This is a genomic window from Thalassotalea loyana, from assembly GCF_030161435.1.
Classification (GTDB): Bacteria; Pseudomonadota; Gammaproteobacteria; order Enterobacterales; family Alteromonadaceae; genus Thalassotalea_G; species Thalassotalea_G loyana.
In genome coordinates, this window is sequence record NZ_BSSV01000001.1 from 865074 (window position 1) to 980416 (window position 115343).

A 115343-nucleotide genomic window follows, 5' to 3' on the forward strand; every position below is an offset into this window, starting at 1 on the left:
AAAATTTTAGTAGTTGATGATGCATTCAAGCTTGAAGGTATGATCACAGTAAAAGATTACAAAAAAGCCGAAAGCAAGCCAAATGCATGTAAGGACGAGTTTGGTCGTTTACGTGTAGGTGCTGCTGTTGGTGTTGGCGCAGGTACTGACGAGCGTATCGACGCATTAGTAGAAGCTGGCGTTGACGTGTTATTAATCGATACATCACACGGTCACTCACAAGGTGTTATTGACCGTGTTGCCGAAACACGTAACAAGTACCCTGATTTACAAATCATTGCTGGTAATGTGGCAACAGGTGGCGGTGCTAAAGCATTAGCAGACGCAGGTGTTGACGCGGTTAAGGTAGGTATTGGCCCAGGTTCAATTTGTACAACACGTATCGTAACAGGTGTTGGTGTACCACAGTTAACTGCTATTTCTGATGCAGTTGAAGCATTAAAAGGTACAGGTATTCCAGTTATTGCTGACGGTGGTATTCGATTCTCAGGTGACATCGCTAAAGCATTAGTTGCTGGTGCTCACTGTGTAATGGTGGGTTCAATGTTCGCTGGTACTGAAGAGTCACCAGGTGAAGTTGAGCTATACCAAGGTCGTTACTACAAGTCATACCGTGGTATGGGCTCATTAGGTGCGATGGCACAAAAAGAAGGTTCTTCTGACCGTTACTTCCAAAAAACAGATGGTGAAGCTGACAAGTTAGTACCAGAAGGTATTGAAGGTCGTGTTGCTTATAAAGGTCCTGTGGCTGCAATTATCCATCAACAAATGGGCGGTTTACGTTCATCAATGGGCTTAACGGGTAGTGCAACAATTGAAGATATGCGCACTAAACCTCAGTTTATGAAGATCACGGCTGCAGGTATGGGTGAGTCTCACGTACATGATGTAACCATCACGAAAGAAGCACCTAACTACCGCATGGGTTAGTTCTTCGTGAGTAAGTGATTTAGCTGCGTTAGAAGTACTCATTTGGCGAGCCAAACTCCGTGCTTCTGCCTTGCTAAATCGCTTATCACTGTGAACTATCTCCATACTAGCCGATAGTTTGTATAAAAATTCTTAAAAGGTTGGTCGATAAGACCAGCCTTCACTTTAAAATTTATAGGGTTTGATATGACCAAAGATATCCATGATTCACGAGTCCTCATCTTAGACTTCGGTTCTCAATACACTCAATTAATTGCGCGTCGCGTACGTGAAATTGGTGTTTACTGTGAGCTTTGGGCGTGGGACGTTACTGAAGAGCAAATTAAAGAGTTTAACCCAACAGGTATCATCTTAGCGGGTGGCCCAGAGAGTGTAACTGAAGCCGATTCACCACGTGCACCAGAATACGTATTTAATGCAGGTGTCCCTGTATTAGGTATTTGTTACGGCATGCAAACAATGGCTGAGCAACTTGGCGGTGGCGTACAATCTTCAGAGCATAAAGAATTTGGTTATGCTGGTGTTGAAATCATCAAGCAATCTTCATTATTCAAGAACATTGAAGATTCAATTGGTGCAAACGGCAACGCTGTTTTAGACGTGTGGATGAGCCACGGTGACAAAGTATCTGCAATCCCTGCTGGTTTTGAAACAATCGCTCAAACGCCAAGCTGTGCACACGCTGCAATGGCGAATGAAGAGAAAAATTTTTACGGCGTTCAGTTCCACCCAGAAGTAACGCACACAAAACAAGGTATGCGTATTTTAGAGCACTTTGTTGTTGATATTTGTCAGTGTGAAAAGCTTTGGACAGCAAGCTCAATTATCGAGGATGCCGTTGAAAAAATGAAAGCTCAAGTTGGTGACGACGAAGTTATTCTTGGCTTATCAGGTGGTGTTGATTCATCAGTTGTTGCGATGCTATTACACCGTGCAATTGGCGACAAACTAACCTGTGTATTCGTTGACAATGGTCTACTTCGTTTGAACGAAGGTCAGCAAGTAATGGATATGTTTGGTGATCACTTTGGTTTAAACATTGTACACGTAAATGCTGAGCAACGTTTCTTAGACCGTTTGGCAGGTGTTGATGATCCAGAAGCAAAACGCAAGATCATTGGTAACGTATTCGTTGAAGTATTCGACGAAGAAGCCGGCAAACGTTCAAATGCTAAGTGGTTAGCACAAGGTACAATTTACCCTGACGTTATTGAATCTGCTGCCTCTAAAACAGGTAAAGCACACGTGATTAAGTCTCACCACAATGTTGGTGGCTTACCAGAAGATATGGAATTAGGCTTAGTTGAGCCACTACGTGAATTGTTTAAAGATGAAGTACGTAAAATTGGTTTAGAGTTAGGTTTACCTTACGACATGCTTTACCGTCACCCATTCCCTGGTCCAGGTTTAGGTGTACGTGTATTAGGTGAAGTGAAGAAAGAATACTGTGACTTACTTCGTCGCGCAGACGCTATCTTCATTGAAGAGTTACACAAGCATGACTTATACAACAAAGTAAGCCAAGCGTTCACTGTGTTCTTACCAGTACGCTCTGTAGGTGTAATGGGCGACGGTCGTAAGTACGACTGGGTTGTAAGTTTACGTGCAGTTGAAACGATTGACTTCATGACCGCTCACTGGGCACACTTACCATACGATTTCTTGGGCTTAGTATCTAACCGCATTATTAATGAAATCGACGGTATTTCACGCGTGGTTTACGACGTTTCAGGCAAGCCACCAGCAACGATTGAATGGGAATAAAAAAGCGTTAATACGTTAAGTTATTTCATTGAAAATGCGCTCAATTGAGCGCATTTTTTGTTTTTGGGCGGCGTAAAATAAACACCGAGAAAGTGAAGGGAGTAGCCGCTAAAGTTAGATAAACGATTCAATAATGCCAATCGCATGAGCAACAAAAATAATTGCACCACAAATTAACAGCCCAGTGCCCGCAGATGTTGGGTTACTTGATGCAGAATTACCGCTCGAGCTCTTGTTATCGCGAAGTTGTTTCCCTTTAATCATCATACCCACCGCAATGATCATGAGGACCCCGTTGATTAGCAATGAGGAGGTTAATTCTGGTGACACGTTTTTTCCTTGATGCTCTTTGATGTTCTAATTGTCGCTTGTATTAAAAGAAACTGCGGTTAACAACTATGACTTCTTAGTGTTAATCAACGGTTCATGCTCGTACAGTTTAATGAGCGCATCTATGCGTTTATGGATACGGTTTATAGAACCAAAATCTGATCGTACGACACTAAAAGCAATTAGCAGTAATAAAAATTTACTATCGAGTAAAAAAGAGCCTTCTTCAACGAAAAAACTGATTAATCCAATAACAGCCATCGAAAGTATGACATCCACGTATTGGGTATAACGCCATGGCTTTAATGACTCAAGTTCGGCCATTATTTTCGTGCGTCGTTCTTCATCATATTCCGCTAGTTTTCTTTCTGCTTGTGTTTCACTCATAGTTTGATATTTCCCTTTGTTTTAACTCAGCCTTTCCTTGTTTATGGGCAATTACATACCCCACAAAATATAGTAAACCAACAGCACTCAGAAACACGATCGAAGCCGTATTTAGGTTAAGGTTGCCAAAAATGATTAGGTCATTTAACAGTAAGGCAAAACAAACCATCATCCCTGCAACAAAACCAGATTTTTTGTGTTTTAGGTTCATCAGTTACTTCCTATTATTATCTTTCTCGTTATTTATCCGCTTTTTGGCTTTTCTAATGAATCGAATTGTTAGTCTGCTTTAAGGATCTTATTCGTTTTTGACATACGCAGTGGCTTAATCAAGTTATCCCAAATAACGAGTGCGCCAATCACTACGTACAAACTTTTTTTCACCAAGAAGATCCCAACCTCTCCATTGGTTGGCCAGTAAAATAAAAGATCTATTACCCCTGTAATAAACAATACTAAACCTAAAGCGGTCCAAAATTTATTAATCTTCATTGTATTTTCCTGAGTAATCCATTTTCTTTTGAGGTTATCTTCGCATTTGGTTTTCAGGTAAGTCTCTAATAACGAGAAAGTAATATACGAAATAGCCGAGCCACGAAATAAAAAAAGACATGAGGAACCACACAAGCTTATGTGTACCTGAGGCTTTTCTTGATGCTAAAGCGAGGATCCAGGGTAAAATCGACAGCGCCAAAATGACGAGCGGTGTAAGAAAGATTTCCATTTCAAATAATTCCTTAAAGTAATACGTAATACAGTGCCTCTCTAGAGGCTAATACCTTGCTCTTAATTGTTTTATTGTCAAAACAAAGTAAGTTTTATCATATGGGGCGTTTACTAAGTTGCCCCCACGATTGATAGAGTCCAAGCGCATACAATAACCCAATCGCTAAACATATACTTGAACTTACATACCAAAAGTTTTGGCTATTCTCTGGGAACATGGGCATAAGCCAAGGGAACGAGATACCTCGCAGTATAAATATCGATGAAATTAACATAAGCGCTAAACGACTAAAAGGGAGGCGCCTAATCACTTGCGCACCGGAAAGGCCATATAAGGACCAACTCGCCAGCACAACAACGATAAACGAGGTTACAATCGTTGGGTACCAAAGTCCTTGCTCCGCCATCACAGCCATTTGTTCACCTGCACCAAAAAAACGATACCAGCTAGCGCCAAAAATAATACAGCCGATATGCGCAAATGCTGCGAGTGCGACAAAAAATGAACCTAAGATGAATGGTTTGTTTAAACCAGTAAGCATGATTAATCCTTTTATGCTTCAAATTATCTGTACTTTTTTTGCGTAATGCGCACTATTAATATCAAGCTAAAAAGTGGCTAAACTCATCCTTGTTATTTGTGCATGATCCCGTATTTAAGAAAACGTTTGGCTAATAAAGTTAGCCATATTCTCTTTTTGGTATTCTTCCATCGACGCGTAAAAAGCTAATCCGCCAATTATGAGGAATGCGGCAGTATAAGAGATGATTTTTTTAGTTTTTACTTTCATAAAACTTCCATTGTTTGAGGGTTGTAATTGATGAACTTTTAATTAGTTTTATCTTGAGAGCTCAGTAACACAAAAATCAGGGCGATGAGTGCTGGTAAGCCTTGAGTGAATATTATGCTGGTTTTCGCGGTAATACCACCAAATATACCCGCAACGATAACACAGCCTAAGAAGAAAACTTTGATATCGAGTCGACCTTTGAGCAAGCCCCAGAATAATCCTGCGGCAAGAAACCCATTATAAAGCCCTTGGTTCATTGCTAACACCGCTGAGGATTCCGCCACTTCAGGTGTCATTGAGAATATTTTTTGCCCAACAGGGTGATTCCAGAAAAACATCTCTAAAATCAAAATGCCAACATGGCTTAATGCTACCCATAATGTGAAAATATTCGCTAATAACTTCATGTACTTATACTCTTTTTATTTCGTATGAGGTTTTTATAGTGGTTATTATTACTACTTAGCACGTAAAGGTACAAGGTTTAATAAAAACAATGCAACCGCCAATCCTAAAATTGGCAGCGAAGGGCTGATAGTTGAATCTGTTGATACGTTAGCAAAAAGAGCAAACAACAAACAAAATAGAGGAATGAGCGGTATCAACATCACATAATAAGGGACTGAAAGATCCACCGCGCAACTCGCACACTTTTTCGTATTAAAAGGAGAAAGTGTTAGCTTGTCTGAGTAATGCATCGCTTTTTTTTGACAAACGGGGCAATTCAATTTGCTCATAGTCATCCTTGTTATACTCCTGTAAAGCTAAAAGAGTTAGCTGTTACTACTCGGCTTAAACATGATTTGTGCATAGATATAGGTGATACCATTATCCATGCGAGAAACGTTAACTGGTTTACTCCCTTCATTAGGGAACTTGATATTCTTAAACGAATAAAAACCTCGATAAATTTGAAACCATATACCAGCCTCATTTTCGATACCCATCACATCACAGGTCAGTTGTTTGCAAGATACATTTAATAGATCAAAACTAGGCGAGAGCTCGTGTTGTGCAATGTATGCTCTAATATCTTGTTCCATTAAGTATGCCCAGTCGGCATCTACGGCATGGTCTTGTTGTAAAGGCATATCGTTTAACATTTGATTGTTACGACTAATTGATGACTTCATGCTTGATGATATCGATGATGGCATATTGCTATCGATCATTTGGTTTAGCTTTTCTTTATGTTCAATAGACCACTGTTGTAATTCTTGTACCGCATAGGAGTCCTCTGTCAATAGTTCCTCACCGCTATTTTGATTTTGAGGGCTGATGGCTAGGTCTGTTGATTGCGCCTTTGCGGATTGGCTTTCATTCGACATTTTCTCTACAGAAGAGGGGGCTTTGTTCGCGTGAGCTAATTGATTGTTAGCGCTTTCACTTACGGTTGTTTGAGCCTTCTTATGGTTCTCCGACTGCTCCGTCGTGCCATGTTGGCTACTGTCCAGCGAAGTAGCGTTTACAATAGGGTAGAGTTGATACCCTGCTGCTGCGCCGAATAATGCAATAAGTAAAAGCTTTACGAAATTGTTCATTTATCTTCCTTGATGGTGATGTGTTAATTGAATTCTATGTTATTGTTTTTAAATTAATTTGTTTCTGTATTTTTATGTCGATAGTTGTTCAGTTTTTAATGAATTGAATCTATCATTTAGTATTGTATAGGCTAATGTCAGAGCGACGCCATCGGCAAAAATACCTATTTGTAATATTGCCATTTCTACAGGTGTGTACGCGTTTAACCCGCCTGATAATGTCATTAAAAAGCCAATAGGAACTAAAAACGTATAAACGGTGCGAGCTCGACGGCTAAACCCAAGTGTAAAAAGTGGAGCGGCTAGCCAAAGAACAGAAACGATTTTACCTAGAAAATCAGGTGTTTTATCGCCATATCCGTGCCAATTCATTGCTTCACTTATATCGGGCGTGTAACTACCTGTTAGAAAAAAGAAATAAGCAGACGTTAACACGCTCGTTAATATCGCAAGTGTAAATATTTTGTCCTTATTCATCACGTTGAATCCTTTCGTTGTAAATACAGAATCCTTGTTAAGCGGCAAATCGAGCGCAAACTTGCGCAACTCGTTGACCTAAATAAGTTGCCGTAATTAAGTCTGTTTCATTGAGTTTGCCGTCAGGAGAGTGAGCTATCAGTCCAGACTGAGCACCTAATCGGTTTCTCTGTTCAGGATCACAATTTCCTGGAATATCTACACCTGTCCACAACATACCATGTTGGTTCGCGAAAATTTGTAAGTATTGGATGGTATTTAATTGATCACCGCTAAAATTTGAACCGATAGTAAATCCTGCTGCCACTTTGTTTGCCCATGATTGTTGCTCCCAAAGTTCTCCTGTTGCATCAGCGAATGCTTTAAATTGAGCCGAAACACAGCCCATATAGGTAGGTGAGCCAAATATTACAGCATTCACACTCGACAAAGATTCTAAAATAGACTCATTGCGAAAGCGGCCTTCAATAATGTCTTCGCCTTTGATTTCTATTAGCAGCGCTTCGGTATCTTTTTGGCTCTCAACACCTGATTTTATCGCTTGTGCAAGAGAGTTCGTGGTCCCTGTTACGGAGTGAAAAATAATCGCGACTTTTAACACTGAAATTCCTTAATATATAACGCCTCCTAAGGAGGCTGAACAATGCTTGGTTAAACTTTTGTATTTAGGTCAAGCGAAACTGAGCAATGAGCAAAGCAATACCAAACTTAACTTACTTGGCTAAGTTGGTTCTTGGTTCTGTTTTAATAACGAGTGCAATAGCAGTAAATACATGAAATAGCAGCCCAAGGATAAACCAGAGCAATGCATTCCTTCCGGTCGACTTAGCCCACCATGCACAGAAAAAAGCCAATAAGAATAAAGCAGAGGCATGGTTCTGTATTGTGCCTTGTAAACTCCTAACAGCTGAGCTGTTGCGATCGACTTGTTCTTCAATGATATTCAGCCTGTTTTCAACAACATTTACCTTGCGCTCTGTAATCGACTCGTTGGTTTGAGACTCATTACTAGCAAATGCATTGAGACTAAAACACGCTAATATAATTAAAATAAATTTCATTATTCTTGTCTTCCTTGAAAAACTAGCACCTTCAAAAGGTGGGGAAAAACTTCGTTAAACTTGTAAAATTAAGCGAATAATCACTAAGGATTCTGCGCTTACTCGTTTTAATGGTTAGGTTTTAAAGGGTAAAAAGGTTTAGTCAGTTTCGACTTAAACTTGTCATCTTCTTTATATCTCAATACAGTGCCTCCCCATACCGTATTAGGATTATCGTTCACTTGCTTAATCAACATATTAATGTGAGGGAAGGTGATTACTTGAATCGCTTCATCGATGGGCAACCATTTGATCTCGTCAATATTATCTGGCGTTTTGAGCGCTCCTCCATTGACTGTTACGTTAAAGAATGAGCGGTTTGATATCGAATTATTCTGTTTGTTTTGTAAAACAAATACACCACGTAAATCGGGTTGGCTGACAGTAAGCCCATATTCGGCGGCTAACTTATGTAAGTTCTCATTGGTGAGCGCTTGGTTTTCACTATAGAGCCCAGGGGTAACCCAGAAGTTGGTATTCTTGATTTTAACGACCATTAGTTGGTTGTCGCTATTGAAAATCAATAGGCGATGAAACTCAGAAACCTTATTGTTTTCCTGTGCCAATAAAGGGAAGGCTAGAAAAGCGACTATGAGTAATAATATTCGATTCATTAAAACCACCTGATGTTAATTCCCAGATAAGGAGCTCATAAATACTTGGCCATTGTTTGTTGCAAACGGAACTGAGCCAAGCATTAGCAGTTCCGTGCTATATTCGCTTTTAGGTATTTATTTCAAGAAAATCGACTTCACTGAAATTACTTTTAAAACTAAAGGCTTGAGGAGTATCGCCATTTTTTCTTAAGTATTCTAGTTTTTCTATCGCTTCGTCGATTGAGGGAATGTGTCCAACAGGAACCCACCATAAAACATAACTATCTTCAGGGATATTATGAAACCATTCCTTTTTACGGCGAAGAAAATCTCGATGATGGGTTCTAAACATGAAGTTTTTCAGTGCATCAACGGAGTCCCACACCGACATATTGACAATAATATTGGGATCATCGAACGCTTGAATATTGGTAGCATCACCACTTTCATCTTTTAACCGCCAAATAAAACCATCGCTAGACTCTGCCAACTGATTGATAGGATCTAAATTATCGATAAATTCTTTAATTTCAGGTGCGTCTAATGAGTATTTGGCTTTCGCTATATTTAACTGTGCTAAATGCATTGAATCCTCCTTGATGCTCTATGCTTTATTGGTTTGTTACCGTGCTATCCACGTATTAATGTGCGCCGCGAGTTCTTGTGGCTTTTCAAGTGGCAGCATATGGCCTGAACCCGGCGTACGAATAAGTAATAAGTTCGGGTTTGAATCTGCTAGCTCATTAAGCCACTGCGCGTTAACCATATTGTCATGCTCACTGTAATATATGTGAGTATCAAATGAAAACTGCTTTAAAGCTAAGGATAGGTCGGGTCTTTGCGAGGTATATCGATATTGACTGAAAAACTCGCTTTCACCAAGCTCACTCTCCATTGTTAAAATACAATTGATCAGGTCGTCATTTTGATTGGCATCATCCAAAAAGTTTGCGACCCGCTTGCGACTCATCCCCTTATAGCCATAAGTTTCCACGTATTTTAGGGTGTCATTTCGTTGATTAAGCTCATCATCTGGCAAACGGGTAGGGCTATTGGAAATAATGAAAAGTTTTTCAATGCGCTCAGGGTGTAACATCGCAAAGTAGGTTGCAATGTAGCCTCCCAGTGAAAAGCCAGCTAGGCTTACCTTCTCATTGCCAAACATTGTATTGTAATGCTCGACGAGCTCATCAAAGGTTTTGTTTTGCGGGATGGTTAAATAAACCAATTCAATATCGTGATGCAAATAAGGTAACAATTCCCGCCATAGCTTTTCGTTACACATGGTTCCTGGGATTAAATACAACTTTTTACGCACGACATGTCCTTGCTCTAGCACTACTGCTGTTAATGGGTTTGTTATATTTCTTTGCTGTTTAATCTAAAATAAGCGTTTAATTCTTTATGTGATTGATAAACGCCTGAAAAACGCTTTTGCTCTTTTGCTAACAGGCTAAAGTCTTGCTTAATAAACCCAATATCTCGAGCATAACCACTCTTCACTTTACCGTATTTCAATAGAATATAAACTACCCCTCGTTGAGGTTCGTCGCTAGTATTTTGAAGCTCAAAACTATAGTGACATTCACCCTGTTCACATGCAAAGTGTGAAGAGGCAATTTTCACACCCTGTTCAGGTTGAAATAATGTAAGCCCCATCGCTGCGATAATTAGAATCGCGGTTAGGGTAATAAATATTCGAATGAAAATATTAAGCTCCCGAAAAATACAACGCCCTGTTAGCGGTGTTAGTGAGCAAAACGATGTACGACAAATTAAAACATCGTGTTGTTGTTTTTAGCTGTCTTCGGAACAGGTTGATTCACTCCCCAATGCTCTACAATTCTTCCATCTTGTATTCGGAATATATGAACACCGGCTGCACCAAGTGATTCTGGAGTGCGCTTCACATGTAGATGAATCCATACCAAGTCGCCATCGGCCGCAGTTCGCTTTATCGACATTGAAAGCTTCGGATACTTTTTGTATCTGTTTTCAAAGATGCTAAACAGCGCTTCTCGACCATCCTCAATATTAGGCGCATGCTCAGTAAAGTTTTCGCTGTAGCACTCATTTCGCAAAATATTTATCCGCTCCGATATCGCTAAGTCAGGCCTATTTTCAAGAATTTCCATGCAATAAACAGCCAGTTTGCGATTAGATTCTTCTAGGTCGGTGCTTTTATTTTCTTTTGCAAAAGATTTACTCATTGAGAGAAATGCAAAAATTACCGCGATTAAGATCTTGAACGTTGTATTCATAAAATCCCTTTAATTTTGTCGTATTTGAATAAACACATTTACGTGAATAACCACGTATGTAAAAGACGCCCTGGCATCATGGCAAAGAAGCCCGCAACGAGCATACCACCAACATACAAGGCAACCATACTATTCCTGTGTCTTTTAATATTGCCTTGCTTGGCTGAAAAGTAGGCTACAGGAACGGCGTATAGGGTTAACACGCTGAGAATGTGAATGTAGCCAAAATGATCGAGCAGTTTTGAGCCCACTTGAGCTTCCATAAACAAGGAGATGACTGCCGTTATCAACATCAACACCATGTAGACTTTACCAAGCATTTTGTGTTGCGCAGTGCCTTTTCTTTTCATTAGTAGGTAAGTGCCAATAACAAATGCGGGAACAACAGTTCCAAGGTGCAAGTAGGCAAGGTCTAGGTAATTCATATTGTTCTTTTATTTATTGTTTTCTGTGAATAGGGGGACGCAAATTAACTTAAGACCTTAATTTGATCGACTGATGTCACTCTAATATGCGTTTGGAAATAGTATTTATCAGTTCTTTTGCCATTTGAAATAAAATAAATAGTCACGCGTTTCGCTTTACCGGTAACTTCTATTGTCTTATCAATAAAATACTCGTCAGGAGAAGTACCATACCTGCTGGTAAAAGCTTTGATGACGTTAGGGTGAATGGCCACTGAAATATTTCTTCTATCCCTGTAATCATGCTCGGTGTTTAAATAAATAACACCTTGCTGTCTCCCCGCGCCTTTTATTGATAACTCAAAAGTACCTTTTACACTACTCGGCGCTTGTTCTTCCGTTTGCGCAATTAAATTCATTACAGGGGTTATACCCAAGTCTGCAGCTTCTTTCGGCGTTGAGCTACAGCCACTAAGGACTAGAATTGAGATTAAAACTAAATATTTCAAGTTGTTACCTTCCTACTAGGTTTGTTGCTAGCGATATAAACGGTTGATTCTACTTGGCTAAACTATTCAGTAAAGTGGGACTGAGCCAAGCGTTAGAAGTTCCATACTTAATTGGCTTATTATAAAGAGCTTTCCACTTTGTAATCAGCTACTAAACCAACATTTTCTATAGGGCTTGGTAAAACATCATCGGCCGTATTTATTATCCCATCCCTCCCATAAGAGCGAATATGGTATGAGTTTTCGTCAATAACCTTATAGTAATAGAGCTTCATTTCATCCGCATTAACTTGAGTAGCGTCGTTCAAAAATACCATTGAATTTTCAGGAAGTGACTTCTGCAAAGCTTCCAGGGATTCTGGGTAGCTACCGTTTTGAACTTTATAAAACTCGATAGCTTGAACAGCACTTGTCAGTTGAGTTTTAGCCATTGAAGCTCGAAGTTCATCGTAAACACCGTCTTCTTGGACAAAACCAAAGTAACCAATGGAGCCGTACAAAATCACAGTAAAGAGAATACCAGCCGTTCCTACATATTTGAGCTTTGAGTGTTTAGCTTTAAAACCCCATAAGATTGCAATGATCCCAAACAAAACGCCGATCAACGGGATAAAAGACATTCCTCCAATTACATAAGCTAAACATCCAGCTGAATCTTTCGGTTGTGCAATTGTTCGGTTGTTTTCTAGTATCTGTTCAGTAATCAGCCTATTCACTTCATTAAAGCGAGCAGGGTAAGCATCTCTGTCTATGTTATCGCGAACATCAATAAGTTCATCAAGGGAGTATTTTGAGTAATCGATATTGGGATCCATGCCGGAATTTCTCCTATATTTTACAACGCCCTGTTAGCGGGCAAAACAATGTTGGCTAAACCATGAAGTTGAGCGGAACTGAGCCAAGCGTTAGCAGTTCCACCCTTAATTGGTTGATGATGTTACACCTGTGCCAAAATTAGCGAAAAAGCACTGAGCCAAAGTAGCTTTACCCAATACGATATACGCTGATAATACCCTGTTAATTTTTGTTTTCTAACGGCTTTAGCCATTTTTACTAAATAATAAATCGCTAAAACAACGGTGATGATTGACGCTATGCGAAACCAAAAAGGAATATAAACAGAGCTGGCACTAAAGGCTATTACCAGTGGTGCAATTAAAAGTGATAACAGCATAACAAAGCCAGTCCAAGAGTGTATTTTACAGTTTAGTGTAGGTGATTTTGTGTAGGGATCTTTATCCATTGGGAAATAGCCTGCAATCCAAGTACCTATTCCATGTATGATGATTAAGACACCAGCAATCGTTATTGATAACGTTGAGTTATCAAGTTGAATTAAAGCCCAGCCAAATAAGCAAAAAATAAAACCGAGTGGGTAGTTATTAATCACAGGTGAAATTTTTTCAGTGGGACTTCCCGTTGCGCCTAATTCACTGCAAAATTGATTTGCATGATCGTAATTAGGGTAAAGTTTACCTGCGACATAAACGCCTAAAGAAATCCAAATTGTTGCAATTAATCCCGATAACGTTGCAATACTCTCTAACAACACCGTATTCCTTGTGTTAACTAACGCCCCAATAAGAGGCTGATAAATGCTTGGTTAAACTGCCTAGTGAAGCGAAACTGAGCCAAGCGTCAGCAGTCCTCGAGTTAATAGCTAATTAGATAAAATTACTCAGGCTCTGCTGGCTTCAACTGCATTGTCAAAATAACCAATAGCGCTGCCCAAATACCGACTACACCTTTACCACTAAAACCAAGCGCTATCACTAAAGGTTTTAAAATAAACAAATGAGCGATAAATACGGGGACAATTAAAATAGCAATTAACTTTATGTTTGGTAAGACTTTAATGTGTTTTTCGCAATGAGGGCAAATTTTAGTTTTGCCAAATTTATTTAACGTTTTCGAGAACAATCCTATTTTATGCGCGCAATGCGGACATTTCATTGTCTTTCCTTAGTTGTTTAGTATTTGGTTAACGGGCGGAACACTTGTTATGGCACTACTAATGATTTGGGTCCGCTGCAGTCGCCTTTGTGATTATTGGTGACAACAAAAAGTAGACAAGTAAAGCAAGCCAGCTAAAAAATATGGCCGTAAAAACCCATAACAATTTTTCATTGCCCTCAGTACGACATGACTTGTTTATATGAATAGCGGGATACAGCCAGGCAGCTAAAAGTACTGGCAATACAATAAAAAATATAACGATGGGTGTGAGTAGTATGTCCATATTTAATCTCAGTTGAAACTTGTAACGCCAATAATGGGCTTTTTATGCTTGGCTAAAACTGTGTAACTGAGCCAAGCCTTAGCAGTCCCACTTTAGTTACTTGTTAGGTGTTCATATCCAATCATGTGCTAGTGCCATTAACGAAATAAAAACAGCAAGCAAATTTGCACCTATTGTAACGATATGAATTAAATGAACAATTCTTTTTACCTTGAAAGCTTTAAGTGAATAGATAACCGAAAGTAAAGATAAAACAAAAAATGCGTAAATAGGATAATACCAATAAGCTTCCGGATCGAATTTTGTATATTCACACGCTATGATGGCATAGGAAAAGCCGATAAAAGCTAATAAACCATGAGCTGATTGTGCAATAGGTTTAGAGTTAGCATAATAGATAGTCGGCACTACGAGGTAAAAAATTAATACTCAAACCTGCCTAATAACTCATGACTTCCCTGAGCACCTAACGTTTTGCTAAGAGGAAAATAATGGTTGGCTATAATCGCAAAGCGATGGTCAAATGTTATTTTTCTTTTTGATCAACTCGTTACACGACTATTGAATTAAAGCCATAGATTCAACCATTGGCCTTCCATTTGTGCAGCTGGCAGATTTTTTATCGTACCCTACCTCAACATTTGATTTAGTAGATTTTGCTGTAAGAAGCATAGAATAATATCTCTGTTTTAATTCTGGATCTAAACTGGGGTTTATCGCAAAAAAGTTATCTGTACAACCATGATCTGTGGGCATTCTAGAAAAACCAAAATAAATATTGTCAGAATTATATATTTTTACCCAAGTAACAGTCCCACTTACATTCCCTGTATACGCTGCAAGAGCATTAGTTGAGAGCAAAAATAAAGCAGATAGACTAAATGTTTTTTTCATAGTGGAACCCATATAGTGAAATAAAATAAAGGCGTATAACGTCTCAATAAGAGGTTATAAATGCTTAGCTAAACTTGTGTAGCGAAGCGGAACTGAGCTAAGCTATAGCAGTCTCGCTCTTAATTGGCTTGTTATGTTTTTAAAATCGTGTTTCCTGCAAAGCAATCAAGCTTGCTTCGCAGTCATTTGTATTAGACGTAATGCGAACTTTTTTACCCGACATATATGCTGCCATTGCAACACTTAGAAATCGATCAACAAACTCTTTATCATGAGCATTATATGTAACTTTCGCCACTCTTAAACAGCTTTGATTTTCAAAGGTCACATCATTTCCAAAATAGACACGAATAGATTTATCCGTACCCAAATCATAAACCTTAACAGCTATTAAAGTTCCTAAACCAATATCTGTCGCTGCATATGAAAAATTACAGAAAAAACTTACTAAAAAAAATATGATGACTTTTAATTTCATTACTAATCCAAAAATATAACGCCCCAATAAGAGGCTGATAATGCTTGGCTAAAATTGTGTAGCGGAGCAGAACTGCGCCAAACTTTATCAGTCCCGAACCTAAATGGCTTTGTTATATGTAATTACCACTAATTGCTCTCATGGCTTTTACATTCTTCTGGTTAAGTTTTTCATAATTTTTGTTCTTTGAAAACTTTGGGCCAATCCACCCGTCTTCGTGAGTAAAAGCCATTGTCCACGCCAAATTCTTTGGGAAAACATGGAAATCTTGAAGCTGCGTATTATTTGGTTTTTCATGGATTATGTATAAGACTTTTTCGTCTTGTCCAAAACTGTCTTCCATTAATATATATGTCGGTGCTTCATGTTTTTCATATTGTTCAATTGCCTTTTTGTTTTCCAGCTCACTATTCATTTCATCCCATACATATGATTTGTGGCGAGATATGCCTTTAAAAGAAGTTCTAGATGGGCAAAAAGTTGCGAGCCAATTGTGAGCGATACAAAGAGCACTCTCTCCACTCACAATTTCAAAGTCATCAATATTTAAGGATTCTGGCAGACTTTCTCGTTTCATATTTACGTATAACGCCTCAATAAGGGGGCTTATAATGCTTGGCTAAACTGTGTAGCGAAGCGGAACTGAGCCAAGCTTTAACAGTCCCGTAACTTTTTTAGCTTTTTAGCTTTTTAGGTATACGGTACCACTTTATAAACAATTTTATTAACTTTATGAAACTCGTTAATTTCACTGACCGCTTTTTCCGCAAAGTACAAAACGTAGTCGCCAGTTATATCTTCATTGGAACAAAAAGCATAATCTAAATCGAAATGCTCGCATAATACGTCTTCAATGTAATCTCTATGTTCATAATCAATGAGTTCAATATAAGGTCCCCATTCGGGATGACTTTTGACACTTATTGGTGACAAGATGTATCGAAACTCTTCGAGCATGATTGTATACCTAACGCCCCAATAAGGGGCTGACTATGCTTAGCTATTCTTGTGTAGCGAGGCGGAACCGAGCTAAGCTTTTACAATCCCGCGCTTTAATCGCCTGTTAAAGCGATTTTTCTCGATATTTTTCTATAGTCATTAGAAATTCATTGGGTGAATCTACGCCCAAATATATGAGCTTACCCGAATTAAGTTTGATCTCAATATTTGGATTACCAGCCAAATTGAATCTATTAACATTATCTGAACGACGTATGAATGTAGAATTAGGCTGAACGTGAGCAATTTCACTAAAAGCAATCTTTAATGGATTCCAAACGCCATACCTCACTACAATGCTGTCCTGAAGAATTGAAATAGGCCTAATGGCAATCGCTTTATACTCGGCAATAAAAAATACTAAACCAAGAAGAGTTAAAGCTGTTGTGAAATTAGCCGCAAACGGTGACCATAAAAAATGTAAAAGCAAATGCATTACGGGGAGTTCAAATAAAATAATTAAAATAAAGCCTAATTGATTGCTTTGAGCACCATCTTTTTTATGGCAGCTAAAATGATTATCTCCTGTAAAATTTTGTGACCTTATCTTTTTAGAAAATAACGCGTATGTCCAAACTCGCGCTTCAAAAGTGAGTAAAGAGCTAATAGCACCTTTACCTACAATTTTCTCAATTGGTTTTGATATAGCCAAATCTGGATCTTGCTCTTGAGTAAGAGAAGCTTTGATAGCAAAAAATACGGTCAAAATAGTGGTGATTTCTAAAACGATAAACGCAGCTATAGCAAGGTAGCGCAAAGATTCAAGGTAAGGCCATACAATCTTTGAACTTTCAGGGATTACAAAGCTACCCAGCAAAATAATTAAACAACTATAGGCAACAGCTTTGATAGCGGCTTCTTTTTTATCTTTAACAAACCAAAAACATAAAATAGGCAAGACAACTAAACCGTCGACTAGCAAAAGCCACTCTGGTTTTTCTCCGCCATATCCATTAAGAATATTTGAGCTTTGATAATAAAAAGCCCAGAAAACAGAAATGACTGCAAGAAATATAAACGGGATATTCTTTTTAGTTAACGGTTGCACCGATACTCCTTATCGTTTTAACGCCTCAATAAGAGGCTGGCAATGCTTGGTTAAAATTTGTGACCAAAGAGCACAAACCTACTGTTTTGCGTTCGCCCTTAACCGACTTGTTAAACCTTATTTTTCTACAAGCTCTTTAATGCTTTTTACCACTAAGTCACGGTCAGCAATGTGTAAGTGGTGCTTTTCTGATTCAGAATATATAACACGACTCTGGGTAGATAAACTTTTGAAATAGCTTTCCGCACCAGCATACAAAGCATCCATTGAGTATGCTATCTCATCGGGAACAAACGGTGGATCGTACCGTTTACCTGTTTGCTTTGAACGTACAATTATTAAGGGTTTTTCACCATAGTTTGAGGCGTCAGCTAATATTTTATAGCTTTTGATGTGGTCAACATTTTCCGGAACTCTTTTAAACATTGGATCATGAATACTTTGCTCAAACATATACATGCGTTTTAACTTCTCATTATCTGTTTTGAAGTTTTTAGGCCAGCGAGTGCCCATTGTATAAAAATACCCAAGTGGCGGCGGGTCAATAAGTACTGCACCTAATACTTCATGTGGATAAAGATTATTGTATGCAGTGAAAATATAAGACGCATATGAACCACCAGCAAAATAATAGGGAGGCTTTATTTCAGCGGCTTTAAGTAAATTACTGAGTCTATTTGCCATGTCATTTACAGTGAATGGAACTGGGCCTTTTTCGCTTTTTCCCAGTCCTGCACGGTCATATAAGCAAATGCTAAACTGGTTTTTTAATTGCTTTATATTTTTTAGCCAAACACCATCTGAGCCAGAACGTCCAAAACCCTGTTCTAGTATTAATTGTGGCTTATCATTCTCGTAACACTCTAGATAAAGCTTGAAGCCACCAACATCATATAACCCTGATTTTGTCGGTTTCATTTCTGGCTCTGAGGCTAAAGCACTATAGCCAATACAAATTAAAAATAACCATAAAATTGATTTCATATAGACTCCATTCTTTATGTGAGGCTTATTGCCCCAATAAGAGGCGACAAATAGTTGGCTAAAATATGAAGCGAAGCGGAACTGAGCCAAGCTTTTGCAGTCCCGCGCTTAAGTGGCTTGTTATAAAGAAGTTTCTATACCTTCGATACTCTCAACAAAACCGATCACAAACTCTAAACCGAAATAACCTGTACCAACCAATACTGCACCGAGCAGCATCAGGTTACGATTGTTTTTTTTGTATCCAATTGTTGTTAATACAATGAAAATCACAAATAAAACTAATTGAATAATATCCATATCTTAAAATTCCTCTTAATACTTCATCTTCTTTATAACGCCGCCATAAACGGCTCAGTAATAGTTGGCTAAACTGTGTAGCGAAGCGGAACCGAGCCAAGCTTTAGCAGTCCCGCCTTGAACAGCTTGTTAGCTACCTATTTATCCATTTTTTGAATCATATTAAATATTTGTAATAATTGCCCACCATGATAATGCGCATTTATACATTCAGAAATAACTTGTCCACCTTTATTCGCTTGCGCAACACTCGTTACAGGATCTGGAAGAATTACGTTATCTACTTGGGTGGTACACTTAACGAAAAGTTCTTTAACATCTTTTGCGCAGTCATTGCCTTTATACCCTTTAAGAAATGGAGATTGTTCTGCGCACAAGTGAGGTATTAGAATTGGTTCTAAATTACTTAACCATTCAGATTTAGGCATACTAATATCTTGAGCAAACAGACTAAAAGACAAAAACAGTGATATAAAACTTATAGATTTTCTCATAACTTCTCTAGGTCGCTAACGCCCCAATAAGGGGCTGATAATGCTTGGCTAAACTGTGTAGCGAAGCGGAACTGAGCCAAATTTTAGCAGTCCCGCTTGAACAGCTTGTTATATTACTGTCTCAACCAGGTAGCGTTAGGAAGAGCGAAGTCAGTTTTTGCTGACTCACAATCTTCTCTGCCATAAAAGCGTAGTCGTAACCTTTTTCCACTAGCTAAAGCTGTCATTGCCGCAGAATAACGAGCTTTGGCTCTTTCGTTATCAGCTTCTCCTAGATAGTAGCAAGTCCACGCTGATGACTGATCACAAACGAATAATTTGTTTTCATTGTTTCCTGTTTCTCCAACTTTTACTGTAGAAGGGATAAACTCACACTCTGCTGTTGCTCCAGCAGCGAAAGGTGAAATAAAAACTAGGATGGAAAGTATTAGAGATTTTTTCATGATTACTCCATGTAACGCCGCCTTAAACAGACCTATAAGCGAGAATGTAATGCAGCGCTAAAATGGCCGAAGGCCTTGTTAGCAATTTGTTTACCTAAGTCTCACAATTTTACGGTAAGCATTCTGATTTGCATCCCAAGGTTCGCAACCACCAGTATCGTTATAAGTTACAACTACGGAACGACCAGTAGACTGTGCAGCCAATAGCATTGAGTACATTCTGGCCCTTGCTTCCGATGATATATCCTTGCTAATGGCGAAGGTTACTTTGTTCGCGCACCCGGTATCTTTACCAGCATTGGATAAAGTAACTAAAACTGTTTCTGTAGAAGCGTATGTAACTAAACTTGTTACTGCCCCCGATGCATCGATCCATGCGGCATTCGAATTGAAAGAAAATAATAGCGCTGCCACACTTATTAACTTTTTCATACTATAAATTCCCTTGATTTACCTACTAATTGCTAACGCCCCAATAAGGGGCTGATAAATGCTTGGCTAAACTGTGTAGCGGAGCGGAACTGAGCCAAGCTTTAGCAGTCCCGCGCTTAATTGGCTTGTTAGGTTACGTTTTCTGCATAGACTTCGTAACACCCTGTTTCATCTAAAAATATCATATAGTGCTTTAAGGAACTATCCATTCTATTATCGAAGCTATTGGAGGCTTTGAACTCACCCAGACTCTTAGTCGAGCCGCAATCAACTATCTTGAAGTAAGCGGATATCATTTGGGCTGTACAGTTGGGAAGTGCCGTGAATTTATATGAACGAACCTTTTCGAAAGTAAATACTCGTGTACCTACTTCGTTGATACGAATATTTAGTTCCGCATTTACTCCACTATGCAAAAAGTGGCAGCCATCATATAAACCAGTATCAAACTCTGGTAATTCGAGAACAGTATCCATACTTGATTAGTAACCTAACGCCCCAATAAGGGGCTGATAAATGGTTGGCTAAACTGTGAAGCGAAGCGGAACTGAGCCAAGCTTTAGCAGTCCCGCACTTAATTGGCTTGTTATATGCCGCTACCTAGAATAGAGGTAAGCTAATGGGCTAACAAGTAAAATTGTTAAACATAACAGCCCAAAAAACAAAGAATAACCGCCAAATTTAAATAGAGTTAACGAAAATTTGTCATTGGTTCTGCTGTGCATGAAATTAGTAAAAGCAATTAAGGCGATTGACACTATATAAGTTATCAACGTCATAGTTGTACCTACAGTGATCCCATTGCCGTTGCTGCCATAAAATTTATACCACATCCATAAGGCACTACTTACACGCTCTCCTATACCGTATAGCTGAAAGAAAGCTATAGATAATATTATTAAGGCGATGCAACGATGCAGAATATTCATAGGCATATAACGCCCCGTTCAGGGGCTTTTAGGCAGTTGGCTAAAATAAACGAACGCAGTGAGGGAAAGCCAACTGTTAAAAGTCCCTGACTGCAACGGCTTGTTATACACCCGATACGCTAATTTTGCCATCTTCTTGGAAAATGACCTTTAAAAGTTATGTTGATTAACTCTTTTTTACTAAGAGCGCCCTTTGTAAATTTATATCCGTAAAAGAACAGAGACAAAAAGATCCACCCAATATAAAGACAAGCGGCGATGAGGATAAAACAAATTATTAGACATGCTAAAACGTCGAACTGATCATACTGTCTTAATGGAACATCACTCTCTATACCAAAAGCGAAAAATACATATGAGCACAGGTAGAGCGACGAGGGAACTAAAATAATAGAACCGAATATGCTCAGCCAGTACGATTCTTTATAGTGTTCTGCCTTTAAATTATATTGGCTTTTAAATGCTCGAATTAGAATAATGGTGCCTTAAGGGTGTATAACAATTTAATAGTGCGCAATTTGCGCGTTTTTCTGCCACGTCTTTGCTCACTTTCCTGATTTACGTATTTTTAACAAACTTCGTAACATTATGCTAGCTATAGAATTTTTTACTAATTATTGATTTGTCAAAATCAGGAAAATGCGCAAATTGCTCATTTTCCTGAATATGGGGGAAACGAGGTATACCTGAATATAAAACCAGTAGGTGTTGAAAAATTTTTTTTCGTTAATTGATGAGCTAATCATGCATTTAAATCTTTGCTAGGGCTTGGCTTTTTCGCTTGATTCTCTAAACTAGCAACTAATGCAATAAAGGAATGATTTAGGTTATCAACTATGTGGGTAAAAGTTTTAGGTTGGCTAGTAGGGGGTATCCTTGCTTTATTAGGTGCATTCTGGCTTTTTAGCCCGCAAATCATCACATCTATCGCGAATAACCAATTATCAGCGCAAACACTTAAGCTAAGTGACCAAAGCCATATTCGGGTAAATCCGTTTATGCTGTCGGTAACTATTGAAAACCTGGAACTGCAATCTACTGAATCTGATGAAACGCAGGCCAGCTTAGCGAGTGGTCAAATACAGCTTAAGCTTTCGGGGTTGTTCAATCAGCAACTTGTGTTTCAACAGTTTGCATTATCAGGCTTTAATACAACGGTTAAACAAGTAGAGAATGGCTGGCAAGTTGTTGGCCAAACGATTGAAACTAATCAAAAGCCAGAAAATGAAGCCGAAGATAAGCCTAGTGAGAAAACAACGAGCTTAACACCTTGGCAAGTGATCGCAAGTCAACTATCTCTCACAAAAAGTGAGATTATTATACTGGCTAACAACTCACATAAGTTAACGCTTGATAACATCACCATTGCTAATTTTATCTTTAGTGATACCCATCAAGAGCTGCTTGCAAGTGTTAAGGCAAAACTTGATGACGCATCTATCGATGCAAGTACCAAGCTTGATATCTTAGCAAAGCAATATCAGGGCAAGCTTGATATTAATGACCTGCAACTACAAACATACAGGCAGTGGATTCCTGAGGCTTATCAGAGCCTGGCGGCCATTGTTGGCATTCAAGGGGAATTTAATGCGGATTTAGCGCAAGGAAATACCGTCGAGCTCACTGATGCGGAGCTTACGCTTGCGAGTTTATCACTTAGCGGTGTATTGCCCGACGCGTCACTGGTTGTTGAGCAAACCCGCGTTACCTTGCCGAGTATTCAAGTGGAGAATGGTAACGTAACAGCGCAAATCTCAACCGCTGTTGATGGTCTGAACCTGACAAAAATATCAACAACTGATGTTATTGTTGCCGTTACAAATTTTGCTATGCCAGACGCGCAACTATCGATGCAAGATTACGTTATTACAGGTCAATTAGAGCAACTTACTGTCACGGGTTTTGAGTCGTCAAAGCTTGCCAATATCGAAAGTCCATTGTTACGTTTTGACGAGCTGGCGATTAAAGCGATAGACGCTAATTATGCGCTGGCAACGTCAACCGGTGGTGTGCAAATTGACGAGATTATGTTTGCCAAACTAGGTGGCTTTTTCAAAATGGAAGCACAACAGTTAACAAACCTAGTGTCGTTAACTACGGCAGAACCTCAGCCAGAAGTACAGCAAGCAACTGAATCGGAAACTAAATCGGTTGAAGAGCAGGGCGCAGACGTTGCGGTAACCGAGTCAGCAGAGCAAAGTACCACGCCAGCATTTGCGATAAACATTAATAAAATTAGTACTGATGCGAGCATCACGTTTGAAGATGACGCTGCTAGCCCGGCGTTTTCTGAAAGCCTGCATTTTTCAGCAATTGAGTTAACCAATATTGATAACTCCGTGGTAACGAATCCGGTTGATTATCTTGTAACAGGTAAAACCGACAAACACGGTACATTTAATCTCAATGGGTTTTATCAAGCCTTTAATCCGAAAATGAATTTAGCGCTAAAAGGTGATGTTAACGAATTAAACTTGCCTAAGCTGGTAGGGTATTTTGCCAAAGGTGCGCAGCTTAATATTTTAAGTGGGCAACTTGATACACAGCTGGTCGTTAACATTGTTGACGACCAAATTTCGGGCGACAGCCAAATTCATGTGCGCGGTTTAGAGCTGGCCAAAGAAGATAAACAGAGTAAAAACGTGCAGCAAGACAATTCGGTAATTTCATTAAATACCGCCCTTGGCATGTTGCAAGACAGCAAAGGTAATTTAGAGCTCGACGTGCCATTGTCAGGCGATGTAAGTTCGCCTGAATTTGGCTTGCAAAGCTTTGTTGGCATTATCACGCAAAAGGCCGTGATGATGGCGGCAGAAAGCTACATTATGCAAACCATGGTGCCTTATGGAACATCCTGTCATTAGCAAAAATTGCTGGCGAAGCAGTATTAAAAATTCGACTAGACGACTTAGCCTATCAACCTGCGCAAATTACGCTAGATGAAGCGCAAATGGTTTTTGTGAATAATTTAGTAAACCTCATGACAGACAAAGAAGAGCTGCAATTTAAGGTGTGTGCAATTGCCACTCCGGCTGATTTACCCGCCGATCACGGCTTTGATGAAAAACAACAAACAACGTTTTTGCACAAGTTAAGTGACGAACGTGGTCAGGCATTCAAAGACTATATGGTGAACGAAGGTAAAATATCGTCTAAGCGATTATTGTTGTGTCATGGTCAGGTTGAAAATTCAACGAAAAAGCCACCAAGAATCGTGTTTAACTCATAAATGATCGGCAAATAATAAGTAGAATAAAGGACGACTATGCGATTTATCTTACGACAAAAAATATTCTCGTTACGTGATGTGTTTCAAATTAAAGACGAGAACGACGAACCCGCTTACGAGATCGTCTCAAAAATATTAGCGTTGCGCCGCACATTCGTGATGCGTGATCGTGATGAAAATGAAGTCGCTGTGATCAAACGCAAAATTTTAGCGATACGACCAACCTTCTATTTAACCTTTGCTGACGGCTCAAAAGCCCTATTGAAAAAGAAGTTTTTTTCGTGGTTCTCAAGCAAATACTTTTTAAACTTTAATGGCCAAGATATTGTCATTTTGGGTGATTTTCTTGAGCATGAATATGACTTTCTCATCGACGATGAGCCAATTGCGTCTGTGTCTAAAAAGTGGTTTTCATGGACAGACACCTACGGGGTTGATCTTGCCGATGAAAAAATCGCACCGTTAGTGTTGGCTTGTGTAGTGATCATTGATGAAGTGCAGCATAACCAAGACAATGTGTCTTCAGATTAATAAAAACATTCAGGTTACGTAAATGAAAATATGGGTTGATGCTGACGCTTGTCCAGTGGTGATCAAAGAAATTATTTTTCGTGCAGCAGACAGAGCAAAAATTGAAACCACGCTATTGGCTAATCATCCTATGCGAGTGGCAAAGTCACCGTTTATTCGTTTTGTTCAGGTTGAAGCGGGCTTTGATGTTGCTGACAACGAAATTGTAAAACGTGCAGAGAGCAACGATTTAGTCATCACTTCAGATATTCCATTAGCAGATGAAGTGATCACAAAAGGAGCGTTTGCTTTAAGCCCGCGTGGTGAAATGCTGACTAAACATAACATTAAACAGCGCCTTAACATGCGTGACTTTATGGATACGCTTCGCGCAAGTGGCATGCAAACCAAGGGGCCAGACAAGCTTTCAGCGCAAGATAAACAAGCGTTCGCTAATCAGCTTGATAGCTTTATTGCAAAACATAAATAGGTGTTAAGCGTGTTCTAGTTGTCTCAATAAATAGCAACAAAAAAGGCCAGCAATGCTGGCCTTTTTTATTATTAGTACGGTTACGGATAGTCGGTTACCCATATCATTAACACGAAGAAACCAATAATCACGGCATTAAATCCAATAATATAGGAGAAACCTTTAATACCATCTTTGGCTTGGTAACCTTTACTTTTTAGATACCACCACCAAATAGCACACATTATTATCGGTACTAAGAAAAACAGTCTAATCATATGGTTACCTTGAAAATCATTATTTTCTAATACTAAGTCGCTTTTTCTGTCTGCGCAATGCTTTGGTTATTTTTCTCAATGATCGCTGTTAATGGCTTTCTAATTGAGTACAAGAATAACAAGCTTGGGATCACCATTAATGCCGTTAACACAAAGAACAGTGCCCAGTTACCGTCAAGCCAGTCAACAACAATACCTGAGTATGAACCCAGCATCACACGACCAAAGGTACCAAGTGATGCCATTAGTGCATATTGGCTGGCGGTAAATGTTTTATTACACAGCACTGAAAGCAGTGCAACAAAGGCCACTGACCCCCAAGCTGAGGTAAAGCCGTCAACCAATACGGTAAAGGCAAATAACGCTTTATCTGGGCCTACAACTGCCATTACAGAGAACAATAAGTTACTGGCTGACATGGCAATACCGCCAATAAATAGGCCTTTTAAAATGCCGTATCTAATCGTGAAGATACTGCCAATGAGTGAGAACACGATGGTCACCGACCAATTGATCATTTTTGAATAGTAAGCAATATCGGCATTGGAAAAGCCCACTTCACGATAGAAAACGATCGACATTCGGCCTAAGTATGCTTCACCGAGTTTGAACAGAAAGATAAACAATAAAATCGAGAGTGAGAGCTTTACACCATTGCGATTAAAGAATTCCTGAATAGGCGCGACCAGCGTGGTTAGTAGCCACGCGGTTAGGCGAGTTGTCAGATCAACATTTACTTGTGCTGGTGATGAAAGCTCTGCACTTATTGTGGTTTCAACCTGTTTGTTGAGCTTGATCATTTGACGAATAAATACAGTCAGTAAGGCCAAAATAAGTAAGCTTGCAGATAAAAACTGATTGCTGGTATCAATAATATTCTCAGGCCAATATGGATAACCAAAATTAGCGTAACCAATCGTTAAAATGATTAATGGTAGGGTGAGCAAGACAATAAGTTGGCGGCTACCCTTGCCAAGCAATGCGCTTTGATATCGCTTTTCTATATCATTTTGGACTTGTTCGCGGTTGCTCTCTGGCTCTCTTACTACAAGCACAACAACCATGAGTGCTAGCATGATTAAGGCAAGAACAACGTAAACTTGTGACCACTGCCAATCTGGCTTATCAGCAAGTAGGAAAGGGATAGCGCCAAGACCTGCATATCCTGTCCACCAACCCGACGTGGCCATCGCAGAGCCTGCCGCCATTTCATTGTTATCCTGAGCGCCCAGACTATCTATTCGGTAGGCGTCAATCGCAATATCTTGTGTTGCACCAGCCAGCGCAATGATTAATCCAAGCACAGCCATCACAGCAAGTGATTGATTAGCTTCCAATGTACTCATTTGCCAACAGGTAAAGGCAATAATTAATTGCGTGGTGAATATCCAGCTTCGGCGTTGACCAAGTTTTTTGTGGAGTAAAAACAATTTGATGCGGTCAACTAATGGCGACCACAAAAAGTTAATACTATAGGCCACAAAAATGAGACCAAACAGGCCAATACTTGAACGAGATAAGCCTTCATCTTTTAACCAGCCGCTCATTGCAGAGCCGATCATCACCCAAGGAAAACCGGAGGCAATGCCGAAAAAGAAAATAGTTAACAGAGTTTTGTTTTTGAAATATTGGAGCGCTTGCCAAAAAGAACGCGTAGACGACATGAAGAAAACTTAACAAAATTATTATGAAGTTAGACTAACAATAAGCCCGAACAGGGTAAAGTGTTTAGCGCTAGTCAGCCCATTAAATTCGGTAAGTGTTTGTGTATCCCTGCTGTTTAGGCAATAGGACGCTAGCCGATGCAGTCCACCGGGTAGCTACCTTTTCCGTCGAAAAAGTCCAAACAGGTGTTTATTTCGGCAATAAAAAACAAGTCATGCTTCAAGGCTTGACCACCGTGTAGGGTGATTTCATGAATCATATGCCAGAACACACGTTCTCTTGCATTACTTGGGGTGTCATCAACCACCTTCAGTAAGGTCCACTCTTCCATTGTGTCGTTGATGAAACGGTCTAACTCGGTGTAGTGAATCTTTTGGTTAAAAACGGCTTCTACATACCCAGTAATCTGGGTGATTTTTTCATTGATAAACTGCTCAATTATCATGGAATTTCTCCAGCGACAATGCGTTATTATTATTATTTTTTTATTAAAAAAAGATAAAAAGAAAATATGAGAAAGGCATTGTTTGCGCTCTTCTAATAACAAGTGTAGGAACAAAAATCCGATTCTGCTTATTAATTTTTTATCTAGTTTTATTGATGTCTAGTTTATTGAGCATCGAGCAATATGAATTAATCTGACCAAATGGTCTAAAAAATATATGTACAATGACATGAAATAAAGTGACGACTCGTTCACATTTTATACGAGTCGTCAAATTTGTGAAGTGTAAATTTTAATCGATTAAAGTGCGGGTAAAAGTGTTGCTTTGATAAGAATGATAGGTTCAACAGGTACGTCTTCCCAGCCAAGCTCTGCGTTGAAGTCGGTTTTTTGCTTTGCAATTTCTTCCAACACGTCTTCACCTTCGGTAACTGCACCAAATACGGCATAGCCCCAATTCATCCCTGGATCTAAATTAGTGTTATCACCCATGTTGAAGTAAAACTGACGGTTAGCAGTATGTGGGCGGTTTTCTTTGGCCATGGCAATGGTATAGGTTTCGTTCTTGAGCCCGTTGCCTGATTCATTAAAAATGTTTTCACCAATTTTACGCGGCACATAATTGGCATCGTAACCACCGCCCTGAACAACAAAGCCTTCGATTACGCGATGGAAAATCGTGTTGTTGTAATCACCAGTAACCACATAAGTAAGAAAGTTATCAACCGTAATAGGCGCTTTGATACGATCAAGCTCAACAACAATAGTGCCTTTTGACGTTTCAAGTTTTACTTGTGGAAACAGGTTGTTTGGATCTATTGCGACATTTTTTGCCAAGGCACTGGCATTAAATACGATGCAAATTAAAACAAGTAATTTGTACATATTGATCTCGTTATTATTGGTTAATGTAATTTGTTAGTTCAGCGTCATTTAACATCTGATTAAGCACTTTAGTGAGTGCTTGGTTAAAGTCTCGACCAAGTACCGCAATATCGGCTTTAAGTGGCCCTTCGCTTGACCCTTTATGATGGTAGCTTTTCGTCAGCTGACCTACGGGCGTTTGCACAGCAACACTTAATAATAAATCACTTTTTGCTTGGTACTTCAATGTGTGTTGGTCAACATTGATGAGTGCATCTTTAATGGTAATGTCTACTTTTGTCGAGGCATTAGGGTTAATAGATACACTGCGTTTTTTGAGTGCTTCAGTCAGTGATTTTTCAATGACGTCGCTAACCGGTAATTGGCTATTAAACAAATTAGCCGCTTGGCCTTCTTTAACAATTTGCACAAGGTGTTTAGACGTTCTCATGTCATTCACGTTGAGACTAATTTGCCCAACGTTTAATGGCAGGTTACTCGTTTGAATAAAGTCAGGTGCAATTACTACTTGGTTTGGTGTTGAGCCACAACCTGCTAGCACCAGTAATAGAGGTAAACATAATTTAATCGATTTCATTATTTTCTCGCAGATAAGACGACAAACTTTTTATCACTAGCGATGGTTTTACAACCACCGAAAATACGTTTTAGTTTGATGTGGTAGGCAAGGTTTCTGTTGCCAATAATTCTTAGTTCACCACCGCGTTTTAATACGCGGTGTGCATCATTAAACATTTGCCACGCAATATGGTCGGTGGTTGCTTGCTGTTGGTGAAACGGTGGATTACAGACAATCACATCAGCACTATTGGCTTCAAAGCCGGATAAACAATCATTAACAATAAAGTCACATTGCTCAACGGTATCAGGCAAGTTAGACGCAATATTTTCTTGTGCTGAAGCGACAGCCATAAAAGACTCATCAACAAAGCTGACGTTCGCTTCAGGCTGGTTAGCGAGTATCGTTAAACCGACAACACCGTTACCACAGCCCAAATCAATAACATCTTGGTTAGGTTTTATTTTGGGTAAATGTCCCAAGAAAAAGCGCGCGCCTAAATCTAGTTTTTCTCGTGCAAAAACATTGGCGTGATTACTGATCTGAAATGACGTATTTTCCAGTGGCCAAACCGTTGGAAATGGCGATTCTGCGGTTTGTTTATTATCTAGCTGACAAAACACCAATCGCGCTTTTTTCACCGCTAATGAAGTGGTTGTAGTACCCAAGTACTTTTCAAACACCTTCAGCGTTGAGCTATGAATATCTTTAGCCCTTGCCGCCGCAATAAAGACCACGTCGTCAGACAATTGCTTTTTAATTTGAATCAATTGCTCAGTTAATAAGGCCTTACTTTTTGGGATTTTATAAAGTACTAGATTCGCGTCACTTGGCAATGTCGATAAGCTATCACAGACGGTTAGCTTGTCTGATGACAAATGATTTTCAGCGATATTTTCTTCTACACCACGGTGTGCCAGACAAGAGTCTGATACTAAGGTGGTTGGGTATTCCAGTAGATTGACACATAACGCGCCGAAGCTGTCGTTAAAAACGAGTACCTTGCTGTCAGGCGTTAATAATGCTTGTTCTGTAATATGATTGATCAAGTACTCATCGGCAGCGTCCCATGCCTGTAAAGAACGGTTATTTTGAGAAATAGGGTAACGATGAAGTGATAACACCTGCTCGTCGACAATAAATGGGCTCTGCATTATGTAAGCTAATCTCGGCTTTTTAACTGATTTAATGATATTATTTTCTCAAATTAATAGACTATGTGCTAGCAGTAAGACAGATGAAAATACCCGCAGAAAACGCGATTCTTGATTATTTTCCTAATTTTATCTCACTTGACCAAGCGCGCTCGTTAGAAAAACGCTTGCACGAAGAGGTTGCGTTCTCTCAAGATCAAATCTCTATGTATGGTAAAGTCCTTGATATACCAAGACTTCAGGCATGGTTTGGTGATGGTAGCTATCAGTATTCGGGGATTATGATGAATCCTCAACCGTGGACACCCGCTTTACTCGAAATCAAACAATTGGTTGAAGAAAAAGCAAACTGTCAGTTTAACTCAGCGTTGGTCAATTTATATCGTAACCATCAAGATTCGGTTGGCTGGCATAGCGATGATGAGAAAGAACTTGGTGTCAATCCTATCATCGCTTCAATATCTTTCGGCGCGAAACGAATGTTCAAGTTAAAGCACAAGCAAACGCAGGCGAAACTTGATGTTCCGCTCATTGAAGGTAGTTTATTGATTATGTCGGGAGAAACGCAACACTACTGGCAACACGCTGTTTTAAAAGAAAAAATAAATCCGGGTTCACGTATAAATATAACGTTTAGACAACTTGTTTAGCGTGAATATTTGTTTCCAACTTTATCCTCAACAATTTCAGTAGCTAGCGAGTTTTTACTGATTAACGACGCCGAATTTATGGCATAATATCGAGAAACCACTAAAATTATTTAAGGGTGGGCAGCTTTTTAGCAAGGACTTTTATGTTAGTTGAAACAACCATAGAACAAAAATTACTATCGGCGTTTGAACCGAGCCACTTAGAAGTTATTAATGAGAGTAGTCAGCATAATGTGCCTCCAGGAAGTGAGTCACATTTTAAAGTTGTTATTGTCAGTGATAAATTCGCTGGTGAGCGATTAATCAAACGTCACAGAGCAATCAATTCAGTATTAGCAGAAGAACTTTCTGATAAAATTCATGCGCTTGCACTTCATACGTATACGCAACAAGAATGGCAAAATTATTACGCTGATAATGTGCCTGGTTCTCCACGTTGCTTGGGTGGAAGTACCGCATAGTACTTACACAACGCTAAATAACAAATGCGAACTAGAATTCTCAAATGTTATTTTTGCGTTTCATTTCTAGACGATTTCTGGTATTTCTGTACCCCTAAAAATAATAACGAGTAAGTGTTGCGACTAAATTAGCAGCACTTTTTTGGGGGAAGGATTTATGCAAGCTAGCTGGCTTAGCTGCATTTCGCATTATATCGATAAAATAACCCGTGGGTTAGGGCATGCCATTAAATGGTTAACCCTAGCTATGGTGTTATTAACATTCATCATTGTAACGCTTCGTTATGGCTTTAATATCGGCTTTATCGCGATGCAAGAATCTGTGTTATATCTGCACGGCATTGTCATTATGCTCGGCGCTGCCTATGCGTATAAAGAAGATGCGCATGTTCGTGTTGATATTTTTTATCAAAAGTTTTCTAACAAGCAAAAAGCCTTGGTTAACGCGCTAGGTGTGCTGTTATTGCTATTACCTGTTTGCGTGTTTTTCTTCTATATCAGTCTTGATTACGTGCTGGCATCATGGCGTATCTTTGAAAAGTCGTCAGAAGCAGGGGGCTTACCACTGGTTTACCTTAATAAAACATTGATTTTATTGTTGCCTATTACGCTGTTCTTGCAGGGGATAAGCGAACTATGTAAGGCAATAACTGACTATCAATCAAATGAAGTAGAAGGAGCCTAATCATGGAATATTTAGCGCTTCTCATGTTTGTTTGTGTCTGTTTGGTATTGCTATTAGGTTTTCCTGTCGCTTTTTCATTAGCGGGCGTTGCCTTAATTTTCGCGGGTATTGGTGTTGTTACGGAATTATTCGATGCTGCGTTTTTACAAGCATTGCCGAGTCGTCTTTACGGTGTGATCAATAACCAAACCTTGCTTGCTGTGCCTTTATTTGTCTTTATGGGGGCGATGCTAGAGCGTTCGAAAATCGCTGAGAACCTATTAACGGCGATGACTATTTTGTTTGGTCGTTTCCGTGGCGGCTTAGGTATTTCCGTCACACTTGTTGGCATGATGTTGGCGGCAAGCACCGGTATTGTAGGTGCCACGGTGGTAACAATGGGTCTGCTTTCGTTACCTACGATGTTAAAACGTGGCTATAGCCCGTCTTTTTCGACGGGGATTATTTGCGCTACAGGAACGTTAGGGCAGATTATCCCGCCTTCGATTGCGTTAGTGTTACTTGGCGACGTCCTTTCAAGTGCGTATCAACAAGCCCAACTGAAGATGGGGATATTCAACCCAGAAACTGTTTCAGTTGGCGATTTATTTGCTGGCGCAGTTGTGCCGGGCTTAATTCTTGTTGGTTTATACATCGCCTATTGTATTGGGATGGCTATTTTTAAGCCGCAAGATGTTCCAAGTATTGATGTTGAAGAATTAAAGCAAGAGCATGCACAAGGCTCAGTGGTCCGGTTAGTGCTGACGGCGTTAATTCCACCATTACTGTTAATGACTGCCGTATTAGGTTCCATTTTACTTGGCTTTGCAACGCCGACTGAAGCGGCTGGTGTAGGTGCGATGGGCGCGCTCATTCTTGCTATGTGGCAACGACAGCTTACCCGAGAGAACCTGAAAGCTGTGATGGATAGCACGTTAAAGATCACTGCAATGGTCTTTATGATCCTGATTGGTGCTAGCTTGTTTTCGTTAGTATTTCGCGGTTTAGGTGGTGAAGAGTTAGTCACTGGATTTTTTGAGCAAATGCCAGGTGGTGTGGTTGGCGCCATGTTTGTCGTTATGCTTGTTATTTTTTTACTTGGTTTTATTCTCGACTTTATTGAAATAACATTTGTTGTCGTACCCATTGTTGCGCCAATATTGTTAGCAATGGGGTTAGATCCTATTTGGCTGGGTATTATGATCGCGTTGAATTTACAGACGTCGTTTTTAACACCGCCATTTGGTTTTGCCTTGTTTTATTTGCGGGGTGTGGCGAGTAAAACGGTTTCTACCATGCAAATATATAAAGGCGTAGTACCGTTTATCATTATGCAATTATTACTACTTGGTGCTTTAGCAATCTGGCCTGAGTTAGTGACATGGTTACCTGAATTAATTTATGGAAAATAAAATGAACATGCAGTTTTTAAAAGTCTTTTTAACCAGTGTAGTTTTCGCCGTGTTTTTAACAGGCTGTGGTGAGAAAAAAAATGAGCAAGCCGGCCCTGCGGTTGAATCGAAAACCTATAAATGGAAGTTAGTGACTTCTTGGCCTAAGAACTTTCCTGGTTTAGGTATGGCGCCTGAAAAATTTGCCGAGTATGTCAATGAAATGAGTGGTGGTCGCCTAACCGTTCAAGTGTATGGCGCCGGTGAATTAGTGCCAGGTTTTGAAGTGTTCGATGCTGTTTCACAGGGCACAGCGCAGATGGCACATAGTGGGTCGTACTACTGGAAAGGTAAGATTCCTTCTTCGCCATTGTTTGGTGCGATTCCATTTGGTATGACGGCAACAGAATTAAATGCTTGGTTACATTACGGTGGCGGTCTGGAGTTATGGCAAGAAATGTATAAGCCATTTGGCATTATCCCGATGGCAGGTGGTAACTCAGGTGCGCAGTTTGCAGGTTGGTTTAAGAAAGAAATCACCTCAATGGAAGACCTGAAAGGTTTAAAAATGCGTATTCCAGGTTTAGCAGGTGAGGTATTACAACGCGCAGGTGCTGTGCCGGTGACGTTAACTGGTGGAGAAATCTACTCGTCATTACAAAGTGGTGCTATTGACGGAACAGAGTGGGTTGGTCCATACAATGATTTAGCCTTTGGTTTTTACCAAGCGGCAAAATATTACTACTCAAGCGTATGGCATGAGCCAGGTACAGGTTTAGAATTTTTAATTAATGAAAAAGCCTTCAATGAGTTGCCAAAGGATCTTCAGAAGATCGTCGAAGTGGCGGCGCGCGCAGTTAACGAATCAACACTGGATGAATACAACGCGCGTAACAACGCTGCGCTACAAACCTTAATTGAGAAACACGACGTGCAAATGCGTAAGTTGCCACCAGAAGTTATTGCACAGCTGAAAGAAATTACCGCTCAGGTGATGGCTGAACAAGCGGCGCAGGACGAGGGGTTTGCAAAAGTATGGGCGTCGTACAGTGCGTTCCAATCTTCAATCAAAAGTTATCACGACTTAACGCTGAAGGAATATTTCACTCACCGTTAAGGCTATTTTGATATCAAATCGACACAGGTAATCTTCTCTGGTTACCTGTGATTTGATCATTTTTTCTATCTGCTCGTACCTCTTTGACTGCAAAGATCAGTACACTATGAGCAATTTTCAATATAACAATGAAAGATAAAAGGCATTTTATATGGTTATTAAACCAAAAATCCGTGGATTTATTTGTACAAATGCACACCCAGTTGGATGTGAAGCCCACGTAAATGAGCAAATTGCTTACGTAAAATCTCAAGAGCAAGCATCTGAAAAACCAAAAAATGTGTTAGTTATTGGTTCTTCAACGGGTTACGGTTTAGCGTCTCGCATTACCGCTGCTTTTGGTTGCCAAGCAAAAACATTAGGTGTGTTTTTTGAAAAGCCACCAACGGAAAAAAGAACGGCTTCTGCAGGTTGGTACAACACGGCGGCGTTCCAAAAAGCTGCTGATGAAGCAGGACTTTGGGCTAAAAACATTAATGGCGATGCGTTTTCACACGAAGTGAAAGCACAAGCGATCGACCTAATTAAAGAAGAGCTAGGCCAAGTAGATTTAGTGATTTACTCACTCGCTTCTCCTCGCCGTACAGATCCTGATACAGGTGAAGTTTACTCTTCTACGTTGAAGCCAATAGGTGAAACCGTAACAACAAAGAATCTAAACACGTCGAAAGGTGTTATTGATGAAGTGACGGTTGAAGCAGCTAACGAAGAAGAAATTCAAGGCACTATTGATGTAATGGGCGGTGCTGACTGGGAGCTTTGGATTAAAGCACTTAGCGAAGCAGGCGTGTTAGCTGATGGTTTCAAAACAACGGCTTACACGTATATCGGTAAAAAACTGACTTGGCCAATTTACGGTCATGCAACGATTGGTCGTGCAAAAGAAGACTTAGATCGCGCAGCAAAAGCAATTACTGAAGGTTCAAGTGTTGGCGGTAAAGCGTTCGTTACATCATTAAATGCGGTTGTTACACAAGCTAGCTCTGCCATTCCAATTATGCCTTTATACATTTCTGCGATGTTTAAAGTGATGAAAGAAGACGGTACTTACGAAGGATGTATTGAGCAAATTCAATCGCTATTCAAAGAGAACCTATACAGTGCAAGCCCTCGTTTCGATGAAGCTGGTCGTTTTAGCCAGAATTACAAAGAGTTAGAGGATAGCGTTCAAGATCGTGTTCAAGTGATTTGGGACACGGTTGATACCGATACCATCGACTCAATGACAGACTATGCTGGTTACCACCATGAGTTCTTAAAACTCTTTGGTTTCGCGGTTGATGGCGTTGATTACGATGCAGATGTGAGCCCAGTTGTTGAGATTAACAACCTAGTTTAAGCATCAAAAATCGAAAAAAAGTAAGAAAACCAGCAATAAAACGTGCTGGTTTTTTTATTTTCGACTATTTTTTGTTTATTGATTAAAAATTGTTCGGCGCCTGTAATCTTTTTTTCTTTTTTGTAATTAAAAGTGTCTCGCATAGATGGAATATCAGGTCCCTTTCATGCTAAAATCCGCGCAGAAATTTTTAACTAAGTAGTGGTGGGAATTTGTTTTTTAACAATGAACCGCTGAAATACACTGAAATTGGCGAAAATTTAATCTGTTCATAAGGTTGCATTTTCAACAATTTTTATACTCCCGTCAAAGTAGTGCAAGTGGTTATGATTACAATAAAAAAAGGTCTGGATGTCCCAGTTAATGGCGCTCCCCAGCAAGTAATCCATGATGGTCAAACCATCAAAACTGTTGCCGCACTTGGTGAAGAGTTTGTGGGCATGCGCCCAACTATGCATTGCAAAGTTGGTGATCGTGTTAAAAAGGGTCAGGCACTTTTTGAAGACAAAAAGAACCCTGGCGTTAAGTTCACAGCTCCAGCCGCTGGTGTGGTTACTGAAATTAACCGTGGTGAAAAACGTGTTTTACAATCTGTAGTTATCGAAATCGATGGCGACGAGAAAGAGACGTTTGCAAGCTACACCGCAGACCAATTATCAACAGTTGCTCGCGAAGCTGTTGTTGAAAATTTGGTTAACTCTGGTTTATGGACTGCGCTTCGCACGCGTCCGTACAGCAAAATCCCAGCGATTGATGCAACACCAAAAGCGATTTTCGTTAGTGCAATGGATACTAATCCATTAGCAGGTGACCCAGCGGTTATCATTAACGAACAGAGCGAAGCGTTCAAAAACGGTTTAACTGTTTTAAGTCGCTTAACTGAAGGTGAAGTATTTGTTTCAAAAGCGCCAGGTGCAGACATTCCTGTTGAAGGCAATGTTGTAGTTAACGAGTTTGCTGGTAAACACCCAGCTGGCCTAGTAGGTACACACATTCACTTCTTAAAAGCAGTAAACGCTGAGAATGTGGTTTGGCACTTGAACTACCAAGACGTCATTGCATTCGGTAAGTTGTTCACTACCGGTGAATTAGATGCTTCTCGTGTAGTTTCTTTAGCTGGTCCTGCTGCTAAAAATCCTCGTTTAGTTCGCACAACTATGGGTGCAAACATTAGCGAGTTAACAGCTGGCGAAACTACAGAAGGTGAAGTGCGCGCTGTATCTGGTTCTTTATTACAAGGCCACACAGCTCAAAGCGTTCACGCTTACTTAGGTCGTTACCACGTTCAAGTTTCATTATTACTTGAAGGTCGTGAGAAAGAATTCATTGGCTACATGATGCCAGGCGCGAATAAGTTCTCTGTAACTCGTGCTTACTTATCGCATTTCTCGCCAAGTAAGTTATTCAACATGACGACAACGACTAACGGTAGTTCACGTGCAATGGTTCCAATTGGAAACTTCGAGCGTGTAATGCCTTTAGATATTTTACCAACCTTATTGTTACGTGATTTATGTGCCGGTGATACCGACAGCGCGCAGCAACTAGGTGCATTAGAGCTTGACGAAGAAGATTTAGCGTTATGTACGTTTGTTTGCCCAGGTAAAACAGACTACGGCGTATTACTTCGTGACTGCCTAACCACGATTGAGAAGGAAGGTTAGACATGGGCTTGAAAAAGTTTATTGAAGATATTGAGCCGCATTTTGAAAAAGGCGGTAAACACGAGAAGTGGTTTGCTTTATACGAAGCAATCGCTACTGGTCTATTTACTCCTGGTTACGTAACTAAGGGTAAAACTCACATTCGCGACAGCATAGACTTAAAACGTATCATGATTACGGTTTGGTTAGCTGTATTCCCAGCGATGTTCTTTGGTATGTACAACATCGGTTTGCAAGCTACTGAAGCGCTTGCTGCTGGTTACGCATTACCTGATACATGGCAGGTTGGTTTATTCAGCTTCTTTGGTGCTGAGTTAACAGCGCAGTCAGGCTGGTTTACGCAAATGTTATACGGTGCGTGTTTCTTCCTACCAATTTACATGACGGTATTCATCGTTGGTGGTTTTTGGGAAGTATTATTTGCCGCAGTACGTAAGCATGAAGTAAATGAAGGTTTCTTCGTAACATCAATTTTATTCGCGTTAATCTTACCAGCGACGATTCCATTATGGCAGGCTGCTATTGGTATCACGTTCGGTGTTGTGATTGCGAAAGAAATCTTTGGTGGTACAGGTAAAAACTTCTTAAACCCTGCTTTAGCTGGTCGTGCATTCTTATTCTTCGCTTACCCAAGTGAAATCTCTGGTGACGCTGTATGGGTTGCTGTTGATGGTTTCTCTGGTGCTACTGCGTTAGCTGCTGGTGCTGCTGCACAAGTAGGTGCTATCGATTACAGCTTAAACGCTGATTGGTGGAACGCGTTCTGGGGTTACATTCCTGGTTCTGTAGGTGAAGTGTCAACTGCTGCAATTTTCTTAGGTGGTGCATACATCCTTTATAAAGGCATTGCATCATGGCGCATCGTATTAAGTGTATTTGTTGGTATGGCTGTTACTGCAACGTTATTCAACATGATTGGTAGCGAGACAAACGCAATGTTTGCTATGCCTTGGTACTGGCACTTAGTTGTAGGTGGTTTTGCCTTTGGTATGATGTTCATGGCGACTGACCCAGTAACTATGTCGTTCACTAATACTGGTAAATACTGGTTTGGTGCTTTAGTTGGTGTAATGGTGGTATTAGTACGTGTTGTTAACCCAGCATTCCCAGAAGGTATGATGTTAGCTATCTTATTCGCTAACCTATTTGCTCCATTGTTTGATTACTTTGTTGTTCAATCAAACATCAAGAGGAGGGTTGCTCGCAATGTCTAGTAATAAAGAAACATTCGGTAAAACGGTTGGATTCGTTTTAGCAGTTTGTTTAGTGTGTGCATTATTAGTATCGTTCGCTGCGGTACAGTTAAAGCCTCTACAACAAGCAAACAAGTTATTAGATCAACAAACTAAGATCTTAACTGCTGCTGGTTTAATCGAAAAAGCGGATGGCGATATTGTTGGTACTTACAACAAATACGTTGAAGCGAAAATGATTGACCTAAATACTGGTGAGTTCATTGATGGTAACCCTGAGTTATTTGACGAACGTCGTAACTCTCGTGACGCTGAAAAGTCGTCTAAGCCAAAGAATGATATTGCTGGTATTAACCGTCGTTCACACGATGCGGTTATATACTTAGTATCAAACGACGCTGGTAAAGTAGAAACTGTTGTATTCCCAATGGTTGGTTCAGGTCTTTGGGATCTGATGTACGCTTTCGTTGGTGTTGAAGCAGACTTAAACACGATCAAAAACGTAATCTACACAGCGGAAATGAAAGAAACTCCGGGCCTAGGTGCTGAAGTTCTTAACCCTAAGTGGATTGCATTATGGCCAGGCAAGAAGATTTTCGACAACCAAGACATGGTTCGTGTTGAACTTGTTAAAGGCGGTGTTAAAGCGGGTAACCCTAATGAAGCATACCAAGTTGATGGTTTATCAGGCGCTACGCTTACTGCAAACGGTGTTACAAACACATTTGCATTCTGGTTCGGTGAAGAAGGTTACTTACCTTTCATCAAGAAAAACCGTGGAGGACTTAACTAATGGCTAATGAAGCAAAGAAAGTATTAACGGCCCCGATCGTTGATAACAACCCAATTGCTTTACAAGTACTAGGTATTTGTTCTGCATTAGCGGTAACAAGCTCAATGGCTAACGCATTAGTTATGACGTTAGCGGTAGTTTTTGTAACTGCATTTTCGAACTTATTCATTTCGATTATCCGTAACCACATTCCTTCTAGTGTACGTATCATCGTACAAATGGCGATTATCGCGTCATTAGTAATCGTGGTTGACCAAGTGCTTAAGGCGTTCTCATATGCGCTATCTCAAGAGCTTGCGGTATTTGTTGGTTTGATTATTACTAACTGTATCGTTATGGGTCGTGCTGAAGCTTTCGCGATGAAAGAAAAGCCTGGCGTAAGCTTCATGGATGGTATTGGTAACGGTTTAGGTTACGGTTTCATCCTTATGACGGTTGCTTTCTTCCGTGAATTATTTGGTTTCGGTACGGTTTTCGGTATCGAGATTTTACCATTAATTCAAAACGGTGGTTGGTACCAAGCGAATGGTTTATTAGTTTTACCATTCTCATCATTCTTCGTCATTGGTTTAATCATCTGGGCTATTCGCCAGTGGAAACCAGAGCAAGTTGAGAAGGACTAATCACGATGGAACATTATTTATCATTATTGGTTAAAACGATTTTCATCGAAAATATCGCGTTATCGTTTTTCCTAGGTATGTGTACGTTCTTGGCGGTTTCTAAGAAAGTACAAACAGCAATGGGCTTAGGTGTTGCGGTAATCGTAGTACTAGGTATTGCTGTACCTGTTAACCAAATTATTTACCAAGCAATCTTAGCTCCAGGTGCGTTAGACCCGGTTTTAGGTATTACTGACCCTAAAGAGTCAGTTGACTTAAGCTTCTTGTCTTTCATTACCTTTATCGGTGTTATTGCTGCGCTAGTACAAATCCTTGAGATGGTATTAGACAAGTACTTCCCACCGCTATACAACGCTTTGGGTATCTTCTTACCATTAATCACAGTTAACTGTGCGATTTTTGGTGCCGTGTCTTTCATGGTTGCGAAGAACTTAACGTTAGGTGAGTCAGTTGTTTACGGTATCGGTTCTGGTACTGGTTGGGCATTAGCTATCGTCTTATTAGCGGGTTTACGTGAAAAGATGAAGTATTCAGATGTGCCTGATGGCTTGAAAGGTTTAGGTATTACGTTTATCAGCACTGGATTGATGGCATTTGGCTTTCTTTCTTTTGGTGGTATCTCGTTATAAGGTTAATGTAGAGGGTGGTGAACGCCACCTTCTCTGATGTACAAAGGAAAAGTCGATGGAAATTATACTCGGCGTATCGATGTTCACCGCTATTGTTATCGTGCTAGTTTTAGTAATTTTATTTGCTAAGTCTAAGCTGGTTTCAACAGGTGATGTGACTATCGCTATTAACGGTGATCCAGATAAAGCGATCACTACTGCTGCTGGCGGCAAATTATTGGGCGCGTTAGCAGATCAAGGTATTTTCGTACCATCAGCTTGTGGTGGTGGCGGTACATGTGGTCAGTGTCGTGTTGACGTACACTCAGGTGGTGGTGATATTTTACCAACTGAGCAAAGCCACATTACTAAGCGTGAAGCAAAAGAAGGGTGTCGTTTAGCGTGTCAAGTTGCTGTTAAGCAAGACATGGACATTGTGTTAGAAGACGAAATCTTTGGTGTTCAACAGTGGGAATGTACAGTTATCTCTAACGATAACAAAGCGACATTCATCAAGGAGCTTAAGTTAGGCATCCCTGATGGTGAATCAGTACCATTCCGCGCTGGTGGTTACATTCAAATTGAAGCACCTGCTCACCATGTTAAATACAAAGAATTTGATATTCCTGAAGAATATCGTGGTGACTGGGAACGTTTTGGCTTCTTCGATATTGAATCGAAAGTTGATACTGACACATTGCGTGCATACTCAATGGCGAACTACCCAGAAGAAGAAGGCATTATTATGCTTAACGTGCGTATTGCTACGCCGCCGCCAAACAACTTATCACTTCCAGCAGGTAAAATGTCTTCGTACATTTGGAGCTTAAAAGAAGGTGATAAAGTGACGATTTCTGGTCCATTCGGTGAATTCTTCGCGAAAGAAACTGATGCAGAAATGGTATTTATCGGTGGTGGTGCAGGTATGGCACCTATGCGTTCTCACATCTTCGATCAGCTTAAGCGTATTAAGTCTAAGCGTAAGATCTCATTCTGGTACGGTGCACGTTCATTACGTGAGATGTTCTATGAAGATGACTTCAACGGCTTAGCTGCTGAAAATGACAACTTCAACTGGCATGTAGCGTTATCAGACCCTCAGCCAGAAGATAACTGGGATGGTATGACTGGCTTCATTCACAACGTTCTTTACGAGAACTACTTACGTGACCATGAAGCACCAGAAGATTGTGAATACTACATGTGTGGTCCACCTATGATGAACGCAGCTGTAATCGGCATGCTGAAAGATCTAGGTGTAGAAGATGAGAATATACTTCTAGATGACTTCGGTGGCTAATTTTTGATTTGAACTTGTTATTTGGCCTTATTTTGTTGTCGGCTGTGCTCACTTGGTAAACCAAGCTCCGCGCAGCCTCCTATAAATAAAACCAATTTCCAGCGTTCAAACCTAAAAATATAGTTTTATAAAAAGAGTGGCTTTGCCACTCTTTTTTTTGGACGAAATTCGTCAACGTGATAGTGATTGCATAGTTGTGCTCACTTGGTAAACCAAGCTCCGCGCTCATTCCTAGAACTAACATCATCATATATCGCAAAACCTTTAAATTTAGGTTGATATAGAAAGAGCGACATAGTCGCTCTTTTTTTATGTTTAACATTTATAACTTCGGCGTCAGTTGGAATCTGTATTTAGGTCTTGAGTTGGCTGTTTCAGTGTCTGCGATAGACTAAATTTCTGACAAGGCCTTCAACGCTAAAAATTTACTCTGATCCCTTTGTGATTTTGAGGTAAAATAGTCTTATATGAATACGGTTTAGGATAGGAAATGCGTGTAGTAAAGTTGTTAGGCTTGCTGTTGGTGGTTGTGTTAGTTCAAGGTTGTTTTCCTAACAACAACGATAGCACTAAGGAAGAGTTGCTTCTACAAGGCCCTACAATGGGGACGACATATAACATCAAGTTTGTGATTGAAAAGGGGCAGCTGGATGTTAATCAGCTACACCATGAAATTGATGCGGCACTTGTTCAAGTGAACCAAGAGATGTCGACCTACATTCCTGACTCAGAATTATCATTATTTAACAAGTCGGCTGGCGATACACCTGTAGCGATGTCAAATGGTCTAGCTAAAGTTATTAACGAGTCAATTCGCCTTGGAAAACTGACGTCAGGTAAGTTAGATGTCACCGTTGGGCCTCTTGTCAATTTATGGGGCTTTGGCCCACTCGCTCGACCTGATGTAGTGCCATCTGACGAAGCGTTAGCTAATGCAAAAGCTAATACTGGTTTAAACCACATCGTTATCGACGGTAATCAACTTAGCAAAACGTTACCATCACTTTACGTTGACCTGTCGACGATCGCTAAAGGTTATGGCGTAGACGTGATTGCCGAGTTACTAGAGTCTAAGAATATCCAGAGCTACTTAGTTGAAGTCGGCGGTGAAATGCGCCTAAAAGGCTTTAAAGCTAATGGCACACTTTGGACCATTGCGGTTGAAAAGCCTATTTCAAATGAACGTGTTATTCACCAATTTGTTGTACCTAAAGACAATGCTGTAGCAACGTCAGGCGACTACCGGAACTATTTTGAAGAAGACGGCCAACGTTTTTCGCATATTATTGATCCACAAACGGGTAAACCTATTAATCATAAACTAGTGTCTGTTACCGTTATTCACCCTTCAGCAATGACGGCAGATGGTTTATCAACGGCAATCATGGTGATGGGGCCTGAAGTAGGGCTTGCCTTTGCCGAAGAAAATAAACTTGCCGCGATGTTAATTGTGAAAACAGATAATGGCTTTGAAGAGATAAACACGGTAAAATTCATGCCGTATTTGAAATAACAATCATTTTGTTATTTGTCTAAATTTTTTGCTTGGAATTAGAGATGACTATTTTTTTACTTACTTTAGCCTTCTTCTTGATTGTTGTCGTTGGTATGGCTGTTGGCTATATTTTTCAACAGAAGTCGTTAGCGGGTAGTTGTGGTGGCTTGGGTAGCATTGGAATAGATAAAGAATGTAATTGTGATAACCCATGTGAAAGCCGTCAAGAACGTGAGCGTAAAGCGGCTGAACTAAAAGAAAATAGTATTGATATAAAGAATATCTAATCTAAATTTTTCTAAATAGAAAGCACCCAAATGGGTGCTTTTTTTGTTTTGCATGTAGCATTTCCATAAAAAGTTGTATTACTGATTATTATTAGTATACTGTTTTTATGTACAGTGTTGTTTGTTGGTTATGAGAAAAATTATTCATATCGATATGGATTGCTTTTAAACTTTAGAGTGTTAACGAACAGTCAAAAAGTGTAAGTAAAAAGAAATAATAACTTACCAAAATCAGAGATATTTTTGTTAGTACATACTATGTAAGTTTAACTTTGAATTTTGATAGTTTTAATTTAACTGAATTTGTCGCTTTAAGACGGTTGGAATATTTTCAAAAAAATAAAAGCAAAGATAAAGTTGTTACTGGTGAAAAATTGAGCTAACGTAAAAATCATGAGCGTTAATAGGGCTTACAATACGTATGCAAAGGTACAATGACAAAGATATAAACAAGCATTATGTTTATCTTGACGATAACCACTTTCCTATACTGTTGCCATGCCTTTTTGCTCGCTATACCCAGTGTTCTGGTCTAAGAATCGACACAAAAGTCGAAATGAACCCTACTTCAAAGAAAAAAGAAGAGACTTTTATTACAAAAGAACTGGGTGGAGAACAAGCATACACAATTTGTAATCATTTAGGTCGATTTCTTCAGTGGATAAACGACTATAAAGGCAGTGATTATGTCAGACTAACTACTCATACAGCCTTGCCAAATGGCATTATTAATGAGTACATCAACAAATACCTGATTGATGAGTGTGAGAGTGGCGAGGCTGTATCACAGCAGGCCGTTAATGCGTTAACTGCATATTACCACTGGCTATTTTATTTCTTCGATAATAGACGAAAGTATATCGGTGTGGAGTCTGCTTACCGTGCAGTTGCTAGAAATAACAATAAAGGTGTAAAGGCTGTTAAGTACTTATTGCCGCAAACAAGACAAATACTTTATCAGAATACGAAGTCATTACTTCAAGAAGTAGTGCTTAGAAATGGTGGAGAGTTGGGATGCAGGACCAAGGAAAATACGGGGTTTTTACTTCATGATTTTAAAGTGAATAAGGAAACTTACAGTGGTCTGCTGACATTATTTGAACAACTAGAATCACACCCCAATCAGGAGGAGTTTAAATATTATTTATCTTCACTTTATACCAAATATGGTCGAAGCCGAATGTTATACATTCCAAGAGGCTTATTGGAGAAAATGAAGAAGTACTATGAGTTGGAACGACCGAGGTCCAGCTCAAACCACCTGTTACTAGCAAACTCCGGTAATGCCAAAGGAAAGTGTATTAGTAGCGCCTTTGGTTCAAACACCTTTTTAGAGGTGAGGAGAAAAGTTCTTGAGAAAATAAACGCGGGACATCCCCGTTACGCCAATATCCAAGAAATAACAGAGTGCAATACATACCACCATCTTAGGCATTCCTTTGGTACAGATATTTTTTATAACCTCTGTGAAGGTCAAAATAAGCACTATGAAACGATTACAACAACTTCAGGAGTGTACTTAGAAACTGCAAGGCGCTTAGGCCATCAAGTAGAAGGCCTTCACGCGGGGGAAACTACAAAACGGTATATCCATTCCTGCTGTTATCGAGAATGTCTGTTGAAGGAGGTTGTAAATGGATGAAATGGACCCTTCAGATAATCACCGCATTAGTGAAACCTCGGATTCAGTGTTGCTGGAAGAAAGAATCCAACAAGAATTTCAGGCGAAGCAAGCCGTCACAGCGATAAAATATTCCCTTGATGCGACATCTATTTTTTTACCGAAGATTGAAGGTACAAGGCTAAAAAAACGCAGATTGACCTTTGAAGTCATCGAAAATTCCTTCAAGACCCTGCTATTTCGCGTGATAGTGGCTGCATATAACTATGCCTATACGAATCAATTTGCCTCGTTGTCGGCAAAGGTTGCGGTTGAGCAGTATGCCTACAGATTTGTCGAGTGGCTGAATAAAGAAGAAATATTGAACCGATACTCAGCCCTCAAAGAATACGAAAAGTATCACTATGATTTATTGGGAAATCATGGGGGGTATAGTGTTTTAAGCAAACTTAAATCCCTGTTTCATTATGCCTTCGAAGAAGAAGACTTTAGGGACTCATTAACACCAGAAGAGGCTCGTTACTTACAGGCGCTGAAAGAGACCAAAATTAGCCCCAACTTCAACAAGAAGCAATGTTCATTAGCCAGTTACTTTGGTGCGCTGGATTGGTTAAGGCGCGACGATGTAGGAATTGGAAATCAACTCTATGTGACGCTAGCATCTCCTAAATTAGCAGTGAACTCATTGAAGTGTACGGCATCTACCATAATCATCGAGCTATTCAAAATTAAGTCTACATTGAGAGGGTTCTTGGTCGAGAATGGCTTTACACCTCGTGATTTTCATTTTCCTGAATCTAAGAAACTTATATTAGGTGATAAGAAAATAATAGTTGGCCGGGTGATTTATCGCATCCTAACTCAGTTTCACTCGTTGAATGAGAAGCCTGAACGTTTGAAGCATGCAATTGAGTTGGTGTTGTTATCCAATGTGACTAACTCGAACAACTTCGAGAAAGTGCGCACCACACTTGATAGTGAACAAAAATTTCACGACTGTTTTCACTCGAAATCTCGTAGAGGCTTTGGTGAGTTCTCAACTGGTTTTGCAGATAGATATTTTACTAGTACTCATAAAGGCTGTCTGCTATCAATGGAAGTGCTCGCACAACTATCGGATACAACTCAACCACTACCTATTACAGTATTGGAAACATTGATGTTCAGTTGGCTCATGGCAAGTCTCACTGTTCAGCCCTCCGATATCACAAAGCTTTCTCGAAATTCCTTTCGCTTATTAAAAATCGGAGGTCGTGTCACCCATATAGAGTGTGAGTATTTCAAAGGACGCGCTAACAATATCCATAATACTCGAAGTTTATCTACCAGAAAACCAGAAGGCAGGGCGTTGCTGATCTATCTGAATCAGCATTCGGGTGGTGAGTTATCGGCCTATGACGGAGGCATTCTGGTAATTTTCAATGGATTACGAAGTATTGTTGGGAATGCTATCGCGGTATTTGAATTACCGTTTATAGAGACTCAGCTCGCGACTTTACACAGGCAAAATGGAAGAAACCCCGTAATTTTGCCATTAGCTCTAAAAGCATTGCAAGCGCAGTCTGAAATATCCGACCAAATCAAGTTGTTTGGTTTGCAGGCGATAAAGAACTCAGCGGTACATGCGTATAGTGACCCGTACACACTTCACTACCTTATCAACCGCAACTCTCATACTAATAAAACGGAGAAAATCCATTATCTCACGGCGGACAACGAAGAGTTTATTAATGCCTCAGGCCGCATTACCCGTAGCATCATGTTGGATTTAATCAACAACGTATTTGATCTGGATTTTTTAGAACAGAGTGAGTCAAAACTGAGTGATACAGAGCGAGGAGAGAAGGGAAAAACGTTAGAAAAGAAGAAGGCCGCGTTTAACAATGAGTTTGGTAATGTAGCGGATACTATATCTTACAAGTCAGGAGAAATGTTGTCTCGTTTAAAACTGCTCACCGAGCAGAGCAAAGGTGTCATTAATGAAGTTGGCGTTATGTTATTGTCCAAGAATCAAGAAGAAGCATTTTCGCCCATTTATGTGTTAGATAGTAAAGTTACGGCGTTTAAAATGTTTAACTATCTGCACGAATTTAAAACCCACTATAAAAAATTGCTTTGTCGCAATCCGGACTACCTCTACCAAACAGTATTTCCGCAAGTGGAGTGGGTGGAACAGATCTTAACCAAGCTTAGCAAAGACTCAATAAGAGAGGGTGAAGTACTCTTTGAAAAAATGCTGGAATCGGGTGTCAACATCAGTGTATTTCATTCAATTTAGTGAGGTTTACCATGCAACCAATATCCGAAAACTCCGCACTAAAAGCGTTCTGGGAAGATCAAAACCAGAAATTGCTTTCCGATGAAAGGTTTCTCAGTCAATACGGTAATTTATTTTCAGAAAAGCTGTACTTTAAAAATAATAAAGGTACAAAATCAGAACTCGATTTTTCCGTGTTTGAACAGCCTCATTTGAAAATTGAAAAGGTGGCTAACCTAACAGTAAGTGGAGAGTCTTATCCGTTAACAATGACAGAGTACGCAAAGCTTTCGCTAATTAACTCAATTATGGGAAAAAGATCTATCTCCCCAGCTATATCTTATCGATTTACTATGCAATTAGCCGGATTTTTGCACTACCAAGGTCAAAAATCACTCTCAATAGATAATATTGAGGCTTTTCACCACAATTTTTTATCGCAGACATTTAATGGAAAGGGCATGTTTACCTGTCTTCAGGCACCTGCTTTCAGATCAACGTACGGGATTTTTAACTTTGTCGAGAGCCGAAACAGCCTTCAAGCACTGGGTGTATCTGGATTGATTGACATTGGGTTGACACGGAAAATGCATGACAAAGCGTTGGATAATGCTTGTCAGACGGTGATGGGGATTGCAATTAACGAGTATAAAAAAGGGGGGAGTTACAACTTTCTAACACTGGAAATAGGGCAATATTACATTGACCACATGCGCCGCGTCTATGAGGACGATTACTTTTACAGCCTAGTGTGTCGGCGTGCCATTGAAGTTGTGTATAAAAAGATTGGTATGGTTGAAGGGCAATCTCACGGGAGTATAAACAGTTGGAGAAATGTCTTACTTGATACAATTCGTGGGACGTATAAGCTCAACAAAAAGCGTAATACAGTAGGCTTAAACTCGGATAGTTTAAACAGCACAATGATGTCGGCGCTTTTTAACGAATACCAACACTTTTTCGAAAAAGTACAGTCTCTTAGAGAAGAAAATATCTATGAAGTGATAAAAACACTTGGATTGGAATTACGTTTCGATGCACTCGAAGTAATACGTATCTTAATGCTCCAAAAATACTACCCATATGAAGCAAGCAAAAAGCCAGAAGCGGTATGGTGTAATTATTTAAGTTCATTGAATAATACTCACGTCAGTAGTGAAAAGTTTTGTCAAACAACTGCTGAAGACATTTATATCCTGATGAGGAATATCATTGAGAAGCAACGTCTCGATGAAAAGGCTTTTATGAAATCTCTTAACCATTGGTATATTGCGCTTATGGTCGATAAAAATGCTAGAGGTATTGTGGATTTTATATCAGAAACCAATCGTGTTTCGGATGCAATGACCTGTTTGTTGATGAGTTGGCTTGGTTATCGTAAAAGTGAATTTGGCTTTCCTCTCTCCGCCATCCATGCAGAGTCAAATTTGGACATTCTGGATAACTCGCATGTGCCATTTCGTTTTAAACTGAAATGGGTGGTGCCTAAGACCAACGGCACTACTAAGCTTGATCGGGAAATTACGTCTCAGTGTTACCAAGTCGCCGCACAGCTGGACGAGTTTCACCAGCCACCGGAGGGGGCTCCATGCTTGTACAAAGAGAAGTTTGCAACTTCCAATAAATCAGAGGTTTATACTGAAAGCAGAGTGAAAAGTAACTGGTCTAATTTTGTTTGGCAATATAAGCCATTCAAGCAAGTTATAGAGTTACAGCGATTATCTCAGATTGATAAAGAGGAATTAACCCCTGCTGAAAAGGAGGCACTAAATGAATTAAGTCAGCTGTACAACTTGTCGAGCGCTCGCGCCCAGCACTTGCTTGAAACTTGCAAAGAGCTCAGACGGGATATTGTAATACTGAACTGTACGTATGTTGCAGGTGCTAGGTCACTGGCTAGATTCAAAGTATCTCTTCTGGAGTATCAACGGGCAGGCAATATTACTGATGTTGAGCATAGAGCTGTAGTCGAAAACTATCTGTCTGATGATACAAAAGCGTGGTTACGAGAAGAGAAGAGTAATCTTGATAAAAAAGCCATGATGGATATCTTTAAGGAAATGCTTCAAGGTGTTCGTTATCCAACGCCGCACGCGTTTCGTCATATCTGGGCAGAAGCCGTCCTCATGCGTTATCAAGGGGATGTGGGGGCAGCAATACGTCATCAGTTCTGTCATTTGGATGACTCATTTTTCATGGCTTACCTGAGAAACAAGGAGGCCAGAGATTTACTCAGTGTCGCACGACCCAAAATACTGAACTCCATCGTTGATACCTTGCTGATTGATAGTAAGCAGATTGGTCGTAAGTATATTGGAGGGTTTGCACGATTCGTAGGGAAAACGGTAGGGATTACTAATGCAATAACACCGAGTGAATTGAGAGCACTCAAAGAAAAAATTGCAGGACGTGTTATATCGCTTAATTCTGCACAGTACGCTACCTGTGCGCCTCGAGAAGGTGGAGAGTCTCGTGCAAAGTGCAGTGAGTTTGGCGAGATTAATCCTCATAATGCTAAGCCCTCGTTTTGCTTAGATTGCACTAATGCACTCATTACAGAGGGTAACTTGAGAGGGATTTGGGAGGTCATTCAACCATTTATCAAAGAATCATTAAATGAAGATGTGATGGGGTTTATGGTTGAGCATCATTTACCTACGATGCGTTCCGCTGAAAAACGAATAGGTGAATTTCAATCGAACTATAATGGTGAGCAAATTACCAAAATGTTGGGTTGGATACGTAAGGCAATTGATAACATTGAGAAAAAGCTAAACGAAGAGGAGTGCTTATATGCATGCTGATTTAGATGCGCTAATGTCTGAAGAATTTCTCGACAGCTTAGATGCTGAAGCTAAAGACGAACTGTTACAAGATGTAGAGAAGCCTATTTGGGTGCAGGAAGAGAGACATACTACACATCGGGCGTGGCAGGCAATATTGGCACTAAAAGCGGAAAAGGAAACAAGCATATTTACTTTTGGAAAAGTCGCAACAAGCAAAACCCCAAAAAGCCTTTACCAGATCAAGAAGTCGGAAGTATCTAAAATGCTGGGTATTAGTGCACAAAGCATGTTTGCAGCAAGCTCATTCAGCGCGGAATTATTTAAGTTCTTATACAAAGTAAATGCGTCGCTTTTAAAGCTGCACATACAGGAGCAGAAAAAACAGAAAAAACGCTACACTACGGGGGTTCGCAGCAAGAGAAAAGAAGAAGTAGTTAACGAGTATCAACAGCTTCGTGATCGCGTGAGAGAGCTCGAATGTCGAAACGTGAAAGAGACACTCGATTTACTAATAAGCCAGCTTCCTTTCGATTTAGCACAACAACTGAAACGATAGATAGAGGACAAATCTACTATAGCTAAAGTGTAGTAGCTCATATCTAATCTGACACCTTTCAATTTTGGATTCGACCTAATCGTACAGTTGATTAGGTCAGCTATGATACGAAAGCAGACATTACAAGTTGAACTCAAGTCGAAAAGCAGACTTTACATTAATACCTATAAGCTACTTATACTTTTCATGGTATTATCTGTAAAAATTTTGAAGTGGTGCACCTGATGGAAAAATATGAAGAGCTGCTTGTGTCAATTCGCAAGGTTATTCGCGCAATTGATTTGCATTCAAAGCAATTAAATAAGTCTTCTGGCTTAACTGGTCCTCAACTCTTAATTATGCAAGAAATTGCAAGAATAAAAGGAGTAATGGCAAGCCAAATTGCAAAGCAAATTAACCTAAGTGCCGCTACGGTTACTAATATTGTGGACAGGCTTGAGAATAGAGGATTAGTTCAGCGCGTTCGCAGTACTGAGGATAAAAGACGGGTGGGGTTGTTTTTAACTGATAATGGCAGAAACTCGCTAATAGATGCACCTCAGCCACTTCAAGAGCACTTTATTCAGAAGTTCTGTAGTTTAGAAGAATGGGAGCAATCACTTTTACTTTCATCTATGCAGCGAATTGCTACCATGATGGACGCAACAGAATTAGATGCAGCTCCTGTACTTGAAATAGATCCCATGCATAAAAGTTCAGAAGGGAATGCAAGTAATAGTTAACTTGCCTTTATTTGTTCCATACTTACCTTTATTTGTTCCAAATTTGAAGAGCCATTGTTAAAAAAGCTTATCTTAAAGTTTCACCTCTAACTATTACACTGCTAATGATATTTACACTTGTTAAGTGTGTATAGGCTTTATAACCTATACACTTATATATAGTTGCTTTGTACAAAAAACATTTTTTCAATAGCGCTTTGATTATGAATGTGAGGTTTAGTATAGTTAGAGCTCTAATTAATTAGACAGTCGGTACAATGGAACAACAACAGATATTAAATCTCAATTCACTAGAGAAAGATTTTGGTATTCTAACTTTTGAAGATAAAAAGACTCACTCACTGAGAATAGAAAGCTTAGGGCAAGCAGACCTCGTTAAAGTCATTCCCGCCATTTTGGACTATGCAGCATCACATCGCCTAAAAAAAATTACAGTAAAAGCCTCTGATGCTCAGGCAGTGTATTTTTATCAGCATGGCTTTTGTATTGAAGCTTCAATTCCTGCTTATTTTGGTATGCAGGATGCCATCTTTGTTGTTCGTTACTTTGAAACCAATGAGCCTAACCTTAGCACTGACCAAGAAGAAATATTAAATATGGCGCTAGGTGATAGCGTTATCCAGGCTAATAGAGAATTGTTAACGGATATTGTTATTTCTAAGTGTGAAGGAGTGTTTAGCGAACACATATCAAATCAAAATCAAGTGTGTTTCACAGGCGTTGAAAAGTCGAATGCTTCTGACAGTATTATGTTTACGGCTTCACTAGGCAATAAAGTAATAGCTACTGCTGATAGTCAGTTAAACAAAGCAGATAAAGCGGTAGAGTTTTCAAACTTTGTTGTCAATGTGGAATATGAACCAAATATTCTTATTTCTTGCTTACTCGCTGACATGGAGTCTTATTACCTATCCATAGGGTGTCAGACTTCCTATACACTAGTTTCTGCTGATAGTTTAATTATTAATAAAACTTGTGCCGACAATAACTATGAATTTGGTGGAACATTGAAGAATGAATTAATAATAAATGAGGCTATTGCCAGCCTAAACACTTGGTTTAAGAGGCTTTAAACATTATGGTTGAGTGTGACGATAGCCCTATGTTAGATGCCAAATCATTGAAAGCATACATTGCCGATCACGAGGTAATGCTAAATGAGCAGTTTTTTGAAACGAAAATTTCTGAGTTGCAAATTCAGCGAGCCGAGTTGTTTGATAAACTACTCACTCGATTATGGCATCGTTATGACTTGCATCAATTCTCCTCAATTTCATTAAATGCAGTAGGGGGCTACGGAAGACAAACACTCCACCCTAAATCTGATATTGATATTTGTATTCTTCATGAAAAAGAGCTGACTAAAGAACAGGGAGATAAGCTTTCTACTTTTCTCACAAAACTCTGGGATTTAGGGGTCGATATTGGCTCATCAGTCAGAACACTAAGAGAAAATGTTAGCGCCGCTAAATCTGACATAACCATTGCAACTAACTTGCTAGATATAAGAACGCTTGCAGGCTCATCTTCACATGCCTGCTCTATTTTAAAGAAGCTTTATTCTGATCAAATCATCACCAGTGATCAGTTTCTTACTGATAAATCCTCTGAGCAGGAAGGCAGACATAAAAAAGCGAATAATACGCCACTGTATTTAGAGCCTAATATAAAAAACAATCCAGGTGGAATGAGAGATGTTCAAACGATTTTTTGGATTGCCCGTAAGCACTTTAACGTTAATGATACTGAGGCGTTAAAGACGCTTGGTTTTTTAAAAACTGATGAATATTTCGAATTGATGGAGTCGTATGACTTTATCTGTCGCATAAGGTGGGCGCTTCATACCGTTGCAAAAAGGCCAGTGGAAACGCTTTTATTTGATTATCAGTGTGAAGTCGCAGAGTTTATGAAGTTTGGCCACGGTGAAAACAGCCAACTGGCCGTTGAAAAAATGATGCGCCAATTATTTCGCGCGATGACCCGTATCCGAGAATTAAACCAGATGATGTTGGGTGTTATTCAAAGGAAAATTTCAACACCAAAAAAATATGACTTAACTCAAGTGGACTTAGACGAACACTTTTTCGTGTCTCAACATTTGATTCAAGCTAAGTATGATGAGGTGTTTTTTAATAAGGCCAATGTTGTAAGGTTATTTAGATTAATTGCTGAAAATGACGATATATTAGACATCGCACCAGAGACGCTTAGGCTACTTCGGCAAACAAGAAGAAGCTTATTAGGAGAGCTCCAAGATTATCAAGAATGTAGATATGAGTTCCTCCAAATCATTAAGCATAAAAATGGGCTAAAAAGAGCTTTTGGTCTGATGCATAGGTACGGCGTCATCGCTTCATACTTTCCTGAATGGAATGCCATTGAAGGGCAAATGCAGTTTGATATGCACAATGCGTATACCGTTGATGAACATGCGTTTAAGCTTATTCAATATGTTGACGAGTTCACACAGTTAAGAAAAAGTAAACAATTGGTTGGCAGCATTTATAAGGAAAGCGTATACAAACATGTACTTGTAATTGCTGGTTTGTGTCACGATTTGTCAGGGAAGCAGAGTCATGAAAACAATGAATTTAGTGCCATGTTTGCCAAAGAATTTGCACAACTTCATGATTTAAAAAAGTCCGATGTAGAATTGATAACTTGGCTTGTTGAAAAACAAAATCTATTGCTAAGTACGGTGCAAACGTTAGATATTCAAGATAGCGAGGTGATTAAGTCAGTGGCCAAGCACATTGGCACTGAGATTAAGTTAAATGCACTATATTGCTTTACCGTTGCAGACATAAAGGCAACTAACGAACAAAGCTGGAATGAATGGCAAGAAAGTTTGTTAAATGAACTGTACTTCGCATTAAGAAACGCACTAAAAAGCGGTATAGAGAATGTTTTTGAACAACGTACAATTATTCGAGAAAACAAGAATGAAGCGATTGAAACACTTGTATCTCTAGGTTTTTATCAAGCGGAAATAAATTCGCTTTGGGGTAATTTCACGTCTAGTTTTTTCAGCTCAAATCAGGTGAATGAAATAGTAAGGTTTACCGAACAAATTTTAATAAACCACAATAATGAACATACACTTGCTTTAGTGGATGATCCTAATCTTGAATGTACAAATTTGCTTGTTTATGCCAAAGATCGTAATAGCCTTTTTGTTGATCTTTTTAATACATTATCGTCATTAAAAATTTGTGTAAAAGAAGCACAGCTATACCAGACAAAAGATGGAAAAGTACTAGAAATTATAAAAGTACTAGATCATAACGATGACCCCATAACTGATGAATACCGTGGGCAACAGATTATCAAGCGCATAGACAATTTGTTAAACGAAAGCACAAGCACTTATAGACCGGCTAAGCCTTCATTCGTTAAAAATTTTGAAAATTCACCTGAAATTGAGTTTATTACGACGTCTAAAACAGGCAGAGCGCTATTAAGAGTGAATGCATTAGACAACCCACTTTTTATTGAAAAAATTTGTAATGTTTTCAAACAAAAAGAATTAACAATTCACTCTGCAAAAATTAGTTCTTTAGGTGAAAGTAGCGAGAATGTATTTTCAATTTCGGCAAAAGACAATATGGCTTTGTCGCTAAAAGACAAAGAAGAGCTTACTAAGATGCTACTGGACAAAATTGCTTGAGTCTAGAACCAGTAGCTATCAGTTTTGGCTATTTAAATCTAAGTAGCATGCTTTTATTCACGCAGTAAATGCAAGAAGTGTAAGTGCTTTTCATATTGGTTAATAATGTCATTGATAACCGCTTCTTCACACCACCCCATGATATCGTAATCTTGACCACCTTCGACTAAGTGGACTTCTGCACGGTAGTATTCATCATTGTCATCATTTGTATTGAAATCTGGTTGTGAATGTTTTCGCTTATTAACACCATATGAAAAGTCATGCTCATCACCGTGACTCACATTGAGCAATACGCCATTGGAAGTGTTTGATATTTGAGCATCAAGACCATTTTCTTCCAATTGCCTTTTAACTTTTTCAAATGCCTTTTTCACTTTGGTGTTCATAAAAATATCAACATTTTTTTTGTTTGGTGTTGATAACAAATTCACTAATCTATCTTGCCAATCAATATCGGCGCTTTGCGTATTGGAAGGTGAAGAAATCAAAGACATACTATTTTGTTTTACCGATTCAACTTGTAAGGCTTTTCCTAACCCATAACAACCGATCAATAACACAATGCTAAATGGTAATGCGCTTGCTATGGTCATCGTTTGGAGGGCCTCCAGCCCGCCGACAATGGTTAAAGCACCAGCAACAACACCAACACATATTGCCCAAAACAATCTTTGCCAAACTGGTGTGTCATTCCTGCCATTGGAACAAAGCATATCAATCACTAAAGCACCTGAATCGCATGAAGTAACAAAGAAAATAACGATCATTAATATCGACAAACCCGTTAAGGCCATTGACCAAGGCAAAGATTCGAGGAAAACAAACAACCCAACAGCCGAATTTTCACTAATCATTTCTCCTAAACGAGCAAAGCCCTGATCAACAATAAGTGAAATAGCAGAGTTACCAAAAATAGTCATCCACAGCAAAGTAAAAGCTGTAGGAACTATGAGTACACCAAGTACAAACTCTCTGATGGTTCTGCCTTTAGAAATTTTGGCAATAAACAAACCAACAAACGGAGCCCAAGCTAGCCACCATCCCCAATAAAAAATAGTCCAACCACCAATCCAGCTCTTTTTCTCATAAGCAAATAAATTGAAAGTATTTGACACTATATCTGACAGATAGTTACCGATATTCTGCACATAAGCTTGCAGCAAAAACAATGTTGGTCCTACAACAAAAATGAGCAACATGAGTAATACCGCTAGTCCCATGTTGATTTCAGATAGTATTTTGATTCCTTTATCTAAACCCGTTGCTACAGAAACTGACGCTAAACATGTTATAGCAAGCATAATAATAAGCTGATTGGACTGGCTAACCTCTATTGAAAAAAGATAATTGAGGCCAGCATTAACTTGTGATGCACCAAGACCCAGCGAAGTTGCTACGCCGAAGACAGTGCCAACTACTGCAAATATGTCAACTAAATGTCCTGGCCAACCATAAATACGATCACCTATTAAGGGGTGTAGTGCTGAACGTAATGTTAAAGGTAAGCCTTGGCGGTAACTAAAATAAGCCAAAATCAGCGCAACAATAGCGTAAATAGCCCATGCATGAAGCCCCCAGTGAAAAAACGTTATCTTCATTGCTTCTTTGATGGCTTCCAATGAGCCCTGTTCGGCTGTAGGTGGTGCCAAATAGTGCATAACTGGTTCGGCAACCCCAAAGAACATTAGGCCAATGCCCATGCCAGCGGCAAATAACATTGAAATCCATGTGGTTAACGAGAAGTCTGGGGTTGAATGATCTGGCCCTAGCTTTATTGAGCCAAATCTCGACATACTCAAATAGATAACGAAACCAAGAATGATTGCTACGGTCAGTACGTAAAACCAACCACCATTTGTGGTTATACTTGATTGCACTAGGTTAAAAACTTTTGAGGCGCTATCTGGGGACATTAGCGTAACAGCAAGAATAGAGAGGATAATCAAAATCGCGGGGAAAAATACCGACTTATTTATTGCTGGTTTATTCGAATCCATTATTTATTTAACAACTAAAAATGACATAGAAAACATTATACATCGAAAAATTAGTGTTCATAGCAATATTGTGAATTGCACATAAATACGAAATAGGTTTACCTTTTGTTTTTATAGGTTATAAAGCTATTTTATTTGCTATACAATAGTTTCTGTTCTAATTATTAAATAAAAACAATACAAATTTTTTATCTGAAACAATCTAATTTGGGAGAATTATGTTTGAACGTAAAGTTTTGACAGCCGCTATACTGTCTGCGCTTGGGGTATCTATGCCAGCATTGGCTAATGATATTAAAGAAATTGAGACTATCGAAGTTACTGCAACTAAAAGAGCTCAAAGTATTCAAGAAGTTCCCGTAGCCGTATCTGCATTAAGTGGTGATGCTATGGATAATTTGGGCATTGATAACTTTCAAGATTATGTAGAGTTTTTACCTAATGTCGTTTTCCAAGGCACAGGTCCAGGCCAAAATGAAGTATACATTCGAGGCGCTGCGACCACGCAAACCGGCATCGCGGTTTCGTCAGTTCAAGCATTGCAACCCTCTGTAGCTATATATTTAGATGAACAGCCTGTATCTATGCAAGGTCGCAACTTAGATATTTACGCGACAGATATAGAACGTGTTGAGGTATTGCCAGGTCCACAAGGTACCTTGTTTGGTGCTAGCTCTCAGGCAGGTACAGTACGTATAATTTCTAAAAAACCCAATCACGATGATGTCGAAGCAGGCTTTGATATTAACACTGGTTTTACCAATGGCGGGGATTTAAGTAATGCGGTAGAGGGTTATTTTAATTTACCAATCAGCGACGATCTGGCCTTTCGTGTTGCAGCGTACTCAGACCATCAAGGAGGTTGGATTGACAACGTCGAAAACAAGCCTGGCGAAGGTGGTTACATTGGTAGTGCAGCCCACTTAGACAGAATAGCACCTAACTGGGGGAAACTCGCTGATCCTGCTAATACTCCTACAGAGTCCCCAAGTAATTCGGATATCATTGAAGAAAACTTTAATTCCGCTACGTATGCAGGTGCTCGTTTTGGCTTGTCTTATTTAATCAATGATGAATGGAGTTTCCTTGTTCAACACACAGCACAAACATTAGAAACAGAGGGTGTTTTTGCTTATGATCCGTCTTATGATGACGAAGAAAGTACCAGTCGTTTTGTTCCAGAAAAAAATGAAGACACTTTTGGACTAACAACTTGGACATTGGAAGGCCGACTTGCACAGCTTGATATCGTTTACGCAGGTGGCTACTTAGATCGTCAAATCGACGCAACGGTTGATTATACTGGCTATACCAATGGTGGCGTTTTTGCTACTTACTATGCATGTACTTATGCGGCAGCACCAGAAGAGCAACAGTGTTACGATCCTAGTGGTTACTATAAAGAAGAGACTGATGTTACTCGATTTACACAGGAGCTTCGCTTCAATACACCGGTTGAAAATCAATGGCGTGTTACCGCAGGTATCTACTATGACGAGCAAGAGCTTGGCACAGTTGGACAGTTTCAATTAGGTTCAGCTGGAAAGTTCCCTGATGGTGTCTGGGGGGCTGATGGTGTAGTTGTGACTGGTGAAGGGACTAATAATGGTGGTGAACCATTTCCTAAAGAAACCAGCTTTGTTAATGACATTACTCATGAAATTAATCAAATCGCGCTATTTGGACAATTTGAATATGACTTAACAGATACTATTACAGCAAGTATTGGCGCTCGTTGGTATGAAATAGAAGACATATTTACAGGTGCGACCACCTCACAAAATGACGGTGGGGTAACCAAAAGAATTCGTGCCCTGGGTGGTACAGACCAAGACACACTAGACTATTTTGGCCCAGAAGAGGGACAAGCTATATTGGATGCGATAAATTCTGGTCAATTGGAAAATAGTTTGCTGAACTCAGATGGTAAACTTAAAGTAGATGATACAATATTCAGATACTCAATTAATTGGCAAGCTGATGACAACCTGATGTTTTTTGCAAACTACTCTGAAGGATTTCGTCCGCCTGTGACAGCAAGAACAGGAGGCCAATTAGCGAGCAATCAAACACCAGGCTCAGCATTTGAAGGCTATCGTATTCCCGTTTACTCTTTAACTGATGAATTAACCAACTATGAAGTCGGCATGAAAGGTGATTTTTTTGACCGAGTTCTTCGAGTTAATGCAACAGCATACAGCTCAGAAATTAATGATCTTCAAACTTCTCGTTTTGATCCAACCAACATAGCCTTCTTCTATTTTACCGATAATGTTGGTACTGCTGAAATTAAAGGTTTAGATGCCGACTTTGTATGGCAAGCTACAGATAATTTAATTATTAGCGGTGCGTTCAGTATTTTGGATACGGAAATTACCAAACTAAATCCGACAATGACAAACTTGTCTGCACCTGTTGGTAGCGAACTACCTTATTCAGCAGACTTTTCGGGTAATATAAGAGCCCGTTATTTCTACGAGTTACCAAATGGTTGGGAAGGATATGTTAATGGTTCTATCTCCTATACCGGCGACCGACTTTCTGGAATGTTCGCCAATGCATATGTGTCAGAAGATACGCATAAACTTGTTTACGGTACAGGGACTGGCCTGAAAATTGAAGAAGAAATTTCATCAGGTCAGTACCAAGGCGTTACCTATAACGATAGTAACGGTAATGCGTTTGCTGGAGGAAGGTATGTTGCTGAAGCGTACTCAATTGCAAATTTAGCATTTGGGTTTACTAACGGTGAGTGGAAAGCAGAGTTATATATGGATAACTTATTTGACGAACGCGCTCAGCTATATATTGATGAGCAGCAATTTACACCTAAAGTTGTCACTAATAGACCAAGAACCATAGGCGTGCGATTCTCTTACGATCTATAACAATTAATTGGTCACATTAAGCTAAAACAAGCTATTTATCTTTTGTTCTACAAAGTGTATAGATAGCTTGTTTTCTTTATTAAATTCTAAAATTACTAACAGCAGTTGGATATGACCTTACCCGTACATGCTTCAATTAAAGAAGCCAAATTACTCCTTCAATCGAGCCAATTCGCTAAAGCTGAGCTAGCTACCAGCCAAATACTTCAGCAAGCAGCCCCTACTACTGAAGAAAAAGCAGAGCTAATTTATATCCAAGCTGTTGCTTTGCGATACCAGGGTAAATTAATTCAAGCGCAAGAAGCTCTTAAGCACTTTCTATCAGAAAATTCCAATTACGCTAGAGGTTATCAAGAACTAGGGTACTGTGAGCTAGCTGCTGAAAAAACTGAAAAAGCTCTTGTTGCATTTCATAAAGCTGTTGAATTGAACCCTGCTTTGATTGCTTCTTGGCAGAAAATTGCGGAGCTATTTAAAATTAAACAGCACAAAGATACAGAGCAAGTTCACTTGCAGCTTAATGTACTAAAGAAGTTACCACCACAAGTGCTAGGTGCGATGGACTTAATGTATGAAGGAAAGCTGCACAAGGCTGAGCAAGTATGTAGAAAATTTTTACTTAACAATAAACACCAAGTCGATGCGATGTGTCTATTGGCAGAAATTGGCTTAAAGTTAAAAGTTTTTGATGATGCTGAGTTTTTACTTGAAAGTTGTGTCAGCCTGTATCCTGACAACGAGCAAGCAAATGCTCTATATATTAACGTATTGAATCGCTTAGGTAAGTTTAAAAAATGCGCGGAGCACGCCAAGCAGTTTCTCACGAAATCAGATATCCAAGAAGCCTTAAAGGTAACTGCACAAGCGACATTAGCAAATTGCTACATCAATTTAGGTGAGCTTAGCAAAGGAACAACTATCTATCAGCAAATTTTAGCTCGTTCACCGGAACGTTCGGGTATCGATGTACAGCTAGGGCATGCCTATAAAACTGCTGGTGACTACCAAAAAGCGATAGCTGCTTATCAGCAGGCTTATGCTAAACAAAGTAACTACGGTGATGCTTATTGGAGTTTAGCGAATACCAAAACCTATCAATTTAACGATAAAGAGCTTTCTTTAATGAAAGCACAGTTGCTAGAAAAGCATACTAGTATTAATGATAAGGTTCATATCTGCTTCTCCCTTGGTAAAGCATTTGAAGATAGAAAAAGCTATAAAGAATCTTTTGAATATTACTCACAAGGTAATGTATTGAAGAAGCAGAGCATTGGATACAATGCAAAGAAATCCACGGCACTTATTGAGCAACAAATAACGCATTGTACTAAATCCCTTTTTGAGCGAAAGGCTGGGCAAGGTAATCAATCTCAAGATCCTATTTTTATCTTAGGTCTACCAAGGGCTGGTTCTACCTTGTTGGAACAAATTCTAGCATCACATTCGCAAGTAGATGGTACTATGGAACTCCATAACATCATGGGACACGCATTAAAATTGCGAGGAAGGATTGTTAGTGGTGACCCACTATATCCTAAGAATTTGTGGCAGTTATCGAAAGAGCAGCTGAACCAGCTTGGCGATATGTATATCAATGATACTAAAGTTTACCGAAAGGAGGCACCATATTTCATTGACAAAATGCCCAATAATTTCATCCATATTGGCTTGATTAAACTCATTTTACCGAATGCAAAGATTATTGATGCTAGGCGGGAGCCAATGGCTTGTTGTTTTAGTGGTTTTAAGCAACTGTTTGGTGAAGGGCAAGACTTCAGTTATGACTTATCTGATATTGCAACGTATTATCGGGATTATGCTTGCTTAATGGCACATTGGGACGAGGTATTGCCGGGGCAAATATTACGTGTACAACATGAAGCCCTAGTGAATGATGTTGAATCAGAAGTAAAGCGTATCCTTGAATACTGTAATTTACCGTTTGAACAAAGCTGTATTGAGTTTTATAAGACAAAACGTAACATCCACACCCCTAGTGCAGAGCAGGTACGTCAGCCTATTAATAGAAAAGGTTTATCACAGTGGACAAATTTTTCACCCTATTTGATTGAGCTTGAAAGTAAGTTAAAAAAGTTTAATTTACTTTGAATACCGATTCGAGCTCAGAAGGTAAGAAAAAATTCAAACTTAATGTCTGCTTTTGGCTAAATGAAGTCATAAGTTAACGAGTATTCCTAATGACTGCTTTGTCGGATAAGCAGCCCTTTTTATAACTAAATAATTACGTGTAAATTGTCAGCCTATATAAAGCCCTAGTTTTGGATTTGTAAGATCGAATACTGACTAATCCAGCTAAAGTATAAGAGTTACCAATTCAGATAGGTTGTCCTGATGTAAGTACTACCACTCAAATGAAATTTGTTCTATTTCATTTTTATAAGGTGAAAGACCAATATGGATACCAAGAAGACGTACCTTTTTACCATTGCCTCGTGCATAGGCTTCAGTTAGTAACTCAGATAACGCTGCTTGATCAATTTTATCTGTAGAAAATTCTTTTGTTGTTTGGTGAAAATCTGAAAATTTGACTTTGACACCTACTTTACCAATGTGTCTATCTAATAGATATTTAGCCGCTCTTTTTTGAAGCTCTGGGAGTAACTTGTTTTTAAGGATGTTATCAAGGACATTTAAGTCTGAAATATCTTCAGGAAAGGTTCTTTCGACTCCTACTGATTTTCTTTCTCTACTAATAACGATAGGTCTATCGTCATTACCACTGCATCGTTCCCATAACAATTTTCCTAGCTTTCCATATTTAGAGGTTAAGACCTCCTGACTTAAAGCTTTGACATCTCGACCGTATTTTAAATTATCACCTTGCAGTTTTTCATTTGTTACCTTACCGACCCCAGGTATTTTGTTTAATGCCATATCGTCAATGAATGAACTCACATTGTTAGGTGGAATAACAAAGATACCGTTTGGTTTATTTAGATCTGAAGCCACTTTTGCCAAAAACTTTATCGGTGCTACACCAGCCGAAGCTGTCAAGTTGAGCTCTTTATATATTGAATGGCAAATATCTTGAGCTATCAAGGTAGCAGAGCCACCAAATAACTTACAATCACTTACATCCAAATAAGCCTCATCAAGACTTAAAGGTTCAATCAAATTAGTATAACGTTCAAAAATCTCTCGAATTTGAGAGCTAATTGATTTGTATACCTCCATCCTGCCTGGAACCAAAATTAATTCAGGGCATTTTCGCAATGCAACACTAGTCGGCATTGCACTTCTAACGCCATATTGCCTCGCTATATAATTGCTTGTTGAAAGAACACCTCTAGATTTCCTGCTACCGCCTACGGCAACTGGTTTATCAGCTAACTCTGGATTATCTCTAATCTCTACAGATACATAGAATGCATCCATATCAACATGAATTATTTTTCTCAAAATAAATATTTAGGTAATGACCACTGTTTAAATGTACAGCACTTAAGCAAAAGGATCAATTAATTCTGAAGTTGAGCTTGGTGTTATGTACAAATCTATTGAAAGCTCCTTGCTATCATGATGAATAGCCCCAAAACCGCTTTTATGTTCAATCGAGATAAACTCGCTGAATTCATAACCCTTATGAACATGCGCCTCAAGACCACAACCATCACAAACTAATTCAGTTACTTCTTGTTGTATAACGGTTTTATTTTTTTCATATTTACTCCTTGGCAAATTGCGGTAGAGATACATAATGAACCAAGATATTTCTATCGAGCAAAAGACTTCTCTTTTCATCTTTAATTAATTCACCAGAGTTAATCTGCCTAATTACCCATTCCTTAATTTCAAGTAAATATCTTTCAATAGGCATACTAATCGTATTTCCCATGCCGCCATTACCAACAATATAAAATTGCTTTGCATTGTTAGCATCAACCGCGATATGTAGCCAATTCGATCGGTTAGACTGCTCCAACCGCTCCTTAAATTTCTCAACAGTAAGCATAATTACCTCAATTAAATTACCTTTTATTAAGCAGCCTACTTAGTTTCAAAAACCTTCAGTGTTTAAAGAAATAAAGCCATTACTGGTAATGCATTGAATTAAAATAATTAACCCAGTCATTTGAATCACTCCAATTTCTGGCAATGAAAAAACATCGGGAACGATCCAATTCCAAAGGAAATAGGCAGGAATAACGGAAATGATCAAATTAAAAATTTTAACCGGTATTGCAACTATCATTACTTCATATAGCTTCATTTAAACCTCTCATTTTTAACATACAGCATAATTACCTCAACTCACTCAGTCCTAAAGCGATAGCTTCTTGCTGAAACCGACCAAATATATTGACGACCTTTTCATATGAACTTGTTAAAAAGTGCTCTTCAACAATGCTACTAGTTTCATCATAGACAGGATGTTCGATAACAGTATCAAATCCACTAATTTTCAACTTTTCTTTAGCGCTAACGTTTGATGCCTTCTCGAATATAACAGTGTCTGAAGTCTCACCATCTACATCGTCTTCAATACAAGCCTTCATCTTCTCAAACTTAACCACATCAGCTTCAAAAGGCACATCTTGCTTAACTCGATAAGCATATTCCAACAGCTTAGGCTCAGCAGGCATGTACATAACAGCCTCTTGATTCTTTGAAGCAGTCAGTCTAAGTATGCGGCCTAGAATCTGTCTAAAGTGCATTTCTGTTTTGATGTTTGTGAGATGGCAACAAACCTGTAATCGAGGGATATTAGTTCCCTCGCTGATCATCCCTACAGAAATAATCCATTTAGTTTTTGCATGTCTAAACTGTTGAATAATATTGATTGGCTCATTTTCTCTGTAAGTAACCACAGCAGCATCTTCGTTAAAGCAGGACTTCATTAAAGCTGAAACCTGTTTTGCGTGCTCAACTGATGAAGCAACAATTAAACCTGCCGCGTCAGCGTTGTTCGCTCTAATTGAATTCAGCTTTTTCTGAGCAGAGGAAATTACGTATTTAATGACCTTCTCATTTTCAATAATTTCCTGATACGGAATGATTGATTGTGATAATAAACACTTAAAGCTAGTAAATGCTTTAGTCTCCTCATCATCAACAACCGAAATATTATTATTATCTACAGCGATTATCTGCGGTACACGACAAACATCATCGCGAATGGCCTCAGCAAGCCCATAAACGTAATCACATGATATTTTGTTGCTAGGATGCATATAGTTTGAAAGAACGATAGGAGCAGCATCTGAGCGCCAAGGCGTCCCTGTTAACGCCAATGTATATTTAGCTTTATCTTGAATATTCAATATGATTTGCTCGCCCCATGCATTCGCATTATCAATATTGGAGCCGGCACAATGGTGAATTTCATCAAAAATCACGAATACTTTATACCGTTTAAATAACTGCCAAAAGTTTTTATCGAGATACTGCAAGCTTTGGTAGGTAAGAGAATGTCCTTTTGCCCCGAGTAAACCATCAAAGCGTTCATTAATTCTCAACTGCAAACTTTGGCTGAAATCTTGAGAAACTATGGAAGAAGGTGAAAAACAAATAACTAAATCAATCATGTTCTTCTTTAACAACCGATCGGCCAATTCAGATGCCATCAAGGTTTTACCTGCACCTGGTGTTGCTAGGGTTAAAAAGTGGCTATTGCCATTCGCGTATTGTTTTAATGCTTTATTGATACATCCATCTTGCCAATCTCTTAGTTTCATATTTTCTCTAATGGTTTTTCTTGTTTAAGCAAGCCTTCAATGGCTCTGATCTTCCCTAGTATTCTTGTATTATTGTCTCTAGCTTTATTGTATTGCGGCTGTAGTTCATCAACTAACTCAGGGAACTCTGAATAAAGCTCCTTATATGCTTCAGACTCTCCTATATTCAACAGAAGTTCAGCTTTATAGTGATTCAACTTACCAAGCAGTTGCCCTTGCTTATCATCATGTTTCTCAACTGAGATAGTAGATTCGCATTTAGCTTTTAATGTTATTGCTTCAACGTCAAATTCTTCAGTTTTACTAAAACGTGTTAACCCTTTCTTTTTCGATATAACCCTCTTCAGCCAATCCTTTTTCACCAACTTTAAAAGTTCTGCGTATATCTTTCGTCGAACAGTTGAAGGCTCTAACGTAGAATCATTTTTTAATGCGAGATAAGCTGACCGGACATCGCTCGTTGTGAAGTGATCGAAGTTATTCGCGACAATAATTTGAGCGACAAAAGGATCTATTTTCATGTTTACTATTGCTACAAAGGTTAATTATTTGATAATAAAGTAACATTATTGATATATATGTTCTTTAGTTTCATTATATGTCATGGGTTGACTCACTTCAATATGGGAGGATTTATTCTTTTCTTTGTGGAAGTTTTGAATGCAGCCCGTACAAAAGTTAATTGGCATGAATATCAAAATCGCTCGAACCAAGCGCTCCATAACGCAAGCCGAAGTTGCTAATAACTTAGGAATAGAGGCAAGTTACTTAAGCCGAATTGAAAGAGGCACAGTACCTGTTTCATGCGAAAGAATTTATGAAATCATTCATATCCTTCAATGCGATATTGGTGACATTTTTCCGGTGCCAGAAGAAGTAGAAACACAATTTAATCAATGATAAAAACAACAAGCTAACGAGTTGCCTTTAGAGTTTAAAATATCAGAGCTTCTCTTTTTTTGCTTTCGCTCAATAGCTAACTAGGAATTTTACCAACATGTTTGAACAAGTATTTAAAAACGTCGACGACATTTTCCATAAAGACGCAGGTTGCTCCTCTGAGCTAGATTACACAGAACAATCATCATGGATGCTGTTTTTAAAGTACCTCGACGACCTTGAATTCACCAAGTCGCAAGAAGCTGAAATGATGATGGAAACCTACGAGTACATCATTGACGAGCAATACCGCTGGAGTGAATGGGCTGCGCCAAAAAACGCTGACGGCAAGTTTGACCATAACAACGCCTTAACCGGTGATGACCTGATGGATTTTGTTGATGGTCAACTGTTCCCTTACCTAAAAGGCTTTAAACAACGTGCTGATAACGCCAATACTATTGAATACAAAATTGGTGAGATTTTTAGCGAGATAAAAAACAAAATTCAAAGTGGTTATTCACTGCGTGACGCACTGGAAAAAATTGACTCTTTACGCTTTCGCTCACAACAAGAAAAACACGAGCTTAGCCACTTATACGAAGCTAAAATTAAAAACATGGGTAACGCTGGCCGTAACGGTGGCGAATACTACACACCGCGCCCATTAATCCGAGCTATGGTTGATGTAATTCAACCTAAAATTGGCGAAACCATATACGACGGCGCAGCAGGCTCAGCTGGCTTTTTATGTGAAGCATACGACTATTTACGTCAAGGTGGCCGTGATAAGAAACAGCTAAGCACAGATGATTTAGCGACGCTGCAAAACGACACTTTTTACGCCAAAGAGAAAAAGTCACTGGCATACGTTATCGCCATCATGAACATGATATTACACGGCATTGAAGCGCCTAACGTATTACATACCAATACCTTATCTGAAAACCTACAAGACATTCAGCCAAGTAATCAGCACGATATCATTTTAGCCAACCCGCCATTTGGTGGTAAAGAGCGTAAAGAAGTACAAGAAAACTTCCCTATTCAAACCGGGGAAACAGCATTCTTGTTTTTACAGCACTTTATTAAAATGCTCAAACCCGGTGGTCGTGCAGCCATTGTTATCAAGAACACTTTTTTAAGTAATACCGACAATGCTGCTATTGCCTTACGTAAAGAGCTACTAGAAAACTGTAATTTACATACCGTGCTAGATTGTCCAGGCGGTACATTTTTAGGCGCGGGTGTAAAAACTGTAGTGCTGTTTTTTACCAAAGGCGAACCAACGCTTAACACATGGTTTTACGAGCTTAACGTTGGCCGTAACATGGGCAAAACTAACCCACTAAACGACAACGATTTAAAAGAGTTTGTTGATCTTCAAAAAAGCTTTGAGAATTCAGATAAATCATGGTCATTAGCTATTAGTGATATTGATGAAAGCACTTATGATTTATCGGTTAAAAACCCTAACGTTGAAGAAGTGGCGCCATTACGTGATCCTAAAGTGATTATTGACGACATTATTAAACTCGATAAAGAGTCCGAGGCGACTTTAGCCAAGATTCAGGAGTTGTTGTAATGGCTAAAGAAATGCGTCAGCTAAATGAAATAGCAATGATTTATAGTGGGAATAGTATTCCTCAGAAGAAAAAGGAAGAGCTGTTTTGTGGGTTAGATGCTGGAACTCCTTATGTTGCAACTAAGGATGTTGGTACTGATCACTCTATCAATTACGAAAACGGCGTACTTATTCCCGAAACTCATAGGGATAGTTTTAAATTAGCTCCAGCTAATTCGGTTCTAATTTGCGCTGAAGGGGGAAGTGCAGGAAAGAAAGTCGCGCATACTGACAAGGATATACACTTTGTAAATAAACTTTTTTGCGTCCACCCTAATGAAGAAATGAGCAGTAAGTATATCTTTTATTACTTTCTAAGTGCTGATTTTAAATTGGATTTTAATAATCAACTCACAGGACTTATTGGTGGCGTTTCTTTAAAGAAGTTTAAAAATTTATGCATCCCTTACATTTCATTAGATAAACAAGAACGCATTGCGGCATTGCTCGACACTGTGTTTGCCGACTTAGAACAAACCCGCGCTAAAACCGAACAAAACCTAAAAAATGCCCGCGAGTTATTCGACAGCTACCTACAACAAGTCTTTAGCCAAAAAGGTGAAAGTTGGATTGATGGTAAAATGACTGATATTTGTGAAATAAATACTAAGCTGATTGACCCTAAAGAAGATGTATATTTAGATCTATTACATATTGGTGCAGGTAATATAGTATCAAACACAGGGGAGCTCATTAAGCTTAAAACGGCTAAAGAGGAAGGGTTAATCTCGGGTAAGTTTGTGTTTGATAATTCAATGGTACTTTACAGCAAAATTCGACCTTACCTGATGAAAGTTTGTAGGCCTGAATTCACAGGGCTTTGCAGTGCAGATATATATCCTTTGTCACCAATAAAGGAGATGATGGATAAGGACTTCTTATTTTATTTATTACTGAGCAAAGATTTCACTGATTATGCTATATCTGGCTCAGGAAGAGCTGGTATGCCTAAAGTCAATCGTACTCATTTATTTAATTACTCAGTATCTATTCCTCCTATTGAAAAACAACGTGAATTTGTTATTAAAATTAATCAAGTGGCGAGTCGTTCGCAAGATCTAGAAAAAATTTACAAATCAAAATTAATTGCGATAGACGAGCTAAAAAAATCCATTTTACAAAAAGCCTTTAGTGATGAATTAACCGCAATGGCAGAGTAATAAACATTAAAGTATTTTTATAACACAGGTAAGTGTCATGAGCAGAAACGAATCTGAAACCCGCGCTGAATTAATCTCGCCTAAATTGGTGTTAGATGGCTGGGGTAAGGCAGGTCATAGCATTATTCGCCGTGAGGTAAGCATTACCGCTGGTCGTATTTTAGGTGGCGGCAAACGAGGCTCAAAGTTAAGCGCCGATTATGTATTAGAGTTTCAAGGTAGAAAACTTGCTGCGGTTGAAGCCAAGCGTGAAGATTTAAGTTACACCGAAGGTGTACGTCAAGCCAAAGACTACGCACAACGTTTACAGTGCCGCTTTGCTTACGCCACCAACGGCCATGACATTTACCAAATAGATATGCTAACGGGCGATGAGCAATTAGTTGACCGATACCTAAGCCCTGAAGAAATGTGGGCAATTGCCTTTAATGGTGACGACGAAAAATCTGAGCCAGAGTTCACCAGCACTTGGCGTGAAAACTTCGCAAGAATCCCTTTTGAGTGTAAAGGCGACTGGCAACCTCGTTACTACCAAGAAAATGCCATTAACCAAGCATTAGAGGCAATAGCGCAAGGTAAAGACCGTATTCTACTGACCCTTGCAACAGGCACGGGCAAAACCTGTATTGCTTTTCAAATGTCGTGGAAGTTATTTAAAAGTCGCTGGAGTTTGCAAGCAGCTAAAAACCCAAGTAACGCTAAAAAGCGTCCACGTATTCTATTCTTAGCCGACCGTAATGTATTAACCAAACAAGCTTTTAACGACTTTGGTGCCTTTGGTGAAGATGCAGTAGTTCGTATTACTCCTAATGAAATTAAAAAAGCTAAGGGTGTACCTAAAAATGCCAGTATCTTTATGGCGATTTTCCAAACTCTAATGACAGAGTCTGGCGGTAATGAAGATGCTGAGGAATTAGAAAGTGAAGAGTTTGATTCTGAGCAGATAAAAGATACAAGCAATTGCCGATTTAGAGAATACCCAGAAGATTTCTTCGACTTTATCATTATTGATGAATGTCACCGTGGCGGCGCAAATGATGAAAGCTCATGGCGTGAAATTCTTAATTACTTCTCTCCTGCAGTTCAACTAGGTTTAACTGCAACACCAAAGCGTACCGACAATGCCGACAGTTATAAATACTTTGGCGACCCAGTTTACAGTTATACCTTAAAACAAGGCATTAGCGATGGCTTTTTAACGCCATTTAAGGTTTACCCGATTGTCGGAACCATGGATGAATATGTTTATACACCTGGCGATGCCGTTACGTTTAAAGGCGAACCTGAAGCTGGAAAAGTGTATAAAGAGAGCGACTTTAATCGCATTATCACCATGCCACAACGTGAACAAAAACGTGTGCAGTATTGGATGGACCATATTAATCCGCAGGAAAAAACCATCGTATTTTGTGCCACACAAGAGCACGCAGGCATGGTGCGAGATTACATTAATCAATACGCAGTTAAACAAGGCTGGACGACTAATCCAAGCTATTGTGTGCGTATTACCGCTAACGATGGCGCAGCGGGTGAAAACGACCTACGTACATTCTGTGATAACGAAAAAACCATTCCGACCATATTAACGACTTCACGTAAGTTATCGACAGGCGTAGACGCCCGTAACGTGCGAAATATTGTACTAATGCGTGAATGTAAAAACATGATTGAGTTTAAACAGATCATCGGCCGTGGTACGCGCATGTACGACGGTAAATCATTCTTCACCGTGTATGATTTTGTAAAAGCGCATCATAACTTTTCTGATCCCGAGTGGGATGGTGAGCCGCTTCCCCCAGAAGATAAGCCCGATCAAGAACCCTGCGATGTTTGTAACGCCAACCCTTGCGCTTGTATGTGTGAAACTTGTGGCTTTACCCCATGTAATTGTCATCCCTACACGCCAGACGAACCTTGTAGCGAATGTAATCAATCGCCTTGCCAATGTATTGTTGAGCCCTGTAATGACTGTGGAGATACACCGTGCAGTTGTGATGACGGAAGCGAAGATAAACCAGACAGACCAGAGAAGATATTCATCACCCTTAAAGATGGAAAAGTACGCCAAATTCAACACATGAAAAGCGTATTATTCATGGGGCCAGATGGCGACATGCTAACCGCTCATCAGTTTGTCGAACAGTTATTCGGTGAATTACCTCGTTTTTTTGGTAATGAAGATGAATTGCGCGATATTTGGAGTAACCCAAGCACTCGTGAAAAGCTACTAGCTGACTTACTAGAAGTCGGTTATGACGATGAGAAACTCGATAGCATGAAAGATATTATCGATGCCAAAGACAGCGACGTCTACGACCTGCTAGCTTACGTTGCCTATGCCAGAGAAACACACACACGTAAAGAGCGCGTAACAACCGCTAAGAAAGGCATACACAGTGAGTTCAGCTATAAACAAATAGAATTTATCGACTTCATTTTAGAGAAATACATAGAAGATGGCGTACAAGAGCTAGCAGCCAAAAAGATGCGCAGTTTAGTCGAACTTAAATACAACACCATAAGCGATGCCGCAGCAGAGTTCGGCTCACCAACAGCAATACGAGACACGTTTATCGGGTTTCAGAAGTATTTGTATGAGTGATCAATCAAAAGGAAATAAAGAATGGAACAAGTATTAAATTGGGTAAATCAAAACCAAACACTGGCAATTATTGTTGCGGTTATAGGTTTAATTGTTTTTCTCTTCAGTTTGAAAAGTACTACAACAAAGATATTTGCATCAAATCGAGGAGTTAGTGCCGGTAGAGATATAAATGGAACTGTAATGACAGGGGACTTCAACTCAAACAGCTCTGGGATTTTGGGTATATTAGCTAATATTGCAACAATTTTAGGCTTATTCGTAGGTAGTGCGACTTTGTACATTTCGTATTTGGCATTAGATAAAATGGGCTAAAAATAATGCTATTAGAAAGGGCAAGGTCAATTGTAACCAAAGTTATAGCAAAAGGTAGAGCTGTTGCTGCAGGGAGAGATATAAATGCTCCTGTTTTTACTGGGGACATTAAAGACTCAGAAATTAACATAGATCAAAAGTCTTTTGCTCAAGCCACCTTCTTATCGCAAGCTAGTGCTTTTGATAGTTGTAACAATAAAACCCCATTACTTTGGGCAACCCTCCAATGCTTAGAATTACTATCACCAACTAAAGAACTTAGAGAAAAGTTAAAGCTTAAATTTATTCAAGATAAAGCAAGTTTTAGCGTCGTTGTATTAAATGAAGAAGCTAAAGATATACGCTTGCTCTACTTCAAAGGTGCTAGTGGAGAAATCGATAAGAAAGATCTAAAAGCCATTATTTCAAATGTTTATAAAGATATTAAGCCAGGGTTTACTGTTCAAATTATTTGCAATAAAGTGATTTCAAAACCTGTTAAAGATTTTTATAGGAAGGCAATAACAGGCGAATTTAATCCAAAGTATTTTAATAAAGAGAAAGATTCTTTTACAAGTTTTAAGATTAGTTTATTAAATAATACATTCACTAATTTGACCTTAGATGTGTTAAAAAATAATAATGCGACGTCTTATATTTCTCCTGATAATTTAGATCATGTAAGTGAACTAACGAAGGCGTTTGTTGTAAAACTGCTATCAGAAGTGCCATCAAGTGACTTTTTAACAATAAAACGTCACGATTTAGAAGTAAGGTTTGGTGCTGAGCACTACAGTCAAATATTCCCATCACCTCCAAAATTTGAAGCTTCTATACCAAGCAACCTCAGAAATCAGCAAGAGTTAATTTTAAAATCAATATTTAGAGGTAATAAAAACTCGATTATTCATGCTCGTGGAGGGGTTGGTAAAACTGTGATGGCCAGACTGGCTCATACGATAATACCTTCTCACTCGTGTTCTATTGTCTACGATTGCTTCGGCGATGGACTATATCGCTCTATTAACAGTCCAAGACACTCTTTTGATAAAGTATTAGTCCAAATTATTAATGAGTTAGCAATTAATGGCTTATGTGATTCGTTGATAGCCATAGGGAAAGACAAGGTACGGTTAATGCAGGAGTTTGAATCTTGCATCGAAAGCTCAGTGGAGTGCTTAAAAAAAGGAGATAAGCAGGCACACTTATATATTTTTATTGATGCCGCTGATAATGCAGTCATGGCCGCGAAAGAAAAAGCTGAGAATTCAATAGTCACACAATTGCTAAATGATTTAATGATCGATGGCTGTACTGTTATTGCATTATGTAGAACAGAACGAATAGAGCTGTTAGCACCGAGAAGCGAAATTTCTCAATTTGAACTTAGAGCATTTTCTGAAGAAGAGTCATACGCTCATCTAAACCTTTTTTATTCGGATGCTACTGAAGAACATGGCAAAGAATTCCACCGGCTATCAGGAGGTAATCCACGTGTTCAAGCTTACGCTATAGAAGAGTTTCCTGAATCATTGCTTGATATGCTAAAAAACTTAGGGCCAACCCTAACTACTGTAGACGCTCAGATTGAAGTTCAACTAAATAATGCAATTGAAAGATTAAAAAATAAAAATACCGTTACAGAAGGCTTAAAAATCGATCTTATTTGCACAGCTTTAGCTAGTTTACCTCCATTTATTCCTATAGACGTTATATCAAAACTTTCTAATCTTTCTGAAGACGAAATAGCAAGCTTCATCAGTGATTTTGGTCGTGGTTTAATGCTAATTGATAAGTCTATTCAATTTAGAGACGAGCCAACAGAAACATGGTTTAGAAAACAGTTTGCTTCTACAGCTGAGCAAGCTAAAGAGTTTGTAAAAAATATACAGGAAATAGCAAATTCAAACAGCTATGTATCTGAATGTTTACCCTATCTAATGTTGGCAGGGGGAAATCACAAGGACTTAATAGAACTAGCGCTCTCAGAAGAGTTTTTGCCTAAAGGAAATCCTGTTGACGCTAGAAGCATCAGTACATCACGACTGAATGCTGCATTGAAATCAGCCATACAACTGGAAGATTACTTTTCATTTATTAAGTTAGCATTGAGAACTGGAGAAGAGTTCGCTGGTGACCAAAGACAAATTGAATTATTAAATCAAAATGTAACATTGATTGGTATAGTTCAATCGCCTACCGAAGTTCAAAAATTGGCGTTTCAAGGGCGATTATCAGGTGGCTGGAAGGGTTCTGAAAATCTTTACAAATCTGCACTGCTATCATTGCATGGTGAATTTAAAGGCGAAGCACTAAGTTATCTAAGAGCAGCAGAAAACTGGCTAAGCACTTATTTTAAATCAACAGCAAAAGACAAAAGAAAAAGGCATGAAGAAAAACTTTCTGCTGAAGATGTTGCTTTGCTTTTTACTGTCTACTTAAACCTACTCGGCCCTGAAAAAGCTGTTAATCGAATATTAAGTTTTGCTCCTACACAAGCTGTTCAAAACGCTATAGCTACCTTTACGAATAACTTACTCGATACATCTAGGTTTGAAGATTTAAAACAGCTTGCCTTCTACTCTAAAGAACATAGCTATGTATGTATTAACTTTATAAATTCGCTATTTTTAGTACAACAATCTGTAGATGAAGAAATTTCTCAGAGCTGTTTAATAAACATTGAGAACCCAACAGGTGAACGAAATGAAAAAGCTAATATCAGCATTTCAACTCTAGATTTACTAATATTTATCGAATATTGTTTCGCTGCTGGGTACGATAACGCTAGATTAAAAAACTTACTGATTCGACAAGTAAAATTAGAGCCAAAAGCTTGGTATGCCAACCCGACCACATATCATAATGATGATCTATTAGAGTTCATTGGAATAGCAGCTCTCTTAGAAGAGTTGACAGGTAAATCGCTTCCCGAAAATCAAATTTTCCCTAATGATTTTTTAGCCGATGACTTAAACTACAAGCAAAAAGAAGAAAAAGAAAAATATAAGAAAACACTGTCAGCCATGCTGCCAGCACAACGCTTTCTAATACGATCTAGAACTAACCGTATAGAAAACTTCGAATTAGAGTATAAAGATGTATTTGATGGGATTGGAAAGTACCTACCTCAAGCATATGAGCGCAAGAATTTTATTCCTGATTTTGTCAAAGGTCGAAAACAGAGAAGTATATTTTGGGCCAGTGACATAGAAAGGTCATTACAAACACAATTACTCACAAACATTATTGACGATGCACCTTATAGTTGCTTGCTCAACGGCCTGTATTATAGTTGTAGAGTAAAAAGTCTTAATTACCTATCTGAGTTTTACGAAACCGCATTAATCAGCACCTCAAATAACAAAAATGATAGTCCTGAAAGCATTTCAGAATCCTATATAGATATCGCCAATGCAACTTGTTCATTAGCCCCCAAACAATCAGCAAAATATTTCAACAAAGCTATAGAAGCAGCATCTAAATTTGGTAATGAAGCCTTACATAGACATTTTGCGATTTTGAGTTTGGCAGAAAAAAGTGCTGAAAGTGACTGTTCTCCTGAATTGACATACAGATTTGCTCGAAGTACAGAAACCTTCTATGAGTATATGTCTGACCATTTCCCGCTAGAACGTACAGTGAGAGCTATCCATGATATGGATGCACCTTCATCATTTGCAATAATGGCTAGATGGTTAGACAGAGAAGTCACCTACTGGGGACCTTTTGAAGATACTGTACTAGAGCAATCTATATCAGCTAATACACTGAGCTGCCGAGAAGCATGGGCAGCTCAGGGATTAATTGATAACACTAGTTATGCAGAATTTTTTAGTCGATGTATTAAGAAATCTGAAACCCCAGAACTACGAGAAGTTATTTTTAATGATGCTGTTCAGCAAGCTTTAATTAAAGGGTTGTCAAAATCAGCACTATCACTCATAAAAAATACTGGTGCGGAATTTTCTCTATCCTCCCAGGCTCTTGATGACGCTATTATACATTTTAATGAACATGCTCTAGAACCTACTTACAGCTCTCATGTCGCTGATAAGACGTACAAGCCAGTAGACTGGGATTCAGTATTCAAATCGAATAACAGTTTTATAAGTTCAGAATCTATTGAAGCATCAATAACAAGTTTTAAAGCCCTAAAAGACAAGAGTTTTGATGAATGTTTCTGGAGTCAACTATATGATAGAGCTCCTATAATTTCAGCAGAAGACGTTCTTGATGCAATATTAAAATGCAAATTTTCGTCCAGCTTCGAACTATTACATGCTTTAGAAAATACACCGAAAGAGTGGTTTGAACGAGAGGGAGTGAAAGAATTATGGATAAAAGGCTTTGATCTTTACGTACAATTAAATGCAAGTACAGTCTCAAATCCCTGGTGGCCTGAACATTGGACTTCACGATTTAAACTAAAAGCAGATTTTTCAAAACTAAGGCTTCCAGGTGTAATAAAAGCATTAGAAAATAAAAGCGATTTTGATGATGCTGAATTTATTTTCTCTGTTATTACAGTATTATCACAAAAACTGACCCCTTCCGAAGCCAAAGAAGCTCTAAATTACGCTTTAGACAGAGTAGAACTACATGTCGATGAAAGTGATGCTGATGGATATTGGTCGAAATGGCTTGTTCCCCCTGAAGATAATACCGAAGCTTATGCCTCATTTATTTGGTCAGTACTAGCTAACCCCACATCAAAAAATCGTTGGGAGGGTGTCCACATAGTCTATCGTCTAGTAGAACTTAACTGCAATGAAGTCATTGACTCAATGATTGCTATGTTTCAGCGAGATGACATTGGTGCATTTGGTTCAACAAGTTTTCCATTTTATAAGTTTCACGCCCAATTATATTTTATGATTGCTCTATACAGAGGAGTTCAATCAAATGCACTGCCTTTGTTAAAACATAGCGCCTTCTTTCAAGACGAAGCTCTAAACTCTGATCACATTTTATTAGAGCTCTATTCAGTTAAAGTTGCTCGAAAGCTATTACAAGAAAAAAATAGCATTTATTCAGCCGAGGACATAGAAAAACTAGACACAGTGGGACTTAGCCAATTCAATAAGAATAATCCTAAAGAAGCTAATAAATTTGAAATCGCTAATATAGTGCCTCTTGAAAAAGGACTGCCCGAACTATCATTTTTCCTAGATTTTCAAGAGTATTGGCTTAAACCATTAGCAAAAACATTCAATGTTTCAGTTAAAGAATTAAAACAGACAGCTGCAAACATCGTAGTAAACGAATGGGGAGTTGCTCCAGATGAACGGTTTATTAGAGATACAAGAAATCATGGGCACAAAGAAACACATGCAAGGCACAGTGATATACCACCAACTCAACCATATGATTTTTACTTGGGATATCACGTTATTTTCACAATGGCATCAAGGTTACTCAAAAAACTTCCTATAGCTGAAGGTAAGTATGACTGGGAAGATGATCTTTGGATTGACTGGCTTTCTAACTACCTATTATCGATGAATAATGGCTATCTTTTGGCAGACCTGAGAGATCCAGCACCTTTAGTAAGAAGAGAGTGGCTGAGCAAAAAAACTACAGACTCATGGAGATGGGAAATTGAATATAGTGATTTTCTCGAAGGATTACTATTGAGTAAAGGTGGCAGAACATTTATCTGTGTTACAGGTTCTTGGTCTGACAATAATGGTAGCGGCAACAACGAAAATTACAGTATTTCCAGCGCACTAGTATCCGTTGACAACTCAGCCTCTTTGTTAAAAGCTCTAGTTTCATGCAAAAATCCTCACGATTACAAATTACCTTCCTATAACGAAGAACAGTTCGAATTAGATGACTCTAGTTTCAAAATGAAAGGTTGGTTGAATGAACCTGATGAATATAAAAAACTGGATGAATTAGATCCTTACTCAGGGGAGTTAAAGTTTCCAATGCGAAGAATCAGCAAAGAATACGAAGAATTACTCAATTTGAATTATTGCTTACTTACCAGAAAATACATGGATGATAAAGGGAGCTCTCAGGGTTTCTCTGAAACATGGACCGATACACGCAATAATGACCGTTATAGTGAAAGTACAATTCGCGACGGTGATCGGCTATATCTATCTTTAGATACGTTGAAGCATTTATGCGCTCAAACTAAATTATCGCTCATTTTCGAAGTATCAATTAAACGCCAAAACTCAACTCACGATAGGGATGTACCAGACGATGTCAAATACCCGGGACCATATTGCAACTTGTATACTCTCTCAAAAGATGGAGTCATCAGAGATTACCAATCAAGAAGTTATCAACTTAGGTAAAGCAATCATAACTGAGCTAGGCATGGAGATTGATTGTAATACTCCAGCCCGTTGGTTAGTTCATTATATTGCTGAAAATATTCACAAGTCAGAAAACTGCCAAGGTGAAGAAAAGGACGTAGCTGAAAGAAAGTGTGTAGATGCAATTTTTAAACTTTGGCATCATCGCTCTGAACTGCCTAGAGGTATTAATCCCTTTACGGAATTTGACTCTGTTTTTAGAGGTCTCTCGAGGTTAGATAATTCATCTCAAAAACCATACTTCAACGAATTTTCACAATTTGATCATGAAGTAAACCAAGATGAATCTCATGAAAGTAAGCAATGGGTTGATATCGCCATATCAATTGATAAGGTAGCAAAAGAGTTAGTTTCAGAAAGTTTTAACTCAGCTGCAGGCTCAGCTATTACAGAGAAGTCTAAGAAGATACTAGAGCTAGCGCCTGAAGACTCGGGTGAAGATATTAGGATAATGCTCAGCTTTCTTTCTGATGAAGATGACGAATCTAAATCAAAAGATAAAGAAATAAAAACTATTAAATCAAAAATAGAAAAAGTTGAAGCACTAAAATATATTTGCGATGTTTTTGCAGAAAAATATAATCATGAATTATTACAACTTGAAAATAAATAACCACTTCAATTAACATGCAGCGGCAAAGACTGTAGGTATGCTCTGAAAATAATTATATACAAGTTTCTTGATAGTTAAATTGTAAGTCATTTATGTTAATTCTATTTCGAGTATTTTGAGTTTTATTAATAATTAATGTAAGCGGAATTTGTAAGTGCTATTTTGGTTTAAAGCTTATATATTTCAATGGCTATGTTCTTGCTAGTCATTTTACTTACACTTTTTACCCGTGGTTTGCATAGCGCAGCAGTGGAAATGCGTGACAATCCGGCGTATGCAAATATTCCCCTCGCCGTAGGAGGAGAAGGGAAACGCAGCGTATTGTCGACATGTAATTATATGGCGCGTAGTTTTGGCGTTCGCTCGGCAATGCCCTCAGTAAAAGCAAAAATGCTCTGCCCAAACCTAAAAATTGTTCATGGTAGAATGTCCGTTTACAAAGAGGTAAGTGATCAAGTAAAAGCCATCTTTGCCCGCTACACAGACTTAATTGAGCCATTATCATTAGATGAAGCATTTCTTGATGTAACCGACAGTGAACATTGTAAAGGCAGCGCGACGTTGATTGCAGAAGAGATTAGGCAAGCAATTTTCCTAGAGACTGGCTTAACGGCATCCGCAGGTGTTGCACCAAATAAATTCTTGGCCAAGATCGCCAGTGATGAAAACAAGCCTAATGGTATTTGTGTTATTTCACCTGATAAAGTTACTGATTTTGTTCACAGCTTGTCTTTAAAGAAAATCCCTGGCATTGGCCCGAAAACTTTCGAAAAGTTAAATAGGCATGGCTATTACACGTGTGCAGATGTGCGTCAAAGCAATATCAAGCAATTACAAATGGTCGTGGGTAGTTTCGCTCAATCACTTTACAAAAGAAGTTTTGGTGAGGACAACCGTGAAGTGGTGAGTCACCGAGAGCGAAAGTCAGTCGCCGTAGAGCGAACGTTTAGTGAAGATATTGTTAACTCTGAAGAAGCTTGTTGGCCCCTGATTGAAAAGCTTATCCCATCGCTGGAAAAAAGACTCAGCAAACACCAAGATCGACAAATTGTTAAGCAAGGCATTAAACTGAAATTTGCCGACTTTAATCAAACGACTGTAGAGCAAAGATCTTCTAAGCTAGACATCGTTATATTGCAGTCATTACTTCAAAAGGCACTGTCACGTAGTAGTGATCGCAAAGTGCGTTTAATTGGTATTACTATTGGCTTTGGTGAAGAGGCAAAAAATTCAACAATGCAATTGGATTTACCCATGGTTCAGTGACATACTGATTACACCTGAGGCTGAAAACCTTAACAATTACATAAGAATAGTCATTATGAAAACAAAAATATTAGCGGTAATGGCGAGCGCTTGCCTTAGCTTTGGTGCCGTCGCACAGGATTTTTCAAACGTTGAAATTAAAACACATAAAGTCAATGGCGATGTTTATATGCTTGAAGGCTATGGTGGCAATATAGGCGTGTTGTCGACTGATAAAGGACTACTGCTCGTAGATGATCAGTTCCAAGGGTTGGCAGAGAAAATCGAACAAGCAATGAAGCAGGTCAATGATAAGCCATTGAAATATGTTGTGAATACTCATTATCACGGCGATCACACAGGCTCTAATAGTTACTTTTCACACAAAGCACCAATATTTGCTCACGAGAACGTACGAGAGCGTCTTGCAAACAAGGAAGAGCCTAATAAAGATGAGTTGCCCGTGGTAACTTATGAAAACGGTGTCAATATCTATTTAGATAAAGAGCACGTTCAATTGCGTCACTTTCCAACAGGACATACTGACGGCGATACCATTGTATATTTCAAACAAGCTAACGTTATTCACACCGGCGATTTGTTTTTTAACGAGCGATTCCCGTACATTGACCTAAAAGGTGGTGGCGACGTAAAGGGCTATTTGAAGAGCGTCAATACAATCATTAAAGAATACCCGAGTGATGCGAAAATAATTCCTGGTCACGGTAATATCACCAATATTGAAGGTTATAAAGTGTTTGCAAAGATGCTTGAATACTCAATTGCTCGTGTCGAAAAAGCATTGGCAGAAGGTAAAACTGAAGCACAAATTCTAGAGATGGGTATTGGTGACAAGTATAAAGATTACAGTTGGGCCTTTATCAGCGAAGAGCGTTGGTTAAAAACCTTGGTCGCTGGTTTAAAGTAATACTTGAATAACAGCACACAAACAAAAAGGCCAAGGTCGTAATGACCTTGGCCTTTGTATTTGTTTGAGTTGCTAGTTACTCTTCTGATAAACAATCTGCAGCTTTTAGTGAGAATTCACCAAGCAAGGCATCAATAAATCGGTTGATCTCTCCTGCCATCAATGCAAAATCAGCATCTAAACGGGCAACGATATCGTCTTTATCAATATCGTCGTTTTGTTCGTGAATGACATCAAAGAACTTCAAACGCTTAATCGCTAAATCATCACACAAAACAAATGACAGTGTCTCATCCCACTCCATTGCGACTTTTACGACGAATTTATCTGCGTCTAAGTGAGCTTTAATCTCATCAGAGTCTAATGGCTGGTTCTTAACACGGACAACGGCACCGTCATCTCCTAACGCGTGAAATTCAGCTTCGGTACCTAATTCAAAGTTACCACCAAGGTTTTGTTCCGTCAGCCAATCAGTCATGATTTCATCAGGAGCTTGCTCCGGAGATAGGCTAGTTACAGGAAGACTACCTAAACACTTACGTAACAAAGCAAGGAAGTCTTCTGCCTTTGCTCTAGAGCTCGAATTAATGACAATAAGGTTATGTGCTGCACTAATATATGCGTGTGTATCCGTGATACGAGAGAATGCGCGAGGTAATAATTCAAAAATGATATCTTCTTTGAATTGCTCTTTTTCTTTTTTCGTTGCACTGCGACCTTGTTCATTCTCAAGTAACGCAACTTTTTCTTCTAGCATGTCTTTTACGACAGGTGCAGGTAAGATTTTTTCTTCCTTGCGTGCACATAAAAGCATATTATTATTAGCGGTATGAACAAGTGTTTGTCCGTGCTTTCCTAATGCGTTTACCCAACCAAAGTGAGACTGTTCAGTTGAGCCACATGGTGTGAATAAGTGCTCACTTAACTGTTTTTCTAAACTTTGTTCATTTAATTCAAAAGGGCGGGTAAAAGCGAAAAAATAAAGGTTCTTAAACCACATGGTAAATCCTGCAATTGTCGATGAACTCTTGTCGAGTTTTGGTCGCTCATCATACCCTAGTTAATAAGATTTAACAGCATAGTTTTAGCTACGCTGTTATCGACAATTACATATTGTTGAACTCTATGTGATAACGCAGGCCTTTTCCTTCTTCACTACTCGCGGAAATTTGCCCGTTTAAATTATCAATAACGAGATTTTGGATAATGTGTGTACCCAATCCACTGCCACCTTGGCTTTCTTTGGTTGTATAGAATGGATCAAACAGGTGGTTAAGTTGCTCTTGACTCACGCCATGACCATCGTCTTGATATTCTATCTTAATTCGCTCGTTTTCAATCTCGACGTCAATATCAATTTGGCCATCATTACGACCTTCAAAACCGTGAATGACTGAGTTCATAATTAAGTTGGTAAAGATTTGAGAGAGCGCACCAGCATGCGTGCTAATGTTTAAGTTATTTGAACAATTAACATTTATTTGATGCTTGGTACCTTTTAATCGAGGTTGTAGTGAGTGTACAACTTCATCAATGTAATGTTTGAGGTTGATTTCACGTATTTTATTACTTGTTTGGTCCACGGCAACTTGCTTAAAGCTCGCGATCAAATCGGATGCACGCTTAAGGTTTTTGGTCAGTAGGTCTATTGACTGTTGCGCATTGCTACAATAATCGGATGTTTCTTCTTTTGTTAACGATTCGTCTTCAATTTTTCTATTTATTTCGTCTAACATGTCAGAAAGATAACTTGCCGATGTAATACTAATGCCGACCGGTGTATTAACTTCGTGAGAAACTTCAGCGGCTAAATTTCCTAATGTAGCCATTTTCTCTGCGTCTAATAATCGCTCTTGTGCCTTGTTTAGCTCTTCTATGGAATCGGTTAATTCTTTGTTGGTTCTTAGTAAACGTTGCTCTGTGCGTTTACGTCGTTCGTTTTCGTCTTCAAGTTGTTTTTGTTGTTCAATCAGGTCTCGTTGTTGCAACTCCATTTTCAGCATGTTGGAGCTCAACGAGGAAGCTTTTTTGGCAACTTCTTGCTCTAGCATTAAATTGTGCTCATCTAACTTTTGATTAGACTGAAGTATTTGTTCTTGGGCATCGGCAAGCTCCTCTTTATACAGGACGAGTTGATCAATTAAGTTGTTATAAGCGGTTTCAAGTACCTTCAGTTCATTGTTTTCAATGCTTTGAGAATTGATTTTTGATGATTCAGGATCATCAATGTCGAATCGTCGAATTTGATCTGTAAGTGCACTGAGTGGTGTTGTCAGCAAAGAATTAAATGCAATTGAAAAGAGCATAATCAACGCTGCTGTTTTTAGCATGGCATTACCGATTAAGAAATATATACCGATTTCAATACGGTTAAAGATAACTTGATTGCTCGATAACAAGGTAACACTACCAACCTTGGTATTACGTCCTGAAAACTCAAAGATTAACGGAAAAGTATGACCAAACGTACCTTGTGAGAACGACTCAACGTTTACATAAGATTCATTTTCTGTATCGACTTGTTTAGTTGAATAAGCTGTAGCACTTTTTAAGTCACCCATTTGGACGATGACTTCATCATTTTCATTACTAATGACAATGCTACGTATCATTGGGATGGCGACCAGACCTGATGCAATATCATTAACTTGGTCTGTGTTTAACTCCCAAACTGCGCGCGTTAAACTGCCACTGAAGGTTTTTTCTAAGGTTAATAATTCACTATTGATATTGCTTTTCGCATTGTAATACTCGGCAATAATCTGCACACCAGTAACAATAAAGGTGAGGACGAAATACAGAGATAATACGCGAGAAAGTAGTTTTCTCGAAATGCTGGTAGTTACCATAGATTAAAAACTTCTCTAAGTTATAAGCTTGATTGTAGACGCTTTTCTTTTAGTTATCAGTATATTTGGCTTATTTTAAGAATTAAATTAATATTTTTGCAGTATGACAATTTTGTTTCAAGTATATGAAAGACTTAATAAATTTGTCATTAAAGTCATAAATCATTCATAAAAGTGTCATTTTGTAATATTTCTGTCACAAAGTGTGGTCACAATAGCCGCCATTAAAAACAGGCAATAACTGTTTGTTAGTTCTAAAATTAATGGTTAGTCCAAAACGCCCTTTACTGGCGAATTATAATGGTAGGTATCACATGAAATTAACTAAGAGCGCAATCGCACTTGCATTATTAAGCAGCTTTTCTTTATCTGCAGCAGCAGCTGACGTTGTTGTATACGGTAAAGCAAACGTGTCATTCCAAATGACAGATGATGGTGAAGGTAGCTTTACAGAAGTAAAATCAAATGCTTCACGTATTGGTTTTAAAGGTGACCACAAGCTTAACGACGACTTAAAAATCGTTTACAAAGCTGAATTCCAAGTAGACATCGATGGTGATGATGACAACTTTACTGAACGTACACAGTACATCGGTTTAGTAGGTAGCTTCGGTGAAACTTACTTAGGTAAAGGCGACACAATGTTAAAGCAATCTCAAGGTAAAATTGATTTATTCAATGACCTTGAAGGTGATATCAAAGTGTTATGGGCTGGTGAAAACCGTTCAGGTGATTCTGTAGCTTACATCACGCCAAGCTTCAACGGCTTCAAGTTCGGTGCAACTTACATTGCTGAAGACGACGGTGCTGACGAAGATGCTGGTTTATCATTAGCAGCATTCTACGGTGACAAGAACCTTAAGAAATCAAAAGTATACGCGTCACTTTCTCACGATATGGAAGTTTCAAGTAAAACACGTGCATTCGGTACTTCAGGTTTATACGACATCACTCGTGCTAGCATCCAAGGTAAAGTTGCAGGCATGAAGTTAGGTGCTATCTACCACACGCAAGAAAATGTAGACACTGGTGCTGAGTTAGACGGTTACTTAGTTTCTGCTTCATACGGTATCAAAAACTGGACATTGAAAGGTCAATACCAAGTTGCTGATATGGACGGCGGTCAAGAGAAATCAGGTTTCTCTTTAGGTGCTGACTACAAACTTGCTAAACCAACTAAAGCATACGTTTTCTACACAACGTTTGATAACGATTTATCAGATGACAAAGATTACTTAGGTGTTGGTTTAGAACACAAATTCTAATGTCATCAAACTGACATATAATGGAATAGAAAAAGCCACTGTTTCAGTGGCTTTTTTGTTTGGATAATATAGTCTTATATATAGGTATCCTATTGTACGCAATACGATAATCTATGAGATAATTTGCTTCTGTCGCTTGGTACTAAATAAAGTATTTCAGGAAAATGAATGTTTTTTTACCGTTTTTGTCATAAAAGTGTCATGCTAGTTGCGCAAAATACTCATAGTTAATCGGAGAGTGATAAGATTATTTTTAGGATTTTAGGATGAATAGAGAAATATTAGTCGTTGAAGATGAAGCGCCAATTCGTGAAATGATTTGCTTCGTACTTGAGCAAAATGGCTATAATCCAATACCAGCAGCGGACGTAAATGTCGCTAACCAGTTAATTAAAGAACCTTACCCTGATTTAATTTTACTGGACTGGATGTTACCTGGTGGCTCAGGCGTCAAGTTTGCTAAATCGCTGAAGCAAACGGAACATACGCGTAATATTCCTATTATCATGCTAACAGCACGTGGTGATGAAGACGATAAAGTTAAAGGGTTTGAAGCAGGTGTCGACGATTATGTGACTAAGCCATTTTCTCCAAAAGAGTTAATTGCACGCATTAAAGCGGTTATTCGTCGTGTATCGCCAACGTCTATCGAAGAAACAATTGATTTTCATGGTTTATCTTTAGACCCTGTTGCGCATCGTGTTTCTATCAATGAACGTAAATTAGATTTAGGTCCAACGGAGTTTCGCTTATTACATTTTTTCATGACTCATACTGAGCGTGTATATTCACGTGAGCAATTATTAGATAATGTATGGGGTACCAATGTATTTGTTGAAGATCGCACCGTTGATGTTCACATTAGACGCTTACGAAAAGCAATTTCAGGCGACGGCCACGAGCATTTTATTCAAACAGTTCGCGGCTCTGGATATCGTTTTTCGGGGCAAGTAAGTTAAGTAATCTATGTATTCAAAAGCTTCAACAGTTTTGCTGTATAAAAGACTGTTTTTTGTATTATTAGCCAGCGGTTTAACCGGCTGGCTTTTTGATATTTTCTGGCCAGCAATTGCAATATCCAGCATCGTATTATTAATCTGGCATTATCATCATTTAGTTCAATTGGCGCACTGGTTGTGGCAATCTAAATCGATTAATCCGCCACATGCTTCAGGAACTTGGGGACGTATTTATGACGGCTTATTTCATTTGCTTAACAAGCAACGAAAGAAGCAAAAGCAATTACGTCATCGTATTCGACAATTTAGAGATGGTGCAGAAGCATTACCTGATGCAGCTGTCGTCTTGTCTCAAGATTTTATCATCGAGTGGAGCAACAAGAAGGCACAGAATTTATTAGGTGTGGTTTGCCCTGGCGATGTTGGCCAACGAATCGATAACTTGATACGTAATCCTGAGTTTAGTCGCACGTTATACGCACATGAATTTGACGCGCCGTTTCATATTGATTCTCCGTTAAAAGAAGATACGACACTAGAGCTTCGTATCATGATTTACGGTGCTGACCAGTATCTGTTAGTTGCGCGCGATGTTAGTAAGTTAAACCGCTTAGAAACAATGCGTCGAGATTTTGTTGCTAATGTATCACATGAGTTGAAAACGCCGCTAACCGTGATGCGTGGCTATATTGAAATGATACAATCGCCAGGTAATGAATTTGATGAACACTGGTTAAATGTCTTTACCACGATAGAAGGGCAAGTGACACGAATGGATCGATTAGTTGAGCAACTATTGATCTTATCTAAAGTGGAAAATAACTCGACTTATGATGAAACTCATCATGTTAACCTCTCTGAGTTAGTATCAGGACTATTTAAAGAAAGTCATTGGTTAAATCAAGAAAAGAACCATACGATAACAGCAGATATCGCCCCAGATATTACAATTTCTGGTATAGATACTGAGCTTAAGAGTGCGTGTTCGAACTTAATATCAAATGCGATTGCTTATACCCCAGATGCTGGAGAGATTCATATTAGCCTGACAAAGGTCAAGCAAAGCAATGGTATGGGCGTTAAGTTTAGCGTTAAAGATAATGGTACGGGGATTAAACCTGAGCATGTTAACCGGATAACCGAGCGCTTTTATCGGATAGATAAATCTCGTTCGCGCAACACGGGTGGTTCTGGCTTAGGCTTAGCAATTGTTAAACACGTATTGCAGCATCACAGCGCAGAGCTACTGATTAACAGCCAATGGGGTAGTGGTAGTGAATTTAGTATCGTTTTTTCTTCTTCTATAGTTAATCAAGAATAATCTCAAATTTGATTTAATGTTCAATGACAAAGGCTGATATCTCTCAGCCTTTTTTAATGACAGTATCTTTAAATATTTATGATGCTTGTAACATAACTGTAATATTACTGAAATTTAAGTGTCACAAAAGATTAGTATAGTTTTCACCGTTCCAACCAGACAGACAATTTATATTGGAGAATTCAATGAAGTTCAAAAGAGCTTTAACTGCTTTAGGTTTAGCAGGTTTAATGAGCGTATCAGCGTACGCAGTAGATAAGGACTTACCAGAGTACCAAAAGACTAGTGGTGTTTCAGGTAACTTATCATCTGTAGGTTCAGATACGTTAGCAAACATGATGACATTCTGGGCAGAAGAATTTAAACGTACATACCCGAACGTTAACATTCAAATTCAAGCTGCTGGTTCTTCAACAGCTCCACCAGCATTAACTGAGTCTACTTCAAACTTAGGCCCAATGAGCCGTAAGATGAAATCTCGTGAGATTCAAGCATTCGAGAAGCACTTTGGTTACAAGCCAACGGCTGTTCGTGTTGCAATTGACGCATTAGCGGTATTCGTACACAAAGACAACCCTTTAGAAGGTTTACGTATTGACCAAGTTGATGCGATTTTCTCTAGCAACCGCAAGTGTGGTGGCGAGAAAGATGCTGACCGTTGGGGTGACTTAGGTTTAGCAGGTGACTGGGCAGGTAAAGACATCCAGTTATACGGTCGTAACTCTGTATCAGGTACATACGGTTACTTCAAAAAGAAAGCACTTTGTAAAGGTGACTTCAAAAACACTGTGAACGAGCAACCAGGTTCAGCGTCAGTTGTACAATCAGTTTCTGCATCGTTAAACGGTATTGGTTACTCAGGTATCGGTTACCAAACTTCAGGTGTTCGTGCATTACCATTAGCGAAAAAAGGCGACAACTTCGTTGAAGCTAACATGGAAAACGCTGTTAAAGGTAAGTACCCACTTTCTCGTTACTTATACGTTTACGTTAACAAGCACCCGAACAAGCCATTAGATCCAATGACTGGCGAGTTCTTGAAAATGGTACTTTCTAAGTCAGGTCAATACATTGTAGAAAAAGATGGCTACATTCCATTACCTAACAAAGTAGTACAAAAAGAATTAAAGAAACTTGGTTTAACAATGTAAGTTAAGTTTCTTAGAGAAAAACGCTAGCTTAGGCTAGCGTTTTTTTTTGCAAATTTTATTGTGTCATATGCGGTACTAAGTGCTTTTCAAGGAACTGCTGTGCTTCATGACTTTCAATAAGATATTGTTTCGCCTGTTCGAGTTCTTCATTGGATACCTGTTTGTTCTCTAGTAACAAAGCTAACTCGCTAATAAGGTTAGCTTCATAGACATAGCAAGCAAGGGTATTAGTCGTAAACTGTGGTTTTAGCATCACTGATTTTGTAAGGTTTGCCTGAAGTTGCAAAGCGCTGGTAATGGACGCTGGCAATTGCCAGTGTTTGGCGATGGAGTACGAGAGGCTTTTTGAATAATCAATTAGCAACTTTTTGAAGATAAGACTATTGGGTTGGCAGTCTGCGTTGACGTGAGCAAAGGCCTCAACGAGCAGCTGAAAGATGATCATATCACCTAAATTTGTCAGCAACCCAACCAAGTAACTTTCCGCCGCTTGCTCGGGTAATTTTGCGTCTTTCACTAAAGATTTTGCGATGACACCGGTGGTATAACTATGCTGCCATATCTTGTTTCCATAGTGTTGAAAATAGATAGGAGAGGCGGGGACTAAACGATTAACAAAACCATTGATGACACCTTCGGTTAAGCCGTTTACACCGAGCACTCTAACGGCCAGTTTTAAATCGGTAATCGATTTACCGGTATGGTTGTAATAAGCGGAATTTGCCAGCTCTATGACTTTAGCAACAATGGCTGGCTCTTGTTCAATGAGTTTGATCAGCTGATTAATATCAAAATTGTCATCATTGAGCTCGTTAGTAATTTTATTAATTGATACCGGTAAAGCAGGCAGCGCTGCTACAATAGTTTCAGGCTTACTGAGTAAAATATTAATTTTATTAGCAATAAATAACGATAGGTCGTCATGTTCTACAGATGATGCCTGTTTACCAAACAAAAAATCATAGAATCTAAGCTGGTGCTCCTGTTCACGATACTCCCCATTGTCGATAGATGTTTTTAAAGATGTTTGAAGCGCGTCAACGGCTTTTTGTTGTTCATCATCTTTGTTTGCACGAGTCTCTTCAAATGCAAAGTAGTTTGGCGTGTAATTTTGGTTAGTCGAAGGAAACAGAGTGTTAAGTAACGCTTTAAACATAACAAGTTAATAAGGTTCGCTTAATTACAGATGTCTTCCTTTGAGTATAGTAATAAATCGAGATGATGAAGTGTTAAATTCATTAGCTAAAAAGCAATTCAATATTCAGCTGCTTTAAGTGCTTTTGTTCAGTTAATAAATCGGCTTCAATTAAAGGCTTGTCGCTTAACCATTGCTGTTTAAATTTGATTTTTAGCGTGTTTTCTTTAGCACTGATTTTGAGGTTTGGTATTTCTGATAATTGTCGTTGTTGGCTCAGTAACACTGATAAGCGAAGAATCGCGTTGATGCGCGCTAGTTTCTGTTGGTCGAGTAAATACCACTGTAATTCAGTTGCTGGACTTATCTTTTTCCGGTGATTGCCTACTAGCCAAGCAAGTGCTTGTTGTTGCTCGAGGGTAAAACCTGGTAAATCGGCATTAGCGACAATATATTCGCTATGTTTATGATAACTGGATGGGTTGATGTCAAAACCAACTTCGTGCAGATATACGGCACCCTGCAGCAAAATCTGGTAGATACTTTTACCTATTTTCCAGTCTTTTTTGAGTGTTTGGTACATTGTGTCGGCTAACTCAAACACTTTGTCAGCTTGCTCTATCTCACTGTTAAAACGAGTCGTTAAAGACAAAACTGCACGTTTTCGCACATCCTCGTATTGAGACAACTCAAATTGCTCGTATAGAACACCTTCACGTAACGCATATTCACAATAATCTAACTGTTTGATATCAAGCATATCAACAACAGCAATTAAAATGGCTAAGCCAGAACAGAGGATGCTTTTCCGACTTTCTTTAAGTGGCGTTAGGTTAATGTTATCGACATAGTTGCAGGCGATTAATTTGTCTTTCAATTCATGGAGTTGTTTTAAATTAATCGATTGAGGAAACTCATGATCAGCATTAATTAAATTATAGATACTCTTAATAGTGCCCGACGTGCCAAGGCATTCTTGCCAACCAACCTTTTTAAATCGCTTTACATGGGCTTCAAGTTCTTGTCTGACCGCTAAAATGGCTCTGTTAAAGGCTTTGTCAGTAATTTTACCGTCAGCAAAAAATTGCTGCTGAAAGCTGACACAACCGACATTTAAACTAGTGAGTGTTTTCGTTGCATCATTTTCGCCAATGACACATTCGGTTGAGCCACCACCAATATCGATAATAAGTCGAGTGGTATCTGGCGTCGTATAATGCGCCACACCTTGGTAGATTAATCGAGCTTCTTCGTGGCCCGATATGACTTCAATATCGTAGGGTAATATTTGTTTTGCGGCGTCTAGAAAACTCCGCGCATTAGTTGCTTGTCTGAGCGTGTATGTCGCTACAGCTCGGAAGTTTTCGGCTGATAATTTGCTGATACTTGGTGCGAGGTCTCTTAATGCTTTAAGGCCACGGTCATTAGCTTCTTGATTAAGCTCATTGTCTTCACTTAAACCGTCTGCAAGTTTAACCTGATATTTTTCTGAATGAACGATTTGTAAATTGCCATCTACAAGGCGAGCAAAAACAAAATGAAAACTGTTGGAGCCGATATCTAAGGCGCCAAAATAATTCTCAGGTAATTCTATGTTTTCTTGTTCATTCATTTCTATATTGTTGCACCAATAATTGTTTTAAAGCGTCATCTTCTTTATTTTTCAGATAATCATAAATTGCCATTTGTGAACGCACGGCTTCGCCTGACATATTATCAACATACAGATTTTGTTGCTGTTCGTCGATAACTCGTGCTTTTACGTTGTCTTTGAAGTGCAACTCTAAGATATCTAAAATTCGTTGTTTTAAGCTAGGATCATAGATAGGGCAGGCGACTTCCACACGCTCATCTATATTACGTTCCATCCAGTCCGCTGAGGTGATTAATACTTGTTTATCACCTTGGTTATAGAACACCATGATACGAGGGTGCTCGAGGAACTGATCAACGATAGAAACAACACGAATGTTGTCACTAAAGCCTTTAATACCAGGTACAAGGGTACACATCCCGCGCACCAATATACGTATGTTTACGCCCGCATTGCTGGCTTGATACAAGCGATTAATTAACCCTTTATCCACTAGGTTGTTAATTTTAAGATCAATACCGGCGACCAAGCCCTTATTTGCGTTATCTATCTCGTTATCAATGAGTTGATATAGGCGACGACGAGACGTTAATGGAGAGACAATTAAATGGTTAAAACGAAAGCGCTTGTAACTGTGTGAGATGAAAGAGAAGACGTTTTCTACCTCTTGAGCAATCTCTCTATGATTGGTGAATAGTGAAAAGTCAGTATAAATACGAGCATTTTTCTCATGAAAATTGCCCGTTCCAATATGAGCATAGCGAACGATTTTTCCATCTTCTTCACGGGTAATTAGGCATAACTTTGAGTGAATTTTTAACGATTCGATACCAAACTCGACATTAATCCCCGCATCTTTCATGACTCGGGCCCATTCGATGTTTGCTTCTTCATCAAATCGCGCTTTCAGCTCAACAACGACTGTCACTTGTTTTCCATTTTTCACTGCTTCAACCAAAGAGTGAATAATTTCAGACTTTTTAGCGACTCGATAAATATTGATTTTGATTTGTTTTACAAGCGGATCGTAAGACGCTTGTCGAACAAACTCGGTAAAATGCCTGAACTTATAATACGGGTAATAAACTAAAATATCGCGTTGTTTGATAGCATCAAACATTGAGTTATTCACTTTAACGGGGGCTGCTTCTAGTGCGACCAAATCACTTTTTTCCAAGGAAGCATCACCCAAGTTAGGGAAGCCGGTAAAATCTTTAAAGTGACGGTATCGGACCCCCGCAACGAGGTTATCGGCATTTTTTATTCGAAGCTCTTTCCGAACAAATTTCAACATGTAGTTTGGCATATGCCTGTCATAGCCCAAACGAACAGGCGTTGCCTTTAAACGCTGCTTTAAACCTTTAGACATTTTATCTAAAAGACTTTGGTCGATTTCATCATCCAAATTGTATTTAGCGTCGCGCGTTAGTTTGATTGAGTACGCATCGATGTGATCATAATCAAAAATCCCTGAGAAAATATCATCTAAGAAATAGTGAAGAATATCGTCAAGCATAACAATGCGTTGTGTTTCTTCGTCACCATCTTTTGGCAGAATGACAAAACGATCTAATTCATCACGTGGGATTTCAACAAGTGCGTATTGCGTGATATCCGCTTTATTGAGGGCAACAAGCAAGTAAATACCGTCATCGTCCAAACACTCAGCCAATTGGGTTTTGTTTGAGATAATGATCGGCGTGATATGGCGAATAACTTGATGATCAAAGAAGGTTTTTAGCCATATTCTCTGCTTGCTTGATAACTTTTTTGCAAACTTTTTGGACTTCTCATCATTAAAGATGAGGTCAATATTGTGCTTTTCGAGCTCTGAAAAACAGGCGACAGCGTACTCTTGAAATTGACTGGTTAGCTGATTTACTTTGTCACTAATTCGATTAAATAATACCGACCACTTCATGTCTTCAAGCTGCTCCGTTTCGACGTTTGCAGCTTCAAGTAAGGATTGGCGATAAATGTTAGCGGCGCGCACTCTGAAAAACTCATCCAAATTAGATGAATAAATGCCTAAAAACCGAATTCTTTCAATTAAGGGGACATTGGGATCAGCGGCTTCCTGTAAAACGCGTTCATTAAAAGAAAGCCAGCTTAATTCTTTATTGTAAAAAGGTGCGTCCATTGCGTAGGTTTAGTTCTCGTTTACATCTACCATTAGATCATTTTCGATAGCTTCAAGTGCTTCTATCAAGGCATCAACGTCATTTTCACTGACTGAAATAATCACTTTTGCAGTAAACATAAGTTGACCAGAGTGCGGTGCGCTTTGTTGTTGAGAAACGAGCTTGATTAAGTTGCCGTGATTTTGATGAATGACGGATGAAATATCTTGCACGATGCCTGCGCGATCATTGGCTGTTAATGAGAGGCTAATGGCTTTGCCAGTATCTTGTGTTGGGTTTGGAGCATCAACAACTTGTAAATTGAATTGATTTAATTGCGCTAATGATGACTGCAGTGAGTCATAATGAGTCTCGTCTACCGATACCTCTAAAATACCAGCGAATTTGCCTGATAAATGATGCAGGCTACTGGTTTGCCAGTTACCTTGATGTTGAGAAATTGTGCTTGATAACGAATCAACTAGGCCGGGTTTGTCATCACAAATAAAGGAAATAACTAAATGCTTCATAAGGGGAGTCCTATTTGAAAAAAGGCATATCTATTAATAGCGTTTAAGTCGAGCAATTGTCAATGCTGTACATAGCAAATAATTGACTGATTTTTTAAGATTTTATTAAAGTTTGTTGTGTATCAACTTAACCGTGCTCAACGCTCGATAGTTGTGACAATTCTTTGTGTAGTTGATCGTCATCGCCAAGGTTCAATTCTATCATTCTGCGTAGATGACTCATGCTGTCGATATCCATCGCATTACAACGTAAGCCAAGCTCATGATCATTTTCATGCATGACGGCCACGTGCATTTCTACATTCGCACCTTCGGTTAACTCAAATACTAACGTGCCAATCTTTTTCACAAAGGCAAGGTCTACACTAGGATGACTAACAAGTGCACCATTGAGTGAAATATCATGGATTGATACTAAGTACTTTTGATCGTCGACGATTAACTGCGCATCGATAGCAAATAAGATACGGGTAAATTGACGTCTATTCTCCATAACAGCAATTCAACATTATTATTAACATCTTATAAGCATAGACATTAGTGAAAAAAAAAGCACCTTACGGTGCTTTTTTTGATGTAAAAAATTACATGATTTTTTTGTATTTAATACGATGTGGTTCAAGTGCTGCTGGCCCAAGCGTTTTCTTCAGCCAATCATTGTATTCACTGAAGTTACCTTCAAAGAAGTTAACCTGTCCTTCATCGCGGTAATCAATGATATGGGTTGCAATACGGTCAAGGAACCAACGGTCATGGGAGATAACCATTGCACAACCTGGGAATTCCAGAAGCGCCTCTTCCAGTGCACGAAGTGTTTCAACATCTAAGTCATTGGTTGGCTCATCGAGAAGTAATAAGTTACCACCGGTTTTAACCAGTTTTGCTAAATGAACACGGTTGCGCTCACCACCTGATAATTCGCCAATAAGCTTTTGCTGATCATTGCCTTTAAAGTTAAAGCGGCTACAGTATGCGCGTGAGTTAATCTCGTAACCACCAATTTGAATCAAATCATGGCCTTCAGAGATTTCTTGGTAGACTGTGTTGCTGTCTTCCATATCATCGCGAAACTGATCAACACTTGCTAGTTTCACCGTTTCACCTAGCTCAACAGTACCTGAATCTGGTTGTTCTGTTTCAGATAGCATTTTAAACAAGGTTGATTTACCCGCACCGTTAGCACCGATAATACCCACAATTGCACCTTTAGGAATGCTAAATGATAAATTGTCGATAAGCACACGATCGCCAAATGATTTTGTTAGTGCATTAACATCTAATACCTTGTCACCTAAGCGAGGACCAGGTGGAATATATAATTCATTGGTCTCGTTACGTTTTTGGTTTTCTTGGCTGTTCAGCTCTTCAAAACGAGCCATACGAGCTTTGTTCTTTGCCTGACGTGCTTTAGGACTTTGACGAACCCATTCAAGCTCTTGCTTAATCGTTTTCTGACGAGCATTCTCTGATTTAGCTTCGATCTCTAAACGCTTTTCTTTTTGCTCTAGCCAAGAAGAGTAGTTACCTTCCCAAGGAATACCTTCACCTCGGTCAAGCTCTAGAATCCAACCTGCAACATTATCTAGGAAGTAACGGTCATGGGTAATCGCTACAACAGTTCCTGTGTAGTCGTGTAAGAAGCGCTCTAACCATGCAACTGACTCTGCGTCTAAGTGGTTAGTTGGTTCGTCAAGTAAAAGCATATCAGGCTTTTGTAATAATAAGCGACATAACGCAACACGACGACGCTCACCACCACTTAATACGGCAACTTTTTGGTCCCACTCAGGTAAACGAAGCGCATCGGCTGCGCGCTCCAATTGGTTTTCTAAGTTATGACCATCGCTACTTGCAATAATTGCTTCTAGTTCACCTTGTTCTTTCGCTAATGCATCAAAATCAGCGTCTTCTTCGGCATAGGCAGCATAAACTTCATCTAAGCGAGCCATCGCGTTTTTAACAACATCGACAGCTTCTTCAACGATTTCACGAACAGTTTTGTTTTCATCTAACTCTGGCTCTTGAGGTAGGTAGCCAATGTTAGTTCCCGCTAATGCGTGTGCTTCACCTTCAAATTCTTTATCAACACCCGCCATAATACGTAGTAATGTTGATTTACCAGCACCGTTTAAACCTAAAACACCAATTTTAGCGCCAGGAAAAAATGATAATGAAATGTCTTTTAAGATTGTGCGTTTTGGTGGAACCACCTTTGAAACGCGGTTCATTGAGAAAATGAATTTATCTGGCAGTGCCATCAGAAACCCTCTGTTTAATATCTAAAATAGTTTTTCAGTATTGTAGAGTATCAACCACTGAACAGTCCACTGATGTATATGGAATTGGAGACCAATAAATGAGGAACTTTCTTAATACTGAGAAGCTTTTTTTACGAGTAGCGGTGTTTGTTCTTTTTATTATTTTTACTAAGTTGATATAGTCATCTCGAGGATTGTTAGTTAATTGTAAATTAACATAAATTTTATAAGGATATTTAAGTGAAAAAATACTTACTTGTATTTAGTCTTTTGGCGTCGCCAGTTTCCAATGCATTTAAATCACTACCTAGTCCAAACAGCATTAATTCTGAAACGTTAGTTGTTTGTAACAGTTATTACAATGAATTCGAGACAAGCTCTTCTTGCGGTAAATATGATTTGAACTTTGCAAAAAATGCAGCCAAACAATTAGCTTCTGATAGCAATCACTCAGCATGTGCTAATAACTCTAGCGAACCTAAATGTAGTTCATTGATAGCTTCTACAGGTGTTGCATATTTCACAGTTATTGATGTTACTAATAATGATGTAACAAAAATGAAAGTTGATATTACCTCTAACTCTAACGCAACCAATCCACAGAGCTTTTTTGCTTCTTGGGCATCTCCAAGTCAGGATGATTTAACTTTAGCTGAAAATCTTAATGAGTTAGACGTTATTTATTTGACTTTAATAAAGCGTGCCTCCTTTGAAGAAAAAGCCGGATTATTTGTAAATAAATTAGGAGAATCATGGGCTTCACTTGCACAACTTGCAAATGCGGATACAGGAGACTTTTCGACGATAGGTAATTGCAAAACGGCGCTTTCTTACATGTATGGTGATAGAAAAGATGCAACAAGTAAGAGGTGTGATGCTTTAATTAACTCTTGGATTGATGTTCAAGCAAAAGAGCTAAATTCAGGCATTTTTACAGACTTTTTTGACAAGCGTAACAGCATAAAGACGACTGTAACCTTTGAGTATGAAACATATGAAGTCATTAAGAAAGACACTCAAATTCGTTTGAATTTCAAATTTCCAGACGGTTCACTCCTTGTTTTAGTAATTACAGATAATGGCCCTGGTTCAAATCCTGGTATAGAAGTCGATACTATTTCATCAAGGGATTCAGAAGGAACCGTTTTAGCGAAAAAATTAGTTGAATTGGGTTATACGCCAGACTCGGCAGACGTGGGTTACGTTTCAAACGCTGAGGCACAAGCATGGGCAAGAAAAATCAATTGTGACCCGCACATTAATTCAGCTATAAATCAGAAAATTAAAATTGTAATCAAAGAGAGAGACGAAGACGGAAAACCAGTAAAAGTAGAGTTGTTTCGTATCGTTGATCAAACTGCGCTGACAGGTAACATTTACGAGTGTAATTAAAGTTGATCAATTTAAACGTCAATTAAGTAGAGTATTTCAATGCTCTACCGCAACTACTATTTGTGATATCCCTCCTTTCTAGTCAGAAGTTAAAAGGCTTTAATAAACTAGCCTTATTCAGTTTCGCTAAAACCATTGGCTATTATCAAAATAAATTAAGAAAAAGGGGCTAGTGATGAAATGAAAGCAACAAAACATCACATGATAGCCCCACAAGGGAAGCGTTGATTTAAATGAGCGCTTGATTTACAAGCAACTTTCCTTGTTTAAAAAATGCATTGATTACAATGTATGCATAAATGATAGTAGGTTATGTTTACGGTGTAAACATAACTTGTGTTAACAATTGTAATGACGAGTATTGAAGTGTTAATACGCGGGGGGATTCATTGATTTAGTGCAGTCAATGCTTACAATGTATCTTGAATTTTTGGTTAATAGGAAGTAGCTAGATGGCAAAAATTTCCGCGCAGGAAAGAGCAAAAAAGAAACAACAGTTGGATGATATTGTCTTATCTATCTTCTGGGAGCGTGGTTGGCACGCAATTTCCTATGCATCGGTCGCTGAAGCATATGGTTGTAGTCGCGGAGCTATTCAACGCTATTTTCCGCATCATTTAGATTTCGCGGAGTCAATTAAAGGAAAAGTGCTTCCATTAATTATGAGCAACTTAAATTGGGAATCTAAAGAAGCGCTGCACAAATCATGGACAGATGCGCTCTACAGTGACGATGTCAGATTTAGGCGTGTGATGGAATTATTATTTAGCCAAGTTTCTCAAGAGACACCAGCGGAACAAACGACTATTGGAATGAACAACTTTCTTTCGATTATTGAGCAAAAGTTTGGCGATAAACAGTTGGCAAAAATACTCTTTGGCGAGACTTTTCTAGCGCTCTTAAATATTCGGCGCGATTAACGTATAAATACGGGGGTAGTATGATTTGGATGACGTCAAAATTTGTTATTTTGTTTTTGTTTGTCATGTTTTTGCCTAGCGACAAAATTGGTAAACAGCGAACCTTTTTACGTAAATTAAAGTGCTTTCAAGTGAGGCATATACGTCGTGCAAAAGTCGCCTTCTCTCGAATCGCACTTTAGTTAGGACTGAAATTGACTTTCGCTGTACAACCCTGAGTTTCATTATTGGTCAAACTAAATGCCCACCCATACTTTTGACAGATATCTTTCACTATCACTAAACCAATGCCAAAACCTTGGTAACCTCTACTCTCTGCCTCTAAACCGATACCGTTGTCGATAATGCTGAGTTGCCCTTGATCTAGGAAAATTGAGACCTGGCCTTGAGCGGTGCTATTAACCGCATTAATCAGTAAGTTTTTAAACAGAGCCTTGAATAGACTTGGGTGTGCATGAAGAGTCATATTGTCAAGTAATTGATAATCGATAGTACATTGGTTGTTATCGATATAACTTGCAATGTCGTCCAACTCTTGTTGAATAAATTTATTATCGATAATGATACTCAAATCTTCATGGTTTTCTTCACGAGCAAGCAATAACAAGGTGTCGGTTAGCTCATGCATATCATTTACTGCTTTATCAATTCGGGTCGTTTGCGGCTTAACTTTATCGTGCTCTATCCGGTTAAGTAGACTGACTGAGCCTTTAATCACTGTCATTGGTGTTCGTAGTTCGTGAGAGATATATCGAGTGAAGGATTTTTCCCTGGTTATCGAACGAGCAATGGTTTGGCGATAACTATTAATCGCTGTAAGGGTTTGCTGCATTTCATTGGTGACCTCTCCCTCAACTGATAATGGTTCAAAAGACGTGGCTTGGTCTTGACTGAGTTGGTCTGCCATTGAACGAAATGGCAAAGAGATACGATTAGCTGCGGTCAGGATATAAACACGAGCGCATAGCAATAAGATAAGTCCACCAATAATGATTGTTGCTTCAATAATTAAAAAGGTATCGTCACTCCATTCATTAGCGTCACTGCTCTCAACTAAATAGTAGATTTTGTTGTTTAATTGCTTCCCTAAAATGACATATTCGTTATCTGTATCGTCATAATGCTGCGACATAACGCCAATCCAATCTGGCGATATTGCTTGTTGAATTTGATCTGGCAATGTCTCGTAACTATCGTAACTCTTCGTTAATGGATCTATTTCACGAATACCAGTATTACCCTTTGCATAGTAAGCTAGATGGTAATCACTTACTTCTGCCAGACGCTTTGAATTAACTGTGTTCTCTGTCAGTAAAATAATGGAGCGGAAAATAATCCAATTTACGACTAATAAAAACAACGTACCGACAATAAAAGCTCGGCTGATGGTTTGCGTGATTGATATCGATTTGTTAGATGTTTTCAATTTTGTAACCTAGCTTTGGGATTGTCTTGATGAGTTCTTTGTCAAAAGGTTTATCTATTTTCGCGCGTAATTGATAAATATGCTTTCGTAATAAATCTTGATCTGGCGTTTCATTGGGCCAAAGTTTATGTTCAATGTCTTCTCGACTCACGATGTTAGGTGAGCGTTGACACAACAATGTTAGGATTTTAAATCCACTCGGATTTAATTTTATTAATTGCTCTTGCCTAAATACGGTGTGGTTTTTTAAATTAATCGACAAGTCGCCAATGGTAAGTTGGCTCGAAAAAGATACGCCTTGAGAGCGTCGCAAGACGGCCTGAATTCGAGCTTCTAATAACGCTAGGTCAAATGGTTTTACAACATAATCATCGGCACCGATGGTTAAGCCTTCGAGCATATCCTGATTGGTGTCTCGGGCAGTCAGCATAATAATCGGCGTATCAATACCTGTCTCTCGCAGACGTTTACAAATAGTCATGCCATCCATTCCTGGCAGCATAATATCGAGAATTATGCAGTCGTAACTATTTTCTTGGGCTAGTGTTAGCCCAAGCGTTCCTGTAGCAGCATAATCTAGCTCATAGTCATCGGTTTCAAAATATTCAAAAATGATTTCGGCAACTTGCTGACTATCCTCTACTAGCAATAATTTTGTCATAGCTTACTCAAGGCTTTCCAATCATGTTTAATGGTTTTCCTGTTGGCACAAATATAAGAAATATTTAGTATCTTTATTAACCATATAACAAGAGCTTAACACAGAAGTCAGCGGTTTGGTTTGGCGTTGCTTAACTGCAATGTAGATAGCCTGTGCTTGCTGGAGTTTCATTAACTCACTTATTTCACTGGTGACTTGGGCTTGTCCTCGAGTATAAAAGTTGCCCGAAAATGGTTTTTTTTGCCAATAAACCACTGGTACATCAACATCGATATCTTGCAGTAAATATGCCTGTGTACTCTTTTGCCAGTACCCTGAACTGACATAACTTAAAAAGCTAACCAATAGTACTAAAGAAAGTACACTTGTGATTATCAACGAACGTTGGTTCTTTATCGTTAACGCAATAAGAATTGCGAAAGCAGGTAGTCCAGGCATGACATAAGCTGGAAGAATATTACCGGCTAGTGTAAACAACAACATAGGTGCAATACTAAAAGCGATAAGGTAGCTCGTTAATTCTTCAACTTTGATGTTTCTTATTTGATTGAATGATTGTGTAGGCGCTTTGAGCAACCAAAGAATGATAAACACAGACCAAGGGCATGCCATTGCGAGCCAAAAAAGCCAAATAGTGCCTTTTGCTTCATCGTGGGCTGTACCATATAAGTCGCCGCTCCAGCCCGGTTCAATAAATCGCAAGACATGCTCGCCCCAAAGAAAGTAAGACAAGAACCCCGGTGTTGCGTGCTCTGCCATAAGATACCAAGGTAACGTCATTGCCATAAATGACATCAGTCCGAGTAACCATGGCAATGAAGTAAAGGCTCGCCAAAAGACATTTTGATAAAGTGACCATGTCACTAGCGCTATGCCGATAATGACGACGGCCACAGGTCCTTTGATTAGCATGCCAAAGGCTAATGCCACAAAAAACACAATCCCTGAAACTACTGATCGTGTTTTAAACTGAACCCAAAAACTTATCATGGCGAGTGTTACTGAAAGCGTTAATAACGCATCTGTCATGACCATAGCTCCACCGACAATAAAGCCCAATGTGGAGCACAAAACGAGTGTGGTGATGACAGCGATTTCTTTGGTATAAAAGCGCTTAACAAAAATGAATGTTAGTGCCAAGGTTAATAAGGTTGCCAGAAAATGAGGCAGGCGAGCTGAAAATTCACTGACGCCCAAAATTTCGAAACTAATTGCACTTGCCCATGTGTGCATGGGCGGTTTTCCCCAAAACGGTGTTGTTTCATTGAACATTGGGGTTAGGTAATTATTCGTGTCCGCCATAATACGCGCGATATCACTATATCGGGATTCTGTTGTATCAAATAATGGGTACATACCAAGGGATAACAACCTAACCAATATCAGTGCAGTGATTAGCGCAATGAATATGCGCGTAGACGTTACAACTTGGCGCATTATTTAGTCCCTCTTACACGCACAAGTTTTGATGTTTGATGACTAATTTTTTCCATAACTAGGTACACTGGGCGCTGCTTGCTCTCTGTGTATATCCTGCCAACATATTCGCCCAGTAATCCTATTGCCATAAGTTGGGCGCCACCTAGCCATAATTGAATTAGCATTAGGGAAGGGTATCCAGCAACATCTATTTGAAAGAAAAGTGATTTCAATAAGATAAAGGCGCTGTAAATGAATGCAGACAAGGAAACGATACCGCCTAACCAGGTTGCTATTTTTAAAGGTTTGACACTAAATGAGGTGATACCCGATAGCCCGAGTTGAATAAGTTGGAGAAATGACCACTTGGTTTCGCCTGCAACACGTTCGGGACGATCAAATTCGATAAAAGTCTGCTTGTAGCCTGGCCATGCCATAATGCCCTTCATGTAGCGGTTTTTCTCAGGTAGTTTGTTAATGTCATCTATTACTCGGCGTGAAAGTAAGCGAAAATCACCGACATCAGTAGCTATGTCGACATCTGAGAGTTTGTTGAGTAATCGATAGTAAACATGAGCGCTTAGTTTCTTTAGGTAGGATTCACCAGCTCTATCTTTTCGGCGCATATTCACAACATCAAAACCTTGGCGCCACATATCGAGCATTTGAGGAATTAATGCTGGAGGATCTTGTAAGTCAGCATCAAGCAAAATGGCTGAATCACCTTTGCATAACTCTAATCCTGCGGTCATGGCCGCTTCTTTGCCAAAGTTTCGACTCAGGTTAATCAGCTCAACATTGGCATGTGTACAATCCAAGGCCTGCATTATTGCCCAGCTATTGTCTTTACTACCATCATTAATATAAACGATTTCAACAGTATCATTGGCTAGCAAAGCAAGTGTTTGCGTCAGTTCATGATGAAATTTTGCTAGCATTTCTTGTTCATTATAAACAGGAACAATGATTGACAAGGTGATCTGTTCAGCCACTGTTGGGGGCTCTTGATAAGATGATACAGGTGTGACTAATTGCATAGGGAATATTACCTCAAGATAAAGTTGTCGCTATTGTCTGTGAGGCAATGTCGAAAAAATGTCTCAAAAAATCGTGACGTTTTTTCGACATCGGCATCGATAAACTGTTGTTTATTTATAAATTAGTGGTTTGATGAAAGAAATTTATCGCTTTGCCATAGTTGGAGGCGGTGGCTTTATTGTTGATGCGTTGTGTTTTTATGGAATCTCATTATATTTTGACATGAATATCGTGGTCGTCCGCACGTTGGCATTTTGTGTTGCTATGATAGTAACGTGGCTAGGTAATCGCTATTTTACGTTTCACGCGTCCAGCCGCGTTAATGCGCTTCGTCAATTCATGAAGCATGCACTGACAGCCAGCAGCTCTTTTCTATTGAATTTGATAGGATTTATGGTGGTGTTAAAGGCAACCAATCTGGTGTCGGTTGCCTTTATCGTTGGTGTCTCGATTGCGTTTGTTAGCAATTACGCGGTTTCAAAATCAAAAGTCTTTGTTTGAAAGTTGATTTAAAAACTTGGCTTTCTTGCAACTAGGTGCACGGTTGAAGTCGCTCTTTCTAAAAACGCACCTTCGCAATATGCAAAATAATATAGCCATAAGCGCTTAAAGTTATCGTCATAACCGTGTTTATTGATTTCAGACCAGTTTGCTAAAAAGTTATCACGCCAGTGCGCGAGTGTTTTTGCGTAATCTAAACCAATATCGTCGAGCTGTTCAATGACCATATTGGTATGTTGGCAAATTTGCTGTGAAAGTAGGGTAATCGACGGTAAAAAGCCACCAGGAAAAATATAGCGTTGAATAAAGTCCACGTTATGCAGGTAATGATCTAAACGTTGGTCTGCAATCGTTATTGCTTGTATTAACATTTTGCCGTTTGGTTTTACAAGCGAATGGCATTGTTCGAAAAAGCTTTGCATGTACTCGTAACCAACGGCTTCGATCATTTCGATAGAAACAAGCTTGTCGTATTGGCCTTCAAGATTGCGATAATCTTCTTTGAGTAGCGTAACAAGATGCCCTAGGCCGGCTTGCTCTACTTGTGTTTTAGCATAGTCGTACTGTTCTTCCGAAATTGTTGTTGTCGTTACTCGGCAACCATAGTTTTTCGCCATATGGACAGCAAGGCCACCCCAACCAGTACCTATCTCAACAACGTGATCTTTGTCCGTTAGCTCCAGCCTTTGACAGATGGTATCGAGTTTATGCACTTGTGCCTGCTCGAGTGTTGCGTCTGATGATGGGTAGATAGCCGAAGAATACATCATGGTCTTGTCTAGGAAGCGTGTGTACAGTTCATTGCCAAGGTCGTAATGAGCAACAATATTTTTTTTGGAACCAGAATGAGAATTTCGGTTTAATCGGTGGAAAATGTGGTTCTTTATTTTACTCAATAACGATTTTTTACTGTCAATGTTGTCGGTGACTTGTTGTGCTCTTGCGAATATTCTGATGACATCGGTAAGGTTAGGGCTGTGCCACTTATGCTCAATAAATGCTTCAGCTACCCCAATGCTTCCGCCTTTGACGAAATCGACATATGCGCTTGCATCTTTAATATAAATTTTACCAATGAGAGGGCTTTTTCCTCCCTCGTTTCGCTTGTTGCCAAAGGTGTGAACTGTATTCCCTTCAACGATTTCCACGCAATCGCTTTGTAACTTGCTTAGTGCGTTAAAAACCAAGTCACGACAGCGCTTAGCTAGCCAATTTAGTTTAGTATTGGGTTGTATATTCGCGATGGATTCCATAAATTCCTCGGATACTTATTGTTCGCTATTTTTGGTTTGATACGGAACGAAAGGAATTCGTTTGGCGAATAATTTGAGGGCTTGATAATAAATGCCCGCAACAATTTTTAACGACATGTGTGGTAACGTACACCATACATTTAACAAATTCTTTTTCGAAAAAGCCACGCGTTGCATCGCAAGCGTTGCATCAAAAACCTTCTCTTTTTCTTCGTGTGTTATGTTTTCAATGTGAACAAGTAACTGCTCATTATTGTTTTGTGGAGGTTTGACACGCCAATGGTATTGCATCGCTAGATCTAAAAATGGCGAAACATGAAAAGACTTTTCCGTTGGCATTGTCTCTATCATATCCACTAAATAGTAATGACGCTTATTCCAAGGTGTATTGCTTACTTCGACTAACATATAGCGACAATTGTCATTTTCATCGTAGCAGAAGAAAAAATTAGCAGGGCTAAAATATAAGCCAAAACATCGAGCTTGAACAAGCATAACCACCTTGTTGCCCTGCCAGATACCACCTAAGGAGTTCACTTTTGAAGTAATACGCTCCTTGAGGTTGCCTGGTTCACCTTTTAGGTAATCTTTTTCCACGACGCGTATTGGCTTGTACCATTGGGTACCAAGAATACCTTGGTTTATGTCGCCTTGAAGTACCTCATCAACATCAAGTGCAAGCATGTAAAGGCGATAGTTGAAGGCATTTTTCGCAGGAAAATACCTACGATGCCTAACATTTCCTTGGTAAATTGCACTTTGACTACGAATACTCATTCTAATCGCCTACAAATGACAATCGAATCGTTTTGCAACGTCAACAGCACTTCGAACGCCATCTTCATGGAATCCATTGTACCAATAGGCGCCCGCGAAATGGGTATTGTTCAAGCCGCAAATTTGAGATCTTTTTTGCTGTGCTTGCATTGACTCGATACTAAAAATTGGGTGGTGATAAATAAACTTTCTTAGTACTTTTTCAGAGGCTATTGCTTCACTTTGGTTAAGCGTTACACAAAACGTCGTGTCGCTTTGTAGCCCTTGTAAAATATTCATGTTGTAAGTCACACTCGCAGGCTTTGATCTATCGTTGACTAACTGATAGTTCCAACTTGCCCATGCCGCTCTACGTTTTGGCAACAATTGTGTGTCTGTGTGAAGTACGACTTCATTTTCACTGTATGGCATTGCGCCGAGTACTTCTTGTTCTGCTGGGGTTCTATCATCGAGTAATTTCAACGCTTGGTCTGAGTGACAAGCTAACACTATCTCATCAAACTCATCGACTTTAACTTCGCTGTTTACCTCGTGGTGAACGAACACTTTTTCGTCTCGTCGCTCAATTCTTAGCAGCTTTGTGTTGAGTTTAATATTGTCTTTAAACGGCTCGATTAATGGCGTTATGTAACTGCGAGAGCCTTTAGGGATTACATACCATTGTGGTCTATCCGTGATATTTAATAGGCCGTGATTATGAAAGAACTGAACAAAAAACTTAAACTGGAATTGGTTCATTTGATCGATAGAGCTAGACCAAATTGCAGCGCCCATAGGCAAAATGTAATGCTGCGCGAAGAAATCACTGAAATTATTCTGTGATAAAAACTCCCCGAGGGTAAGTTGCTCATCATAGTTATTTTGTTCGTATACTGATTTGCACGCTTTGTTAAAGCGGACAATTTGTCTAATCAGATGCCAAAATTTAGGCCTTAATATGTTGCGTCGTTGTGCGAATAAGGTGTTTAAGTTATGGCCGTTATATTCTAATCCAGTTTGCGTATTGTGAACCGAGAAACTCATTTCTGTTTCTTGTTTGTTCATACCAAGCTTGGCGAGTAGTTTTAGAAAATTCGGATAAGTCTTATCATTAAAAACGATAAATCCAGTATCTATCGCATAATCTCGTCCTTGGTACTCGACGTCAACGGTCGCTGTGTGGCCACCAATATAATCGTTTTGTTCAAATACTGTCACATTGTGTTTTTGCGACAGTAAATGAGCGCTTGTCAAACCGGCAATGCCGGAGCCAATAATGGCGATATTCTTCATTTAGTTAGCCTCGATGATGCAAAAGCCTGCCACCAACGTGAAGGCAATAATGAAAATGTGTGAAGTAGTAAAGTCAGTTTTTTAGGAAATTGAAGATAGCGTTTACGTTTTTTCACCCCCTCGTAAATGCGCACTGCAGCTTCTTCACTACTAATTAAAAATGGCATATCAAAGTCGTTTTTGTCGGTCAGAGGTGTTTTGATAAAACCGGGATGAACTAAGGTGACGTCGATACGGTGTTTAGCTAGATCAATCGCTAATGAATTAGCTAAATAATCTACCCCTGCTTTTGATGCACCATATGCTTGTGCCTTAGGAAAGGGGACTAAACTAGCGCTTGAGCTAACAAACACCAGTTGAGGGTTACCTGCGTCTGGTGTTTTGGCCGGCGTTAGCTTGACAAGAAAGTTCGCCAGCATAGTTCCCATGCTTTTCAAGTTGACGTCGATAATTCTATCAAACAAGTCATCATCAAAGCGGATAGGGTCTTCGATGTACAAACAATCTCCAGCGTTAAGAATAATGATATCAAGCATGTTTACTTGTGCACTGGCTGATGCGACTTGCGCTTTGTTGGTCACGTCAAAGATTAACGGCGTAATATTGCCATATTCCGCTTGTAGCGCCTTTAAAGCTTCCTCGTTACGGCCACAAGCAAACACCTCATTTCCCGCTTTAGCGTATTGCTTGGCAAGTGAGAGCCCAATACCCGAACTGGCGCCAGTGATTAGTACTTTTTTCACGATTGTGCTCGCTGTTTGATGTAGCGGATAATGCGTCCCATTAACGGGATATGTTCATAGACCATAGCGCCTACATCTACATAATCTCTGTGATAAATAACACGCCCTTGTTCGCCAATAAGCTTTGTGTGCCCTTCAACCGTAATCGGTTTTGCCCCGTTGAGGCGTTTATGAATAAATGTCATTCGCCAATATACGGCTGCCTTGTTATCTTGGTGAATCACTTCGTCAATGTCGAATTGGCAACTGATAAGATTCGTATACAGGTTATCGAAATAGCTCCTGAGATCGTCTAGGCCAACAACAAGATGCATCGGGTCTTTAAAGGTGACCTGAGGATGATAAACCTGCGTCAGCAGCTCTAAATTATCAGTGCCTAATCTCTGATAAATATCAATAAATTGACTAAGCCAGTCCGGGTATGGGGATACATGACCATTGGATTGTCCATTTACGACGATGTTCGGTTGAAAGTTACTCGTATTTTCCATAGTTTATCGCGTATATTGTTTGTAAAAATCTAGCGCTTTCAATCGGGCTTGTTTGTGCTCAACGATTGCTGGCCAATAAATATCTAAATGATTTTCCGCAATATAGTCATGTGGAAAATGAATTTTTTTGTCTGGAATATCAGACAATTCTGGTAAATATTTACGGATAAATTTTCCTGTGGGATCAAACTTTTCACTTTGGCTGATTGGGTTGAAAACCCTAAAATAGGGTTGTGCATCACAGCCTGTACCAGCAGACCATTGCCAACCACCATTGTTTGCTGCAAAGTCACCGTCAACGAGTTTAGTCATGAAATAATGCTCGCCAATACGCCAGTCAACTAATAGGTGCTTAGTCAAAAAGCTCGCTACAATCATTCTTAGGCGATTGTGCATCCACCCTGTTTGATTAAGTTGTCTCATTGCGGCGTCAACAATTGGGTATCCCGTTCTGCCTTGCTTCCATGCTTCAATGTGCTCTACTTTATTGTGCCATGGCAAATCGTCATACTTGTCATTGAAGTTAGTATGTTTGATGAGATCAGGGAAGTGCCATAATAAATGGCGGTAAAACTCGCGCCAAATTAACTCATTTAACCAGCTAAAAGCTTGCGAGGGTTGCTGATGTAGGATATCGGGGTAGCTGTTTTGCAGCAATGCTAGCAGGTAACGTGGACTAATTGCACCAATACTTAAATAAGCAGAAAGTCCTGAAGTACCTTTGATTCCCGGGATATCTCTTTGGTCGTGATATTTATCTATTTTGGTTTGCAAAAACTCGGGAATAACGACAGCTTCAACATCCGTCGATAGTGGCCATTTACTCGAGTCTTGGCGAGTGATTTCCGGTAAAATGGGTTCAACTTCGTGCTCGTTAAACGATACAGACTCCTGTTTCGCTATGTAACTGAAACCATTATTTAATACGTAATTTAGCCAAGCCTTTTTAAAGGGAGTAAACACTTTAAACATAGCGCCTGAGTTGTTTCGAACTAAGCCTTTAGGGACGATAACATCCCCTTCAAATGCCATGATATTGATGCCAAGTTGTTTGAGTTTTTCGTCTCGATTACGCTCTCGTAACTCAAGCTCTTGATTAACAATTACTTGATTGCTTTGTATAGACTCAAGGTGGGTTAAAATAGTATCGATCTGACTGTTGTAGTCGCTCCCGTGAATGATGGTTAAATCGATCCCTAATTGTTTCAGCTGTGCATCTAACAGGGCTACATGGCGAAGAATTAAATCGACTTTAATTGGCGCCATGTGATGTTTCGACCATTCTTCAGGTGTCGCGATAAAGACTGCTTGTGTAACACCATGCGCTAGCGCATAGGCTACGGCAGGATTGTCGTGGACACGAAGATCATTTCTAAACCACAATAACAAAATACTTCCTCTAAAATGTTAAAAGCCTACCCGAAGGTAAGCTTTTATGTCGTTGGTTTAATACCCGTATCGAAGTTTTAATTGTTCCGGATATGGAGACAAATAAAACTGCTTGGCTAAATACGGCTTTGGAAAAGACAGTAGATAATGTTTAATTAACGTTAACGGCACCATTAAAGGCATCAAGCCTGTGCGATAAGCATCAATTTGTTGGCACAGCTCTTCTCGTTGTTCTTTCGACAAGTGATGAGAAAAATACCCTTGAATGTGCTGTAGTGTGTTCGCGTGTCCTTTGCGTGTTGCTTTGATCTTGAGCGCATTCATTAAACCACTAATGTAGGTTTGTGCCAGCTCATAAATTGACAACGAGTTGCCTGCAAGCAAACGTCCTAGTTCTTTGTACGCCTTTTGCGAGTGACTCATCACCGTGTATTTAAAGGTTGAGTGAAACTGAATAAGCTTGTGCTTCGTTATACCGCTTGCTTCTAGCTCTTGCCATTGGCGGTAGGCAAATACGCGAGCAACAAAGTTTTCTCGGATAATTGGGTCGTTCAATCGACCGTTTTCTTCACAAGGTAGTAGGGGATTCGCGTTCATGATCTCACGTGCAAAGATACCTACGCCATCAGAGGTAGCACCTTTGCCGTCTTCTCGATAAACCTTTACACGTTCCATACCACAGCTTGGGCTTTTAGCTGTAAAAATAAACCCACTAAATTGTTTTGCTATTTTTGCAACTCGTTTACCGTACGCCTCAAGCGCTTCGGTGATCTCACCTGTGCCGTCAGGGCGAGAGACTACAATTAAGTCATCTTTTCGTATCTGACGAATTGTTGGTCTTGGTACAGGTAAGCCGACTGCGACCTCTGGACAAAAGCTTCTATATTGTACGTGTTGTCCTAACTCTTTTACGCAAAAATGAGACGTTTTAGCACTTGCATCATATCTTACTTCTTTGCCTGTTAAACAGGCGCTGATGCCGATGTTTATTGGTTTTGCCATAACAAGCTCCTTCTATTTTATTAGTATAGAAATTGTGCAATTGGGTTCAATAATTTGTTGATGCCTTGGGTAAAGTGCTGCGCATCATCAGATACTGTAAAACACAAACAACCTTCTTCAGATACAGGGTGGTGTGTATGCTCTCCATCAAGCATAATAAAGTCCCCTGCAACGTATTCTCCCATATCGTCTTTGAAGCTGCCTGATAATAATAAGGTTAGCTCATAACCTTTGTGTGTGTGCTCAGGAACACTACCACCAGGTTCGATATTTAGTAGGCTTGAGCGAACTTTCCCTTCGTCGAGTTGGAAACGCGCTCGTGACAGTTTACCTATATTTGACCAACCCGTTGTCGGAATGTTACTGATTGCACGCGGCAAAACAACACTTTTACCTTTGATGTTCAAGGTTTTTTGCTCAGGTACTGAATGTGTCGCGACATCGTTTTGCTCAGTGATTTCACCGATCATGGCGTCATAGTCCAACTCACCAAACTCAGCTGTACCCGTTGAAGACTCGTTTATTTGCTCATCATTCACTTCAAAGCAAGCCTCAGCTCGTTGGTCTGTCAACGTTTCCACTTTAGCTGCGCAGTGAGGGCACATCTCAATATGCATGGCAATTGCAGCAGATACAGATACAGGCAAACTAGCTTCGACATATGATGCTAATAATTCTTCGCTAGGATGGTGTTTAATCATGGTCTGCTCCTATATGTTGCTTGAGCTTGGCTAATGCGAGTCTTAATCTTGATTTGATTGTTCCTAACGGAATGTTGAGCTGTTTAGATAGTTGCTCTTGTGACAACTCCATAAAGTAAACACCACGAATGACTTGTTGCTGCGCTTCAGGTAGCTTGTCAATGTGCGCCATAAGGTGTTGGTTTTCTAAGTGATCGCTATAGTCATCTTCTGAGCTCTGGTCACTTTCAATCAACGGCCAAATATCATCACTCAGGTTATCTTCTTTTTTTGCTTTGATTTTTCTTAATAAGTCAAAGCTTGCATTACGCATGATTGAATAAATCCATGTCGTAGGAGCGCCTTTGTCTGAGTGGAACAAATGCGCTTTACGCCAAACGTTCGTCATGGTCTCTTGCAGTATTTCACCAGCAAGTTGTGGGTTATTGAATTTCTGTGAACAAATGTTGGTGATTTTAGGCGCAAAGAATCGAAACAGATGTGTAAACGCCTGTTTGTCTCTGTTTTGAGCGACTTGTTCAAGCCATAATGTAAGCTGCGCTAAGTCAGTTTTTTCTTTCATCTTTATAGGTTTACTCTTAGCCTGGTCATTTGACAAGTTCTTTGTCATGACTTTTGCTGAGTTACCTTTTGGAATATCTGATGAATGACCCATGATTTGCATGAGAACCCCCAGTTGATCGTGTTAAAGTTCACTACGGGCCTAGGGGCTGTTTTAGATCACATTGTTTAATTATTTTTTACTCTATCGCGTTATTTAATATTCGAGTAATAAGGGTTTGTGTCTTATCTATTCCAGCTGGGTCGATAAGTTGATCTTTTTGTTTGAATTTAATAGGTAAAATCTCCAGCCAACGTGCGCACAGCCATGACAAATCTAAAACAATTTCTGGGTATAGATATTCGAGATCTTGGTTGTTTTGAAAGAGACGACCAAGCGTTACGGCAAGTTCGTGTTCGCTGCCAACCTCCTGTTGAGGCCAGAAAGGCTTTTCAATGACATCACCAATTTGCAGGAGTTCTTCATTTTGGAATGAGTCTAGAATGTTGACAAGCTTTTTACATTTTACTGTTATTAACAGCATACCGTTTTCGTCTTGATTAAAATCAATAATATCGACCCAGCTGCCCCATGTTGCATGTTGGCCTAGTGCTTGGTTTTGATATTTGATGACAAAACCTTGTGTTTCGTTGCAATTTTTTACCATGTTAAGGTAACGCTGCTCAAAAATTCTTAATTGAGTAACGCCCTCAGGCAATAAAAAAATTGGTAATGGAAAAATCGGTAGTTTCATAACAGCTAAAGTAAGTAATCGGTAACTGTTATACGCGAGTGACGTTTTTTTTGGTTCACCCTAAGGTGTGAATCTTTGAACAATATTGCCGCAAAAATAAAAAAGCCCCACAGTGTTGTGAGGCCCTAAGAAATTGACGTTATTCTGCGCTTTGCTTTGACTGAATAATTTCTTCGACAAGCGTTAGGCCTGATTTTTCACATGGAGGTAGGCTCTCTTCCGCTTTTGCAGATGATTCGGGCTTTTCTGGGAAGTGAAGCATATGCGCGCTCCATGTTAACCCTCCACCAAATGCTGGCATCAAGACATTGTCACCCGCGTTGATTTGACCTTCTTCAATGGCTTCTACTAATGCAACAAGGGCTGTAGCAGCCGACATATTGCCGTATTTCTCAATATTGACGAAAACTTTGTCTTTCGGCGTTTTTAATTTCTTTGCAAGTGAGTCAATAATGCGCAAATTCGCCTGATGTGGAACGACTAAATTGATATCGTCGTTGTTCATTTCAAGCTTTTCTAATGTTTTGTCACATGCTTGAGCCATACCAGCAACGGCTTTTTTGAAAATATCTTGACCTAAGAAATTCCACCAAGTGTGCCCTAGGATATGATCTTTGTTGGCATATTTAACACCTAATCCTCGCACGGCAAGAATGTCACGAGACTCGCCGAAGCAACCTAAAGATTCACCTAAAACACCTGACTTTTCATCACTCGCTTCTAGATAAAGTGCGGCTGCACCGTCTCCGAATAACACGGCTACGTCTCTATTTGACCAATCCATTACTTTTGAAATCACTTCTGCACCAATAATAAGTGCCGAGTTGATCGCACCAGATTTAATCATCGCTGTGGCGACACTTAAACTGTACATGCCACTGGTACACGCCGTGTTAACGTCCATGCAGGCTGCGTTAGTTGCGCCGAGTAAACGCTGAACATTCGATGCAGAATTTGGGCATTGCTCATCAAATGTTGTTGAACCGAAAACGATCATATCAACGTCTAGCGCTGTTTTACCGGCAACGGCGAGGGCTTCGGCACACGCAATGTGAGCAAGTTCACTAACATCAACATGTGAAACACGTCGTTCTTTCATGCCGGTCCGTGTGGTTATCCATTCATCGTTTGTTTCTAGAAACGTAGCTAGATCGTCGTTTGAAAGAATAGCTGGTGGCATGCATTTGCCCCAACCTTTAATCGCTGCGTATGTCATTAATTACCTACTGCTGAAAAACCTTCTCAAAGGTGAGAAGTAACCCTCAGGTTTTTTTATACTCAGTGAAAATTGACTCAAGCAATATTTCAATGGGTATTCGTTGTATTTAGCTATGTGTAGGATAGTTTTCTTTGCTTAAAATGTCTATCGAAAAGCCTGCATTTAGTGATTAAATGTTGGCAACGATTAACCTTCTTCAAGTAACTTTTTTTGGTAACGTACTGCTAGCATTCTCAGGATGTCCCGCCATGTAATGATGCCAAGTGCTTTATTTTCGGCATTGACGATAGGGAGGGCCGAAATATGATGGTCGTTGAATAAAACTGCCATTTCACCTAACGAGGTGTTAGGTAGGCAAGAGATGGGATTACGAGTCATCACCAAATGTACTTTTTTTGCTAAGATTCGTTCGTCTTCGCGTGTTTCTTTGGCACTGCCGATGGTTGGGCTAAGTTGCTTGTAGAGCTCTCGGTCGGTAATTAACCCAACAAGTCTATTGTCGTCGTCTAAGACGATTAAATGATGGAATTTATGCCTATCAAACAGTGTTTTTGCATCTCTAAGTGTACTATCTAACGTAAGGTAGATTAATTTTGTTGATATGTATTTAGTTAAATTCATGTCGCTTGTTACCTTAAGTATTTATAGACTCTCATCTTACGTTATTTGATAAACGTGACGTGCGTTTTGATAACTGAGTCGTTGCCATAATGTTTTATCACTGGCAAAAAGGTTGTGCAACATTTGCCAATATTCATGATAGGGCAAAGATAGTGTAATTAGTGGAAAGTTACTGGCTAACATAACTCGATCACGAGAGAAAACTTCAATACAGGTATTGATGATGTTTTCAAACCTAACAAAGTCAATATCACGGTTGTTTGCGTTTAACATTTCCTGTCCAGAACATTTAATGTAAACATTTTTAAAAGCGGATAGACGTTTGATATTGTTGAG

At 39.2% G+C, this 115343-nt stretch carries 117 protein-coding genes (2 of these 117 cut by a window edge); 45 read left to right on the forward strand and 72 right to left on the reverse strand.

Annotated features, from left to right (window positions below):
- On the forward strand, window positions 1–930 hold the 3' portion of the coding sequence (guaB, locus tag QQK05_RS03685) for an IMP dehydrogenase (RefSeq protein WP_284296079.1). 543 nt of this gene lie to the left of the window's left edge; only the last 930 of its 1473 coding nucleotides appear in the window; its start codon lies off the left edge, out of view; the stop codon is at window positions 928–930.
- A gap of 186 nt (window positions 931–1116) precedes the next feature.
- Window positions 1117–2694 carry a glutamine-hydrolyzing GMP synthase gene (gene guaA / locus QQK05_RS03690; RefSeq protein WP_284296080.1) on the forward strand — a complete coding sequence of 526 codons (1578 nt, stop codon included), beginning with the start codon at window positions 1117–1119 and terminating at the stop codon, window positions 2692–2694.
- Window positions 2695–2808: 114 nt separating this feature from the next.
- Here the strand turns inward: guaA and QQK05_RS03695 are convergent, their stop codons facing one another.
- From QQK05_RS03695 to QQK05_RS03855, 34 genes are all read right to left on the reverse strand, one after another.
- Window positions 2809–3024 carry a hypothetical protein gene (locus tag QQK05_RS03695; protein WP_284296081.1) on the reverse strand — a complete coding sequence of 72 codons (216 nt, stop codon included), beginning with the start codon at window positions 3022–3024 and terminating at the stop codon, window positions 2809–2811.
- A gap of 66 nt (window positions 3025–3090) precedes the next feature.
- Window positions 3091–3411, reverse strand: a complete 321-nt coding sequence (locus tag QQK05_RS03700; RefSeq protein WP_284296082.1) for a hypothetical protein — start codon at window positions 3409–3411, stop codon at window positions 3091–3093.
- Entirely contained in the window at window positions 3404–3622 is a 219-nt protein-coding gene (locus tag QQK05_RS03705; RefSeq protein WP_284296083.1) for a hypothetical protein, read from the reverse strand. The genes QQK05_RS03700 and QQK05_RS03705 overlap by 8 nt, the downstream gene beginning before the upstream one ends.
- A 68-nt stretch (window positions 3623–3690) precedes the next feature.
- A complete protein-coding gene (locus QQK05_RS03710) occupies window positions 3691–3903 on the reverse strand; it encodes a hypothetical protein (RefSeq protein WP_284296084.1) in 213 nt (70 codons plus the stop codon).
- Window positions 3904–4232: 329 nt separating this feature from the next.
- Window positions 4233–4679: a hypothetical protein gene (locus QQK05_RS03715; RefSeq protein ID WP_284296085.1), complete on the reverse strand. Its 447-nt coding sequence runs from the start codon at window positions 4677–4679 to the stop codon at window positions 4233–4235.
- 114 nt (window positions 4680–4793) lie between these two features.
- On the reverse strand, window positions 4794–4928 hold the full coding sequence (locus QQK05_RS03720) for a hypothetical protein (RefSeq protein ID WP_284296086.1): 135 nt from the start codon (window positions 4926–4928) through the stop codon (window positions 4794–4796).
- A gap of 38 nt (window positions 4929–4966) precedes the next feature.
- Entirely contained in the window at window positions 4967–5335 is a 369-nt protein-coding gene (locus tag QQK05_RS03725; RefSeq protein WP_284296087.1) for a DUF1304 domain-containing protein, read from the reverse strand.
- 51 nt (window positions 5336–5386) lie between these two features.
- Window positions 5387–5665: a hypothetical protein gene (locus QQK05_RS03730; RefSeq protein WP_284296088.1), complete on the reverse strand. Its 279-nt coding sequence runs from the start codon at window positions 5663–5665 to the stop codon at window positions 5387–5389.
- 36 nt (window positions 5666–5701) lie between these two features.
- Window positions 5702–6469: a hypothetical protein gene (locus tag QQK05_RS03735; protein ID WP_284296089.1), complete on the reverse strand. Its 768-nt coding sequence runs from the start codon at window positions 6467–6469 to the stop codon at window positions 5702–5704.
- Between the two features lie 72 nt (window positions 6470–6541).
- Complete coding sequence (locus tag QQK05_RS03740) at window positions 6542–6949, reverse strand: hypothetical protein (RefSeq protein WP_284296090.1); 408 nt, start codon at window positions 6947–6949, stop codon at window positions 6542–6544.
- Window positions 6950–6983: 34 nt separating this feature from the next.
- A complete protein-coding gene (locus QQK05_RS03745; RefSeq protein WP_284296091.1) occupies window positions 6984–7547 on the reverse strand; it encodes a flavodoxin family protein in 564 nt (187 codons plus the stop codon).
- A 112-nt stretch (window positions 7548–7659) separates the two neighbouring features.
- Window positions 7660–8007 (reverse strand): hypothetical protein, encoded by a 348-nt coding sequence (locus QQK05_RS03750; protein WP_284296092.1) that lies wholly within the window; start codon window positions 8005–8007, stop codon window positions 7660–7662.
- A 107-nt stretch (window positions 8008–8114) separates the two neighbouring features.
- Window positions 8115–8660, reverse strand: a complete 546-nt coding sequence (locus tag QQK05_RS03755; RefSeq protein WP_284296093.1) for an NUDIX hydrolase — start codon at window positions 8658–8660, stop codon at window positions 8115–8117.
- Window positions 8661–8769: 109 nt separating this feature from the next.
- On the reverse strand, window positions 8770–9228 hold the full coding sequence (locus QQK05_RS03760; RefSeq protein WP_284296094.1) for a DUF3291 domain-containing protein: 459 nt from the start codon (window positions 9226–9228) through the stop codon (window positions 8770–8772).
- A gap of 36 nt (window positions 9229–9264) precedes the next feature.
- On the reverse strand, window positions 9265–9960 hold the full coding sequence (locus tag QQK05_RS03765) for an alpha/beta fold hydrolase (RefSeq protein WP_284296095.1): 696 nt from the start codon (window positions 9958–9960) through the stop codon (window positions 9265–9267).
- A gap of 41 nt (window positions 9961–10001) precedes the next feature.
- A complete protein-coding gene (locus QQK05_RS03770) occupies window positions 10002–10301 on the reverse strand; it encodes a hypothetical protein (protein WP_284296096.1) in 300 nt (99 codons plus the stop codon).
- A 116-nt stretch (window positions 10302–10417) separates the two neighbouring features.
- Window positions 10418–10903: a nuclear transport factor 2 family protein gene (locus tag QQK05_RS03775; RefSeq protein ID WP_284296097.1), complete on the reverse strand. Its 486-nt coding sequence runs from the start codon at window positions 10901–10903 to the stop codon at window positions 10418–10420.
- A 38-nt stretch (window positions 10904–10941) separates the two neighbouring features.
- On the reverse strand, window positions 10942–11328 hold the full coding sequence (locus QQK05_RS03780; protein ID WP_284296099.1) for a DUF2306 domain-containing protein: 387 nt from the start codon (window positions 11326–11328) through the stop codon (window positions 10942–10944).
- Window positions 11329–11372: 44 nt separating this feature from the next.
- A complete protein-coding gene (locus QQK05_RS03785; protein ID WP_284296100.1) occupies window positions 11373–11816 on the reverse strand; it encodes a hypothetical protein in 444 nt (147 codons plus the stop codon).
- A gap of 119 nt (window positions 11817–11935) precedes the next feature.
- Entirely contained in the window at window positions 11936–12631 is a 696-nt protein-coding gene (locus tag QQK05_RS03790; RefSeq protein WP_284296101.1) for a type II secretion system protein GspG, read from the reverse strand.
- A gap of 122 nt (window positions 12632–12753) precedes the next feature.
- Entirely contained in the window at window positions 12754–13365 is a 612-nt protein-coding gene (locus QQK05_RS03795) for a DUF998 domain-containing protein (RefSeq protein ID WP_284296438.1), read from the reverse strand.
- A 125-nt stretch (window positions 13366–13490) separates the two neighbouring features.
- Window positions 13491–13769 carry a hypothetical protein gene (locus tag QQK05_RS03800; RefSeq protein ID WP_284296103.1) on the reverse strand — a complete coding sequence of 93 codons (279 nt, stop codon included), beginning with the start codon at window positions 13767–13769 and terminating at the stop codon, window positions 13491–13493.
- A gap of 58 nt (window positions 13770–13827) precedes the next feature.
- On the reverse strand, window positions 13828–14055 hold the full coding sequence (locus tag QQK05_RS18680; protein ID WP_407704847.1) for a PLDc N-terminal domain-containing protein: 228 nt from the start codon (window positions 14053–14055) through the stop codon (window positions 13828–13830).
- A 558-nt stretch (window positions 14056–14613) separates the two neighbouring features.
- Window positions 14614–14949: a hypothetical protein gene (locus QQK05_RS03805; RefSeq protein ID WP_284296104.1), complete on the reverse strand. Its 336-nt coding sequence runs from the start codon at window positions 14947–14949 to the stop codon at window positions 14614–14616.
- Between the two features lie 139 nt (window positions 14950–15088).
- Window positions 15089–15427: a hypothetical protein gene (locus QQK05_RS03810; protein ID WP_284296105.1), complete on the reverse strand. Its 339-nt coding sequence runs from the start codon at window positions 15425–15427 to the stop codon at window positions 15089–15091.
- A gap of 112 nt (window positions 15428–15539) precedes the next feature.
- Window positions 15540–16004 carry a hypothetical protein gene (locus tag QQK05_RS03815; RefSeq protein WP_284296107.1) on the reverse strand — a complete coding sequence of 155 codons (465 nt, stop codon included), beginning with the start codon at window positions 16002–16004 and terminating at the stop codon, window positions 15540–15542.
- 113 nt (window positions 16005–16117) lie between these two features.
- Window positions 16118–16384, reverse strand: coding sequence for a hypothetical protein (locus tag QQK05_RS03820; RefSeq protein ID WP_284296108.1), 267 nt, complete (start codon window positions 16382–16384; stop codon window positions 16118–16120).
- Window positions 16385–16490: 106 nt separating this feature from the next.
- Complete coding sequence (locus tag QQK05_RS03825) at window positions 16491–17474, reverse strand: hypothetical protein (RefSeq protein WP_284296109.1); 984 nt, start codon at window positions 17472–17474, stop codon at window positions 16491–16493.
- A gap of 117 nt (window positions 17475–17591) precedes the next feature.
- Window positions 17592–18458 carry an alpha/beta fold hydrolase gene (locus QQK05_RS03830; protein WP_284296110.1) on the reverse strand — a complete coding sequence of 289 codons (867 nt, stop codon included), beginning with the start codon at window positions 18456–18458 and terminating at the stop codon, window positions 17592–17594.
- A 120-nt stretch (window positions 18459–18578) separates the two neighbouring features.
- Entirely contained in the window at window positions 18579–18758 is a 180-nt protein-coding gene (locus tag QQK05_RS03835; protein WP_284296112.1) for a hypothetical protein, read from the reverse strand.
- Between the two features lie 137 nt (window positions 18759–18895).
- Window positions 18896–19252, reverse strand: coding sequence for a hypothetical protein (locus QQK05_RS03840; RefSeq protein ID WP_284296113.1), 357 nt, complete (start codon window positions 19250–19252; stop codon window positions 18896–18898).
- Window positions 19253–19365: 113 nt separating this feature from the next.
- Window positions 19366–19695 carry a hypothetical protein gene (locus QQK05_RS03845; RefSeq protein WP_284296114.1) on the reverse strand — a complete coding sequence of 110 codons (330 nt, stop codon included), beginning with the start codon at window positions 19693–19695 and terminating at the stop codon, window positions 19366–19368.
- 90 nt (window positions 19696–19785) lie between these two features.
- Window positions 19786–20127, reverse strand: coding sequence for a hypothetical protein (locus QQK05_RS03850; RefSeq protein WP_284296115.1), 342 nt, complete (start codon window positions 20125–20127; stop codon window positions 19786–19788).
- A gap of 128 nt (window positions 20128–20255) precedes the next feature.
- A complete protein-coding gene (locus tag QQK05_RS03855; RefSeq protein ID WP_284296117.1) occupies window positions 20256–20603 on the reverse strand; it encodes a hypothetical protein in 348 nt (115 codons plus the stop codon).
- Between the two features lie 1289 nt (window positions 20604–21892).
- Here QQK05_RS03855 and QQK05_RS03860 point away from each other — a divergent pair.
- The 4 genes from QQK05_RS03860 to QQK05_RS03875 all read left to right on the forward strand — a co-directional run bounded on the left by QQK05_RS03860 (window position 21893) and on the right by QQK05_RS03875 (window position 25285).
- A complete protein-coding gene (locus QQK05_RS03860) occupies window positions 21893–23920 on the forward strand; it encodes a DUF748 domain-containing protein (protein WP_284296119.1) in 2028 nt (675 codons plus the stop codon).
- Window positions 23921–24036: 116 nt separating this feature from the next.
- Window positions 24037–24285: a hypothetical protein gene (locus QQK05_RS03865; protein ID WP_284296121.1), complete on the forward strand. Its 249-nt coding sequence runs from the start codon at window positions 24037–24039 to the stop codon at window positions 24283–24285.
- A 36-nt stretch (window positions 24286–24321) separates the two neighbouring features.
- On the forward strand, window positions 24322–24816 hold the full coding sequence (locus tag QQK05_RS03870) for an LURP-one-related/scramblase family protein (protein ID WP_284296122.1): 495 nt from the start codon (window positions 24322–24324) through the stop codon (window positions 24814–24816).
- A gap of 22 nt (window positions 24817–24838) precedes the next feature.
- Entirely contained in the window at window positions 24839–25285 is a 447-nt protein-coding gene (locus tag QQK05_RS03875; protein ID WP_284296123.1) for a YaiI/YqxD family protein, read from the forward strand.
- An 80-nt stretch (window positions 25286–25365) separates the two neighbouring features.
- Here QQK05_RS03875 and QQK05_RS03880 read toward each other — a convergent pair whose 3' ends face one another.
- The 6 genes from QQK05_RS03880 to QQK05_RS03905 form a co-directional block, all read right to left on the reverse strand.
- On the reverse strand, window positions 25366–25542 hold the full coding sequence (locus QQK05_RS03880; RefSeq protein WP_284296124.1) for a hypothetical protein: 177 nt from the start codon (window positions 25540–25542) through the stop codon (window positions 25366–25368).
- Window positions 25543–25574: 32 nt separating this feature from the next.
- The gene (locus QQK05_RS03885) at window positions 25575–27206 is read right to left on the reverse strand and encodes an AmpG family muropeptide MFS transporter (RefSeq protein WP_284296125.1); all 1632 of its coding nucleotides are present in this window, start codon (window positions 27204–27206) and stop codon (window positions 25575–25577) included.
- Between the two features lie 131 nt (window positions 27207–27337).
- The gene (locus QQK05_RS03890) at window positions 27338–27652 is read right to left on the reverse strand and encodes a hypothetical protein (protein ID WP_284296126.1); all 315 of its coding nucleotides are present in this window, start codon (window positions 27650–27652) and stop codon (window positions 27338–27340) included.
- Between the two features lie 300 nt (window positions 27653–27952).
- A complete protein-coding gene (locus QQK05_RS03895) occupies window positions 27953–28537 on the reverse strand; it encodes a peptidylprolyl isomerase (RefSeq protein WP_284296127.1) in 585 nt (194 codons plus the stop codon).
- Between the two features lie 13 nt (window positions 28538–28550).
- Window positions 28551–29114: a YajG family lipoprotein gene (locus QQK05_RS03900; RefSeq protein ID WP_284296128.1), complete on the reverse strand. Its 564-nt coding sequence runs from the start codon at window positions 29112–29114 to the stop codon at window positions 28551–28553.
- The gene (locus QQK05_RS03905; protein WP_284296129.1) at window positions 29114–30250 is read right to left on the reverse strand and encodes a methyltransferase; all 1137 of its coding nucleotides are present in this window, start codon (window positions 30248–30250) and stop codon (window positions 29114–29116) included. Before QQK05_RS03905 ends, QQK05_RS03900 begins: the two co-directional genes overlap by 1 nt.
- Before the next feature lie 83 nt (window positions 30251–30333).
- On the opposite strand from QQK05_RS03905, the gene QQK05_RS03910 reads away from it, so the two are divergent.
- The 21 genes from QQK05_RS03910 to glnD all read left to right on the forward strand — a co-directional run bounded on the left by QQK05_RS03910 (window position 30334) and on the right by glnD (window position 55444).
- Window positions 30334–30900 (forward strand): alpha-ketoglutarate-dependent dioxygenase AlkB family protein, encoded by a 567-nt coding sequence (locus tag QQK05_RS03910; RefSeq protein ID WP_284296130.1) that lies wholly within the window; start codon window positions 30334–30336, stop codon window positions 30898–30900.
- A 143-nt stretch (window positions 30901–31043) separates the two neighbouring features.
- Window positions 31044–31361, forward strand: a complete 318-nt coding sequence (gene bolA, locus QQK05_RS03915; protein WP_284296131.1) for a transcriptional regulator BolA — start codon at window positions 31044–31046, stop codon at window positions 31359–31361.
- A gap of 157 nt (window positions 31362–31518) precedes the next feature.
- Window positions 31519–32046: a TRAP transporter small permease subunit gene (locus tag QQK05_RS03920; protein WP_284296132.1), complete on the forward strand. Its 528-nt coding sequence runs from the start codon at window positions 31519–31521 to the stop codon at window positions 32044–32046.
- A gap of 2 nt (window positions 32047–32048) precedes the next feature.
- Window positions 32049–33437: a TRAP transporter large permease gene (locus QQK05_RS03925; RefSeq protein WP_284296133.1), complete on the forward strand. Its 1389-nt coding sequence runs from the start codon at window positions 32049–32051 to the stop codon at window positions 33435–33437.
- Window position 33438: 1 nt separating this feature from the next.
- Window positions 33439–34533, forward strand: a complete 1095-nt coding sequence (locus QQK05_RS03930) for a TRAP transporter substrate-binding protein (protein WP_407704848.1) — start codon at window positions 33439–33441, stop codon at window positions 34531–34533.
- Window positions 34534–34684: 151 nt separating this feature from the next.
- On the forward strand, window positions 34685–35872 hold the full coding sequence (fabV, locus tag QQK05_RS03935; RefSeq protein ID WP_284296134.1) for an enoyl-ACP reductase FabV: 1188 nt from the start codon (window positions 34685–34687) through the stop codon (window positions 35870–35872).
- A 326-nt stretch (window positions 35873–36198) separates the two neighbouring features.
- Entirely contained in the window at window positions 36199–37536 is a 1338-nt protein-coding gene (locus QQK05_RS03940) for a Na(+)-translocating NADH-quinone reductase subunit A (RefSeq protein ID WP_284296135.1), read from the forward strand.
- A 2-nt stretch (window positions 37537–37538) separates the two neighbouring features.
- A complete protein-coding gene (locus QQK05_RS03945) occupies window positions 37539–38750 on the forward strand; it encodes an NADH:ubiquinone reductase (Na(+)-transporting) subunit B (protein ID WP_284296136.1) in 1212 nt (403 codons plus the stop codon).
- A complete protein-coding gene (locus QQK05_RS03950; RefSeq protein ID WP_284296137.1) occupies window positions 38743–39522 on the forward strand; it encodes a Na(+)-translocating NADH-quinone reductase subunit C in 780 nt (259 codons plus the stop codon). Before QQK05_RS03945 ends, QQK05_RS03950 begins: the two co-directional genes overlap by 8 nt.
- Window positions 39522–40145 carry an NADH:ubiquinone reductase (Na(+)-transporting) subunit D gene (locus QQK05_RS03955; protein ID WP_284296139.1) on the forward strand — a complete coding sequence of 208 codons (624 nt, stop codon included), beginning with the start codon at window positions 39522–39524 and terminating at the stop codon, window positions 40143–40145. Before QQK05_RS03950 ends, QQK05_RS03955 begins: the two co-directional genes overlap by 1 nt.
- Window positions 40146–40150: 5 nt before the next feature.
- Window positions 40151–40774 carry an NADH:ubiquinone reductase (Na(+)-transporting) subunit E gene (nqrE, locus tag QQK05_RS03960; RefSeq protein ID WP_284296140.1) on the forward strand — a complete coding sequence of 208 codons (624 nt, stop codon included), beginning with the start codon at window positions 40151–40153 and terminating at the stop codon, window positions 40772–40774.
- Between the two features lie 55 nt (window positions 40775–40829).
- Complete coding sequence (gene nqrF / locus QQK05_RS03965; protein ID WP_284296141.1) at window positions 40830–42053, forward strand: NADH:ubiquinone reductase (Na(+)-transporting) subunit F; 1224 nt, start codon at window positions 40830–40832, stop codon at window positions 42051–42053.
- Window positions 42054–42543: 490 nt separating this feature from the next.
- Entirely contained in the window at window positions 42544–43566 is a 1023-nt protein-coding gene (locus tag QQK05_RS03970; RefSeq protein WP_284296142.1) for an FAD:protein FMN transferase, read from the forward strand.
- 44 nt (window positions 43567–43610) lie between these two features.
- Entirely contained in the window at window positions 43611–43835 is a 225-nt protein-coding gene (gene nqrM, locus QQK05_RS03975) for a (Na+)-NQR maturation NqrM (RefSeq protein ID WP_284296143.1), read from the forward strand.
- Window positions 43836–44391: 556 nt separating this feature from the next.
- Complete coding sequence (locus QQK05_RS03980) at window positions 44392–45477, forward strand: site-specific integrase (protein ID WP_284296144.1); 1086 nt, start codon at window positions 44392–44394, stop codon at window positions 45475–45477.
- Window positions 45470–47734, forward strand: a complete 2265-nt coding sequence (locus QQK05_RS03985; RefSeq protein ID WP_284296145.1) for a hypothetical protein — start codon at window positions 45470–45472, stop codon at window positions 47732–47734. The genes QQK05_RS03980 and QQK05_RS03985 overlap by 8 nt, the downstream gene beginning before the upstream one ends.
- An 11-nt stretch (window positions 47735–47745) precedes the next feature.
- On the forward strand, window positions 47746–50517 hold the full coding sequence (locus tag QQK05_RS03990; protein WP_284296146.1) for a hypothetical protein: 2772 nt from the start codon (window positions 47746–47748) through the stop codon (window positions 50515–50517).
- Window positions 50507–51055, forward strand: coding sequence for a hypothetical protein (locus tag QQK05_RS03995; RefSeq protein WP_284296147.1), 549 nt, complete (start codon window positions 50507–50509; stop codon window positions 51053–51055). Before QQK05_RS03990 ends, QQK05_RS03995 begins: the two co-directional genes overlap by 11 nt.
- 224 nt (window positions 51056–51279) lie before the next feature.
- The gene (locus QQK05_RS04000) at window positions 51280–51777 is read left to right on the forward strand and encodes a MarR family winged helix-turn-helix transcriptional regulator (protein WP_284296148.1); all 498 of its coding nucleotides are present in this window, start codon (window positions 51280–51282) and stop codon (window positions 51775–51777) included.
- A 257-nt stretch (window positions 51778–52034) separates the two neighbouring features.
- Window positions 52035–52850: a hypothetical protein gene (locus QQK05_RS04005; protein ID WP_284296149.1), complete on the forward strand. Its 816-nt coding sequence runs from the start codon at window positions 52035–52037 to the stop codon at window positions 52848–52850.
- A 5-nt stretch (window positions 52851–52855) separates the two neighbouring features.
- A complete protein-coding gene (glnD, locus tag QQK05_RS04010) occupies window positions 52856–55444 on the forward strand; it encodes a [protein-PII] uridylyltransferase (protein ID WP_284296150.1) in 2589 nt (862 codons plus the stop codon).
- Window positions 55445–55497: 53 nt separating this feature from the next.
- On the opposite strand, the gene QQK05_RS04015 is transcribed toward glnD, so the two are convergent.
- The gene (locus tag QQK05_RS04015) at window positions 55498–57444 is read right to left on the reverse strand and encodes a BCCT family transporter (RefSeq protein ID WP_284296151.1); all 1947 of its coding nucleotides are present in this window, start codon (window positions 57442–57444) and stop codon (window positions 55498–55500) included.
- 218 nt (window positions 57445–57662) lie between these two features.
- On the opposite strand from QQK05_RS04015, the gene QQK05_RS04020 reads away from it, so the two are divergent.
- Both QQK05_RS04020 and QQK05_RS04025 read left to right on the forward strand, forming a co-directional pair.
- Window positions 57663–60332, forward strand: coding sequence for a TonB-dependent receptor (locus QQK05_RS04020; protein ID WP_284296152.1), 2670 nt, complete (start codon window positions 57663–57665; stop codon window positions 60330–60332).
- Between the two features lie 111 nt (window positions 60333–60443).
- The gene (locus tag QQK05_RS04025) at window positions 60444–62441 is read left to right on the forward strand and encodes a tetratricopeptide repeat-containing sulfotransferase family protein (protein WP_284296154.1); all 1998 of its coding nucleotides are present in this window, start codon (window positions 60444–60446) and stop codon (window positions 62439–62441) included.
- A 252-nt stretch (window positions 62442–62693) separates the two neighbouring features.
- Here QQK05_RS04025 and dinB (QQK05_RS04030) read toward each other — a convergent pair whose 3' ends face one another.
- The 6 genes from dinB (QQK05_RS04030) to QQK05_RS04055 are packed head-to-tail and all read right to left on the reverse strand — an operon-like array spanning window position 62694 to window position 66549.
- Window positions 62694–63752, reverse strand: coding sequence for a DNA polymerase IV (gene dinB, locus QQK05_RS04030; RefSeq protein ID WP_284296155.1), 1059 nt, complete (start codon window positions 63750–63752; stop codon window positions 62694–62696).
- 42 nt (window positions 63753–63794) lie between these two features.
- Window positions 63795–64049, reverse strand: coding sequence for a hypothetical protein (locus tag QQK05_RS04035; protein ID WP_284296156.1), 255 nt, complete (start codon window positions 64047–64049; stop codon window positions 63795–63797).
- Complete coding sequence (locus tag QQK05_RS04040; protein WP_284296157.1) at window positions 64018–64305, reverse strand: hypothetical protein; 288 nt, start codon at window positions 64303–64305, stop codon at window positions 64018–64020. The genes QQK05_RS04035 and QQK05_RS04040 overlap by 32 nt, the downstream gene beginning before the upstream one ends.
- Before the next feature lie 45 nt (window positions 64306–64350).
- The gene (locus QQK05_RS04045) at window positions 64351–64563 is read right to left on the reverse strand and encodes a hypothetical protein (protein ID WP_284296158.1); all 213 of its coding nucleotides are present in this window, start codon (window positions 64561–64563) and stop codon (window positions 64351–64353) included.
- A gap of 31 nt (window positions 64564–64594) precedes the next feature.
- On the reverse strand, window positions 64595–66028 hold the full coding sequence (locus QQK05_RS04050; protein ID WP_284296159.1) for a DEAD/DEAH box helicase: 1434 nt from the start codon (window positions 66026–66028) through the stop codon (window positions 64595–64597).
- On the reverse strand, window positions 66025–66549 hold the full coding sequence (locus tag QQK05_RS04055; protein ID WP_284296160.1) for a hypothetical protein: 525 nt from the start codon (window positions 66547–66549) through the stop codon (window positions 66025–66027). The genes QQK05_RS04050 and QQK05_RS04055 overlap by 4 nt, the downstream gene beginning before the upstream one ends.
- Window positions 66550–66688: 139 nt before the next feature.
- Between QQK05_RS04055 and QQK05_RS04060 the strand changes: the two genes are divergently transcribed.
- From QQK05_RS04060 to QQK05_RS04100, 9 genes are all read left to right on the forward strand, one after another.
- On the forward strand, window positions 66689–66928 hold the full coding sequence (locus QQK05_RS04060; protein WP_284296161.1) for a helix-turn-helix domain-containing protein: 240 nt from the start codon (window positions 66689–66691) through the stop codon (window positions 66926–66928).
- 97 nt (window positions 66929–67025) lie between these two features.
- Window positions 67026–68492: a class I SAM-dependent DNA methyltransferase gene (locus tag QQK05_RS04065; RefSeq protein ID WP_284296162.1), complete on the forward strand. Its 1467-nt coding sequence runs from the start codon at window positions 67026–67028 to the stop codon at window positions 68490–68492.
- Window positions 68492–69691, forward strand: coding sequence for a restriction endonuclease subunit S (locus tag QQK05_RS04070; protein WP_284296163.1), 1200 nt, complete (start codon window positions 68492–68494; stop codon window positions 69689–69691). The genes QQK05_RS04065 and QQK05_RS04070 overlap by 1 nt, the downstream gene beginning before the upstream one ends.
- 37 nt (window positions 69692–69728) lie before the next feature.
- On the forward strand, window positions 69729–72293 hold the full coding sequence (gene hsdR, locus QQK05_RS04075) for an EcoAI/FtnUII family type I restriction enzme subunit R (protein ID WP_284296164.1): 2565 nt from the start codon (window positions 69729–69731) through the stop codon (window positions 72291–72293).
- A 21-nt stretch (window positions 72294–72314) separates the two neighbouring features.
- A complete protein-coding gene (locus QQK05_RS04080; RefSeq protein WP_284296165.1) occupies window positions 72315–72608 on the forward strand; it encodes a hypothetical protein in 294 nt (97 codons plus the stop codon).
- A gap of 5 nt (window positions 72609–72613) precedes the next feature.
- Window positions 72614–78898, forward strand: a complete 6285-nt coding sequence (locus tag QQK05_RS04085; protein WP_284296166.1) for a hypothetical protein — start codon at window positions 72614–72616, stop codon at window positions 78896–78898.
- Complete coding sequence (locus QQK05_RS04090; RefSeq protein ID WP_284296167.1) at window positions 78852–79532, forward strand: hypothetical protein; 681 nt, start codon at window positions 78852–78854, stop codon at window positions 79530–79532. The genes QQK05_RS04085 and QQK05_RS04090 overlap by 47 nt, the downstream gene beginning before the upstream one ends.
- A gap of 255 nt (window positions 79533–79787) precedes the next feature.
- Window positions 79788–80798 (forward strand): DNA polymerase IV, encoded by a 1011-nt coding sequence (gene dinB, locus QQK05_RS04095; protein WP_284296168.1) that lies wholly within the window; start codon window positions 79788–79790, stop codon window positions 80796–80798.
- Between the two features lie 55 nt (window positions 80799–80853).
- Window positions 80854–81705: an MBL fold metallo-hydrolase gene (locus QQK05_RS04100; protein WP_284296169.1), complete on the forward strand. Its 852-nt coding sequence runs from the start codon at window positions 80854–80856 to the stop codon at window positions 81703–81705.
- Window positions 81706–81781: 76 nt separating this feature from the next.
- Here QQK05_RS04100 and rdgC read toward each other — a convergent pair whose 3' ends face one another.
- Entirely contained in the window at window positions 81782–82705 is a 924-nt protein-coding gene (gene rdgC, locus QQK05_RS04105; protein ID WP_284296170.1) for a recombination-associated protein RdgC, read from the reverse strand.
- 106 nt (window positions 82706–82811) lie between these two features.
- Complete coding sequence (locus tag QQK05_RS04110) at window positions 82812–84554, reverse strand: sensor histidine kinase (protein ID WP_284296171.1); 1743 nt, start codon at window positions 84552–84554, stop codon at window positions 82812–82814.
- Between the two features lie 314 nt (window positions 84555–84868).
- On the opposite strand from QQK05_RS04110, the gene QQK05_RS04115 reads away from it, so the two are divergent.
- From QQK05_RS04115 to QQK05_RS04130, 4 genes are all read left to right on the forward strand, one after another.
- Complete coding sequence (locus tag QQK05_RS04115) at window positions 84869–85819, forward strand: porin (protein ID WP_284296172.1); 951 nt, start codon at window positions 84869–84871, stop codon at window positions 85817–85819.
- Between the two features lie 266 nt (window positions 85820–86085).
- Window positions 86086–86778, forward strand: coding sequence for a phosphate regulon transcriptional regulator PhoB (phoB, locus tag QQK05_RS04120; RefSeq protein WP_284296173.1), 693 nt, complete (start codon window positions 86086–86088; stop codon window positions 86776–86778).
- 7 nt (window positions 86779–86785) lie between these two features.
- Complete coding sequence (phoR, locus tag QQK05_RS04125) at window positions 86786–88099, forward strand: phosphate regulon sensor histidine kinase PhoR (RefSeq protein WP_284296174.1); 1314 nt, start codon at window positions 86786–86788, stop codon at window positions 88097–88099.
- A 185-nt stretch (window positions 88100–88284) separates the two neighbouring features.
- Entirely contained in the window at window positions 88285–89250 is a 966-nt protein-coding gene (locus tag QQK05_RS04130; RefSeq protein ID WP_284296175.1) for a PstS family phosphate ABC transporter substrate-binding protein, read from the forward strand.
- Window positions 89251–89305: 55 nt separating this feature from the next.
- Here QQK05_RS04130 and QQK05_RS04135 read toward each other — a convergent pair whose 3' ends face one another.
- The 6 genes from QQK05_RS04135 to ettA all read right to left on the reverse strand — a co-directional run bounded on the left by QQK05_RS04135 (window position 89306) and on the right by ettA (window position 96887).
- Entirely contained in the window at window positions 89306–90406 is a 1101-nt protein-coding gene (locus tag QQK05_RS04135) for an HDOD domain-containing protein (protein ID WP_284296176.1), read from the reverse strand.
- Between the two features lie 82 nt (window positions 90407–90488).
- Window positions 90489–91997, reverse strand: a complete 1509-nt coding sequence (locus tag QQK05_RS04140) for a Ppx/GppA phosphatase family protein (RefSeq protein ID WP_284296177.1) — start codon at window positions 91995–91997, stop codon at window positions 90489–90491.
- The gene (gene ppk1, locus QQK05_RS04145) at window positions 91990–94119 is read right to left on the reverse strand and encodes a polyphosphate kinase 1 (RefSeq protein ID WP_284296178.1); all 2130 of its coding nucleotides are present in this window, start codon (window positions 94117–94119) and stop codon (window positions 91990–91992) included. Before ppk1 ends, QQK05_RS04140 begins: the two co-directional genes overlap by 8 nt.
- A gap of 9 nt (window positions 94120–94128) precedes the next feature.
- Entirely contained in the window at window positions 94129–94629 is a 501-nt protein-coding gene (locus QQK05_RS04150; protein ID WP_284296179.1) for a glycine cleavage system protein R, read from the reverse strand.
- Window positions 94630–94756: 127 nt separating this feature from the next.
- Window positions 94757–95122 carry a PilZ domain-containing protein gene (locus tag QQK05_RS04155; protein WP_284296180.1) on the reverse strand — a complete coding sequence of 122 codons (366 nt, stop codon included), beginning with the start codon at window positions 95120–95122 and terminating at the stop codon, window positions 94757–94759.
- Window positions 95123–95213: 91 nt separating this feature from the next.
- Window positions 95214–96887, reverse strand: a complete 1674-nt coding sequence (gene ettA / locus QQK05_RS04160; RefSeq protein ID WP_284296181.1) for an energy-dependent translational throttle protein EttA — start codon at window positions 96885–96887, stop codon at window positions 95214–95216.
- A gap of 240 nt (window positions 96888–97127) precedes the next feature.
- Between ettA and QQK05_RS04165 the strand changes: the two genes are divergently transcribed.
- Together QQK05_RS04165 and QQK05_RS04170 are read left to right on the forward strand one after the other, a co-directional pair.
- Entirely contained in the window at window positions 97128–98279 is a 1152-nt protein-coding gene (locus QQK05_RS04165) for a hypothetical protein (protein WP_284296182.1), read from the forward strand.
- Window positions 98280–98731: 452 nt separating this feature from the next.
- Window positions 98732–99199, forward strand: a complete 468-nt coding sequence (locus tag QQK05_RS04170; RefSeq protein WP_284296183.1) for a TetR/AcrR family transcriptional regulator — start codon at window positions 98732–98734, stop codon at window positions 99197–99199.
- Between the two features lie 178 nt (window positions 99200–99377).
- Here the strand turns inward: QQK05_RS04170 and QQK05_RS04175 are convergent, their stop codons facing one another.
- From QQK05_RS04175 to QQK05_RS04190, 4 genes are read right to left on the reverse strand one after another with little or no spacing between them, the layout of a single operon-like run.
- Window positions 99378–100625 (reverse strand): sensor histidine kinase, encoded by a 1248-nt coding sequence (locus QQK05_RS04175; protein WP_284296184.1) that lies wholly within the window; start codon window positions 100623–100625, stop codon window positions 99378–99380.
- Complete coding sequence (locus QQK05_RS04180) at window positions 100612–101286, reverse strand: response regulator transcription factor (RefSeq protein ID WP_284296185.1); 675 nt, start codon at window positions 101284–101286, stop codon at window positions 100612–100614. The genes QQK05_RS04175 and QQK05_RS04180 overlap by 14 nt, the downstream gene beginning before the upstream one ends.
- Window positions 101287–101313: 27 nt before the next feature.
- Complete coding sequence (locus QQK05_RS04185; protein WP_284296186.1) at window positions 101314–102723, reverse strand: ArnT family glycosyltransferase; 1410 nt, start codon at window positions 102721–102723, stop codon at window positions 101314–101316.
- Window positions 102723–103742: a glycosyltransferase family 2 protein gene (locus QQK05_RS04190; protein ID WP_284296187.1), complete on the reverse strand. Its 1020-nt coding sequence runs from the start codon at window positions 103740–103742 to the stop codon at window positions 102723–102725. Before QQK05_RS04190 ends, QQK05_RS04185 begins: the two co-directional genes overlap by 1 nt.
- A 133-nt stretch (window positions 103743–103875) precedes the next feature.
- On the opposite strand from QQK05_RS04190, the gene QQK05_RS04195 reads away from it, so the two are divergent.
- A complete protein-coding gene (locus QQK05_RS04195) occupies window positions 103876–104244 on the forward strand; it encodes a GtrA family protein (RefSeq protein WP_284296188.1) in 369 nt (122 codons plus the stop codon).
- 8 nt (window positions 104245–104252) lie between these two features.
- Here QQK05_RS04195 and QQK05_RS04200 read toward each other — a convergent pair whose 3' ends face one another.
- The 13 genes from QQK05_RS04200 to QQK05_RS04260 all read right to left on the reverse strand — a co-directional run.
- Entirely contained in the window at window positions 104253–105497 is a 1245-nt protein-coding gene (locus QQK05_RS04200; RefSeq protein WP_284296189.1) for an SAM-dependent methyltransferase, read from the reverse strand.
- A gap of 15 nt (window positions 105498–105512) precedes the next feature.
- Window positions 105513–106274, reverse strand: coding sequence for a DUF1365 domain-containing protein (locus tag QQK05_RS04205; RefSeq protein WP_284296190.1), 762 nt, complete (start codon window positions 106272–106274; stop codon window positions 105513–105515).
- 9 nt (window positions 106275–106283) lie between these two features.
- Entirely contained in the window at window positions 106284–107546 is a 1263-nt protein-coding gene (locus tag QQK05_RS04210; RefSeq protein ID WP_284296191.1) for an NAD(P)/FAD-dependent oxidoreductase, read from the reverse strand.
- Complete coding sequence (locus tag QQK05_RS04215; RefSeq protein ID WP_284296193.1) at window positions 107543–108289, reverse strand: SDR family NAD(P)-dependent oxidoreductase; 747 nt, start codon at window positions 108287–108289, stop codon at window positions 107543–107545. The genes QQK05_RS04210 and QQK05_RS04215 overlap by 4 nt, the downstream gene beginning before the upstream one ends.
- On the reverse strand, window positions 108286–108780 hold the full coding sequence (locus QQK05_RS04220) for a nuclear transport factor 2 family protein (protein WP_284296194.1): 495 nt from the start codon (window positions 108778–108780) through the stop codon (window positions 108286–108288). The genes QQK05_RS04215 and QQK05_RS04220 overlap by 4 nt, the downstream gene beginning before the upstream one ends.
- 3 nt (window positions 108781–108783) lie before the next feature.
- Entirely contained in the window at window positions 108784–110172 is a 1389-nt protein-coding gene (gene phrB, locus QQK05_RS04225) for a deoxyribodipyrimidine photo-lyase (RefSeq protein ID WP_284296444.1), read from the reverse strand.
- 54 nt (window positions 110173–110226) lie between these two features.
- A complete protein-coding gene (locus QQK05_RS04230; RefSeq protein ID WP_284296195.1) occupies window positions 110227–111171 on the reverse strand; it encodes a YbgA family protein in 945 nt (314 codons plus the stop codon).
- A 20-nt stretch (window positions 111172–111191) separates the two neighbouring features.
- Entirely contained in the window at window positions 111192–111872 is a 681-nt protein-coding gene (locus QQK05_RS04235; RefSeq protein WP_284296196.1) for a ChrR family anti-sigma-E factor, read from the reverse strand.
- On the reverse strand, window positions 111865–112536 hold the full coding sequence (locus tag QQK05_RS04240; protein ID WP_284296197.1) for a sigma-70 family RNA polymerase sigma factor: 672 nt from the start codon (window positions 112534–112536) through the stop codon (window positions 111865–111867). The genes QQK05_RS04235 and QQK05_RS04240 overlap by 8 nt, the downstream gene beginning before the upstream one ends.
- Window positions 112537–112612: 76 nt before the next feature.
- On the reverse strand, window positions 112613–113167 hold the full coding sequence (locus QQK05_RS04245; RefSeq protein ID WP_284296198.1) for an LON peptidase substrate-binding domain-containing protein: 555 nt from the start codon (window positions 113165–113167) through the stop codon (window positions 112613–112615).
- A 139-nt stretch (window positions 113168–113306) separates the two neighbouring features.
- The gene (locus QQK05_RS04250; protein ID WP_284296199.1) at window positions 113307–114383 is read right to left on the reverse strand and encodes a ketoacyl-ACP synthase III; all 1077 of its coding nucleotides are present in this window, start codon (window positions 114381–114383) and stop codon (window positions 113307–113309) included.
- A 189-nt stretch (window positions 114384–114572) separates the two neighbouring features.
- Window positions 114573–115007 (reverse strand): CBS domain-containing protein, encoded by a 435-nt coding sequence (locus QQK05_RS04255; protein WP_284296200.1) that lies wholly within the window; start codon window positions 115005–115007, stop codon window positions 114573–114575.
- Between the two features lie 36 nt (window positions 115008–115043).
- Window positions 115044–115343, reverse strand: partial view of an amidohydrolase family protein gene (locus QQK05_RS04260; protein ID WP_284296201.1) — the 3' end only. It continues 567 nt past the right edge of the window; 300 of the gene's 867 nt are visible here — the last part of the coding sequence; its start codon lies off the right edge, out of view; its stop codon occupies window positions 115044–115046.

Excerpts from the sequence above, each read along its gene's own strand:
- QQK05_RS04080 (WP_284296165.1), top strand. The coding sequence starts at position 72,315 with ATGGAACAAGTATTAAATTGGGTAAATCAAAACCAAACACTGGCAATT.
- QQK05_RS03860 (WP_284296119.1), top strand. The coding sequence starts at position 21,893 with ATGTGGGTAAAAGTTTTAGGTTGGCTAGTAGGGGGTATCCTTGCTTTA.
- QQK05_RS03885 (WP_284296125.1), bottom strand. The coding sequence starts at position 27,206 with ATGTCGTCTACGCGTTCTTTTTGGCAAGCGCTCCAATATTTCAAAAAC.
- QQK05_RS04135 (WP_284296176.1), bottom strand. The coding sequence starts at position 90,406 with ATGTTTAAAGCGTTACTTAACACTCTGTTTCCTTCGACTAACCAAAAT.
- QQK05_RS03920 (WP_284296132.1), top strand. The coding sequence starts at position 31,519 with ATGCAAGCTAGCTGGCTTAGCTGCATTTCGCATTATATCGATAAAATA.
- QQK05_RS03830 (WP_284296110.1), bottom strand. The coding sequence starts at position 18,458 with ATGAAATCAATTTTATGGTTATTTTTAATTTGTATTGGCTATAGTGCT.
- QQK05_RS03855 (WP_284296117.1), bottom strand. The coding sequence starts at position 20,603 with ATGGATACTGTTCTCGAATTACCAGAGTTTGATACTGGTTTATATGAT.
- QQK05_RS04170 (WP_284296183.1), top strand. The coding sequence starts at position 98,732 with ATGGCAAAAATTTCCGCGCAGGAAAGAGCAAAAAAGAAACAACAGTTG.
- QQK05_RS04200 (WP_284296189.1), bottom strand. The coding sequence starts at position 105,497 with ATGGAATCCATCGCGAATATACAACCCAATACTAAACTAAATTGGCTA.
- QQK05_RS03925 (WP_284296133.1), top strand. The coding sequence starts at position 32,049 with ATGGAATATTTAGCGCTTCTCATGTTTGTTTGTGTCTGTTTGGTATTG.
- QQK05_RS03955 (WP_284296139.1), top strand. The coding sequence starts at position 39,522 with ATGGCTAATGAAGCAAAGAAAGTATTAACGGCCCCGATCGTTGATAAC.
- QQK05_RS04045 (WP_284296158.1), bottom strand. The coding sequence starts at position 64,563 with ATGAAGCTATATGAAGTAATGATAGTTGCAATACCGGTTAAAATTTTT.
- QQK05_RS04190 (WP_284296187.1), bottom strand. The coding sequence starts at position 103,742 with ATGCAATTAGTCACACCTGTATCATCTTATCAAGAGCCCCCAACAGTG.
- QQK05_RS03710 (WP_284296084.1), bottom strand. The coding sequence starts at position 3,903 with ATGAAGATTAATAAATTTTGGACCGCTTTAGGTTTAGTATTGTTTATT.
- QQK05_RS04065 (WP_284296162.1), top strand. The coding sequence starts at position 67,026 with ATGTTTGAACAAGTATTTAAAAACGTCGACGACATTTTCCATAAAGAC.
- QQK05_RS03880 (WP_284296124.1), bottom strand. The coding sequence starts at position 25,542 with ATGATTAGACTGTTTTTCTTAGTACCGATAATAATGTGTGCTATTTGG.
- QQK05_RS03700 (WP_284296082.1), bottom strand. The coding sequence starts at position 3,411 with ATGAGTGAAACACAAGCAGAAAGAAAACTAGCGGAATATGATGAAGAA.
- QQK05_RS04250 (WP_284296199.1), bottom strand. The coding sequence starts at position 114,383 with ATGACATACGCAGCGATTAAAGGTTGGGGCAAATGCATGCCACCAGCT.
- QQK05_RS03750 (WP_284296092.1), bottom strand. The coding sequence starts at position 8,007 with ATGAAATTTATTTTAATTATATTAGCGTGTTTTAGTCTCAATGCATTT.
- rdgC (WP_284296170.1), bottom strand. The coding sequence starts at position 82,705 with ATGTGGTTTAAGAACCTTTATTTTTTCGCTTTTACCCGCCCTTTTGAA.
- QQK05_RS03905 (WP_284296129.1), bottom strand. The coding sequence starts at position 30,250 with ATGCAGAGCCCATTTATTGTCGACGAGCAGGTGTTATCACTTCATCGT.
- QQK05_RS04210 (WP_284296191.1), bottom strand. The coding sequence starts at position 107,546 with ATGAAGAATATCGCCATTATTGGCTCCGGCATTGCCGGTTTGACAAGC.
- dinB (WP_284296168.1), top strand. The coding sequence starts at position 79,788 with ATGCGTGACAATCCGGCGTATGCAAATATTCCCCTCGCCGTAGGAGGA.
- QQK05_RS03940 (WP_284296135.1), top strand. The coding sequence starts at position 36,199 with ATGATTACAATAAAAAAAGGTCTGGATGTCCCAGTTAATGGCGCTCCC.
- QQK05_RS04240 (WP_284296197.1), bottom strand. The coding sequence starts at position 112,536 with ATGCAAATCATGGGTCATTCATCAGATATTCCAAAAGGTAACTCAGCA.
- nqrE (WP_284296140.1), top strand. The coding sequence starts at position 40,151 with ATGGAACATTATTTATCATTATTGGTTAAAACGATTTTCATCGAAAAT.
- QQK05_RS03805 (WP_284296104.1), bottom strand. The coding sequence starts at position 14,949 with ATGAAAAAAACATTTAGTCTATCTGCTTTATTTTTGCTCTCAACTAAT.
- hsdR (WP_284296164.1), top strand. The coding sequence starts at position 69,729 with ATGAGCAGAAACGAATCTGAAACCCGCGCTGAATTAATCTCGCCTAAA.
- QQK05_RS04255 (WP_284296200.1), bottom strand. The coding sequence starts at position 115,007 with ATGAATTTAACTAAATACATATCAACAAAATTAATCTACCTTACGTTA.
- QQK05_RS04100 (WP_284296169.1), top strand. The coding sequence starts at position 80,854 with ATGAAAACAAAAATATTAGCGGTAATGGCGAGCGCTTGCCTTAGCTTT.
- guaA (WP_284296080.1), top strand. The coding sequence starts at position 1,117 with ATGACCAAAGATATCCATGATTCACGAGTCCTCATCTTAGACTTCGGT.
- QQK05_RS03995 (WP_284296147.1), top strand. The coding sequence starts at position 50,507 with ATGCATGCTGATTTAGATGCGCTAATGTCTGAAGAATTTCTCGACAGC.
- QQK05_RS03810 (WP_284296105.1), bottom strand. The coding sequence starts at position 15,427 with ATGAAATTAAAAGTCATCATATTTTTTTTAGTAAGTTTTTTCTGTAAT.
- QQK05_RS03900 (WP_284296128.1), bottom strand. The coding sequence starts at position 29,114 with ATGAAATCGATTAAATTATGTTTACCTCTATTACTGGTGCTAGCAGGT.
- nqrM (WP_284296143.1), top strand. The coding sequence starts at position 43,611 with ATGACTATTTTTTTACTTACTTTAGCCTTCTTCTTGATTGTTGTCGTT.
- QQK05_RS04000 (WP_284296148.1), top strand. The coding sequence starts at position 51,280 with ATGGAAAAATATGAAGAGCTGCTTGTGTCAATTCGCAAGGTTATTCGC.
- QQK05_RS03850 (WP_284296115.1), bottom strand. The coding sequence starts at position 20,127 with ATGAAAAAGTTAATAAGTGTGGCAGCGCTATTATTTTCTTTCAATTCG.
- QQK05_RS03755 (WP_284296093.1), bottom strand. The coding sequence starts at position 8,660 with ATGAATCGAATATTATTACTCATAGTCGCTTTTCTAGCCTTCCCTTTA.
- QQK05_RS03910 (WP_284296130.1), top strand. The coding sequence starts at position 30,334 with ATGAAAATACCCGCAGAAAACGCGATTCTTGATTATTTTCCTAATTTT.
- QQK05_RS04180 (WP_284296185.1), bottom strand. The coding sequence starts at position 101,286 with ATGACAAAATTATTGCTAGTAGAGGATAGTCAGCAAGTTGCCGAAATC.
- QQK05_RS03875 (WP_284296123.1), top strand. The coding sequence starts at position 24,839 with ATGAAAATATGGGTTGATGCTGACGCTTGTCCAGTGGTGATCAAAGAA.
- QQK05_RS03950 (WP_284296137.1), top strand. The coding sequence starts at position 38,743 with ATGTCTAGTAATAAAGAAACATTCGGTAAAACGGTTGGATTCGTTTTA.
- phoR (WP_284296174.1), top strand. The coding sequence starts at position 86,786 with ATGTATTCAAAAGCTTCAACAGTTTTGCTGTATAAAAGACTGTTTTTT.
- glnD (WP_284296150.1), top strand. The coding sequence starts at position 52,856 with ATGGTTGAGTGTGACGATAGCCCTATGTTAGATGCCAAATCATTGAAA.
- QQK05_RS04110 (WP_284296171.1), bottom strand. The coding sequence starts at position 84,554 with ATGGTAACTACCAGCATTTCGAGAAAACTACTTTCTCGCGTATTATCT.
- QQK05_RS04195 (WP_284296188.1), top strand. The coding sequence starts at position 103,876 with ATGAAAGAAATTTATCGCTTTGCCATAGTTGGAGGCGGTGGCTTTATT.
- QQK05_RS03990 (WP_284296146.1), top strand. The coding sequence starts at position 47,746 with ATGCAACCAATATCCGAAAACTCCGCACTAAAAGCGTTCTGGGAAGAT.
- QQK05_RS03840 (WP_284296113.1), bottom strand. The coding sequence starts at position 19,252 with ATGAGAAAATCTATAAGTTTTATATCACTGTTTTTGTCTTTTAGTCTG.
- QQK05_RS03930 (WP_407704848.1), top strand. The coding sequence starts at position 33,439 with ATGAACATGCAGTTTTTAAAAGTCTTTTTAACCAGTGTAGTTTTCGCC.
- QQK05_RS03870 (WP_284296122.1), top strand. The coding sequence starts at position 24,322 with ATGCGATTTATCTTACGACAAAAAATATTCTCGTTACGTGATGTGTTT.
- QQK05_RS04140 (WP_284296177.1), bottom strand. The coding sequence starts at position 91,997 with ATGAATGAACAAGAAAACATAGAATTACCTGAGAATTATTTTGGCGCC.
- QQK05_RS03730 (WP_284296088.1), bottom strand. The coding sequence starts at position 5,665 with ATGAGCAAATTGAATTGCCCCGTTTGTCAAAAAAAAGCGATGCATTAC.
- QQK05_RS03835 (WP_284296112.1), bottom strand. The coding sequence starts at position 18,758 with ATGGATATTATTCAATTAGTTTTATTTGTGATTTTCATTGTATTAACA.
- QQK05_RS04115 (WP_284296172.1), top strand. The coding sequence starts at position 84,869 with ATGAAATTAACTAAGAGCGCAATCGCACTTGCATTATTAAGCAGCTTT.
- QQK05_RS03770 (WP_284296096.1), bottom strand. The coding sequence starts at position 10,301 with ATGGGGCTTACATTATTTCAACCTGAACAGGGTGTGAAAATTGCCTCT.
- QQK05_RS04025 (WP_284296154.1), top strand. The coding sequence starts at position 60,444 with ATGACCTTACCCGTACATGCTTCAATTAAAGAAGCCAAATTACTCCTT.
- QQK05_RS03790 (WP_284296101.1), bottom strand. The coding sequence starts at position 12,631 with ATGGATCCCAATATCGATTACTCAAAATACTCCCTTGATGAACTTATT.
- QQK05_RS03720 (WP_284296086.1), bottom strand. The coding sequence starts at position 4,928 with ATGAAAGTAAAAACTAAAAAAATCATCTCTTATACTGCCGCATTCCTC.
- QQK05_RS04090 (WP_284296167.1), top strand. The coding sequence starts at position 78,852 with ATGGAGTCATCAGAGATTACCAATCAAGAAGTTATCAACTTAGGTAAA.
- QQK05_RS03725 (WP_284296087.1), bottom strand. The coding sequence starts at position 5,335 with ATGAAGTTATTAGCGAATATTTTCACATTATGGGTAGCATTAAGCCAT.
- QQK05_RS04055 (WP_284296160.1), bottom strand. The coding sequence starts at position 66,549 with ATGAAAATAGATCCTTTTGTCGCTCAAATTATTGTCGCGAATAACTTC.
- QQK05_RS03715 (WP_284296085.1), bottom strand. The coding sequence starts at position 4,679 with ATGCTTACTGGTTTAAACAAACCATTCATCTTAGGTTCATTTTTTGTC.
- nqrF (WP_284296141.1), top strand. The coding sequence starts at position 40,830 with ATGGAAATTATACTCGGCGTATCGATGTTCACCGCTATTGTTATCGTG.
- QQK05_RS04035 (WP_284296156.1), bottom strand. The coding sequence starts at position 64,049 with ATGTATCTCTACCGCAATTTGCCAAGGAGTAAATATGAAAAAAATAAA.
- ppk1 (WP_284296178.1), bottom strand. The coding sequence starts at position 94,119 with ATGGACGCACCTTTTTACAATAAAGAATTAAGCTGGCTTTCTTTTAAT.
- bolA (WP_284296131.1), top strand. The coding sequence starts at position 31,044 with ATGTTAGTTGAAACAACCATAGAACAAAAATTACTATCGGCGTTTGAA.
- QQK05_RS04040 (WP_284296157.1), bottom strand. The coding sequence starts at position 64,305 with ATGCTTACTGTTGAGAAATTTAAGGAGCGGTTGGAGCAGTCTAACCGA.
- QQK05_RS03980 (WP_284296144.1), top strand. The coding sequence starts at position 44,392 with ATGAACCCTACTTCAAAGAAAAAAGAAGAGACTTTTATTACAAAAGAA.
- QQK05_RS04230 (WP_284296195.1), bottom strand. The coding sequence starts at position 111,171 with ATGGCAAAACCAATAAACATCGGCATCAGCGCCTGTTTAACAGGCAAA.
- QQK05_RS04235 (WP_284296196.1), bottom strand. The coding sequence starts at position 111,872 with ATGATTAAACACCATCCTAGCGAAGAATTATTAGCATCATATGTCGAA.
- QQK05_RS03895 (WP_284296127.1), bottom strand. The coding sequence starts at position 28,537 with ATGTACAAATTACTTGTTTTAATTTGCATCGTATTTAATGCCAGTGCC.
- ettA (WP_284296181.1), bottom strand. The coding sequence starts at position 96,887 with ATGGCACTGCCAGATAAATTCATTTTCTCAATGAACCGCGTTTCAAAG.
- QQK05_RS04245 (WP_284296198.1), bottom strand. The coding sequence starts at position 113,167 with ATGAAACTACCGATTTTTCCATTACCAATTTTTTTATTGCCTGAGGGC.
- QQK05_RS03705 (WP_284296083.1), bottom strand. The coding sequence starts at position 3,622 with ATGAACCTAAAACACAAAAAATCTGGTTTTGTTGCAGGGATGATGGTT.
- QQK05_RS04085 (WP_284296166.1), top strand. The coding sequence starts at position 72,614 with ATGCTATTAGAAAGGGCAAGGTCAATTGTAACCAAAGTTATAGCAAAA.
- QQK05_RS03845 (WP_284296114.1), bottom strand. The coding sequence starts at position 19,695 with ATGAAAAAATCTCTAATACTTTCCATCCTAGTTTTTATTTCACCTTTC.
- QQK05_RS03800 (WP_284296103.1), bottom strand. The coding sequence starts at position 13,769 with ATGAAATGTCCGCATTGCGCGCATAAAATAGGATTGTTCTCGAAAACG.
- QQK05_RS03780 (WP_284296099.1), bottom strand. The coding sequence starts at position 11,328 with ATGAATTACCTAGACCTTGCCTACTTGCACCTTGGAACTGTTGTTCCC.
- QQK05_RS04150 (WP_284296179.1), bottom strand. The coding sequence starts at position 94,629 with ATGAAGCATTTAGTTATTTCCTTTATTTGTGATGACAAACCCGGCCTA.
- QQK05_RS04015 (WP_284296151.1), bottom strand. The coding sequence starts at position 57,444 with ATGGATTCGAATAAACCAGCAATAAATAAGTCGGTATTTTTCCCCGCG.
- QQK05_RS04060 (WP_284296161.1), top strand. The coding sequence starts at position 66,689 with ATGCAGCCCGTACAAAAGTTAATTGGCATGAATATCAAAATCGCTCGA.
- phoB (WP_284296173.1), top strand. The coding sequence starts at position 86,086 with ATGAATAGAGAAATATTAGTCGTTGAAGATGAAGCGCCAATTCGTGAA.
- QQK05_RS03890 (WP_284296126.1), bottom strand. The coding sequence starts at position 27,652 with ATGATAATTGAGCAGTTTATCAATGAAAAAATCACCCAGATTACTGGG.
- QQK05_RS03815 (WP_284296107.1), bottom strand. The coding sequence starts at position 16,004 with ATGAAACGAGAAAGTCTGCCAGAATCCTTAAATATTGATGACTTTGAA.
- QQK05_RS03760 (WP_284296094.1), bottom strand. The coding sequence starts at position 9,228 with ATGCATTTAGCACAGTTAAATATAGCGAAAGCCAAATACTCATTAGAC.
- QQK05_RS04020 (WP_284296152.1), top strand. The coding sequence starts at position 57,663 with ATGTTTGAACGTAAAGTTTTGACAGCCGCTATACTGTCTGCGCTTGGG.
- QQK05_RS04005 (WP_284296149.1), top strand. The coding sequence starts at position 52,035 with ATGGAACAACAACAGATATTAAATCTCAATTCACTAGAGAAAGATTTT.
- fabV (WP_284296134.1), top strand. The coding sequence starts at position 34,685 with ATGGTTATTAAACCAAAAATCCGTGGATTTATTTGTACAAATGCACAC.
- QQK05_RS04050 (WP_284296159.1), bottom strand. The coding sequence starts at position 66,028 with ATGAAACTAAGAGATTGGCAAGATGGATGTATCAATAAAGCATTAAAA.
- QQK05_RS04155 (WP_284296180.1), bottom strand. The coding sequence starts at position 95,122 with ATGGAGAATAGACGTCAATTTACCCGTATCTTATTTGCTATCGATGCG.
- QQK05_RS18680 (WP_407704847.1), bottom strand. The coding sequence starts at position 14,055 with ATGGACATACTACTCACACCCATCGTTATATTTTTTATTGTATTGCCA.
- QQK05_RS04220 (WP_284296194.1), bottom strand. The coding sequence starts at position 108,780 with ATGGAAAATACGAGTAACTTTCAACCGAACATCGTCGTAAATGGACAA.
- QQK05_RS03865 (WP_284296121.1), top strand. The coding sequence starts at position 24,037 with ATGACAGACAAAGAAGAGCTGCAATTTAAGGTGTGTGCAATTGCCACT.
- QQK05_RS04205 (WP_284296190.1), bottom strand. The coding sequence starts at position 106,274 with ATGAGTATTCGTAGTCAAAGTGCAATTTACCAAGGAAATGTTAGGCAT.
- QQK05_RS03985 (WP_284296145.1), top strand. The coding sequence starts at position 45,470 with ATGGATGAAATGGACCCTTCAGATAATCACCGCATTAGTGAAACCTCG.
- QQK05_RS04070 (WP_284296163.1), top strand. The coding sequence starts at position 68,492 with ATGGCTAAAGAAATGCGTCAGCTAAATGAAATAGCAATGATTTATAGT.
- QQK05_RS04130 (WP_284296175.1), top strand. The coding sequence starts at position 88,285 with ATGAAGTTCAAAAGAGCTTTAACTGCTTTAGGTTTAGCAGGTTTAATG.
- QQK05_RS04185 (WP_284296186.1), bottom strand. The coding sequence starts at position 102,723 with ATGCGCCAAGTTGTAACGTCTACGCGCATATTCATTGCGCTAATCACT.
- QQK05_RS03775 (WP_284296097.1), bottom strand. The coding sequence starts at position 10,903 with ATGAATACAACGTTCAAGATCTTAATCGCGGTAATTTTTGCATTTCTC.
- QQK05_RS03735 (WP_284296089.1), bottom strand. The coding sequence starts at position 6,469 with ATGAACAATTTCGTAAAGCTTTTACTTATTGCATTATTCGGCGCAGCA.
- QQK05_RS03970 (WP_284296142.1), top strand. The coding sequence starts at position 42,544 with ATGCGTGTAGTAAAGTTGTTAGGCTTGCTGTTGGTGGTTGTGTTAGTT.
- QQK05_RS03820 (WP_284296108.1), bottom strand. The coding sequence starts at position 16,384 with ATGCTCGAAGAGTTTCGATACATCTTGTCACCAATAAGTGTCAAAAGT.
- QQK05_RS03945 (WP_284296136.1), top strand. The coding sequence starts at position 37,539 with ATGGGCTTGAAAAAGTTTATTGAAGATATTGAGCCGCATTTTGAAAAA.